Annotated in this window: 101 protein-coding genes, 1 tRNA gene, 2 pseudogenes and 1 riboswitch (2 of these 105 cut by a window edge); of the genes and pseudogenes, 62 read left to right on the top strand and 42 right to left on the bottom strand. The window is 68.3% G+C overall.

The annotated features are described in order from the left end of the window. The 3 genes from DVW87_RS12835 to DVW87_RS18630 form a co-directional block, all read right to left on the bottom strand. Positions 1–1,382 carry the 5' portion of a TonB-dependent receptor gene (locus tag DVW87_RS12835; RefSeq protein ID WP_181814827.1) on the bottom strand. The gene continues 1,543 nt to the left of window position 1, outside the view, so 1,382 of the gene's 2,925 nt are visible here — the first part of the coding sequence; the start codon lies at positions 1,380–1,382; the stop codon falls past the left edge of the window. 676 nt (positions 1,383–2,058) lie between these two features. Further along, on the bottom strand, positions 2,059–5,058 hold the full coding sequence (locus DVW87_RS12830; RefSeq protein ID WP_239017880.1) for a TonB-dependent receptor: 3,000 nt from the start codon (positions 5,056–5,058) through the stop codon (positions 2,059–2,061). A 98-nt stretch (positions 5,059–5,156) separates the two neighbouring features. Continuing rightward, on the bottom strand, positions 5,157–5,417 hold the full coding sequence (locus tag DVW87_RS18630; protein ID WP_114688115.1) for an SUMF1/EgtB/PvdO family nonheme iron enzyme: 261 nt from the start codon (positions 5,415–5,417) through the stop codon (positions 5,157–5,159). Positions 5,418–5,629: 212 nt separating this feature from the next. Here DVW87_RS18630 and DVW87_RS12820 point away from each other — a divergent pair, with 212 nt between their 5' ends. Beyond that, positions 5,630–6,376, top strand: a complete 747-nt coding sequence (locus tag DVW87_RS12820; RefSeq protein ID WP_420822341.1) for a FadR/GntR family transcriptional regulator — start codon at positions 5,630–5,632, stop codon at positions 6,374–6,376. A gap of 78 nt (positions 6,377–6,454) precedes the next feature. On the opposite strand, the pseudogene DVW87_RS12815 reads toward DVW87_RS12820, so the two are convergent. Then, positions 6,455–6,658: pseudogene (locus DVW87_RS12815) on the bottom strand (Gfo/Idh/MocA family oxidoreductase); the annotation flags it as partial. A 135-nt stretch (positions 6,659–6,793) separates the two neighbouring features. Between DVW87_RS12815 and DVW87_RS12810 the strand changes: the two are divergent. Together DVW87_RS12810 and DVW87_RS12805 are read left to right on the top strand one after the other, a co-directional pair. Further along, positions 6,794–9,616: a TonB-dependent receptor gene (locus tag DVW87_RS12810; RefSeq protein WP_114688113.1), complete on the top strand. Its 2,823-nt coding sequence runs from the start codon at positions 6,794–6,796 to the stop codon at positions 9,614–9,616. A 47-nt stretch (positions 9,617–9,663) separates the two neighbouring features. Further along, positions 9,664–11,115 (top strand): sulfatase family protein, encoded by a 1,452-nt coding sequence (locus tag DVW87_RS12805; protein WP_114688112.1) that lies wholly within the window; start codon positions 9,664–9,666, stop codon positions 11,113–11,115. Positions 11,116–11,350: 235 nt separating this feature from the next. On the opposite strand, the gene DVW87_RS12800 is transcribed toward DVW87_RS12805, so the two are convergent. Next, the gene (locus DVW87_RS12800; RefSeq protein WP_181814825.1) at positions 11,351–11,962 is read right to left on the bottom strand and encodes a sigma-70 family RNA polymerase sigma factor; all 612 of its coding nucleotides are present in this window, start codon (positions 11,960–11,962) and stop codon (positions 11,351–11,353) included. A 332-nt stretch (positions 11,963–12,294) separates the two neighbouring features. On the opposite strand from DVW87_RS12800, the gene DVW87_RS12795 reads away from it, so the two are divergent. From DVW87_RS12795 to DVW87_RS12775, 5 genes are all read left to right on the top strand, one after another. Further along, entirely contained in the window at positions 12,295–12,840 is a 546-nt protein-coding gene (locus DVW87_RS12795; RefSeq protein ID WP_114688110.1) for a TetR/AcrR family transcriptional regulator, read from the top strand. Positions 12,841–13,243: 403 nt separating this feature from the next. After that, positions 13,244–13,789 (top strand): TetR/AcrR family transcriptional regulator, encoded by a 546-nt coding sequence (locus DVW87_RS12790; RefSeq protein ID WP_114688109.1) that lies wholly within the window; start codon positions 13,244–13,246, stop codon positions 13,787–13,789. Between the two features lie 85 nt (positions 13,790–13,874). Next, a complete protein-coding gene (locus DVW87_RS12785) occupies positions 13,875–15,101 on the top strand; it encodes an HlyD family secretion protein (protein WP_420822340.1) in 1,227 nt (408 codons plus the stop codon). Between the two features lie 86 nt (positions 15,102–15,187). After that, positions 15,188–16,684, top strand: coding sequence for an MDR family MFS transporter (locus tag DVW87_RS12780; protein ID WP_114688234.1), 1,497 nt, complete (start codon positions 15,188–15,190; stop codon positions 16,682–16,684). After that, positions 16,684–18,174, top strand: a complete 1,491-nt coding sequence (locus tag DVW87_RS12775; RefSeq protein WP_114688108.1) for an efflux transporter outer membrane subunit — start codon at positions 16,684–16,686, stop codon at positions 18,172–18,174. Before DVW87_RS12780 ends, DVW87_RS12775 begins: the two co-directional genes overlap by 1 nt. A gap of 20 nt (positions 18,175–18,194) precedes the next feature. Here the strand turns inward: DVW87_RS12775 and DVW87_RS12770 are convergent, their stop codons facing one another. From DVW87_RS12770 to DVW87_RS12760, 3 genes are all read right to left on the bottom strand, one after another. Beyond that, on the bottom strand, positions 18,195–18,527 hold the full coding sequence (locus tag DVW87_RS12770) for a PilZ domain-containing protein (RefSeq protein WP_181814824.1): 333 nt from the start codon (positions 18,525–18,527) through the stop codon (positions 18,195–18,197). Between the two features lie 169 nt (positions 18,528–18,696). Then, positions 18,697–19,038 (bottom strand): SWIB/MDM2 domain-containing protein, encoded by a 342-nt coding sequence (locus DVW87_RS12765; RefSeq protein WP_181814823.1) that lies wholly within the window; start codon positions 19,036–19,038, stop codon positions 18,697–18,699. Between the two features lie 120 nt (positions 19,039–19,158). Then, positions 19,159–20,376, bottom strand: a complete 1,218-nt coding sequence (locus tag DVW87_RS12760; protein WP_114688106.1) for a UbiH/UbiF/VisC/COQ6 family ubiquinone biosynthesis hydroxylase — start codon at positions 20,374–20,376, stop codon at positions 19,159–19,161. A gap of 176 nt (positions 20,377–20,552) precedes the next feature. Here DVW87_RS12760 and DVW87_RS12755 point away from each other — a divergent pair, with 176 nt between their 5' ends. From DVW87_RS12755 to DVW87_RS12730, 6 genes are all read left to right on the top strand, one after another. Then, complete coding sequence (locus tag DVW87_RS12755) at positions 20,553–22,904, top strand: DNA translocase FtsK (RefSeq protein ID WP_114688105.1); 2,352 nt, start codon at positions 20,553–20,555, stop codon at positions 22,902–22,904. 238 nt (positions 22,905–23,142) lie between these two features. Beyond that, positions 23,143–24,159 (top strand): LLM class flavin-dependent oxidoreductase, encoded by a 1,017-nt coding sequence (locus tag DVW87_RS12750; protein ID WP_114688104.1) that lies wholly within the window; start codon positions 23,143–23,145, stop codon positions 24,157–24,159. A gap of 65 nt (positions 24,160–24,224) precedes the next feature. After that, positions 24,225–24,833, top strand: coding sequence for a LolA family protein (locus tag DVW87_RS12745; protein ID WP_114688232.1), 609 nt, complete (start codon positions 24,225–24,227; stop codon positions 24,831–24,833). Between the two features lie 614 nt (positions 24,834–25,447). Further along, entirely contained in the window at positions 25,448–26,242 is a 795-nt protein-coding gene (locus DVW87_RS18340) for an exodeoxyribonuclease III (RefSeq protein WP_114688103.1), read from the top strand. Beyond that, positions 26,239–27,312, top strand: a complete 1,074-nt coding sequence (gene ribA / locus DVW87_RS12735; protein ID WP_239017879.1) for a GTP cyclohydrolase II — start codon at positions 26,239–26,241, stop codon at positions 27,310–27,312. Before DVW87_RS18340 ends, ribA begins: the two co-directional genes overlap by 4 nt. A gap of 90 nt (positions 27,313–27,402) precedes the next feature. Beyond that, a complete protein-coding gene (locus tag DVW87_RS12730) occupies positions 27,403–28,221 on the top strand; it encodes a ferredoxin--NADP reductase (protein ID WP_114688101.1) in 819 nt (272 codons plus the stop codon). A 3-nt stretch (positions 28,222–28,224) separates the two neighbouring features. Here DVW87_RS12730 and DVW87_RS12725 read toward each other — a convergent pair whose 3' ends face one another. Genes DVW87_RS12725 through hemC form a run of 3 tightly spaced genes read right to left on the bottom strand, consistent with a single transcriptional unit; the run spans position 28,225 to position 30,750 of the window. Next, complete coding sequence (locus tag DVW87_RS12725; RefSeq protein WP_239017878.1) at positions 28,225–29,166, bottom strand: MICOS complex subunit MIC60; 942 nt, start codon at positions 29,164–29,166, stop codon at positions 28,225–28,227. Positions 29,167–29,197: 31 nt separating this feature from the next. Beyond that, entirely contained in the window at positions 29,198–29,848 is a 651-nt protein-coding gene (locus DVW87_RS12720; RefSeq protein ID WP_114688100.1) for a uroporphyrinogen-III synthase, read from the bottom strand. Further along, the gene (hemC, locus tag DVW87_RS12715) at positions 29,845–30,750 is read right to left on the bottom strand and encodes a hydroxymethylbilane synthase (protein WP_181814822.1); all 906 of its coding nucleotides are present in this window, start codon (positions 30,748–30,750) and stop codon (positions 29,845–29,847) included. Before hemC ends, DVW87_RS12720 begins: the two co-directional genes overlap by 4 nt. 77 nt (positions 30,751–30,827) lie before the next feature. Between hemC and tsaD the strand changes: the two genes are divergently transcribed. The 6 genes from tsaD to phbB are packed head-to-tail and all read left to right on the top strand — an operon-like array spanning position 30,828 to position 37,340. Continuing rightward, entirely contained in the window at positions 30,828–31,853 is a 1,026-nt protein-coding gene (gene tsaD, locus DVW87_RS12710; protein ID WP_114688098.1) for a tRNA (adenosine(37)-N6)-threonylcarbamoyltransferase complex transferase subunit TsaD, read from the top strand. Next, entirely contained in the window at positions 31,850–32,824 is a 975-nt protein-coding gene (locus tag DVW87_RS12705; protein ID WP_114688097.1) for an NAD(P)H-dependent glycerol-3-phosphate dehydrogenase, read from the top strand. The genes tsaD and DVW87_RS12705 overlap by 4 nt, the downstream gene beginning before the upstream one ends. Beyond that, positions 32,824–33,363 carry a DUF1697 domain-containing protein gene (locus DVW87_RS12700; protein ID WP_147276271.1) on the top strand — a complete coding sequence of 180 codons (540 nt, stop codon included), beginning with the start codon at positions 32,824–32,826 and terminating at the stop codon, positions 33,361–33,363. The genes DVW87_RS12705 and DVW87_RS12700 overlap by 1 nt, the downstream gene beginning before the upstream one ends. Continuing rightward, positions 33,360–35,576 carry a xanthine dehydrogenase family protein molybdopterin-binding subunit gene (locus DVW87_RS12695; protein ID WP_114688095.1) on the top strand — a complete coding sequence of 739 codons (2,217 nt, stop codon included), beginning with the start codon at positions 33,360–33,362 and terminating at the stop codon, positions 35,574–35,576. The genes DVW87_RS12700 and DVW87_RS12695 overlap by 4 nt, the downstream gene beginning before the upstream one ends. Then, the gene (hemH, locus tag DVW87_RS12690) at positions 35,573–36,580 is read left to right on the top strand and encodes a ferrochelatase (RefSeq protein WP_114688094.1); all 1,008 of its coding nucleotides are present in this window, start codon (positions 35,573–35,575) and stop codon (positions 36,578–36,580) included. Before DVW87_RS12695 ends, hemH begins: the two co-directional genes overlap by 4 nt. A 37-nt stretch (positions 36,581–36,617) precedes the next feature. Continuing rightward, the gene (gene phbB, locus DVW87_RS12685; protein WP_114688093.1) at positions 36,618–37,340 is read left to right on the top strand and encodes an acetoacetyl-CoA reductase; all 723 of its coding nucleotides are present in this window, start codon (positions 36,618–36,620) and stop codon (positions 37,338–37,340) included. 486 nt (positions 37,341–37,826) lie between these two features. Here the strand turns inward: phbB and DVW87_RS12680 are convergent, their stop codons facing one another. Beyond that, positions 37,827–38,177, bottom strand: a complete 351-nt coding sequence (locus DVW87_RS12680) for a glycine zipper 2TM domain-containing protein (RefSeq protein WP_114688092.1) — start codon at positions 38,175–38,177, stop codon at positions 37,827–37,829. Between the two features lie 171 nt (positions 38,178–38,348). On the opposite strand from DVW87_RS12680, the gene DVW87_RS12675 reads away from it, so the two are divergent. Continuing rightward, complete coding sequence (locus DVW87_RS12675; RefSeq protein WP_239017877.1) at positions 38,349–39,344, top strand: esterase-like activity of phytase family protein; 996 nt, start codon at positions 38,349–38,351, stop codon at positions 39,342–39,344. 40 nt (positions 39,345–39,384) lie between these two features. Here DVW87_RS12675 and rpmB read toward each other — a convergent pair whose 3' ends face one another. Continuing rightward, a complete protein-coding gene (rpmB, locus tag DVW87_RS12670; RefSeq protein WP_114688090.1) occupies positions 39,385–39,678 on the bottom strand; it encodes a 50S ribosomal protein L28 in 294 nt (97 codons plus the stop codon). Between the two features lie 165 nt (positions 39,679–39,843). Here rpmB and DVW87_RS12665 point away from each other — a divergent pair, with 165 nt between their 5' ends. Further along, entirely contained in the window at positions 39,844–40,077 is a 234-nt protein-coding gene (locus tag DVW87_RS12665; protein ID WP_114688089.1) for a hypothetical protein, read from the top strand. A 59-nt stretch (positions 40,078–40,136) separates the two neighbouring features. Further along, positions 40,137–40,565, top strand: coding sequence for a nucleoside deaminase (locus DVW87_RS12660; RefSeq protein ID WP_114688088.1), 429 nt, complete (start codon positions 40,137–40,139; stop codon positions 40,563–40,565). A gap of 43 nt (positions 40,566–40,608) precedes the next feature. On the opposite strand, the gene DVW87_RS12655 is transcribed toward DVW87_RS12660, so the two are convergent. Then, entirely contained in the window at positions 40,609–41,286 is a 678-nt protein-coding gene (locus DVW87_RS12655; protein WP_114688087.1) for a YiaD family glycine zipper/OmpA-like lipoprotein, read from the bottom strand. A gap of 143 nt (positions 41,287–41,429) precedes the next feature. On the opposite strand from DVW87_RS12655, the gene DVW87_RS12650 reads away from it, so the two are divergent. Further along, positions 41,430–42,749: a hemolysin family protein gene (locus DVW87_RS12650; RefSeq protein ID WP_114688086.1), complete on the top strand. Its 1,320-nt coding sequence runs from the start codon at positions 41,430–41,432 to the stop codon at positions 42,747–42,749. Positions 42,750–43,017: 268 nt separating this feature from the next. Here the strand turns inward: DVW87_RS12650 and DVW87_RS12645 are convergent, their stop codons facing one another. The 6 genes from DVW87_RS12645 to DVW87_RS12620 form a co-directional block, all read right to left on the bottom strand. After that, positions 43,018–43,347, bottom strand: a complete 330-nt coding sequence (locus DVW87_RS12645) for a MerR family transcriptional regulator (protein WP_114688085.1) — start codon at positions 43,345–43,347, stop codon at positions 43,018–43,020. 3 nt (positions 43,348–43,350) lie between these two features. Continuing rightward, the gene (locus DVW87_RS12640; protein ID WP_114688084.1) at positions 43,351–43,650 is read right to left on the bottom strand and encodes an integration host factor subunit alpha; all 300 of its coding nucleotides are present in this window, start codon (positions 43,648–43,650) and stop codon (positions 43,351–43,353) included. 114 nt (positions 43,651–43,764) lie between these two features. Then, on the bottom strand, positions 43,765–44,733 hold the full coding sequence (locus tag DVW87_RS12635) for a beta-ketoacyl-ACP synthase III (protein WP_114688083.1): 969 nt from the start codon (positions 44,731–44,733) through the stop codon (positions 43,765–43,767). 15 nt (positions 44,734–44,748) lie between these two features. Continuing rightward, the gene (plsX, locus tag DVW87_RS12630; protein ID WP_114688082.1) at positions 44,749–45,780 is read right to left on the bottom strand and encodes a phosphate acyltransferase PlsX; all 1,032 of its coding nucleotides are present in this window, start codon (positions 45,778–45,780) and stop codon (positions 44,749–44,751) included. A 25-nt stretch (positions 45,781–45,805) separates the two neighbouring features. Beyond that, complete coding sequence (gene rpmF, locus DVW87_RS12625) at positions 45,806–45,985, bottom strand: 50S ribosomal protein L32 (protein ID WP_114688081.1); 180 nt, start codon at positions 45,983–45,985, stop codon at positions 45,806–45,808. Between the two features lie 312 nt (positions 45,986–46,297). After that, positions 46,298–46,975 (bottom strand): MBL fold metallo-hydrolase, encoded by a 678-nt coding sequence (locus tag DVW87_RS12620; protein WP_114688080.1) that lies wholly within the window; start codon positions 46,973–46,975, stop codon positions 46,298–46,300. A 78-nt stretch (positions 46,976–47,053) separates the two neighbouring features. Between DVW87_RS12620 and pabB the strand changes: the two genes are divergently transcribed. From pabB to msrA, 4 genes are all read left to right on the top strand, one after another. After that, positions 47,054–48,826, top strand: a complete 1,773-nt coding sequence (gene pabB / locus DVW87_RS12615; protein ID WP_239017876.1) for an aminodeoxychorismate synthase component I — start codon at positions 47,054–47,056, stop codon at positions 48,824–48,826. Positions 48,827–48,857: 31 nt separating this feature from the next. Then, positions 48,858–50,057 carry a pyridoxal phosphate-dependent aminotransferase gene (locus DVW87_RS12610; protein WP_114688079.1) on the top strand — a complete coding sequence of 400 codons (1,200 nt, stop codon included), beginning with the start codon at positions 48,858–48,860 and terminating at the stop codon, positions 50,055–50,057. A gap of 143 nt (positions 50,058–50,200) precedes the next feature. After that, positions 50,201–50,341: a hypothetical protein gene (locus tag DVW87_RS18120; protein ID WP_181814821.1), complete on the top strand. Its 141-nt coding sequence runs from the start codon at positions 50,201–50,203 to the stop codon at positions 50,339–50,341. 37 nt (positions 50,342–50,378) lie between these two features. After that, entirely contained in the window at positions 50,379–51,044 is a 666-nt protein-coding gene (gene msrA, locus DVW87_RS12605) for a peptide-methionine (S)-S-oxide reductase MsrA (protein ID WP_114688229.1), read from the top strand. A 45-nt stretch (positions 51,045–51,089) separates the two neighbouring features. Here msrA and glf read toward each other — a convergent pair whose 3' ends face one another. Further along, entirely contained in the window at positions 51,090–53,369 is a 2,280-nt protein-coding gene (gene glf, locus DVW87_RS12600) for a UDP-galactopyranose mutase (protein ID WP_239017875.1), read from the bottom strand. 122 nt (positions 53,370–53,491) lie between these two features. Between glf and DVW87_RS12595 the strand changes: the two genes are divergently transcribed. Beyond that, positions 53,492–54,898 (top strand): glycoside hydrolase 5 family protein, encoded by a 1,407-nt coding sequence (locus tag DVW87_RS12595; protein ID WP_220149820.1) that lies wholly within the window; start codon positions 53,492–53,494, stop codon positions 54,896–54,898. A 57-nt stretch (positions 54,899–54,955) separates the two neighbouring features. Here the strand turns inward: DVW87_RS12595 and DVW87_RS12590 are convergent. Continuing rightward, positions 54,956–55,030, bottom strand: a tRNA-Thr gene (locus tag DVW87_RS12590). Positions 55,031–55,115: 85 nt separating this feature from the next. On the opposite strand from DVW87_RS12590, the gene DVW87_RS18115 reads away from it, so the two are divergent. Next, complete coding sequence (locus DVW87_RS18115) at positions 55,116–55,280, top strand: hypothetical protein (RefSeq protein WP_181814820.1); 165 nt, start codon at positions 55,116–55,118, stop codon at positions 55,278–55,280. On the opposite strand, the gene DVW87_RS12585 is transcribed toward DVW87_RS18115, so the two are convergent. From DVW87_RS12585 to sppA, 5 genes are all read right to left on the bottom strand, one after another. Next, the gene (locus tag DVW87_RS12585) at positions 55,277–57,088 is read right to left on the bottom strand and encodes an aminopeptidase P family protein (protein WP_114688078.1); all 1,812 of its coding nucleotides are present in this window, start codon (positions 57,086–57,088) and stop codon (positions 55,277–55,279) included. The genes DVW87_RS18115 and DVW87_RS12585 overlap by 4 nt on opposite strands. Positions 57,089–57,138: 50 nt before the next feature. Continuing rightward, positions 57,139–57,336 carry a hypothetical protein gene (locus DVW87_RS12580; protein WP_114688077.1) on the bottom strand — a complete coding sequence of 66 codons (198 nt, stop codon included), beginning with the start codon at positions 57,334–57,336 and terminating at the stop codon, positions 57,139–57,141. Positions 57,337–57,390: 54 nt separating this feature from the next. Continuing rightward, entirely contained in the window at positions 57,391–59,061 is a 1,671-nt protein-coding gene (locus tag DVW87_RS12575) for a GGDEF domain-containing protein (RefSeq protein ID WP_239017874.1), read from the bottom strand. A 69-nt stretch (positions 59,062–59,130) separates the two neighbouring features. Next, entirely contained in the window at positions 59,131–59,688 is a 558-nt protein-coding gene (locus tag DVW87_RS12570; protein ID WP_420822339.1) for a GNAT family N-acetyltransferase, read from the bottom strand. Then, complete coding sequence (gene sppA, locus DVW87_RS12565; protein WP_114688075.1) at positions 59,685–61,565, bottom strand: signal peptide peptidase SppA; 1,881 nt, start codon at positions 61,563–61,565, stop codon at positions 59,685–59,687. Before sppA ends, DVW87_RS12570 begins: the two co-directional genes overlap by 4 nt. 271 nt (positions 61,566–61,836) lie before the next feature. Between sppA and groES the strand changes: the two genes are divergently transcribed. The 4 genes from groES (at position 61,837) to DVW87_RS12545 (ending at position 66,191) form a co-directional block, all read left to right on the top strand. Then, positions 61,837–62,127, top strand: a complete 291-nt coding sequence (gene groES, locus DVW87_RS12560) for a co-chaperone GroES (RefSeq protein WP_114688074.1) — start codon at positions 61,837–61,839, stop codon at positions 62,125–62,127. Between the two features lie 90 nt (positions 62,128–62,217). Further along, positions 62,218–63,861 (top strand): chaperonin GroEL, encoded by a 1,644-nt coding sequence (gene groL, locus DVW87_RS12555; protein ID WP_114688073.1) that lies wholly within the window; start codon positions 62,218–62,220, stop codon positions 63,859–63,861. A 172-nt stretch (positions 63,862–64,033) separates the two neighbouring features. Continuing rightward, positions 64,034–64,495, top strand: a complete 462-nt coding sequence (locus tag DVW87_RS12550) for a DUF3429 domain-containing protein (RefSeq protein ID WP_114688072.1) — start codon at positions 64,034–64,036, stop codon at positions 64,493–64,495. A 79-nt stretch (positions 64,496–64,574) separates the two neighbouring features. Then, entirely contained in the window at positions 64,575–66,191 is a 1,617-nt protein-coding gene (locus tag DVW87_RS12545; RefSeq protein WP_114688071.1) for a DUF6311 domain-containing protein, read from the top strand. Here DVW87_RS12545 and DVW87_RS12540 read toward each other — a convergent pair. Beyond that, a complete protein-coding gene (locus DVW87_RS12540; protein WP_114688070.1) occupies positions 66,157–67,209 on the bottom strand; it encodes a mannose-1-phosphate guanylyltransferase/mannose-6-phosphate isomerase in 1,053 nt (350 codons plus the stop codon). The genes DVW87_RS12545 and DVW87_RS12540 overlap by 35 nt on opposite strands. 166 nt (positions 67,210–67,375) lie before the next feature. Between DVW87_RS12540 and DVW87_RS12535 the strand changes: the two genes are divergently transcribed. The 7 genes and pseudogenes from DVW87_RS12535 (at position 67,376) to DVW87_RS12505 (ending at position 75,635) form a co-directional block, all read left to right on the top strand. Then, complete coding sequence (locus tag DVW87_RS12535) at positions 67,376–68,764, top strand: TIGR03013 family XrtA/PEP-CTERM system glycosyltransferase (protein WP_114688069.1); 1,389 nt, start codon at positions 67,376–67,378, stop codon at positions 68,762–68,764. Positions 68,765–68,771: 7 nt separating this feature from the next. Next, positions 68,772–70,829 (top strand): XrtA/PEP-CTERM system histidine kinase PrsK, encoded by a 2,058-nt coding sequence (gene prsK / locus DVW87_RS12530; protein WP_114688068.1) that lies wholly within the window; start codon positions 68,772–68,774, stop codon positions 70,827–70,829. After that, positions 70,826–72,178: a PEP-CTERM-box response regulator transcription factor gene (prsR, locus tag DVW87_RS12525; RefSeq protein WP_114688067.1), complete on the top strand. Its 1,353-nt coding sequence runs from the start codon at positions 70,826–70,828 to the stop codon at positions 72,176–72,178. Before prsK ends, prsR begins: the two co-directional genes overlap by 4 nt. A 4-nt stretch (positions 72,179–72,182) precedes the next feature. Further along, positions 72,183–74,216 carry a tetratricopeptide repeat protein gene (locus tag DVW87_RS12520; RefSeq protein ID WP_114688066.1) on the top strand — a complete coding sequence of 678 codons (2,034 nt, stop codon included), beginning with the start codon at positions 72,183–72,185 and terminating at the stop codon, positions 74,214–74,216. A 133-nt stretch (positions 74,217–74,349) separates the two neighbouring features. After that, positions 74,350–75,162, top strand: coding sequence for an ATP-binding protein (locus DVW87_RS12515; protein WP_114688065.1), 813 nt, complete (start codon positions 74,350–74,352; stop codon positions 75,160–75,162). A 45-nt stretch (positions 75,163–75,207) separates the two neighbouring features. Continuing rightward, positions 75,208–75,384 (top strand): annotated as a pseudogene (locus DVW87_RS12510) (type II toxin-antitoxin system Phd/YefM family antitoxin); the annotation flags it as partial. Further along, positions 75,381–75,635: a Txe/YoeB family addiction module toxin gene (locus DVW87_RS12505; RefSeq protein ID WP_114688063.1), complete on the top strand. Its 255-nt coding sequence runs from the start codon at positions 75,381–75,383 to the stop codon at positions 75,633–75,635. The pseudogene DVW87_RS12510 and the gene DVW87_RS12505, both read left to right, overlap by 4 nt. A gap of 106 nt (positions 75,636–75,741) precedes the next feature. Here DVW87_RS12505 and thiC read toward each other — a convergent pair whose 3' ends face one another. The 7 genes from thiC to DVW87_RS12470 form a co-directional block, all read right to left on the bottom strand. Beyond that, on the bottom strand, positions 75,742–77,628 hold the full coding sequence (thiC, locus tag DVW87_RS12500; RefSeq protein ID WP_114688226.1) for a phosphomethylpyrimidine synthase ThiC: 1,887 nt from the start codon (positions 77,626–77,628) through the stop codon (positions 75,742–75,744). Between the two features lie 34 nt (positions 77,629–77,662). Continuing rightward, positions 77,663–77,771: riboswitch (TPP riboswitch) on the bottom strand. 168 nt (positions 77,772–77,939) lie between these two features. Next, entirely contained in the window at positions 77,940–78,953 is a 1,014-nt protein-coding gene (locus DVW87_RS12495) for a ferritin-like domain-containing protein (protein WP_114688062.1), read from the bottom strand. A 23-nt stretch (positions 78,954–78,976) separates the two neighbouring features. Further along, entirely contained in the window at positions 78,977–79,972 is a 996-nt protein-coding gene (locus DVW87_RS12490) for a ferritin-like domain-containing protein (RefSeq protein ID WP_114688061.1), read from the bottom strand. 247 nt (positions 79,973–80,219) lie between these two features. Next, a complete protein-coding gene (locus DVW87_RS12485; protein WP_114688060.1) occupies positions 80,220–81,107 on the bottom strand; it encodes a MipA/OmpV family protein in 888 nt (295 codons plus the stop codon). Positions 81,108–81,183: 76 nt separating this feature from the next. Next, on the bottom strand, positions 81,184–81,522 hold the full coding sequence (locus tag DVW87_RS12480) for a DUF2141 domain-containing protein (RefSeq protein WP_114688225.1): 339 nt from the start codon (positions 81,520–81,522) through the stop codon (positions 81,184–81,186). A 10-nt stretch (positions 81,523–81,532) separates the two neighbouring features. Further along, positions 81,533–82,291 carry a sterol desaturase family protein gene (locus tag DVW87_RS12475; protein ID WP_420822344.1) on the bottom strand — a complete coding sequence of 253 codons (759 nt, stop codon included), beginning with the start codon at positions 82,289–82,291 and terminating at the stop codon, positions 81,533–81,535. A gap of 344 nt (positions 82,292–82,635) precedes the next feature. Next, the gene (locus DVW87_RS12470) at positions 82,636–83,058 is read right to left on the bottom strand and encodes a DUF1810 domain-containing protein (protein WP_114688058.1); all 423 of its coding nucleotides are present in this window, start codon (positions 83,056–83,058) and stop codon (positions 82,636–82,638) included. 117 nt (positions 83,059–83,175) lie between these two features. On the opposite strand from DVW87_RS12470, the gene DVW87_RS12465 reads away from it, so the two are divergent. Next, positions 83,176–83,691, top strand: a complete 516-nt coding sequence (locus tag DVW87_RS12465) for a YciE/YciF ferroxidase family protein (protein WP_114688057.1) — start codon at positions 83,176–83,178, stop codon at positions 83,689–83,691. A 57-nt stretch (positions 83,692–83,748) separates the two neighbouring features. Then, complete coding sequence (locus DVW87_RS12460) at positions 83,749–84,375, top strand: YbhB/YbcL family Raf kinase inhibitor-like protein (protein WP_114688056.1); 627 nt, start codon at positions 83,749–83,751, stop codon at positions 84,373–84,375. Positions 84,376–84,797: 422 nt separating this feature from the next. Here the strand turns inward: DVW87_RS12460 and DVW87_RS12455 are convergent, their stop codons facing one another. Then, entirely contained in the window at positions 84,798–85,817 is a 1,020-nt protein-coding gene (locus tag DVW87_RS12455) for a GGDEF domain-containing protein (protein ID WP_114688055.1), read from the bottom strand. Between the two features lie 152 nt (positions 85,818–85,969). Between DVW87_RS12455 and hisN the strand changes: the two genes are divergently transcribed. After that, positions 85,970–86,755, top strand: a complete 786-nt coding sequence (gene hisN, locus DVW87_RS12450) for a histidinol-phosphatase (protein WP_114688054.1) — start codon at positions 85,970–85,972, stop codon at positions 86,753–86,755. 216 nt (positions 86,756–86,971) lie between these two features. Next, complete coding sequence (locus tag DVW87_RS12445) at positions 86,972–87,481, top strand: TonB family protein (RefSeq protein WP_114688053.1); 510 nt, start codon at positions 86,972–86,974, stop codon at positions 87,479–87,481. A 110-nt stretch (positions 87,482–87,591) separates the two neighbouring features. Here DVW87_RS12445 and DVW87_RS12440 read toward each other — a convergent pair whose 3' ends face one another. Continuing rightward, positions 87,592–89,766, bottom strand: a complete 2,175-nt coding sequence (locus tag DVW87_RS12440; RefSeq protein WP_114688052.1) for an AsmA family protein — start codon at positions 89,764–89,766, stop codon at positions 87,592–87,594. A 161-nt stretch (positions 89,767–89,927) separates the two neighbouring features. Between DVW87_RS12440 and rpmI the strand changes: the two genes are divergently transcribed. The 6 genes from rpmI to DVW87_RS12410 all read left to right on the top strand — a co-directional run bounded on the left by rpmI (position 89,928) and on the right by DVW87_RS12410 (position 95,793). Next, positions 89,928–90,131, top strand: coding sequence for a 50S ribosomal protein L35 (gene rpmI, locus DVW87_RS12435; RefSeq protein WP_114688051.1), 204 nt, complete (start codon positions 89,928–89,930; stop codon positions 90,129–90,131). A gap of 19 nt (positions 90,132–90,150) precedes the next feature. Further along, the gene (gene rplT, locus DVW87_RS12430; protein WP_114688050.1) at positions 90,151–90,525 is read left to right on the top strand and encodes a 50S ribosomal protein L20; all 375 of its coding nucleotides are present in this window, start codon (positions 90,151–90,153) and stop codon (positions 90,523–90,525) included. A gap of 431 nt (positions 90,526–90,956) precedes the next feature. After that, positions 90,957–91,295, top strand: coding sequence for a GIY-YIG nuclease family protein (locus DVW87_RS12425; RefSeq protein ID WP_114688049.1), 339 nt, complete (start codon positions 90,957–90,959; stop codon positions 91,293–91,295). A 17-nt stretch (positions 91,296–91,312) separates the two neighbouring features. Continuing rightward, positions 91,313–92,419, top strand: a complete 1,107-nt coding sequence (pheS, locus tag DVW87_RS12420; RefSeq protein ID WP_181814839.1) for a phenylalanine--tRNA ligase subunit alpha — start codon at positions 91,313–91,315, stop codon at positions 92,417–92,419. A 147-nt stretch (positions 92,420–92,566) separates the two neighbouring features. Next, positions 92,567–94,921: a phenylalanine--tRNA ligase subunit beta gene (pheT, locus tag DVW87_RS12415; protein WP_114688224.1), complete on the top strand. Its 2,355-nt coding sequence runs from the start codon at positions 92,567–92,569 to the stop codon at positions 94,919–94,921. Further along, positions 94,918–95,793: an aldose 1-epimerase family protein gene (locus DVW87_RS12410; protein ID WP_114688047.1), complete on the top strand. Its 876-nt coding sequence runs from the start codon at positions 94,918–94,920 to the stop codon at positions 95,791–95,793. Before pheT ends, DVW87_RS12410 begins: the two co-directional genes overlap by 4 nt. A gap of 7 nt (positions 95,794–95,800) precedes the next feature. On the opposite strand, the gene DVW87_RS12405 is transcribed toward DVW87_RS12410, so the two are convergent. Continuing rightward, on the bottom strand, positions 95,801–96,076 hold the full coding sequence (locus tag DVW87_RS12405; RefSeq protein ID WP_114688046.1) for a hypothetical protein: 276 nt from the start codon (positions 96,074–96,076) through the stop codon (positions 95,801–95,803). A 38-nt stretch (positions 96,077–96,114) separates the two neighbouring features. On the opposite strand from DVW87_RS12405, the gene DVW87_RS12400 reads away from it, so the two are divergent. Then, positions 96,115–96,468: a hypothetical protein gene (locus DVW87_RS12400; protein WP_239017872.1), complete on the top strand. Its 354-nt coding sequence runs from the start codon at positions 96,115–96,117 to the stop codon at positions 96,466–96,468. A 218-nt stretch (positions 96,469–96,686) separates the two neighbouring features. Here DVW87_RS12400 and DVW87_RS12395 read toward each other — a convergent pair whose 3' ends face one another. From DVW87_RS12395 to DVW87_RS18335, 3 genes are read right to left on the bottom strand one after another with little or no spacing between them, the layout of a single operon-like run. Further along, positions 96,687–98,744, bottom strand: coding sequence for an AIPR family protein (locus tag DVW87_RS12395; protein ID WP_114688044.1), 2,058 nt, complete (start codon positions 98,742–98,744; stop codon positions 96,687–96,689). Next, positions 98,741–99,703 (bottom strand): PD-(D/E)XK motif protein, encoded by a 963-nt coding sequence (locus DVW87_RS12390; protein WP_114688043.1) that lies wholly within the window; start codon positions 99,701–99,703, stop codon positions 98,741–98,743. The genes DVW87_RS12395 and DVW87_RS12390 overlap by 4 nt, the downstream gene beginning before the upstream one ends. Continuing rightward, a complete protein-coding gene (locus DVW87_RS18335; protein ID WP_239017871.1) occupies positions 99,696–101,300 on the bottom strand; it encodes a hypothetical protein in 1,605 nt (534 codons plus the stop codon). The genes DVW87_RS12390 and DVW87_RS18335 overlap by 8 nt, the downstream gene beginning before the upstream one ends. On the opposite strand from DVW87_RS18335, the gene DVW87_RS12380 reads away from it, so the two are divergent. The 7 genes from DVW87_RS12380 (at position 101,290) to DVW87_RS12350 (ending at position 105,606) form a co-directional block, all read left to right on the top strand. Next, a complete protein-coding gene (locus DVW87_RS12380; protein WP_147276270.1) occupies positions 101,290–101,508 on the top strand; it encodes a hypothetical protein in 219 nt (72 codons plus the stop codon). The genes DVW87_RS18335 and DVW87_RS12380 overlap by 11 nt on opposite strands. Before the next feature lie 391 nt (positions 101,509–101,899). Further along, positions 101,900–102,337: a hypothetical protein gene (locus tag DVW87_RS12375; RefSeq protein ID WP_114688041.1), complete on the top strand. Its 438-nt coding sequence runs from the start codon at positions 101,900–101,902 to the stop codon at positions 102,335–102,337. Between the two features lie 29 nt (positions 102,338–102,366). Beyond that, positions 102,367–102,786, top strand: coding sequence for a hypothetical protein (locus DVW87_RS12370; protein WP_147276269.1), 420 nt, complete (start codon positions 102,367–102,369; stop codon positions 102,784–102,786). Further along, positions 102,783–103,781, top strand: coding sequence for an AAA family ATPase (locus DVW87_RS12365; protein WP_114688039.1), 999 nt, complete (start codon positions 102,783–102,785; stop codon positions 103,779–103,781). Before DVW87_RS12370 ends, DVW87_RS12365 begins: the two co-directional genes overlap by 4 nt. A 180-nt stretch (positions 103,782–103,961) precedes the next feature. After that, positions 103,962–104,552 (top strand): hypothetical protein, encoded by a 591-nt coding sequence (locus DVW87_RS12360; protein WP_114688038.1) that lies wholly within the window; start codon positions 103,962–103,964, stop codon positions 104,550–104,552. After that, positions 104,549–104,893, top strand: a complete 345-nt coding sequence (locus DVW87_RS12355; RefSeq protein WP_114688037.1) for a hypothetical protein — start codon at positions 104,549–104,551, stop codon at positions 104,891–104,893. The genes DVW87_RS12360 and DVW87_RS12355 overlap by 4 nt, the downstream gene beginning before the upstream one ends. Further along, complete coding sequence (locus DVW87_RS12350; protein ID WP_114688036.1) at positions 104,893–105,606, top strand: ImmA/IrrE family metallo-endopeptidase; 714 nt, start codon at positions 104,893–104,895, stop codon at positions 105,604–105,606. The genes DVW87_RS12355 and DVW87_RS12350 overlap by 1 nt, the downstream gene beginning before the upstream one ends. A 123-nt stretch (positions 105,607–105,729) precedes the next feature. On the opposite strand, the gene DVW87_RS17835 is transcribed toward DVW87_RS12350, so the two are convergent. Beyond that, the gene (locus DVW87_RS17835) at positions 105,730–106,434 is read right to left on the bottom strand and encodes a hypothetical protein (protein ID WP_147276268.1); all 705 of its coding nucleotides are present in this window, start codon (positions 106,432–106,434) and stop codon (positions 105,730–105,732) included. Between the two features lie 384 nt (positions 106,435–106,818). Between DVW87_RS17835 and DVW87_RS12335 the strand changes: the two genes are divergently transcribed. The 3 genes in view from DVW87_RS12335 to DVW87_RS12325 are tightly spaced (each overlapping or abutting the next) and all read left to right on the top strand, a layout consistent with a single transcriptional unit that may run on beyond the window. Beyond that, the gene (locus DVW87_RS12335; RefSeq protein ID WP_114688033.1) at positions 106,819–111,891 is read left to right on the top strand and encodes a DEAD/DEAH box helicase; all 5,073 of its coding nucleotides are present in this window, start codon (positions 106,819–106,821) and stop codon (positions 111,889–111,891) included. Continuing rightward, positions 111,888–114,647 (top strand): DEAD/DEAH box helicase, encoded by a 2,760-nt coding sequence (locus DVW87_RS12330; protein WP_239017870.1) that lies wholly within the window; start codon positions 111,888–111,890, stop codon positions 114,645–114,647. The genes DVW87_RS12335 and DVW87_RS12330 overlap by 4 nt, the downstream gene beginning before the upstream one ends. After that, on the top strand, positions 114,647–115,343 hold the 5' portion of the coding sequence (locus DVW87_RS12325) for an Eco57I restriction-modification methylase domain-containing protein (protein WP_114688032.1). 3,767 nt of this gene lie beyond the right edge of the window; the window shows 697 of its 4,464 coding nt (coding positions 1–697); the start codon lies at positions 114,647–114,649; the stop codon falls past the right edge of the window. Before DVW87_RS12330 ends, DVW87_RS12325 begins: the two co-directional genes overlap by 1 nt.

Raw genomic sequence — 115,343 nt, 5'->3', positions numbered from 1 at the left:
TGGAACGGCGGCTTGCTGCGCGCGTCGGCGCGCGTGTAGTTCAGGCGCCAGTTGACCTTCCACGTGTCCAGCTCGTGCTCGCCACCCAGCGTGTTGGTGAAGATGCTCTGCCGGCTGGAATTGCTGTTGAGCGTGCTCTGGATTTCCGATCCATACAGCGTACCCTGGACCGGGGTGTTGCCGGTGCGGATATCGGCATAGCCGGTGCGGTTGGTGGCGGTGGTGTTGTCCGTCCGCACCGCATCCTGATCCAGGTCGAACACATAGGCGTTGCGCAGCTCGTCGTCGCGGAACTGCGTGTAGATCGAACTGAGGAACACCCGCTGGTTGGTGTTCGGGCGCCATTCGAGCCGCCCGGAGAAGGAGGTATTGCTGCGCGTCAGCCGATAAAGCTTGTTCTGCGTCTCGGGGCGCCAGATGCGGGTCTCGCGGCCGGGCTGACGATCCTCCGTCGCGATCTCGTAATCGGTTTCGAAATTGTCGGTCACCATGTCGCGTTCGTACCGCGAGGCGCCCAGCAGGATGCCGAACGTATCGTTGGCGAACCGGTCGGAGACGAAACCGCCGACGTTGTACTGCTTGCCGTTGCCGAGATCGTTGAAGCCGTAGCCGCCGTCCAGCGCCATCTTGAAGCCGGGATAGTCGAACGGGCTGCGGGTGATGATGTTGATGTTACCCGCAACCGTCTCGCCCGGCATGTCCGGCGTCACCGCCTTGCGCACGACCGTCTGGCTGGCAATGGAGGAGGGGATCGTGTCGAACCGCGTTTCGCGCCCTTCCGGGCTGATCACGTTCACGCCGTCAAAGGCAAGCGTGGTCCAGCTCGACGGCGAGCCGCGCAGGCTGATGTAACGCTCCTGGCCCTGGTCGCGCCCGACGCTGACGCCCGGCAGGCGGCTGACCGCGGCGGCGATGTTCTGATCGGGGAAGCGGCCGACGCTGTCGGCGGCGATGACGTCGACCAGCGAAGTGGAGGCCCGCTTCAGCTGCAGCGCCGCCGCTTCGGACTCGGCGATCGGCCGGCTGCCGCTCACAACGATGTCCTCGTTCTCGGCCGCCGTCGGCTGCAAGGCGACGCGGACCTGGGCCGTCTCGCCCGGGGCAACCGTCACTGTCTGGTGTGCGGTCTCGAAGCCGACATAGCTGACCGTCAATTGCTGGCCGCCGGCGGGCACGCGCGAAAGCATGAACTGGCCATCATTGTCGCTGACCGCGACGACATCGGAGCCTTCGATGCGGATCTGCGCGCCGCGGAGCAGGTCGCCCGAGGGGGCCGTCACCGTGCCGCCGACCCGGCCTTCACCCGCGACCTGTGTCTGGGCCTGTGCCGCCGGACTGGCGAAGACAGTTGCAGTCGCAAGAGCAAAGAGGGCGGAGTGCAAGAAGAGGCGGCACCTGCCAAGTCGTGGATTAATCATGATGCCAAGGTCCCGAGATCTGGGCGCAGAAGCGCCATCATTGAAGATAGGCAGGTCTCAGGTGGATATGCGCGTTTACCGCCTCTCCGGGCGCGCATGTCTAATTAGACGACGTGGCAGGACCACTCGTCACTTCTCTTTTGTATTCAGAGGCCCACCCCGACCGTATGGGGAGCCTCTAGGATTAAGCACTTACATTTGTGTGACAGCCTCTTCCATTAAGGAAATTTAAGGCGATGGCGGCAGGCAGGGCGCAGGGTACGCGCGGACACCATCGTCGGAGCCTGCGTGCAAGGCGCCGACACGGGCCGTCGAGTCATCACGCTGCTCGAGACGCGCCTCGCGGGGGAAACGGAGAGGGCGGCCCGGCAGACATCGGCACGATCCGCGCTGCGCTGCGGGAGATGGATGCGGCGATCTACGCTCCCGCGGACTCCGCCCGCTTGGACGCCGCCTTCCGCCCACGCCATCGCACGATCGATAAGGAACGGTTGTTTTGTGCGCCTGATCACCTTTTCGGCGTCCGGCTTGTGCCGCCGGGCGAACTGTACACCGGGCGCGATAGGGGCGCTCCGCCGCGCACGAAGCGCCGGTCACGACCAACCCTGCGACGCGTGTCGCCGCAGGGTTGGTCGTCCCCTTACAGTTGGAACGTGGCGCCGACCGTCACCGTGCGCCCGATCCGCGTCTCGAACAGCGTGTCCTTGCGCTGGCTGTCCACGAACAGGCGGTTCTGCTCGTCCGTGAGGTTCTGCGCCTCGATCGAGACACGCAGCCGGTCGGACAAATTGTAGGAAGCCGACGCGTCCAGGTACAAGGTGGAGTCGTTGCCGTTGAGGTCGCTGCCCTGGGGTCCGGGGATGCCGCGGATGAACGGATCCCGGTAGTTCAGCGTGCTGCGGATGCTGAACTTGCGATCCTCGTAGAACACGGTCGCCGAGGCCGTGTTCTTCGACAGGCCGGTCAGCGCAGCCGTGGCGGAGGCCGTCACGACATTGTTGACCGTTGCGGTGATGTACCGGATCTTGGACGTGACGCGCGTGTAGTTGCCGAGCACGCCGAAGTTGCGCAGCACGGGCGAGGACAGGAAGTTGAACGGGATCTGCGCGTTCAGCTCGATGCCGTTCAGCTTGCCGCCCGGGGTGTTGGACGGCCGCGACACCGTGAACAGCTCGCCCGGCTGCGTGTTCGATCCGGCCAGCAACGCGTCCGGCAGGCCCAGCGTGTTGAACGGCACGGTCTGCGGCACGCTCTGGATGAAGGTCGCGATGTCCTTGTGGAAATAGGCGATAGACAGGAGCGAACCCGGCCGGAAATACCATTCCGCGGCGGCATCGAACGTGGTTGCCTTGATCGGATCGAGGAACGGGTTCTGCACGCTGCCGGTGCGCGTCACGTTGTTCACGCCGCTGGACGGGGTCAGCGAGCCGAGCTCGGGCCGCGACAGGACCTTGGCCGTCGAAAAGCGCAACAGCAGGTCGCGCGCGGGCTCCACCACGATGTTCATCGACGGCAGCCAGTTGTCATAGCTGCGCCGCGCTTCCGCGAGCCGTCCGACCACGCCGGTGGGCGAGGACGCCAGCGCAAGCTGGACATAGGCGCTGGAAAGCTGATCGGTGTGCACGTAGCGCACGCCGGCATCGCCGCGGACACTGAAGGGCAGGCGATCGCCGAAGTCGAAGGTCACCATCGCATAGCCGCTGGCGATATCCTCCTTCACCCGGTTCGTGCCCTGGCCGCATTCCACGCCGCAGGTGCGCGCGGCATCGAGGTTCAGGGCATTGTACAGCTTGTCCGGATCGAACACGGCCCAGCTCGATGGCGCGCCTTGCCCCCAGAGCTTGTCGACATCGGTCACCTGGCGCGACAGGTCGGTCAGCGTGACGCCGGCGGGCAGCGGCTTGGTGACGATATCCGCCGTGTAATAGCCGGTGCCGCGGGTGGTGAAGTCGCTGCGCCGGAACTGGCCGCCGACCCGGACGGTCAGCACGTCGTCGGCCTTCCAGCTGAGGTTCAGCTCGTCGGTGAAGCCCTTGGTCAGGTTGAAGCGCGGCGCTCCCTGCAGCATGAACCCGCCCAGCACGGTGCCGTCCGCCAGGCCCGGCGCATATTGGAAGTTGTTCGGATCGGACACATCGAAGCCGAAGCCCAGCGTCGGCGTGGTGCGGCCTTCGAAGTCCAGCGAAAACGGCTTGTCGATCGCGTCCGACCAATATTGGAAGCGCTTGTGCGTCTGCAGGCGCGAGCGATTGATGCCGACCAGCCCGGTCAGCTCCAGCCGGTCACTGAACTGATGCTTGAAGTTCAGGTTGACCTGCTTGAACGTCGACACGAAATCGTCGACCTGGCCTTCCGAGCGGATGTCAACGCCGTCGAACGAGGCCTTCTGCACCGAGCCCATCGGCGACAAAGTCAGATCACGGATCGACGTCATCGGCTGGCCGTTGTTCGAGATCGAGCGCGCGAACGAGACCGCTTCGATATATTCGTCGGTGCGGACCACGTCGAAGCGGGAATACAGCGTGTCCAGCGAGATGTCGGTGCGTTCGTCCGGCTGGAACTGCAGGGTCAGCGTGCCGCCGATCCGCTTCTGATCCTGGGTGGAATTAAGGTAGCGGGGCAGGCGCGGGAAGTAGGCGCCGCTGCCGGGCGTGTTCGGCAGGTCGGGGCGCCGCGCATTGTAGACGGCGTTGAACGCATCAAGCGAGCTGGTGCGCGGATTGCCCGGATAGCAGAGCGTGGCGGTGGCGCCCTTGGTGCCGATCGGCGGCGTCGCGGGCGTGAAGCCGGCGGGGGAGCAGAACAGGCCGTTGGTGTTGGCCGACAGGATGTCCACCGCCGAGTAACCGACCTCGCGGATGTTGCGCTGCTGATAGGCCAGCGAGCCGAGGATGCCCCAGCGCCCTTCGTCGAACTGCTTGGAGACGAGCAGCGAGCCGCGCGGATCGACGTCCTTGGACAGCTCGTTCCACAAGCCCTTGACGGTGGCGCTGAGCACGAAATCCTTTTTCTGGTCCAGCGGCTTGGGTGCGGTCAGGTCCACCGTGGCGCCCAGCGAGCCTTCCTCCACATCGGCGGAGGGCGTCTTGCGCACCGCCAGGCCGTTGAAGATCTCGGACGGGAACACGTTGAAATCGAACGAGCGCCCGCTGTTGCGGTTGCCGTAGATGTCGGAGGCGCCGGTCTGCGCGGTTCCTTCCATGCCGTTGATGCGCACGCGGGTGAAGCCCGAGCCCAGCCCGCGAACCGAGATGTTCTTGCCTTCGCCGCCATCGCCGCGGGCAAGCGCCACGCCCGGGATGCGCTGCATCGATTCCGCAAGGTTGGAATCGGGGAACTTGCCGATATCCTCGGCCTTGATGCTGTCGATCGCGGCCGTTTCGCGGCGCTTGTCGGCCAGCGCGTTGTTCAGCGATGCGCGAAAGCCGGTAACGACGATGTCCTCGCCCGTTGCGCCGTCCTGCGCCGGATCGGCGCTTGCCGGTGCTTGTGCCGTGCCCTGCGTCGCGCCGGGTTCGGCCGGCATACTCTGGGCCGGCGTGGTCTGGCCCTGCGCCGTTCCCGCCCATGCCAGAGATGCGATCAGCGCCAGACTGGACGAGCCCCGCCCGATCCGGTGCCCCCAAGTCGTTCCTGCCACGGCAAACCTCCCCTGTTCCGGCCAGGCACCTCAGTCGCCAAGCTCATTCTCCTTCGTCTATTACGAGCAGATAAGTATGACAAGTAGCCGAAAGTCACTTACGTGACGACGGCGGGCAAGGTGTGATCCCCCGGACACACTCGTCTCACAGCCCCGATCTGGCATACAAGAAGCGGTTCGCGCGGCGACGTGCGAGTGCATCGCCCGGGTCTGGTGAGCGCCACGGCGCCCTCCGGCGCCTCCCTGCCATGGGCGGCGTCCATCCAGAAGGGGTCGACCCGTACACGGCGCAGCGACGCTTCCTCGTCGTAGAAGCGTTCGGAACCCATGGCGAAGCTGCCGCCCGGCACCCGAACCATGTCTGCATGCGATGGCGGACCGGGTTTCCAGGCGATGGAAGCTCTTCATCTCGCGCTGTCGTGCCATGGTTGCGGATGCGCGTCTCGACGCCGTGCCGCATCATCGTCGGCGGCGTTTCGCGGACGTTTATATGGTAGGCTTCGCTTGTCTATGTTGGGATTGCGCATACAGTCGCGGCGGTGCCAACGACACGAGAGCCGGGGATAAGAGTTTGGCGGAGCTATCGAAACTGTCGCTGGACGATGTGCGTCCGCAACTCGGCCGCAACCTGACCTATGGGCTGCTCGACAGCCTGGGCCGCGCGATCGTCACCGGCCGTTTCGATGAGGAGGCGTTCCCGACCGAGGCCGAGCTTGCCCGGCAGCACGGCGTCAGCCGCTCCGTCACGCGCGAGGCGGTGAAGATGCTGACGGCCAAGGGGCTGCTGAGCGCGCGCCCGCGCCAGGGCACGATCGTGCAGCCGACCGGGTCCTGGAACCTGTTCGACACCGACGTGCTGCGATGGCTGCTGGAGCGGAAGTTCTCCATCGTGCTGCTCGAGCAGTTCAACCAGCTACGCGTGGCGATCGAACCGGAAGCGGCGGCGCTTGCCGCGCGCTTCGCTGCGCCCGACGACATCGGCCGGATCAGCGCCGGGCTGGAACGGATGGAGGCGGCCGAGCGCGGGGCGGACGACACGCTGGAAGCGGACATCGCCTTCCATGTCGCGGTGCTGCGGGCCTCGGGCAACCCGTTCTACGCGCAGTTCCGCGACGTGGTGACCACTGCGCTGCGCACCTCCATCCGCTTCACCAATCGCATCAAGGGGCGCACCGCCAGCGTGGCCGAGCACCGTGCGGTGCGCGACGCGATCGCCGCGGGCGACGGCGGTGCCGCGCGCGCGGCCATGCGTACGCTGATTGGCGACGTGCTGGACCTGATCGAAACGCACCGGGATGTCGCGGCCGCCGCCGATTAGTCCGTCATCCGGATCGGCAGGATCGATCCGTCCGTGCCGAAGCTGACCGGCTGGATCGCGACCACGCGTCCGCCCTTGTTAGGGTCCGTTGCCGCGCCCGGTGCGCCGCTGCGCCGCGGCCATCGCCTCGCCCTCTGCCGGGGCGATGCCGACCGGCTTCTCGTGATAGACGTGATGGCCCGAGTGCATCGCGTCGATCGCGATCCTGGCATGCGAGAAGTCGGGCGTGGCGAGCGTGACCACATCCACCTGCCACTTGTCGAAGAGCCGGCGGTAGTCGCGCTGGAGATGCCATACAGCCCCGCGTTACACCGTCTTGTCTTATTGATAAGATAAGTGGTGGACCGGCTTTGTCGGGCATGATACGTGTGCCCTGCACGACGAGGGGAAAACGTCGCGTGCAAGGGGAGGAACGCGATGCTCAAGCAACATCTTTTCGGTACGGCGGCCCTGGCGGCGGTTCTTGGCGTGGCGTATCCCGCCGCAGCGCAGACCGCCGATCCGACGCCCGCGCCGGCGCAGGACTCGAGTGCGGCACCCGAAAGCCAGGACGAAGGCGAGGACATCGTCGTCACCGGCATTCGCCAGTCGCTGGAGCGCGCGGCCGACATCAAGCGAACGGCCGTGCAGGTGGTCGACTCGATTGTCGCCACCGACATCGGCAAGCTTCCCGATCCCACCGTTGCCGCCGCATTGCAGCGCGTGCCGGGCATCCAGGTGTCCAATGATCGCAACAACGAACTGTCCAATGTCCGCATCCGTGGCCTGACCGACATTCTGACGACCCTCAACGGGCGCGAAATGTTCACGTCCACCGGCCGCGGATTCGATCTGAAGGATGTGCCCGCCGAAGCGCTGGCCCGGATCGATGCCTACAAGTCGCAAACCGCCGACCTGATCGAAGGTGGCGTGGCCGGTGGCATCGACCTGAAGCTGAACCGACCGTTCGCGTTCAAGGAGCCGGCGCTCGTGCTCACCGCACGCAACAATTACGGCAGCCAGGTCGACAAGAGCAATCCGCAGTTCGGGGCATTGGCCACGACCCGGATCAACACCCCTGCGGGCGAAGTGGGCCTGTTGCTGAATGGCACCTGGTCGCATTCGAACACGATCCGCACCGTGCGCAACCTCACCGACCGGCGCAGCTCGGGCAGCGCGCCGCTCAACACGCCCGGCTATTTCGTGCCGCAGGTTATCCAGAACATGCCCGATGTCGGCACGTTGAAGCGGTGGCAGGTGAACGGTGCGGTGGAGTGGCAGGCCTCGTCGGCGCTGAAGGCGTATGTCGAAGGGCTGTATACCTACTTCAACACCACGACGGGCTTTGCCGGTTTCAACCCGCAGCCGTTCACCAACGGCACGACCATGACGAACGTGGTGGCCAACAACAACTGCTTCCGCACGCGCGTGAATTCGGGCGGCACCAATCCCACGATCGTCAACAATGTCGATCCGGCGACCGGCCGGGTCACGCAGACCCTGCAACCCTTCACCACGCCCACTTTGTGCGACATCAGCAGCGCGACGTTCAACAACATCGTGGTCAATCAGAACTCCTCGTCGCAGGAGCTCACCCAGCGCAACAAGCTGATCGCCGGCGGCCTGGACTTTGCGGAAGGTGCGCTGAAGGGGCTGCTCGACGTGGCCTACCAGACTTCGAGCACGTTCACGCAGAACGTCAATGCCGAGGTCGGCCAGCGCGTGCCGACCCTCCGGCTGGTGACCGACGTCGACAACGGGCCGCAAATCTATCTGGACCCGACCATCCCGCTCAGCGGCGCCAATCTGTCGCTGCGCAACGCCTTCAACCAGAACTTCACGTTCGAGGACGGCTCCCTGTTCCAGGCGCGGCTCGACACCACCTACGAGGTCGGCGGCCTGCTCAAGAGCGTGCAGGCCGGCCTGCGGTTCGCCGATCGCGACTCCCGCCAGCAGCAGGTGCTGCAGACCACGGCGATCTCCACCGTGGGGTTCGGCAATATCGGCACCGCCACGGAGTCCACGGCGCGGCTGGTTTCCAGTCTGCGCCTGTCGCCCGACTTCCTGGGCCCGATCGGCTATGCCCCCGGCATCAACGGCGGCCAGACCTTCGTTGGCGTCAATCCGGCCTATCTCCGCTCCGAGCGGGGCCGCAACGAGCTGCGGTCCTTGTTCAACCTGGCGCAGCGGCAGCCGGACTATGACCCGACCAAGCAGTTCGACGTGGCCGAGAAGACCTATTCCGGCTATCTGCAGGCCAATTACGAGATCCCCGTCGGCGGGATCGTGGTGGACGGCGCAATCGGCGGGCGCCTGACCCGGACCGAGCGCCAGATCGACGGCTTCACCCGGTCTGGTGCGAGCATCCTGCCGGTGGGCGCCAGCACGACGGATACCGATTTCCTGCCCAACGCCACGGCACGGGTGCAGTTCGGGTCGGGCTTTCAGAGTCGCCTTTCCTGGTCGCGCACGATCCGCCGTCCGGATTTCGCCTCGCTCAATCCGGCGGAGTCGCTGACACTGGTGGGCAACGTGTTCCTGCTCAACACCGGCACCCGCGGCAATCCCGACCTGCGCCCGCAGAAGTCGGACAGCATCGACGCGACGCTCGAATATTATTTCAAGAGCGGTTATCTTGCCGTCACCGGGTTCAAGCGCTCGATCAAGGATCGTGTCGTCAACTCCTCCACGCAGGAGACGATCGGCACGCTCAACTACCTGATCACCACGCCGCGCAACGTCGGCTCCGTTGATCTGAAGGGCATCGAGGCCAGCGGCCAGTATTTCTTCGATTTCCTGCCCGGCGCGTTGGCCGGCCTGGGCGTGCAGGGTGCCTTCACGCTGGTGGATTCGAACATCACCGGCAACGATCCGCTGGCCGGCTACCCGCTTCAGGGCGTGTCGAAGTACAATTACACTGCGGGCCTGCTGTACGACAGAAGCGGGCTGAGCGGGCGGCTCGTCTACACCTACCGCTCGCGTTATTATAACGAGGACAATACCGGTGGCGTGATGCTGCGGATGATCCCGGAGGCGCTGCTGGACCAGGTCTACCAGCCCGTGCTGTTGACCTATACCCGGCCGGCAGGCCGGCTGGACTTCAGCGTCGGCTACGACGTCACCTCTGCGCTGCGTCTCGACATCGGCGGATCGAATATCCTGCGCAACAAGACCACGTCCTATCGCGGGCAGGATTACTTCAACTATCAATGGTTCGGCGACGAGACCACCTACACGATCGGCGCGCGCGTGCGCTTCTGACGGAAGACTGCCGTTGGGCGGGGTGGCAGACAGGCAAGGAGAACGGGATGAAGCCGGGACATATCGCGCGACTGGCGTTCGCGACCACCTCGCTGGTCGCGCTGGGGCAAGTCGCACCGGTGGCACGCAGCAAGGCGGCCATGCAGAACCCGGCCGCGGCCCGGGAGTCCGCAGGCCCGGCCCGGCCGAACCTGGTCATCTTCCTGGCCGACGATCTGGGCAACGACATCCAGCCGTTCGGCGACAGCAACGCGCGCGCGCCCAACCTCGCCCGGCTGGCGGCGGACGGGATGACGTTCGATCGCGCGTTCGTCGCCTCGCCGGCCTGCGCGCCCAGCCGCGCGGCATTGCTCACCGGGTTGATGCCGGCGCGCAACGGTGCGGAAGCCAACCAGAAGGCCCCCCGCGCGGACGTGCGCAAGCTGCCGGCCTATCTGCATGACCTCGGCTATGAGGTCGTCGCGTTCGGCAAGGTCTCGCATTACCAGCAGACCGCGATGTACGGCTTCGATCATTTCGAGCATGACAAATTCCACGATCCCGAAGGCGTGCCATCGGCGATAAAATGGCTGAAGGCGCGCAACGACAAGCGGCCGCTGGCGATCTTCGTCGGCAGCAACTGGCCGCACGTCCCCTGGCCGGAGACGACCGAGGGCTACCAGCCCGCGGCTCTCCGGCTGCCGCCCAAGACGCCCGACACCCCGATCACCCGCGATGCGCGGGCGCGCTATTATGCGGCGGTGTCGCGGCTCGACAAGGAAGTGGGCGACACGCTGGACACCGTCGATACGGTGCTGGGGCCAAACACGTTCGTGCTGTTCTCGTCCGATCACGGCGCGCAATGGCCGTTCGGCAAGTGGAACCTGTACGACACCGGCACGCGCGTGCCGACGATCGTGCGCTGGCAAGGGCATGTGCAACCCGGCAGCCGGACGGGGGCGATGGTCAGCTGGGTCGATATCCTGCCGACGCTGGTGGACCTTGGCGGAGGCAAGGCGCCCGCCGGCATCGACGGCACGTCCTTTGCGCCCGTGCTGCGCGGCGACACGCGCTTCAAGGGGCGCGGCGAGATCTACACCACGCACAACAATGACGGCAGCATCAACGTCTATCCGATGCGCAGCGTGCGCACCGGGCGATGGAAATACATCCACAACCTGCACCCGGAATACACCTACACCACGCATATCGACCAATGGGTGAAGCGGGTGGATTCCGGCAAATACTTCCCGTCTTGGCGGGAGGCGGCAAAGACCGACCCCGCCGCGCGCGCGACCGTCCAGGCCTATTATCATCGGCCCGGCGAGGAATTGTACGACCTTGCCGCGGATCCGGACGAGAAGCGCAACCTTGCCGCCGATCCTCGCTATGCCGGCGTGCTGAAATCGCTGCGTGCCCGGCTGGCGGCGTGGCGCAAGCAGCAGGGCGACACGCATCCGGTGGAAGGAGTGCCGCACTTGCGCGAAGGTCCGCTGACCGGCGAAGCGCAACCCGACTGATCGGGGCGCATCCCGCATGGAAACCGATCGGTCGCGCGACCACAAGCCGGGTGAAGGCATGCGCGCCAGGATCAGGTCGGCGGCTTTCCCTGCAATCATGATCGTCGCGGCGTCGGTGTTTCCGGCCGTTATCGGGCGCGAGCGAGAGTGTCCCGGCCCTTCAGGGCAGCGGCGGTGATCTGCGCGGCATCGCCGCTTCCCGAGAGCATCGGCAGCCCGGCTGGCCCGGAGCCAGTCAGCCGATCATCAGCGTCTTGCCTGCCGCCTTGGCGGCGCGCCACCGGGCTATGCCCGAGGCGCGCTGAACGTCGTTCGCAGCTTCCGCGGCGGGTCGCTTGGCGCTCGGGGGCGGGCAGGATGCGGGCGCGTCCTGCACTGCAGAGGGGGGTGGCGTTTCGGCCTCGATCATGCCGATCAGTGCAAGGCGGGCGCGGGTGACTCGGCTCTTAATCGTCCCGACCGGGATGCCGCTGCGGGCGGACGCATGTTCGTAGGAAAGATGCTCGACGGCGACGAGGTTGAGCGCGTCCTGCTGCTCGCGGGGCAGCTGTTTCACGAGCGCCAGCGTCTGCTTCAACTCGATGGTGGCGCTCTGCTCTTCGCCGGTCGACAGCGAGCGTTCCAGATCGTCGGACCATGTACCGACATGGCGCTGCCGCCGGACATGGCTGAAATAGAGATTGCGCAAGATGGTGAGCAGCCACCCGTGCAAGTTGGTGCCGGCCTCGAACCTGTCCCGCGCCCGCCACGCCCGCAACAACGTGTCCTGGACCAGATCGTCGGCACCCGTGCCGTCGCGCGTCCACCTGCGCGCGGCGCTGAGCAGGCGGGGCGCCAGAGCGATCAAGGCCTGTTCGAACGATCGATCCGCGTCGTCCGATGCGCTGGGCGACTGCGCCGTCGTGCGACCTGCTCGCCTGGCCGGCCGCATTTCATCGGATTGTCGCCCGGCCGGCAGGGGCGGAGGCATGTCGAGGGACGGAACCGGAATCATCAGACCACCTGCATAAAGCGGACGCTTGTGTCTGCTTAGTGGTGAACGCCAGGCGGAGCCGTTGGTTGCAATCGGTTTGGCCTTCCCTCCTCATTAAGGATGCTGGCGTCGGCGCGGTGGCCCCAGCGGAAGATCGGGCAAGAAGCGGCTTGACCAAAGCGGACCTGTCTGTCCAAATCCACTAGGTGCAAAGCATACGCAAGGATGTGGTCCGCAATCGGGCCGAACTGTTGGCAACCGCCGAGGCGGTGATGGCCGACCATGGCGTGCTGGTCGGCCTGAGCGTGATCGCCAGGGCCGCAGGGGTCGGCCAGGGAACGTTGTACCGGCATTTCCCGGATCGGCAGACGCTGCTGCTGGCCTTGATCGACCGCACGCTGAAGCGGTTGGAAGTGTTCGCGTCGGCGCAGCAGGGCGTCAACGGGTTGTTCCTGTTTCTGCGGTTCTGCGCCAACCATGCCCGCGAACATGCGGCGCTGGCCGATTACCGGCGGGTGGTCGACGAAGGCCACCAGGACATGAAAGCTGCGCGAGACCGGTTCGTCGCGATCGTCGAGCCGTTGCTCCACCGCGCGGTGGAAGCGGGCCTTTGCCGCCCGGACCTGACGATCAACGATATCGAAGCCGTGTTATGCATGTTCAATGCACTTTCGCCCGATGCCAGCTGGGCGGAGGCGCCTTCGCTCGACCGTGTTCTGGAACTGGTAACCGGGGGTCTGCAGCGGCGGTGACCGCGCGAGGTCTCGCCGTGGCTCGGCGGTTTCCTCGCGGCCGGTCGTCGGGCGCTTAGGCGGGAAGCTTGTTGAGACAGGATGGTTGCGTCAATATTCGCGCTCATCCTTCGAGAAATTACTCTATCAGCATCATGAACATCGTTTGATTCGCAAGAAGATCTACCCGTGAAGTCTTGAGCCGGATGCGGGAGAAGGCGATGCAGCACATGCCCCGCTGCGCCGATCTTGCGCTCGCTCGGCGGCAAGCACGAGGTTACGGAGCGCAGGTGTCGGCCGCAGCGCGCCGCCAGACTTCATCCCGCGGCGGGTCTTGAAGCGCGCCTGCCGCGGCCGGTATGGGATAGCTGCCCCGAACGGCGGGGCGGAGCCGATCATGGACCAGAGGACGTGTTGACCGACCATGCGGCGTGATGCGCAGGTGCGTCGTGATGCGCTGATCGCGGCCGGTGCCGAACTCTTCGCGGCCAGGGGGTATGACGTTCCCCTGGAGGAGGTGGCGGTGCAGGCCGGCGTGGGTCGCGGAACCCTGTATCGCAACTTCCAGGATCGCAGCGCGCTGGCTCTGGCCATCTTCGATCGCGAGCTGGATCACATGGCGCAGGGGGTGGACCCCGCGCAGGACCTGCACGACACCCTGCGGACCCTGATCCGCGCCGGTGCGCGCGGCAGTGCGCTGTATGCGCGCATCGGGTCCCAGGTGGCTGAAGACCAGGCAAACCGAGCGGCGTTCGAGCGGCTCGGCGATCGGTTCGCCGGACTTCTGGAGCCGATCGCGACGCGGGCGCGGACAAGCGGCGCGCTGCGCCCGGACGTGGATGGCCGCAAGCTGGCCATCGTGGTGCACATGATCGGCGGGCTCGCGCGGATCAAGGACGAGGAGAAGTCCGCGTTGCTGATCGAAGAGGCGCTGGATCTCGTCCTGACGGGCCTTCGTTCCCGCGCGTGACCGGCTATCCGGACATCTTGTCCGGAACATGTCCGACTGTTACAGGGCGCACGATTGGCGGCCGGCGCGCCGGGGATGAACGAGGTTGAGCGTGGACCGAGACAGCAGGACGCCGCACGAGAGCGCGTCGTCCGAGAACGAGAGCCCTGCGGCTGGAGAACCCGCGGAGCAGGACAATGCGGCGACCGACGACGGGCAGAAGGGGGCGGCCAAGAAGGGACTGAGCGGCCGCGCGAAGATCATCCTGCTGCTGCTGGCGGTGGGGGCGCTGGTCGCCGGCCTCGTCTGGTACCTGCGCTACGAATCGCGGGGCAAGTACCTGCAGGAAACCAACGACGCGACCGTGTCGGTGGACATGACGACCGTTTCCCCGCGCGTCGCCGGCTATGTCGAGCAGGTTTTCGTGTCGGACAACCAGGACGTCGCCGCGGGGCAGCCGCTCGCCCGGATCGATCCCCGCAACTCGCGCGCACAGGCTGCGCAGGCGGAGGCGCAGATCGAGGTCGCGCGGGCGCAGGCGAACAATGCGCGGGCGCAGATCCGCGAGCAATATGCCACCATCGCGCAGGCGGAGGCGCAGCTTGCCTCGGCGCGGGCGAAGGCGGCCTATGACGCGGCGGAGGTTGCCCGTTACCGCCCGCTTGCCCTGTCGGGAGCCGAAACGCGCCAGCAACTGGCGCAACTCGAGTCCACTGCGCGCCAGTCGGCACAGAATGCGCGCGCGCAGGCCGCGGCGCTGGTCATGCAGCGGCGGCGGGTCGCCTCCTACGAGACGCAGGTCCAGCAGGGCGTGGCCCAGGGACGCTCGGCTGAGGCACAGCTTGCCTCCGCCAACGTGGACGTCAACGCCACGCTGATCCGCGCGCCGGTCGCCGGGCGCGTCGGCGACAAGACGGTGACGCCGGGCCAGTATGTGCAGACGGGCACCCGCCTCATGTCGATCGTGCCGCTGAACAGGCTCTACATCACCGCGAACTTCAAGGAAACGCAGCTGTCGCTCATGCGGCCGGGCCAGCCGGTGTCGATCAAGGTGGATGCGCTGGACGGCATCGACCTGAAGGGCCGGGTGGAAAGCGTGGCGCCCGGTACGGGAGCGCAATTCTCCCTGCTGCCGCCGGAGAATGCCACCGGCAACTTCACCAAGATCACCCAGCGCGTGCCCGTGCGCATCTCGATCGAGGCGACTCCGGCCGCACGTCGGCTGCTTGTGCCCGGCCTGTCGGTGGTGGTGACGGTGGACACGATCGGCGCCAAGGGCGAGCTGGACCGCATCCGCGAGCAGCAGCAACAGATCGACCGCAAGGATCGCTGAGCGTGGCCAGTGCCGCCCTCGAACAGCCCGGCAAAGGGCGTGGCGCGGGAAGCGGCACGCCCGAACGCGCCGACGCCGCCGCCTGGATGGCGGTGGCGGCCGGCACCTTGGGCGCGTTCATGGCGACGCTGGACATCTCCATCGTCAACTCCGCGCTGCCGACGATCCAGGGCGAGATCGGCGCCAGCGGCACCGAGGGCACGTGGATCGCGACCGCCTATCTGGTCTCCGAGATCGTCATCATCCCGATGTCGGCCTGGTTCCAGCGCGTGCTGGGCCTCCGCACCTTCCTGCTGATCGCCGCCGCCCTGTTCATCCTCTTTTCCATGCTGTGCGGATTTTCGACCAATCTCGGCATGATGGTGGCCGGACGCGTCGGCCAGGGCTTCACCGGCGGCGCGATGATCCCCACCGCGCAGGTCATCATCGCGCAGCGGCTGCCGCGATCGCAGCAGCCGATCGGCATTTCCGCCTTTGGCGCAACCGCGATCCTGGGGCCGGTGCTCGGCCCGCTGATCGGCGGCTGGCTGACGGAGAATATCAGCTGGCATTACGCCTTCTTCCTGAACCTGCCGATCTGCATGGTGCTCATCACGCTGCTGCTCGTCGGCCTGCCGCATGAGAAGTCGCGGCTCGACCTGTTCGGCGAAGCGGACTGGAAGGGCGTCGCTGGGCTCGCCCTCGGGCTGGGCGGACTGACGGTGTTCCTGGAGGACGGCCAGCGCGAGCAATGGTTCGACTCCAGCCTGATCCGCACGATGTTCGTGGTCATGCTGGTCGGCTTCGGCCTGCTGTTCTGGGGGCAGGCGACGGCGAAGCGGCCGATCATCAAGCTGAAGCTGCTGCTCGATCGCCAGTTCGGGTCGGTGGCGCTGATGGGCGTGGTGCTGGGCGTGGTGCTGTACGGCACCTCCTACGCGATCCCGCAGTTCCTCGCCTCGGTCGCCGACTACAATGCGTTGCAATCGGGCAAGGTGGTGCTGCTGTCCGGCATCCCCAGCCTGTTCATGATGGTGGCCGTGCCGTTGTTGCTGCGCACGGTGGGCATCCGCATCGCGGTTGCCACCGGGCTGCTCATCATGGGCGTGGCGGCGCTGATGGACGCCAACCTCACGCTCGATTCGGCGGGTGGCGACTTCACCGCCTCGCAGCTGATGCGCGGGATCGGCCAGATCCTGGCCATGCTGTTCCTCAGCCAGGCGGTGGTGCGATCGGTGCCCGCGGAGGATGCCGGCGATGCGTCCGGCCTGTTCAACGCGGTGCGTAACCTGGGCGGGAGCTTCGCGCTCGCCGGCATTTCCATCCTGCAGGAGCAGCGCGTGTGGTTCCACTCCCGCCGCATGGAGGAGACGCTGAACGCCAACAGCGTCGCCGTGCAGGATTACGTGCAAGGCTCGGCGCAGCAAATGGGCGGCACCGCCACGGCGCTGCGCCTGATCGGCCAGCAGGTGCAGGGGCAGGCGCTGGTGATGACGTACAACGACATTTTCTGGATCATGGGCATGGGCACCCTGATCGTGCTGCCGCTGGTGCTCTTCCTGAAGCCGCTTCCCAAGGACGCCAAGCCGGCGACGGTGCATTGATGCGACGCTCTCTTTCCCTTTTCGCCGGCCTGCTGCTGGCTGGCTGCACCGTCGGGCCGGACTATGCCGGACCGCCCGGCGTGGCGTCCGATGCGGCGGCCCGCGGCCGCTTCGTGCGGGCGGAAGATGCCGCGCTCACGGCAGCGCCCGGCCTTGCCCGCTGGTGGGAAACGCTCCGCGACCCGACCCTGAGCGCGCTGGTGGACGATGCGCTGGCGCACAGCCCGTCGATCGACGAGGCGCTGGCCCGGATCCGGGCCGCCCGGGCACAGCTCACCTCGCAACAGGCCTCCCAGCTGCCGAGCGTCAGCGCCAACGGATCGTACCTCCATGCGCGGCTGCCCGGCAGCGGGTTGGGCGCCCTGGCAGGTGGAGAGTCCGGCGGCGGCGAGAGCGGATCGGGGGCGGGATCGGAGAGCGGCGGCGAGGGCGGCTCGAGCAGCCTGGACTTCTACAATCTCGGGTTGACGGCCTCGTGGGAGCTGGACCTGTTCGGCGGCTTGCGTCGCGGGGTGGAGCAGCGCCGCGCGCTGATCGGCGCGCGCGAGGCGGACCTGGCCGACGCGCAGGTATCGCTCTCCGCGCAGGTCGCGCAGGCCTATGTCGATCTGCGGGACGTGCAGGCGCGCATCCGCCTGAACACGCAGTCCACTGCCCTTCAGCAGCGGCAGGTGGCGTTTGCCGAACAGCGTTTCCGCGGCGGCACCGTTTCGCTGCTCGACGTGGAGCGTCTGCGCAACCAGCTGGAAAGCACGCAGGCGCAGGCGATCCCGCTCGGCGCGCAGCGCGACGGCTATCTGAACCAGCTGGCGGTCCTCACCGGGCGCACACCCGGCGCGCTGGACGACACGCTCGGCACGATCGTGGAGGTGCCGCTGCCGCCGGCGCAGGTGCCGATCGGCGATCCCGCGACGCTGATCGCGAGCCGCCCCGACGTGCGCAGCGCAGAGCGGGTGCTCGCCTCCGACACGGCGGCGATCGGCGTCAACAAGGCACGGCAACTGCCCGGCATCAATTTCATGGGCATCCTGGGCCTCGGTGGCACCGAGCCCGGAGACGTGTTCGATCCGGACAAGCTGACTGCGCTGCTGGCACCGCAGCTCAGCTGGTCCTTTCTCGATTTCGGCCGCAACCGGGCGGCCACCCGCGAATCGGAGGCGCAGCGAGACCTGAGCGAGGCGACCTACCGGCGCACGGTGCTGGCCGCGCTGCAGGATGCGGAGGATGCGCTGTCCCGCTTCGGCAACACGCGCGCGCAGCTGGGGCAGCTCGCCCTGGCGGAGGCCACCGCCAGGCGCGCGGCGGGGCTGAACGAACAGCGCGTGCGGGCGGGCACGAGCACCGTGTCGGACCAGCTCGATGTCGAGCGGCAGCGCATCTCGGCGACGATCGCGGTTGCGCAGGCGCGGGCGCAGCTCACGCAAAGCTACATCGCGGTGAACAAGGCACTGGGGCTCGGCTGGACGCCCGCGCCGCCGGCCGCGCGGTGAGGAAGGAAGCGCCGACCGGTCTATCTCAGGGGTGGCGCGTCGCCCAGCTGGGCGCAGATCCCGTCGGGATAGAGCTCCACCCGCTGTAGCGTCGGCTCGTCGAGCGGCCGCTCGAACCGGATGCCGAGTCGATTGCCGCGCCGCCAGACGATCGTTGCATGGCCAAGGTCGCACTCGGCGGCCTCCACCAGCAGGCGCGCGGGTGCGGCCTGCGCCTCCTCGCAATAGACGAGCGCTCCCGCGGACGAGATGTCGAGCAGGTGGGCCCTAAGCCATTCACTGCCGCTGCCGATCCGAGCGGGTTGGAAGACCTTGCGGCGTTTCTCCCGCCTGGGCCGCGGTTCGTCCGCCAAACCTTGCCTCCTATACTCACCGGTCGCGACAGGCACCTTGGCGTCGCGTTTAGCTGACGAAAGCGACATTGCCGGTAAGTTGGGGCAGGTCAACAGGTGCGGACAGAGCCGCCGCTCACGCGGTGGGGCCGCCGCCGGTCGTCCGGACCGGCCGGCAGCCCGGCCTCGATCAGTCCTTCTTGGCCGAAAGATGCGCGCTGAGATGCTTGTTCATTTCGAACATGCTGGCCGATTTCTTGCCGAAGATCTTCTGCAGCTTGTCGTCCGCGTTGATCTGGCGACGGTCCTTGGCGTCCTGCAGGTCGTGCTTCTTGATATAATCCCACACCTTGCTGACGACCTCGCTGCGCGGCAGGTCGTTCTTGCCGACGATCTCGGCCAGTTCGGGCGAGGGAGTGACCGGGGCGGTGATGCCGCCGCGCGCGCCGCCGGCGGGCTTGCCGGTGGACTTCACCTTCTTCTCGGCAGCCTTGGTTTCGTCCTTGCCGCGCTTCTCAGCAGATCGTGCCATTGTCCTTCTCCCTTCGTGTACGTGCCGGGTGCACAATGACTCGAAAGCCAACTTGCTCCAAGAGGGTAAGAAAGGTCGGCATTTTACGTCCGCCGAGAGACGGGCGGCGCCGGATCAGCGTCAGACCGTCATGCCCTGCAGCAGGCGGGGCACGTCGCCGGACTCGCCGCGCGCTTCCGCCATGAACCGGTCCTTCAGCATGGGCACGCGGTCCACCGCGTCGAGGCCGAGGCGGCGGATGCGCGAGGCGGTGCGGCCGGGCAGGCCGAACAGGCGGGTGAGCCCGTCCGTCGCCAGCGCCACCATGAACGTGTCGAGGCTGCGCCAGCGCTCGTAGCGGGCCAGCAGCTGCGCGTCCCCGAGATCGAGGCCGAGGCGACGGCCCTCCACCAGCACCTCCACCAGCGTGGCGACATCGCGAAAGCCGACGTTCACGCCCTGGCCGGCGATGGGGTGGATGCCGTGTGCGGCGTCGCCGACCAGCGCGAGCCGCTCGCCCGTGATCGTCGCGGCATGGTGGAAGCCGAGCGGGTAGCTGGAGCGCGGCGCAAGGCGCGAGAGCGCGCCGAGGAACCCGCCCATCCGCTTCTCCGCCTCATGGAGCCAGGCGCGATCGGAAAGCTTCAGCATGCCCGGCGCGTCGGCGCGGCGCACCGACCAGACGATCGCCGAGCGATGGCCATGCTCGTCATCGGCAAGCGGCAGCAGCGCGAACGGGCCGGAGGGGTAGAAGATCTCGTAGGCGATGTTCTCGTGGCTTTCCTCATGGTGAAAGGCCGCCACCATGGCCCCATGATCATATTGCCACCGCGCCACGCGAATGCCGGCCGTCTCCCGCGTGGGCGAGTTGCGGCCTTCGGCGCCGATCAGCAGGGCGGCGCCCACCTCCCGCCCGTCGTCCAGCCGCGCGACCACGCCGGCCGCCGTCCGCCTTACGTCCACCGCGCGCGTCTTCATGCGCAGGTCCACCAGCCGCGCGGCGGCGGCGGCGTCGTGCAGGCTGCGCCGCAGGTGCCGGTTCTCCACCATGCGGCCGAGCGGCTCGGTCGGCTCGGCGGGCGCGAAGTCCAGCTTGCCGGGCGCCAGGCCGTCGCTGACGCGGATTCCCTCGATCGGATTGGCATGCGGTCGCAGGCGTTCGGCCGCGCCGATCGCTTCCAGCATCCGCCACGGCGCACTCGCCACGGCGGACGCCCGACCGTCATGCGCGGCGGCGAGGATCACCTGCGGGTCGGCCGGGTCCACGACGATCGAGGAGAGGCCATGGGCGTCCAGCGCGACGGCCAGCGCGCTTCCTACCAGCCCACCACCGAGGATGAGTACGTCTGCACGTTCCATGAGGGCGGATGTAGGCGGGAAGAGGGCGGGCGTCGATGGTGGATGTGCGATCCGGCGCAAGCGTCTGGCGTCGCCCGGTACGGATGCGGGGGAGGGGTGCGGTACCGCCTTCTTGACGCCGGACTCCCCCCATGGGACATTGTCGCGAACGAATAGCGGACATTTCGGGGGTTTCGATGGCGAGCCGTGCGCAGCCGGCGCTTTGGCGTGAGACGGTGAAGGCGAGTGCCGTGCGCAGCACCGCCATGCTGGCGGCGATCGCGCTTTACCTGGCGGCGATCGCGGCCACCATCGCGCTGGCGAGCTATCATTCCGGCGATCCGTCGCTCAACACCGCCGCTGGTGGGCCGGCGCGCAACTGGCTGGGGCTGCCCGGCGCGTGGTTTGCCGACCTTGCCTTTGCCCTGTTCGGGCCGGCGGTGGTGCTGCTGCTGCCGACCTTGCCGATCCTCGCCACCCGTTTGTGGCGCGGCGTGCCGGTGGGGCGCTGGCAGCGGATGACGCTGGGCGCGATGCTGGGGTCGGGACTGGTCGGCACGGCGCTCGCCTTCGTGTCCGATGCCTCGGTGCTGGCGTTGCCCGCGGGCTGGGGCGGGGTGTTCGGGCTCGCCGTGGCCGATCTCCTGCGCTGGGCGATCGGCTTCATCCCGGATGCAACCGCGGTGACATGGACGGCCCGCGCGGTGGGGCTGCTCGTGGCGATCACCGGCGCGGTGGTGTGGGCGCGCAGCCTGGAGATCGGCTTCGGAGACTGGCGCTCGCGCCTTCCTTCCGGGCTGCCGCGGGGCATGAAGATCACGCCGATGGACGTGCTGGAGCGCGACGTCGCCGGGATTGGAGCCGAGGAGGATTACGAGGACGAGGAAGAGGAGGGCGACGCCCCCGTCCTGCGCGAGAACCCGCAGCCGCGCGCGGTTGCCGTGCCGGACACGCGGCCCGGCCCGAAGATCGCCGACCGCCAGCTCGCCCCTTCCGCCGCCAAGCCCAGGAACAAGCAGGAACGGCTGGACCTGCGCGACAATTACGTGCTGCCCGGCCTCGAGCTGTTGAAGCCCACGCCGCCTTCCACCGGCAACCAGATCGACAAGGCCTCGCTGGAGCGCAATGCGCGGCTGCTCGAATCGGTGCTGGACGACTTCAAGGTGCGCGGCCGCATCGTGGAGGTGCGCCCCGGCCCGGTGGTCACCATGTACGAGCTGGAGCCGGAAAGCGGCATCAAGGCCAGCCGCGTGATCGCGCTCAGCGACGACATCGCGCGCAACATGTCCGCCGTCTCCGCGCGCGTCGCGACCATTCCCGGCCGCACCGTCATCGGCATCGAGCTGCCCAACCAGCGCCGCGAGACGGTGGGCCTGCACGAACTGGTCGCCTCGCAGAGCTTCGAGGACCAGGCCGCCAGCCTGCCCCTGATCCTGGGCAAGAACATCGCGGGCGATCCGGTGATCGCCGATCTCGCACCCATGCCGCACCTGCTGGTGGCCGGCACCACCGGCTCGGGCAAGTCGGTGGGCCTGAACTGCATGATCCTGTCCTTGCTCTACCGCAAGACGCCGGACGAGTGCCGGATGATCATGATCGATCCGAAGATGCTCGAACTGAGCATGTACGACGACATTCCGCACCTTCTTTCCCCGGTCGTCACCGATCCCGCCAAGGCGGTGCGCGCGCTGAAATGGGCGGTGGAGACGATGGAAGACCGCTACCGCCAGATGTCCTCGGTCGGCGTGCGGTCGCTCGCCAGCTTCAACGACAAGGTGAAGGCCGCCAAGGCCAAGGGGCAGCCGCTCGGCCGCCGCGTGCAGATCGGCTGGGACCAGGAAACCGGCCAGGCGATGTACGAGGAGGAGAAGCTCGAATACGAGGTTCTCCCGCAGATCGTCGTGATCGTCGACGAGCTCGCCGACCTGATGATGACGGCGGGCAAGGAAGTGGAGTTCCTGATCCAGCGTCTCGCGCAAAAGGCGCGCGCGGCGGGCATCCACCTCATCATGGCGACGCAGCGCCCGTCGGTGGACGTCATCACCGGCGTCATCAAGGCGAACCTGCCGACGCGCATCTCCTTTCATGTCACGAGCAAGATCGATTCGCGCACCATCCTGGGCGAGCAGGGCGCCGAGCAGCTGCTGGGCAAGGGCGACATGCTCTACATGCCGGGCGGCAAGGGCATCGTGCGCGTGCACGGGCCGTTCGTCTCCGACGACGAAGTGCATGCGATCGCCGACCATTGGCGCGCGCAGGGCCAGCCGGACTATATCTCCTCCGTCACCGAGGAGCCGGAGGAAAGCTTCGCGCTGGACGGCGCGCCGACCGGCGAGGACTCCGCCGAGGACCAGCAATATCGCGCGGCGATCCAGACGGTGTGCCAGAGCCAGAAGGCGTCCACCTCCTGGCTCCAGCGTCAGCTCAGGATCGGTTACAATTCGGCCGCGCGGCTGATCGAGCGGATGGAGAAGGACGGCATCGTCTCGGCGCCGGATCATGTGGGGCGGCGCGAGGTGCTGCGCGATCGGGACGGCCAGCCGGTCTGATCCTGCCGATCGTCGCTTCGCGGCAAGCAGAGGATGGCGCATCTTTTTCCCATCGTCACCCCGGACTCGTTCCGGGGTCCACGGCGCCGCGCCTCCTGAACGTCGTTGCGCGCGGTTGGGTGGATGGCGGAACAGGTCCGGCATGACGGCTCAGGCGAAACGATAGGTTTCCTGCCCTGACCTTCCGCCTGTCCCCGCGCCCCGCCATCTCCGAGCCAACACAGACAGGAACACCCCCATGAAGAAGCTCGGTTTCCTTTCCTTCGGTCATTGGTCCGCTTCCACGCAATCGGCGACGCGCTCCGCCTCCGACGTGCTGCTCCAGTCGATCGACCTTGCCGTGGCGGCCGAGGAGCTCGGGCTGGACGGCGCCTATTACCGCGTTCACCATTTCGCGCAGCAGCTCGCCTCGCCGTTCCCGCTCCTCGCCGCGGTTGGCGCGCGCACCAGGCGCATCGAGATCGGCACCGGTGTGATCGACATGCGCTACGAAAACCCGTTCTACATGACGGAGGATGCCGGCGCAGCGGACCTCATCTCGGGCGGCCGGCTGCAGCTCGGCATCAGCCGCGGCAGCCCGGAGCAGGTGATCGAGGGGTGGCGGCATTTCGGCTATGCGCCGGGCGAGGGCGAGACGGACGCCGACATGGGCCGCCGCCACGGCGAAGTGTTCCTGCACCTGCTCGAGGGCAAGGGCTTCGCCAAGCCGAACCCGCGACCGATGTTCCCCAACCCGCCGGGTCTCCTTCGCCTGGAGCCGCATGCGCCGGGCCTGCGCGAGCGCATCTGGTGGGGTTCTGCCTCCGATGCCACCGCGGTATGGGCGGCGCAGATGGGCATGAACCTGCAAAGCTCGACCCTGAAGGCGGACGAGAGCGGCGAGCCGTTCCATGTCCAGCAGGCCAGGCAGATCCGCGCCTACAAGGAGGCGTGGAAAGCGGCGGGTCACCCCCGCGAGCCGCGCGTATCCGTTTCCCGCTCGATCTTCGCGCTCGTGAACGACACCGACCGGATGTATTTCGGCCGCGACGAGAGCCAGGACCAGATCGGCGTGATCGACAACATGCGCGCGGTGTTCGGCCGCTCCTATGCCGACGAACCCGATCGCCTGATCGAGCAGCTCCGCGCCGACGAGGCGATCGCCGAGGCCGACACGCTGCTGCTGACGGTGCCGAACCAGCTCGGCGTCGATTACAACGCGCATGTGATCGAGAGCATCCTCACCCACGTCGCGCCGGCGCTCGGCTGGCGGTAAGCGGGAGCCAACTCGCCGGATGGCGGTTCAGCGGCTATTCAATGCCCAACCGCCATCCGGAGTTCATGTTGAAAGCTCTCCTTCCCCTCGCCGCCGCCACGCTTGCGGTGCCCGTTCTCGCGGCGCCCGCGACGGGCGACCTCGCCGCCGTTCAGAGCCACCTGAAGTCCGTGCAGAGCATGACTGCGGCGTTCACCCAGACCGACCGCAACGGCAAGACCCTGACCGGCACGCTGACCCTCAAGAAGCCGGGCAAGATCCGGTTCCAGTATCAGAAGGGCGTGCCGATCCTGATCGTGGGCGACGGCAAGAGCCTGAACTTCATCGACTATTCGGTGCGCCAGGTGCAGCGCTGGCCGATCGGCAACTCGCCGCTGGGCGTGCTGCTGAACCCCGACCAGGACATCAGCCGTTTCGCGCATGTCGTGCCGGGCGATCCGCGGGTCGTGTCCGTCGAGGCGGCCGATCCGAAGCATCCGGAATATGGCCGCATCACCCTGGTGTTCGTGCGCCAGCCCGCGGCGCCCGCCGGCCTCATGCTGCAGGGTTGGGTGGCGCTGGACAGCCAGGGCAACCGCACGACAATCCGCCTGTCGGACCAGCGGTTCAACGCCGCGGTCGGCGATGGGACGTTCCGCTGGACCGATCCGCGGACAAGTATTGGAAGAAAATAACGCACGTTCATCGAAGCGACAGGTTTGCGGGCCTAGAAGCGTTCTTGCGGATGCGGGGCGTTCGGGATTTTTCCCCCTGTTGCCTGAACCAACTCCTGTCCGCCTGCGTGACGAACGCTAGGTCGGCCCTCGCTCCATGCCCCCGGAGCGAGGGCCTTTCTGCGTAGCGCGGCGATGCGCTTCGTAAGCGCACCGACTCGCGCAAGCACGGGCGGCGGAGCAGCGCTCCGTCCGACGACGCGGCTTCGCCGCGGCGCCGCGTAGAGTGGCTGGCAGTTTGCAACTGCCAGACTCACTCAAGCCCGGCCAGCGGCTGCAAGCCGGCTGACGACGCGGCTTTGCCGCGGCGGGCTCAGGAGTCTTCCATCCCCTTCGCGGCTGCCGCCCCTGCGGCAGTGCTTCGATACGGGCCTTCGATACGCTGCTGGCGCAGCTACTCAGTCCCTACTCAGCACGAACGGGGAGGGGTGAAGCGGTAGTTGCCAGCGGCCGGGGATCGAACCCGCACCCTTTTGAGGCCGCGTCAGCGGCACGTCTGCCAAATTCGTCACGTCGGCGCGACGCCACCCGCACCCTAGCGCCCCCGCCCGGCACCCTCTACATCGCGTGCCGCAATGGCCGACACGCTCTCGATCGTCTCCTGGAACATCAATTCCATTCGCTTCCGCATCGGCATCGTCGAGCAGTTCCTGCGCGAAACGCAGCCGGACATCCTGTGCCTGCAGGAAACCAAGGTGATCGACGGGGACTTCCCGACCGCGCCGTTCAAGGCGCTCGGCTACAGGCACATCGTGCTGCATGGGCAGCGCATGCACCACGGGGTGGCGATCCTGAGCCGAGTGCCGATCGAGGAGGACGACCGGCTCGACTGGCAGGCGAACCGCGAGGCGCGGCATGTCGGGGTGCGGCTGCCCAACGGCTGGCGGCTGGAAAACGTCTATGTGCCCGCCGGCGGCGACGTGCCCGACCGCGAGGTGAACCCGAAGTTCGGGCAAAAGCTCGACTTCGTGGAGCGGATGACGCGCTGGTCCGAGTCGCTGGATTGCCCGACGGTCCTGACGGGCGACTTCAACATCGCGCCGCTCGAATCGGACGTGTGGAGCCACAAGCAGCTCCTGAACACCGTCAGCCACACGCCGGTGGAGGTGGAGGCGCTGAACGCGCTGCAGGCGTCGAACAGCTGGGTGGACCTTGGCCGGCGCTTCCATCCGGCGCCCGCCCGGCTGCACACATGGTGGAGCTATCGCTCGCCCGACTGGACGGTGAACGATCGCGGGCGCCGGCTCGATCATATGTGGGCGACGGCGGATGTCGCCGCCTCCGCGACGCGGCACGAGGTGTTCGAGCATTGCCGCAACTGGCTGAAACCCAGCGACCATATCCCGATCCTCACCGAGTTCGCGCTGTGAGTGGAGACGCGCCCGGAGCGCGCAAGGTCGCGCGCGCGATCGATGCGCTGCGGCGCGGCTGGGCGATCGCGATCGAGGCGCCGGGCGAGGACCGGCTGGTGCTGCTGTCCGTCGAAATGGCCGATCCCGTGCGGCTCGAGGCCTTCGCGCCCGCGGGCAAATATGCATTGCTGCTGTCCGGCGGCAGGGCGGAGACGCTGAAGCTGAGCAACCAGCGCGAGGCGGCGGACCCCGCGGCGCCGGTGATCGTCGAGCAGGCGCCCTGGCTGGACCTGCCGACCGCACTCGCGCTGGCCGACCCGCAATTCGACCTGGCGACCCCGCTCAAGGGCCCCTTCCGCACCGAGGCGGTCACCCGGCCTGCCGCCAGCGCGGCGGCCCTGCAACTGGCGCGGGTCGCCGGATTGCTGCCGGCCTTCTTCATTGACGGGATCGATCCGGAAGCGACGATCTCGCCGGCCGATATCGACGCGCACGAGGACGCCGCGCGGCTGAAGCTCGCCACCCGCGCGCGCCTGCCGGTGCTGGGCGCGGAAGGGGCGGAAATCGTGGCGTTCCGTTCGCCCGAACAGGCGGGAGAGCATGTCGCGCTGCTGATCGGCTCGCCGAACGGCCGGTCGCCGCTGGTCCGCCTGCACAGCGAGTGCCTGACCGGCGACGTGCTCGGCAGCCTGAAGTGCGATTGCGGGCCGCAACTGCATGCCGCGATCGAGGCGATGGAGGCGAGCGGGTGGGGCATCCTCCTCTACCTGCGCCAGGAGGGGCGCGGGATCGGCCTCATCAACAAGCTGCGCGCTTACGCCTTGCAGGACCAGGGGTTCGACACGGTGGACGCCAACACCCGGCTCGGCTTTGCGGTGGATGCGCGCAATTTCGGCCTTGCCGCGCAGATGCTGCGGCTGCTCGGCCAGCACGAGGTGCGCCTGCTCACCAACAACCCGCAGAAGGTGACGCAACTGGAGGCGGCGGGCGTCGCCGTGGTGGAGCGTGTGCCGCATCACCTGCCGCCCAACCCGCACAACGAACGCTATCTTGCCACCAAGCGCGACCGGACGGGGCATCAGCTCTAGCGGCGCCCAAGATTTCCTGTCTTGCATGCGGAAGCCGCGGCTTTAATGCGACCCACTCGCAAGCTGTTCGCCTGAATTGGAAAGTTCCCCGTGACCGTGTCCACCCGCTCTCCCGTCCTGATCCCCGACAGCGCCGCCTTTCAGACGGTCGCGGTGACCCAGGTGCGCCACTGGAACGAGCATCTGTTCAGCTTCGCGGTGGAGCGGCCGGCATCGTTCCGCTTTCGCTCGGGCGAGTTCATCATGCTCGGCCTGCCGGGGGACAACGGCAAGCCGCTGGTGCGCGCTTATTCGATCGCCAGCCCGTCCTGGGCGGAGGAACTGGAGTTCCTGTCGATCAAGGTGGAGGACGGCCCGCTGACCTCGAAGCTGCAGGCGATCGAGCCGGGCGACCAGCTCTATCTCGGCAAGAAGCCGACGGGGACGCTGGTGGCGGATGCGCTGCTCGGCGGCAGGCGGCTGTTCCTGCTGTCCACCGGCACCGGCCTTGCGCCGTTCCTCAGCCTGGCGCGCGACCCGGAGATCTACGAGCGGTTCGAGCAGGTGGTGGTGGTGCATTCGGTGCGCCGGGTCAGCGATCTCGCGTTCCACGACGAGCAGAACGAATTGTGGGTCAGCGATCCGCTGGTCGGCGACGAGGCGGGCCTGCGCTTCCATTACGTGCCCACCGTCACGCGCGAGCCGTTCCATACGACGGGTCGCATCGGCGACCTGCTGGAATCCGGCGCGTTCTTCCCGGAAAAGCTCGCCGGCCCGCGCACGCTCGATCCCGAAGGTGACCGCGTGATGCTCTGCGGCTCCACCGCGATGATCCGCGACACCGCCGAGATGCTCGACGGGATGGGCTTCACCGAGGGCTCCAACGCGCAGCCCGGCACCTATGTGATCGAGCGTGCCTTTGTCGGCTGATCGTCAGCCCGCGGGCGTTGGCGCAGGCTGCTGCGCCGGCGCCGGGAGCGCCGCCGCTACCGGGGCCGGTGCTGTACCGGCAATCGCGCTGGTCTCGATCGTGTCCAGCGCGGCGCGCGCATCAACATAGCGGCGGGCCGCCGCCGTCCAGTTCTGTGCCTGTGCGGCCCCCGGCAGGCGCGCCACCTCCGCCAGCGCCGGGCCGACCTGCCCCGCTTCCAGCAGGCGCCGCGCGCGCGACAGTCGCTCGCTGGGCATCGGGGAGGCGGTGCCGGCGCGGCGCAGCACGACGAGGCTGGAAAGCTCGCGACGCAGGCTCGCCAGCCAGCCGGCGCTGCTCGCCCCGGTCACTAGGTCGGGCGCGATCGCATCCAGGCCGGCGCGCAGGTCCTCCAGCGTGACGGGGCTTGCCGCCGCCTGCCGCACGGTGGTGACCGCCGGACCCTGCGTGGCGCCGAACCGCTGCACCAGCTGGTTCTCGAGATAGCCGAGCGGCAGGCCGCGATCGATCTGGCGCCGCGCGGCAAAGGCGATCAGCATCGCCTCCGCGCGAGTGGCATTGCCCGAGGCGACGGCGGCGGACTGTCCGACCGACGCGGTGCGCGCCTCCAGGCCGGCGAGTTGCCGCGACAGCTCCCCTTCGCGCGTGGAGAGTTCGTCCAGGTCGATCACCGGCCCCGGACCGCCGGGCCTGGTCCCCTGTGCGGGGACGATCACCACCGGCTGCGCCGCGGCCGGGGCGGCGCCTGCGGTCGGCGCCTTCGTCGCCGTCCAGCGCGCATAATAATGCATCGCGGCGGCCATGGCCGCGAGGCCCAGCGCGAAGGCGAGCAGAACCGCCCAGGCGAGCCCGCGCATGCTGCGACGCGGCGGCTCGGACGCAATCGGCGCGAAGGGTGGCGGGGGCGGCGCCGGTGGCGGCAGGTCGTCGGGCGCGTCGCTCATGCCGCCCTTATCCGCGGGCGCTCGTCCGCGGTCAATCGAGCAGGCGTGCGGCGGCGTCGAGCAGCGCGGCATCGGTGGGGGCGGATGCGGTGGCGAGCGCCTGCCATCCCGTCCCCGCAACGGCGCTGGCGGCCGGGCTGATCGCCGCCAGCGCGATCGTCCGCCGGATGGGCTCCGCGACAAGCCCTGCAAGGCGCGACGCCGCACGCGGCGAATGAAGCAGCGCGAGCGAGCCGGCGAGCGGCGCGGCATCGACGTCGTCCAGCGCCTCGCTGGCATAGACCGCAATCGAGAGAACGTCCGGGAGCGACCGGCGCTCGCGCCCGCCCAGGTGCAGCAGGCGGGGCAGGCCGTGCGCCCGGGCCATCGCCGTGGCGGAGATTGCGTCGCCGTTGCCGGTCAGCTCGACCGTCAGCCCGGCCCCCCGCGCCGCTGCCGCCGTCGCTTCCCCCACGGCGACCACCGGCAGGGCGGCGAGCGCGCGCAGCTGGTCGCCGCCATGTCGCGCCGCATTGGCGCTGGTCAGCAGCAGCGCGTCGAACGCTGCCGCATCCGGGGGCGACCAGGCCAGCGGCCGGATCGCGAACAGCGGCAGCGCAAGGGCGGGCCAGCCGCGGTCCGCGACCCGGGCGCAGGTGGCGGCGTTGCCCGGCTCCGGCCGCAGCACCGCCACCGGCCTCACGCGGCGAACAGCTTGCGGACGGCGTCGGGCGCGCGGCGCAACAGGTCCGCGGCAAGGTCGCCGGCAAAGGAGAGGTCGCCCGGCTGCCCCTGCGCCTCGCCCGATACATGCGCCGCCCCATCCTCCGACAGGAGCTCGGCGGCGAGCGTCATCACGCCGTTCGCTAGGGTGGCGAGCGCCGCGACGGGAGAATGGCAGTCCGCCTTGAGCGCCGCCAGCAGCGCGCGCTCGGCCAGCACGCAGGCATGGGTCGGCGGATGGTCGATCGCGGCCAGCAGCGTGGCGGTTTCCGCATCGTCGGCGCGCGCCTCGATCCCCACCGCGCCCTGCGCCGGCGCGGGCAGCATCACCTCGGGAGGGATCGGCACGCCGGTGTCGTGCCGGCCCAGCCGCTCGAGGCCGGCTGCGGCCAGCAAGGTAGCGGCGACCTCGCCGGTGGCCAGCTTCGCCAGCCGCGTGTCCACGTTGCCACGGAACACCACGGGCACCAGATCCGGGCGCAGCCGGCGGAGCTGCGCGGCGCGGCGCGGGCTGCTGGTGCCGATCGCGGCGCCGTGCGGGAGGGCCTCGATCGCCGGCGCGCCGATCAGCCGGTCGCGCACGTCGGCGCGGGGCAGGGTGGCGGCGATCGCGATGGCGGGGGGGCGGATCGTCTCCACGTCCTTCATCGAGTGCACCGCCGCATCGATCTCGCCGGCCAGCAGCGCGCGGTCGAGCTCCTTGGTCCACAAGGCCTTGCCGCCGATCTCCGCCAGGGCGCGATCCTGCACCCGGTCCCCCGTGGTGCGGATCGGCACGATCTCCACCTCGATCGCATGGGCGGCGAGCAGCGCGTCGCGCACGAGGCCGGCCTGGGTAAGCGCAAGCGGCGATCCGCGGGTGCCGAGGCGAAGCATCTTCATCGTGTGGGCCATGGCGGATGCGGGCGGGTTCGACAAGCGGGCGACAAGCGGGTGGGAATAACGCTACAAGGCCGGCCATGCTGATCCTGGGCCTCGAATCCTCCTGCGACGAAACGGCCGCGGCGCTGGTCACCGGCGACCGCCGCGTCCTGTCCCATGCGCTTGCCGGGCAGGAAGCGGCGCACCAGCCTTATGGCGGCGTGGTGCCGGAAATCGCCGCGCGCGCCCATGTCGAGGCGCTGGAGCCGTTGGTCGCACAGGCGCTGGCGGAGGCCGGCGTGCGATTGGGCGATGTGGACGCGATCGCGGCGACGGCGGGACCGGGGTTAATCGGGGGCGTGATGGTGGGGCTGGTCACCGGCAAGGCGCTGGCCCATGCGGCGGGCAAGCCGCTGGTGGCGGTGAACCACCTGGAAGGCCATGCCTTGTCGCCGCGGCTGTCGGACCCCGATCTGGATTTCCCCTATCTGCTGCTGCTGGTGTCCGGCGGGCATTGCCAGCTGCTGGCGGTAGAGGGGGTCGGCCGCTACCGCCGTCTCGCCACCACGATCGATGACGCCGCGGGCGAGGCGTTCGACAAGACCGCCAAGCTGCTCGGCCTCGGCTATCCCGGCGGGCCGGCGGTGGAGCGAGCGGCGGCGCTCGGCAACCCGCGTGCGATCGCCTTTCCCCGGCCGCTGAAGGGCTCCCCTGAGCCTCATTTCTCCTTTGCCGGCCTCAAGAGCGCCATAGCGCGGGTGGTTGGCCAGTATAGTGCGGAGGACATCGCCGCCTCGTTTCAGGCGGCGGTGGTGGATTGCCTGCTCGACCGCAGCGCGCGCGCCATCGCCAAAGTGCCGAACGCCACCGCCTTCGTCGTCGCCGGCGGCGTGGCGGCGAACGGCGCGGTGCGAGGCGCGCTCTCCGCGTTGGCGGCGGAGCACGGCCTGCGCTTCGTCGCGCCGCCGCTGTGGCTGTGCACCGACAATGCGGCGATGATCGCCTGGGCCGGGGCGGAGCGGTTCGCCGCCGGCTTCACCGATCCGCTGGACGTGCCGGCCCGCCCGCGCTGGCCGCTGGACCCAGGCGCGGAAGCGGTGCGTGGCGCGGGGGTGAAGGCATGAAGATCGGGGTGATCGGCGGCGGCGCCTGGGGCACCGCCCTGGCGCAGGTCGCCGCGCGCGAGGGGCAGCCGGTGCGGCTCTGGGCGCGCGAGGCGGAGGTGGTCGCCTCCGTGAACGAGCGGCGCGAGAATGCGCTGTTCCTGTCGGGCGTGCCGCTGTCTTCTTCCATCAGCGCAACCGACGATCTCGACGACCTTCGCGATTGCGGGGCGCTGCTGGTGGTGGCGCCGGCGCAGCATGTGCGCGCCGTGCTGGGCGCGGTGGATTTCGGCGCCACGCCGCTGGTGCTGTGCGCCAAGGGGATCGAGGCAGGGAGCCGCCGTCTGGTCGGCGAGGTGGCGCAGGAGGTGCAGCCGGCCGCGCCGATCGCGGTGCTGTCCGGCCCGACTTTCGCGCACGAAGTCGCCGCCGGACAGCCCACGGCGGTGACGCTGGCCTGCGCCGACGAGGCGCTGGGCGCGCGGCTGGCCGACCGCATCGCCAGCCCCGCCTTCCGCCCTTACGCCTCCACCGACGTGATCGGCGCGGAGATCGGCGGCGCGGTGAAGAACGTGCTCGCCATCGCGTGCGGCGTGGTGGAAGGCGCGCGGCTCGGCCAAAACGCGCGCGCGGCGCTGATCGCACGCGGCTTTGCCGAGATGACCCGGTTCGGCCTGGCGCGCGGGGCGCGGGCGGAAACGCTGGCGGGGTTGTCCGGGCTGGGCGACCTGGTGCTCACCTGTTCCTCCACCAGTTCGCGCAACTTCTCGCTGGGCGTCGGGCTGGGCGAGGGGCGCTCGGCAGGCGAACTGCTGGCCGACCGGCGTACGGTGGCCGAAGGCGCCTTCACCGCGCCCGTGCTGCGCGAGGCGGCAGCGGAGGCGGGGGTCGAGATGCCGGTGACGGAGGCCGTCTGCCGCCTGCTGGAAGGCGCCGCCGTGCGCGAGGTGATCGCCGCGCTCCTCTCCCGCCCGCTCACGCGCGAGCGGTGATGCGCTGGGCCGCTCTCCTGCGCGCCGTCAATGTCGGGGGCACCGGCCGGCTGCCGATGGCCGAGCTGAAGGCGCTGGTCGAGGCGGAAGGCTTCGGCAACGTGCGCACGCTGCTCGCCTCGGGCAATGTGGTGTTCGAGGCGGACGAAATCGATCCTGCGGCGCTCGCCGCCCAGCTGGAGGAGGCGACGCGGCGCCGGGGGCTGACGACCGATTATCTGCTGCGCACCGCTGCCGATCTCCATCGCGAGATGGCCGCCAACCCGTTTCCGGTGGCCGCGGCCGAGCGACCGGAGCGCCTGCTGCTGACGTTCCTGCGCGAGCCGCTGGGGCAGGAGGCGTTCGCGCGCCTCCAGGCGACCCATGACGGCCCCGAGGCGCTGCACGCGACGGATCGCGTCCTCTACGTCGATTACCTCGATCGCGAGACGATGCGCGCCTCCCGGCCCCCCCAGGCCATGCGCAATGCCAGGTTCCCGGCGGTGGCCACGGCGCGCAACTGGAACACCGTGACCAAGCTGCGCGCGCTCCTCGCATGATCTCGCGGCGCGGGCTCCTGATCGGCGGCGGCGCCGGTGTGGGCCTGGTGCTCGCCTGGGCGGCGTGGCCGCGGCGCTATGCCCCGAACCTGCCGGCGATCGCCGGGGAGCATGTGTTCAACGCCTGGGTGAAGATCGGCGAGGACGGGCATGTCAGCGTCGCCGTGCCGCAGGCGGAGGGCGGGCAGGGGGTTTATACCACGTTGCCGCAGATCCTGGCCGACGATCTCGGCGCGGACTGGCGGCAGGTGGCGGTGGAGCCCGCGCCGCTGAACGCGCTGTATGCCAACCCGCTGGGCGCGGAGGAACTGCTTGGCGGCTCGCTCGACGCCCTGCCGCCGCTGCTGCGCGATGCCTGGTGGCGGCGCTCCGGCCTGCAACTCACCGCCGGGTCCAGCTCGGTGCGGGCGTTCGAGGACGACCTGCGCCGCGCCGGGGCCGCGGCCCGCGTGCTGCTGACCAAGGCGGCGGCGCGGCGCTGGGATGCCGACTGGACGAGCCTGTCGGTCTGGGGCGGTTTCGTGCGCCATGGCGACAAGCGCCTCCGCTTCGGCGAGCTGGCGGCGGAGGCCGCGCGCGAGACGCTGCCCGATCCGCTGCCGCTGAGGGGAGGCGAGGCGAACCGGCTGTACGGGCGCTCGCTGCCGCGGCTGGACAGCCCGTCCAAGGTGGACGGCTCGGCCAGCTTCGCCGGTGACGTGCGGCTGCCCGAGATGGTGTTCGCATCGATCCGGCAGGGGCCGGTCGGCGACACGCGGCTGCTGTCGGCCAACCGGGCTGCGGCGGAGCGCATCCGCGGGGTGACGCAGGTCGTCACCACCGACACTTTCGTGGCGGCGATCGCCAGCACCTGGTGGGCGGCGGATCGCGCGCTGGAGGCGCTGTCGCCGCGGTTCGAGACGCGCGGTGGCCTGGTTTCCAGCGACTCCATCGCGGCCGCGCTCGGCTCGGCGCTGAACGGGCCGGGGCAGCGCATGGCGTCGGCCGGCGACCTGTCCGCCGCCTTCAAGGGCGCGCGCGTCGTCACCGCCGATTACGCCGCGGGGCTGGCGGTGCATGCGGCGCTGGAGACGCCCACGGCCACCGCGCACTGGCAGGGCGACCGGCTGGAAATCTGGCTGCCCACCCAGGCGCCCGGCGCGGCGCGGCGCGCGGCGGCGGCCGCCATCGGGTTGAGCGAGGCCGCCGTGGTGCTGCATGCCACCCAGATCGGCGGCGGCTTCGGCCAGGGGCTCGAGCCGGGGCTGGCGGCACAGGCGGCGGTGCTGGCGCAAGCGGCCAGGCGCCCGGTGCAGCTCGTCTGGTCGCGCGCCGAGGATCTGCTGCACGACCGCTATCGTCCCCCCGCCGCCGCGCGCATGGCGGCGCGGCTGGGCACGGGCGGCCAGATCCTGGGCTGGCTGACGAAGATCGCGGCGCCCGCCACCGGGCGCGAACTGGCGGCGCGGCTGCTCGCGGGCGATCCGGTGACGAAGGCGGCGGTGGCGGTGGATGGACGCGGCGATCCCTATGCGATTGCCGGCGCGGTGCCGCCCTATCGCCTTCCGGCCGTGGCGGTGGACCACCATCCGGCGGACATCGGCCTACCCACGGGGCACTGGCGCTCCGGTGCGCACAGCTACACCTGCTTCTTCACCGAATGCTTCCTGGACGAGCTGGCGCATGCAGCGGGCAGCGAGCCGGTTTCGTACCGCATCGGCATGCTCGGCGGCGATGCGCGGCTGGCGCGATGCCTGTCCACAGCGGCGGCGCTGGGCGGCTGGGAAGGCGGGGTGGCCGGCAGCGGGCAGGGCATCGCCTGCCACAGTTTCCGGGGCAGCCATGTCGCGGTGCTCGCCGAAGCGCATGTCGACGAGGGCCAGCGGATCCGCGTGGACCGGCTGGTCGCCGCCGTCGATTGCGGGCGCGTGGTGAACCCCGACATCGTCCGGCAGCAGATCGAGGGCGGGCTGCTGTTCGGGCTGGCCGCGGCGCTGGGCGGGAGCACCGGCTTCACCGAGAACCTCGCCGATATGCGGCAGCTGGCGCAGCTGTCGCTGCCGCGGCTTGCCGACACGCCGGACATCACCGTGGAGCTGATCCGCAGCATGGAGGAGCCGGGCGGGGTGAGCGAACTCGCCGTGCCGCCGGTTGCGCCCGCCATCGCCAACGCGCTGCAATCGGCAACGGGGTTGCGCCTGCGCCGGCTTCCCCTATCGCCGGGGAACGCATGACCCCACCCGCCGACCATCCCGCCCTGCCGCCCTCCAAGATCGGCGTCCTGCTCGTGAACCTCGGCACGCCGGACGAGGCGCGCGCGCCGGCGGTGAAGCGCTACCTTGCCGAGTTCCTTTCCGATCGGCGCGTGGTGGAGATCCCGCCGATCGCGTGGCAGCCGATCCTGCGCGGCATCATCCTGAACACGCGGCCGAAAAAGTCCGCCCACGCTTATGGCCAGGTCTGGACGGACGAGGGATCGCCCCTGGCGGCGGTCACCCGTGCGCAGGCGGCGGCGCTGGCCGGCAGCTTCGGGCCGGACGTGCTGGTCGATTGGGGGATGCGCTACGGCAATCCGTCGATCGCCAGCCGGCTGGACGCGCTGAAGGCGGCGGGGTGCGAGCGCATCCTGGTGGCGCCGCTCTACCCGCAATATTGCGCAGCAACGACGGCGACGGCCAATGACAAGGCCTTTGCGCATCTCGCCACCTTGCGCTGGCAGCCGGCGCTGCGCACCTTGCCGCCTTATTACGACGACCCGGCCTATATCCAGGCGTTGAAGGACAGCGTGGAGGAGTCCCTGGCGCGGCTGGAGTTCGTGCCGGACGCCATCGTCGTCAGCTTTCATGGCATGCCCAAGCGCACGCTGGAGCTGGGCGACCCCTATCACTGCCATTGCCAGAAGACGGCGCGCCTGTTGTCGGACGCGATGGGGCGCGAGTTGATCGTCGCCTTTCAATCGCGCTTCGGACGGGCCGAGTGGCTGGGGCCGGCCACGGACACCACGCTGGCCACGCTGCCGGGCAAGGGCGTGCGCAAGGTGGCGATCGTCGCACCTGGTTTTTCCGCCGACTGCGTGGAAACGCTGGAGGAACTGGCGATTCGCGGCCGCGAGAGCTTCGAGGGGGCAGGCGGCACGCACTTCGCCTATCTGCCCTGCCTCAACGACACGCCCGGCGGCATTCAAATGTTGCAGACTTTGCTGCGCCGGGAGCTTGCGGGATGGTTGGCCTCCGCCTAGCTTTTCCCTGAGGTCAGACCACCCCAGGAGAGAATGCATGGCACGCGTTGCGATCGTCACCGGAGGCTCGCGCGGGATCGGCGAGGCCATCAGCACGGCGCTGAAGGATCTGGGGATCACCGTTGCCGCCAATTACGCCGGCAACGACGCGCGCGCGCAGGATTTCACCGAGCGCACCGGCATCAAGAGCTTCAAGTGGGACGTCAGCGACTATGACGCATGCCAGGCGGGCGTGGCGCGGGTGGCGGAGGAGCTCGGGCCGGTCGACATCGTGGTCAACAATGCCGGCATCACGCGCGACGCCACCATCCTGAAGATGACCTACGACATGTGGAAGGAGGTCATGGATACGAACCTTGGCGGCTGCTTCAACATGGCCAAGGCGGTGTTCCCCGGCATGCGCGAGCGCAAATGGGGGCGCATCGTCAACATCGGATCGATCAACGGCCAGGCCGGCCAGTACGGCCAGGTGAACTATGCCGCGGCCAAGTCCGGCATTCATGGCTTCACCAAGGCACTGGCGCAGGAGGGCGCGCGGTTCGGCGTCACGGTGAACGCGATCGCGCCCGGATATATCGACACGGACATGGTCGCCGCGGTGCCGGAGGACGTGCTGGAGAAGATCGTGGCGAAGATCCCGGTCGGTCGCCTCGGCCAGGCGCACGAGATCGCGCGGGGCGTGGCGTTCCTGTGCTCGGAGGATGGCGGCTTCGTGACCGGCTCGACGCTGTCGATCAATGGCGGGCAGCACATGTACTGACGGGCGGAGGCGCGGCGACGACCGCGCCGCTGCGAGGCTGCAAAGCAGCCAGGCAGCGCCCGGCACGGCCGGCGGGTCGCGACAGCGAACCCGTCCGACGTCACGCCGGTGGCTTCGCCATCGGCGCGGGGTGAAGGGATGACGTGGCTCGCGGGACGCCGCCGGCAAAGCCGTCGGCCGGATCGAGGCGAGCCTCGTCCGCCGGCCGGTTCGGGTTCGGCGCGAAAGGCGCCTCGCGCCTCGCGCCGAACCCGAACAAAAAGGCCGGCACCCTTTCGGGCACCGGCCTTCCGCCCTCGATACGCTACGCGAGGGACGTTCACTCCCGGATACGCAACCGCGGGAGAAACCTGGAAACTCAGGGAAGCTTCGGGGGCGGACGGCGGCGAAGCCGCCGTCGGTCGGGACGGCTTGAGCCGACCCGCCGGCCGCGCCGGGTAATCCGCTCGGGGCGGACCGGCGCGGGTCACCCCGCGCCTTTACCCGTCAGCGGCAGTATCCCGGGCGATCCGAGCGGTCGATCGCGCGGCCGGCCAGAGCGCCGGCGCCAGCGCCGAGCACGGTGCCGAGAACGTGGTCGCCGCGGCCCGCGACGCCCCGGCCCAGCAGGCCGCCCGCGATTGCGCCGACGATCGTGCCGCCGTCACCGTCCTTGCACTTCTCGCGGGCGCGATAATTGCGGTAGCCGCGATCGCGATAGCCGCGGTTGTAATAGCCATCGCGGGAGTCGCGGCGCTCGTAGCGATCGTAACGCTGCGCGGAGGCGGCAGTGACCGGAACGATCGCGCCGACACCCATCGACAGCGCGGCGGTGGCGAGAACCAGCTTCTTGAACATGGTCGTTACTCCCTCAACATTCGGTGGAAGGGGTGCCGGCGAAACTCCCTTGCCGGCGCGGCGCCCTTCCGATGCTGCCGTTCTAGGCGAGTCGCTTTGAGCCGAGCCTGAATGTGGCCGTTATCTGGCATTCATGCTTGCCAAGCGACGCGCTTGCCGGGAGGAACGCGCGTGCGCCCGCTCCTTTCCGTCCCCATCGTCCTGTTGCTGGTGCCCGGCTGGAGCGGCGAAAAGCGGCTCGACCTGCCTCGGCTGCCCGCGCGGCTCTGGGTCAGGCCCGTGTCCCTCGACGCGCAGGACCCTGCGCGCCGCCGGGTCAGCCGGCTCACCTGGCTGGGCGGCTGGCAATTGAGCGGCAGCGATCCGGCATTCGGCGGCTATTCGGCGATCGCCACGGACGGACGGCGGTTCACTTTGCTGGGGGACGGCGGCAACTGGCTGCGCTTCTCGTTCGATGGCCGGCGGATCGGCAGCGCCGCCAGTGGCGCCTTGCCCGGCGGTCCGGGCACCGGGTGGGACAAGCGCGATCGCGACAGCGAGTCGCTGGCGATCGATCCCGCCAGCGGTGCCGCGTGGGTCGGCTTCGAATATCACAACATGATCGGTCGCTTCACGCCCGGCCTTGCCAAGATAACGGCCCTGCGCCGGGTGCCGGAGATGAGGCGGTGGCCGCGCAATGGCGGGGCCGAATCATTGGTCCGCCTGCCCGACGGGCGCTTTCTGGCGCTCGCCGAGGCGAAGAAGGGCGCTCGCGGGAAGGGTCGCCAGGGCCTCGTGTTCGCGGGCGACCCGACCAGGCCGGGCCCGTCCTTCGCCTTCACCTACCTTCCGCCCACGGGATACGAACCGAGCGACGCGACCCTGCTCCCTGACGGCCGGCTGATCGTGCTCAACCGGGCGTTCCGGCTGCCCTATTCGTTTCCGGTGATCGTGACGGAGATACCGGCGGGCGCGGTCCGGCCCGGTGCGATCGTTCGTCCAACCGAGGTGGCGCGACTGGAAGCGCCCATCATCAGTGACAATTACGAAGGCGTTGCCGCCACGCGCGAGGGAAGCGACACCATCCTGTGGATCGTGTCGGACGACAACCAGTCCCGGCTGCAGCGGACCCTGCTGCTGAAGTTCCGGCTGGACCCGCCCAGCACGAAAGCCCGCGCCCTCAAGTGAGGGGCGGGCTGTTCGTTCATCCTTCGCCGAAGCGAAAGCGTCAGGCGGCGACGGCGGCCAGCTTCTTGGCGACGTCGCGCTTCAGGCGGCGCGCGCGCAGCGACAGCTTGTCGTCCGTCGTCTTGACCAGCCAGTTGTCCAGACCGCCGACATGCTCCACCGAGCGCAGCCCGTGCGTGGAAACACGCAGGCGCACGCTGGTACCCAGCGCGTCCGAAATCAGCGTGACGTTCTGCAGGTTCGGCAGAAACGTGCGCTTGGTCTTGTTGTTGGCGTGGGAAACGTTGTTACCCACCTGCCGGCCCTTGCCGGTCAGCTCGCAAATCCGCGACATTGATCGTATCCTGGCGTTGGTCGAGCACGAAGCTCGTTGAAGCCGGCGCGCATAACGAATGGCGGCGCTGCGGTCAACCGTTGCGCGTCGATGCAACCGGAAGCGTGGCCATGGGTTCGTTACGCCAAGGTAATCTAATTCGCACTCCAATCGAGGTTCCGATCGATGCGCACGCTTCTTGCTCTCGTGGGCCTTGTTGCCCTCATCATCCTGGGCCTGGTCTGGGCCGGCTTCCTGAACCTCAACGCCACGCCGGGCACGCTGCCGCAGGTGGAGGTGAAGGGCGGGCAGGCACCGACGCTGAAGGCCGACATGGGCACGGTGGATGTGGGCACCACCAACAAGGTCGTGGAAGTGCCCACGGTGGACGTGAACCGTCCGGGCGAGCCGAAGCACTGAACCTTGCAACCGCGGCGCGGGTAAGGGAGGGAAGGCGGATGTTCCCGCTCCCTCCGCCGATGCGCCGGGCCCTGGCCGCAGCGAGCGATGCTGCGGGGCAGGGGGAGGTGCCGGTGGGCGCCGTGGTCATGTCGGCGGGCGATGTGGTCGCGGTCGCGGCCAATGCCCCGCGCGCGACCTGCGACCCGACCGCGCATGCCGAGATGCTGGCAATTCGCGCCGCCGCCGCCGCGCTCGGCCGCGACCGGCTGGACGGGTGCGACCTGTGGGTGACGCTGGAGCCTTGCGCGATGTGTGCGGGCGCCATCGCCCATGCGCGGATCGCCCGTCTCTATTACGGCGCTCCCGACCCGAAGGGCGGCGCGGTGGAGCATGGCCCCCGCTTCTTCGGCCAACCTACCTGCCATCACCGCCCGGAAGTCTATGCCGGCATCGGCGAGCGCGAATCGGCGGGCCTGCTGCGCGATTTCTTCGCGTTGCGACGCTAGCCGCGTCGGCGGATGCCGGACGAACCGGCATCCGCCCGGCCGCTCAGCGCAGGTCGCTTTCGGGGATCGGCACGACCTTGATCTCGACCCGGCGGTTGGCGGCGCGGCCTTCCTCCGTGTCGTTGCTTTCCACCGGCTGCGTCTCGCCGAACCCGCGCACGCCGATGCGGGCGGGCTGAACACCGTGCGCTTCGAGATAGTTCGCGACGGAAGTGGCGCGGCGTTCCGACAGGTCCTGGTTGTAGGCGTCCGACCCGGTCGAATCGGTATGGCCGTACACGTCGATATAGGTCTTGCTGTATTCGCCCAGCACGCTCGCCACCTGGTTCAGCGTGCGCTGGAAGGCCGGCTCCACCGTCGCCGAATTGTAGGCGAAGTTGATGCCCGACGGGATGTTGAGGATCAGGTCGTCGCCGCGGCGCGTCACCTCCACGTCGGTGCCCGCGGTGCGCGCGCGCATCTGCCGCTCCTGCTCGTCCATGTACGCGCCGATCCCGGCGCCGGCGATGCCGCCGATGCCAGCGCCCAGGATCTTTTCCGTCCGGTCACGCCGCCCGCCGACCACGTCGCCCAGCAGATAGCCGCCCAACGCGCCACCGATGCCGCCGATCGCCGCCTTGGAAAGGCGCCGTTCGCCAGTTTCCGGGTCCGTGGTGCACGCGCTGGTCGCGATCAGGGCCGAAAGCGCGGTGGCCAGCATGAGCTTCGCCGAGGTTTTCACGTCTGCATCTCCCTTTGTCGCCTTCAACAAACCATTCGTCGGTAGGTTGTTCCGTGTGCGTTTTGAAGTTGGCCATTTGAACCGGGGGTGAAGCGCGCGGTTGTGCGGGGCGGCGAATCAAGTCAAAGGGGTGCGGCAGAGCAATGGCCCCGCTTCCTCCCTTTCCCTGGATCGACGTCGCGATCATCTTCGCGCTGGTCGTTCTGAACGGCGTGTTCGCGATGAGCGAACTGGCGATCGTCTCCGCACGCCGCGCACGACTGGAAGCAATGGCGCGCGCCCGGAAGCACGGCGCGCAGGCGGCGCTGGCGCTGGGCTCGGACCCCGGCAAGTTCCTGTCGGCCGTGCAGATCGGCATCACGCTCATCGGCATTCTCGCCGGCGCCTATTCCGGCGCCAGCCTGGGCGAACCAACGGCGGCGCGGCTCCAGGCCTGGCTGGGGCTCAGTTCGAGTACGGCGCAATCCGCCGGCTTTGCGCTGGTGATCGGCCTAACCACCTACCTGTCGCTGATCGTCGGCGAGCTCGTTCCCAAGCAGATCGCCTTGCGCCAGCCCGAGGCGGTGGCTGCGTTCGTCGCGCCGCCGATGCGCTGGATCGCGCGCATCTGTGCCCCGCTCGTGTGGCTGCTCGATTCCTCCAGCGCGCTGCTGTTCCGCCTGATGGGCCTCAGCCGCGAGAACGAGGACAGCGTGACGGCGGAAGAGCTGCAGATGATCGTGGCGGAGGCAAGCAAGTCCGGCGTGATCGAGGAGCATGAGCGCTCGATCATCTCCGGCGTGGTGCGCCTTGCCGATCGACCGGTACGCGAAGTGATGACCCCGCGCACGGATGTGGTGTGGGTCGATGTCGGCTTGGGCGAGGAGGGTATCCGCGAGGCGCTGCGCACTGCCGGGCACAGCCGGCTGCCGGTGGCGGAAGGGTCGGTCGATGCCGTGATCGGCGTGGTGCAGGCGCGCGACATCGTGACTGCCGCGCTGGCCGGCCAGCCGCTCGATCTGCGCCAGCTGATGCGCGCCGCCCCCGTGGTGCTCGACCAGATCGACGCGATGGATGCGCTGAACACGTTGCGGGAGGCCGAAGTGCCCATGGCGCTGATCCACGACGAATACGGGCATTTCGAGGGGCTGGTGACGCCTGCCGACCTGCTGGCAGCCATTGCGGGGGAGTTCCGCTCCGATGCCGACCCGGACGATGCGCCCAACGTGGTGGAGCGGGAAGACGGCTCGCTGCTGGTGGCGGGGACGATGGCGGCGGATGCGCTGGCAGAGCGGCTCGGCCTCGAGCTGCCCGAAGATCGCGATTACGCGACGGTGGCCGGCCTGGCGCTGTCGGTGTTCCGCCACCTGCCGGGCGAAGGCGAAAGCTTCGTGGAACAGGGCTGGCGTTTCGAGGTGGTGGATCTCGATGGCCGGCGCATCGACAAGATGCTGGTCAGCGAATCGGGCCGGCGGGACCAGTAGCTCCGGCTGTCGGCGCCGCCCGAGCGCCGTTGTAATCCCTGATCTTTTCCGATCACAGCCAGAACGAGGCAGGCGGGCGGGCGATCCGGCGGAACGCCGCTGAGACTGTCGAGCACCCTCGAATATCGCGTCGGGAGAGAAACGACCGGCTTTGGGAACGGATCGTTACGGACGGCGCCGCAAACGAAAGGCTTCGGACCGCACTGGCGATTGCCTCACAGGAGCACCACCGGCAGGTCCGTGTCGAAGCGCGGACGCGCGCTGTCCCTTAACCCAGGTCGGTTTTCAACGCGTGCGCGAGCGCATCGCGGATTGCGCGAAGAGCCAGAAGCCGGTCACCGGGCGTCTTGCCCTCGGCCGCGAGCCGGGCCTGCACGCCGGCGATCGTGTAGCCTTCGCGATTGAGCATCGCATCGATGCGCCGGACCAGGGCCACATCCTCGGGCCGATAGTGGCGGCGACCGCCGGCACGCTGCACCGGGCGGAGCTGCGCGAAACGGGTTTCCCAATAGCGCAGGATATGCGGCGCGATCCCGGTCTGCTCAGCGACTTCACCAATAGTGCGGAAGGCGCCTGCCGCCTTTTCCGCGGGGGCCACCGATCAGCCGGCGCGCACGATGCGGTCGCGCATCATCTGGCTGGCGCGGAAGGTCAGCACCCGGCGTGGCGCGATCGGCACCTCGACGCCCGTCTTGGGATTGCGGCCGATCCGCTCGCCCTTGTCGCGCAGGACAAACGTGCCGAAGCCCGAGATCTTCACGTTCTCGCCCTCGGACAGCGCCTCGCACATGGAGGCGAGGATCCGCTCCACCAGCCGGGCAGAGTCGGCACGGCTCAGCCCCACCTGTTCGTGAAGCTTCTCGGCCAAATCGGCCCGGGTGAGCGTTCCTGCGTCCGTCATGCAGCCCCTGTTGCATGGAAAAAGGTGCGGGGAACAGCCACTAACATAGTCAACGGCGAGGAAGAAGCAGGTAGTTTCGCTTGCGTAACGCCCCCGCCATCGGTTTACGGCCGCTCAGAAGCGGACAACCGCCGCGCCCCAGGTGAACCCGCCGCCCATCGCCTCCAGCACGACGAGGTCGCCCTGGCGGATGCGGCCGTCCTGCACCGCCACGTCCAGCGCCAGCGGCACCGAGGCCGCCGAGGTGTTCGCATGCCGGTCAACGGTCACCACCACCTTTTCCGGGGCGAAGCCAAGCTTGCGGGCGGTGGCGTCCAGGATGCGGGCATTGGCCTGATGCGGCACCACCCAGTCGACGTCCTCGGCGGTCAGCCCGGCGATCGCCAGCGATTCGCCCATCACCGCCGCCAGGTTGACCACGGCATGGCGGAACACCTCACGGCCCTTCATGCGGAGCTTGCCGACCGTGCCGGTGGTGGAGGGACCACCATCGACATAGAGGAGTTCGTTGTGGCGCCCATCGGCATGGAGCCGCGTGGCCAGGATGCCGCGGCCGCCCGCGTCCTCACTTTCCTGCGCCTCCAGCACGATCGCGCCCGCGCCGTCACCGAACAGCACGGCGGTGGTCCGGTCCTCCCAGTCGAGGATGCGGCTGAACGTCTCCGCGCCGATCACCAGCGCGCGACGATGCACGCCCGTGCGCAGCATCGCGTCGGCGACCTGCACGGCATAAAGGAAGCCGGAGCAGACCGCCGCGACATCGAATGCCACGCAATCGTCGATGCCCAGCATCGCCTGCACCTTGGTGGCGGTGGCGGGAAAGGTCTGGTCGGGCGTTGCGGTGGCCAGCACGATCAGGTCCACGTCCTGCGCGGTCACCCCCGCCGCCGCGATCGCCGCGCGGCAGGCCTCGGCGGCAAGCGTGGAGGTGGTTTCGCCGGGGCCGGCGATGTGGCGGAAGCGGATGCCGGTGCGCTCCACGATCCACTCGTCGGAGGTGTCGATGGTCTGCGCCAGCTCCTCGTTGGAGACGCGCCGAGCCGGCAGAGCGGAACCGGTGCCGGTGATGACGCTACGTAGCACGGGAGCGAATGTCCTTTACGCCGCCTTGGCTTCGAAATTGCCGAGGTCTTCACTGATCCGCCGCGTGAGATCGTCACGCACCATCTTGGCCGCGGCGCCGATGGCAGTGGCCACGCCGCGTTCGTTGGCGCCGCCATGGCTCTTCACGACGAGGCCGTTGAGGCCGAGAAAGACCGCGCCATTGTGGTTGTTGGGATCGAGATGGTCGCGCAGCAGCTCAGTGGCGGGCTTGGAGATCAGAAAGCCGATCTTGGAGCGCACGGACGAGCTGAACGCCCGTTTCAGCAGGTCGGCGACGAAGCGGGCGGTGCCTTCGGCGGTCTTCAGGGCGATGTTGCCCGAAAAGCCGTCGCACACGATCACGTCGACATTGCCGCGGGCGAGCTGGTCGCCCTCGATGAAGCCGGTGAAATCAAGCGGCAGATGGTCGGCGGCGCGCAGGGCGGCGGCGGCGTCGCGGATTTCCTCCGTGCCCTTCTGATCCTCGCTGCCGATATTGAGAAGCGCGACCCGCGGACGCCCGAGATCAAGCGTGGTGCGCGCATAAGCGGCCCCCATCACCGCGAACTGCACCAGGTTGCGCGCGTCCACCTCGGTATTGGCGCCGAGATCGAGCACCACCACGTCGTTCTCGCCCAGGGTGGGCAGCAGGGCGGCGAGGGCAGGGCGGTCGATGCCCGGCAGCATCCGCAGCGCGAGCTTGGCCATGGCCATCAGCGCGCCGGTATTGCCGCAGGACACCGCAGCGCCGGCCCGGCCCTGCTTCACCATGTCGATGGCGACGCCCATGCTGGTGGTCTTGGCGCGGCGGATCGCCTGGCTCGGCTTTTCCGCACCGCCCACCACTTCGGGTGCGTGGACGATCTCGGAATGCTGGGTGAGATTGGGATGCGCCTCCAGACCGGCGCGAATCTGCGCCTCGTCCCCGACCAGCAGGAACTGCATCCCGTCGAACCGGCGACGCGCCGCGGCGACGCCGGCCAGCATGACGTCCAGCCCCTTGTCGCCGCCCATCGCATCGACGGCGATCCTGGAGCTGTTCGACACGCTTTTCCCCGAATTTTCGGTGGGCTTACGCCTCGACCGAGACGATCTCGCGACCGTTATAGTGGCCGCACGCGTTGCACAGGTTGTGCGGGCGCTTCAGTTCGCCGCAGTTCGGGCATTCCTGAAACGACTCAACGCTCAGCGCATCGTGCGCCCGGCGCATGCCACGGCGGGACGGCGAAGTCTTTCTCTTGGGGACGGCCATTTCGGCGAAACCTTGTGCTTTGGATCAATGAACGCGCGCCCGGACCGGATTTCCATCAGCCGAAATAAATACGGCCGCGGGGGCTACCGGCGGCCGGACGCATCGCGAAGCAACGCGCCTATAGCGATTTCCGCGTCCGTTGCAAGCGCGTGGGGAAGAACGGCTGCGCAGGCAGGCGGAAAAGCAGCCTGCCGGATGCGAGGCTCGTTGCGGGCGCATGAGCCCATCGGCTGCGCCGATACCGGCCGACGATCTCGATCGCTAGGGTCTGCCGCTCTTCCGCCGTGCCCGTTCAAGCAAAGCGGGCGGGCGTCAGGCTGGTTGACCCGATGATCCTGCCAATGCGGCGTCGCCGACAAACGGGTTGTATCCCCGCTCGCGCCCAAAGGTGCTCGGCCCACCATGGCCTGGAAGGAAGACGGTTTCGTCGCCCAGCGGCCACAGCGTGTTCACCACCGAATCGATCAGTTGTGCCATGTCGCCGCGCGGGAAGTCGGTGCGGCCGATCGAACCCTGGAACAGCACGTCGCCGACGATCGCCAGGCTGGAGGCGGGATGGTGAAAGATCACGTGCCCGGGCGTGTGGCCGGGCGTGTGGTAGACGTCCAGGACAAGATCGCCGACCGTGACGGTTTCGCCCTCCTCCAGCCAGCGATCGGGGGAGAAGGAAACGCCGCGGATGCCGTATTTCGCACCGTCCTCCGCCAGACTGCCGAGCAGCCATGCGTCCTCGCGGTGCGGCCCCTCGATCGGCACGCCGAGCTCGTCCGCCAGCGGCTTGGCCTCGCCGGCATGGTCGATATGGCCATGGGTCAGCAGGATCTTCTCGACGGTGACGCCATGCTCGGCGATTGCCGCCTTGATCCGCGGCAGATCCCCGCCCGGATCGATCACCGCCCCGCGCAGGGTCTTGGTGCACCAGAGCAAGGTGCAGTTCTGCTGCAGGGGCGTGACGGGCACGATGGCGGCGCGCAGGGGCGGGTTTTCCATGCCGGCAGGAGTGGCACGGGAGGCCGGGGCCGGCAAGTTGAGGTTGCCGCGGCGGTTCGGAGCGGGCATCGCGGGCCTGTGATCGACCGTGCCCGGCCCTTCGTGCTGATCGACGATGCGCGCCCTGGCGGGGGCGGGCGGCTCTATGTCGATCCGGTCGAGGTGGTTCGGGCGGACGACCCCGGCGACGTGCCCGGCCTGCTCGCGTCGCTGTCGGGCCGACATGGGGCGGGGTTCCTGGCCTACGAAGCGGGGCATGCGCTGGAGCCGCGGCTGGCACATCTGGGTGGTGGAAAGGCGCCGCTGGGCTGGTTCGGCCTGTTCGCGGGCTATCGCGCGCTGGGGCAGGGCGAGGTTGCCGACCTGCTGCCCGATCCTGCCGGCGCCTGGGTCGGCACGCCGGAGCCGCTGATCCCGGAGGCCGGCCATGCCGAAGCGGTGGAGCGGGTGCTCGGCTGGATCGCGGCGGGCGACATCTATCAGGCGAACCTGACCTTGGCGGCGCGCGTGCCGTTCGCCGGCGATCCGCTGGCGCTCTATGCGGCGGTGCGCGGGCGCGCGGGCGCCGCCCATGGCGCGGTGGTGTGGACGGAAGCGGAGTGGCTGCTGAGCTTCTCGCCCGAACTGTTCTTCTCGATCGAGGACGGCACGATCACCGCGCGCCCGATGAAGGGAACCGCGCGCCGCCGCGAGGATGCGGCCGAGGACGCCGAAGTCGCGCGGGCACTCGCCGCCGACGAGAAGCAGCGCGCCGAGAACCTGATGATCGTCGACCTGATGCGCAACGACCTGGCGCGCATCGCCGAGCCGGGAAGCGTGACGGTGGAGCGCCTGTTCGCCGTGGAGACTTTTCCGAGCATCCACCAGATGACCTCCGGTGTGCAGGCGCGGCTGGTGCCGGGGATCGGCCCTGCCGAGGCCTTGGCTGCCCTGTTCCCTTGCGGATCGGTGACGGGAGCGCCGAAGATCCGCGCGATGGAATTGATCGGCCAGGTCGAGCCCGCCCCGCGCGGTGCCTATACCGGCGCGATCGGCTGGTGCGATCCGGCAGGGAATGCCAGCTTCAACGTGGCGATCCGCACGCTGACGATCGACGCGGGAATGGAGGAGGCCCGGCTGGGGCTGGGTTCCGGCATTGTCGCCGATTCGCGCGCTGCGGCGGAATTGGACGAATGCCAGGCGAAGGGCGCTTTCCTGACGCTGGGGCAGCGCGGCGTGGACCTGATCGAAACCATGGCGTTCGATCCGGAGGAGGGGCTGCGCCTGCTCGAACGGCACCTTGCGCGGTTGAAGGCCAGCGCGACGCGATTCGGCATTCCCTTCGACCGGCACGATGCACGCAACGAATTGCAGGCGGCCACCTTTCGCCTGCGCGAGCCGCGCCGGGTGCGGTTACTGCTGGGCGCATCCGGCGCGGTGGCGATCGAGATTGCACCGCCGCCGCCGCCATCACCCGGCGCGGTGGAGGTGGCGGTGGTGCCGCTGCCGGTCGACCCCGCCGACTTCCGCCTGCGCCACAAGACGGGAGACCGCCGTTTCTACGATGCGGCGCGAACCGGGTTCGAAGTGGTGTTCGAGCGGCCGGACGGGTTGCTGACGGAAGGCAGCTTCACCAATCTGTTCGTGCGGCGGGGCGGCCTCCTGCTGACGCCGCCGCTCGCCCGCGGGCTGCTGCCGGGGGTGCTGCGCGAGGAACTGCTTGCCACCGGACAGGCGGTGGAGCGTGACCTGACGCGCGGCGACCTCGCGGGCGGGTTCCTTGTCGGCAATGCGCTGCGCGGGTTGCTGCCGGCCGTGCTTGCGCAGAATGTTGCGCGCAATGTTGCGGATGCGAACACAGCGAGGCTATAGGCCGGCATCCTCCGCAAGATCAGGAAACGCCATGCAGCCCTCCGCCGCGCTTGCCCGCATCAAGCCTTCGCCCACCCTCGCGATCACCACGCGTGTGGGCGAGCTGAAGCGCGCCGGCGTGGACGTGATCGGCCTGGGCGCGGGCGAGCCCGACTTCGATACGCCCGACTTCATCAAGCAGGCCGCGATCGAGGCCATCCATGCCGGCAAGACCAAGTACACCAACGTCGACGGCACGCCCGAACTGAAGGACGCCGTGGTCGCCAAGTTCCGGCGCGACAACGGCCTGACCTATGATGCGTCGCAGGTCACGGTTAACGTCGGCGGCAAGCACACCTTGTTCAACGCAATGGTGGCGACGCTGGATGCGGGCGACGAGGTGGTGATCCCGGCGCCATACTGGGTCAGCTATCCGGACGTGGTGCTGTTCGCGGGTGGCGTGCCGGTGTTCGTCGCGGCCGGGGCCGACCAGAACTACAAGATCACCCCCGAGCAGCTCGATGCCGCGATCACCCCGCGGACCAAGTGGGTCATCCTGAACTCGCCCTCGAACCCGACCGGCGCCGGCTACACCGCCGACGAACTGAAGGCGCTGGGCGAGGTGATCGAGCGGCACCCTCACGTCTGGGTGTTCGCGGACGACATGTACGAGCACATCACCTTTGGCGACTTTCGCTTTGCGACGATCGCCGAGGTCTGCCCGTCGCTGTACGAGCGCACGCTGACGGTGAACGGCTGCTCCAAGGCATATGCGATGACCGGCTGGCGGATCGGGTTTGCCGGTGGCGCGCCGTGGCTCATCAAGGCGATGTCGAAGCTGCAATCCCAGTCCACCAGCAATCCCTGTTCCATCGCCCAGGCCGCCGCGGTCGCGGCGCTGACCGGCGACCAGGCGTTCCTGAAGGACAATGCCAGGCTGTTCGAGCGGCGCCGCGACCTGGTGGTTGCCCTGCTGAACCAGGCCGAGGGCATCACCTGCCCGCGTCCGGAGGGCGCCTTCTATGTCTATCCGGATATCTCCGGGCTGGTCGGCAAGAGCACGCCGGCCGGCAAGCGGATCGAGACGGACGAGGATTTCGTCGCCTACCTGCTCGACGACGCGCGGGTCGCGGTGGTGCAGGGGGCGGCGTTCGGCGTCTCGCCCGCCTTCCGCGTCAGCTATGCCACGGCCGACGACGTGCTGCGCACCGCCTGCGAGCGCATCCAGACGGCGGCGACGGCGCTGCGCTGAACCTGTCGCTTCCCTGACGATCAGGGTCAGTTTTCCGTAACATTGCGTTTGCGAAATGTGGACTTGCAAGTTGGCGCGTAAGCGCCGAGTTGCGAGCCACCTTTTTCGTTGCCACGGCAACCAACAATCAACCGAGACCGATCATGCGCACCGTCATCAAGTCCAGCTTCCTGTGGCAGTTCGCCTTTGGGTTCGCGCTGGGTGCGGCGGGTCTGTTCGCCTTGCAGCCTGCCGATGCAGGCCTCGCCCTGGAGGCGCCCGCGGCGATTGCCGCGGTTCGCTGATCTTTTCCGGGAAGCCTGTGCCACCCATATGGTGGCCATGAGCAAGATCGCCCTCCTTGGCCTGTCCGGTATCGCCGCGCTGATCGGTGCGGCGGCCCTGTCCACTCCTGCCACCGCGGAGCGGGCGGTGCCGATCCCGGCCGCCGCGCGCGACGTGCCGGCCACGCCGGGGCTTCAGACCGCGGTTCTCGCCGGGGGCTGCTTCTGGGGCATGGAGGCGGTGTTCGAGCATGTGAAGGGCGTGCGCGACGTGCAGTCCGGCTATGCCGGCGGGACGCGCGCTTCGGCCAGCTACGAACAGGTGAGCACGGAAACCACCGGTCACGCCGAGGCGGTGCGCATCACCTTCGATCCCAGGCTGGTGAGCTATGCCACCCTGCTGCGCGTCTATTTCGCCGTGGCGCATGATCCGACGCAGCTGAACCGCCAATACCCCGATACCGGCCCGAGCTATCGCTCCGCGATCTTTCCGCAATCGCCCGCGCAGCGCGGGGTGGCGGCCACCTATATCGCGCAACTGAGCAAGAGCGGCGCGTTCGGCAAGCCGATCGTGACCCGGCTGGAGAAGGGCGGGTTCTTCCCAGCCGAGTCCTTTCACCAGGATTTCGCACGCCGTAATCCGGATTACGGCTACATCGTCCGTTTCGACCGGCCCAAGCTGGCCGCGTTCAAGGCCGCCTTTCCCGCGCTGTACCGGGCCTGATCCCCGCCCCGCCGTCCGCGGCAGGGCCGGGGAAATGTCGCCGTTCTACTCCGCTGCGGCGAGCAGGCTCGCTTCGTCGCGCGCCTTCAGGCGGCGATAGGTGGCGAGCGCCTGCCCGACCACCTGGTCCATGTTATAGTAGCGATAGGTCGCCAGCCGGCCGACAAAGACCACGTTCGGCTCGGCCAGCGCCAGCGCCTCGTAGCGCTTGAACAGCGCCTGGTTCTCCGGCCGCGGGATCGGGTAATACGGGTCGCCCGCGTCCGCCGGATATTCGAAGGTCACGCTGGTGACGGGGCCCGACTGCCCGGTCAGGTGCTTGTATTCCGTCACGCGGGTATAGGGCACCAACTCGTCCGGATAGTTCACCACGGCGACCGGCTGATGCTGCTCCTCGTCCAGCGTCCGGTGCTCGAACCGCAGCGAGCGGTAGGGCAGCTTGCCGTGGCAATGGTCGAAATACTCGTCGATCGGGCCGGTATAGACCAATTGATCGTAGGAGACGCTGTCGCGCACCTCGGCAAAGTCCACGCCCGTGCGGACGGTGATGTTGGGGTGGTCCAGCATGGCTGCGAACATCGCGGTGTAGCCGGCGGCGGGCATCGCCTGGTACGTGTCGGTGAAGTAGCGGTCGTCCGTGTTGGTGCGGGTCGGCACGCGGGCGGTAACGGCCTTGTCGAGCTCCGACGGATCGAGGCCCCATTGCTTGCGGGTATAGCCGCGGAAGAACAGCTTGTAGAGTTCCTGGCCGACCGCGGAAATCACCACGTCCGCCGAGGTGCGCACCTGCTCCACCGGCTCGGCGCGCGCCGCCAGGAAGGCGGCGGCCTCTTCGTCGCTCGTCAGCTCGGCATCGAACAGCGCATTCAGTGTCGTGCGATTGATCGGGATGGGCACCTGCTGCCCGCGTACCTCCGCCAGCACGCGGTGTTCGTAGGGACGCCAAGCGGTGAACCGCGACAGATAGTCGAACACTTCGCCAGAATTGGTGTGAAAGATGTGCGGCCCATATTGGTGGATGAGAAGCCCGGCGGCATCCTCCACGTCATAAGCGTTGCCGGCGATATGTGGGCGGCGATCGATCACCAGCACGCGCTTGCCCCCGTCCGCCGCCAGGCGCTCGGCCATCACGGCGCCCGCAAAGCCCGCGCCCACGACCAGGTAATCGTAATGCTCCGGCTCGCCCCCCGGCGCCTTCCGGGCGATGACCTGCTCGATGGCGGCCATCATCCGGGCCGCGGTGTCGTCCCAGGAGGTCTGCGCCAGCAGGGCATCGGCCGCCTCGAGCCACGACCGCGTCTCGCCGCGGGCAAGTTCCAGCGCCGCCTCGCAGGCCTCCACGAAGGCCGGACCTGCCTCCGCGATGCGCACGCCTGCGATCGCGCCATAATGCCGCACGACGTCGACGATCGGCGTCGACACCACCGGGCGGCCGGCGGCGAGATATTCCGGTGTTTTGGTCGGGCTGATGTAGCGGGTCGCCTCGTTGATGGCGAACGGCATCAGGGCGACGTCCCAGCCGGCGATGGTGGCCGGCAGTTCGTCGTAGGTGCGCATGCCCGGATAGCGCAGGTTGGCGGCGCGGGGCAGCTCGGCCGGGTCGATCTTCACCACCGGGCCGACGACCTCGATGATCCATTCGGGCCGCGCTTCCGCCAGCTGGCGAAGGAGATCAAGGTCCATGCGCTCGTCCAGCACGCCAAAGAAGCCGAAGCGCGGCGGCTGGCCACGCGATGGCTTGTGGACGCGGGCACGGGCGAAATGCTCCGCATCCACGCTGGACGGGAAGGGGCGCACATCCGGGTGCCGCGCGCGCTTCGCCTCGTACAGGCTGTACCCGCCGGTGAAGACGAGATTGGCGGCGGCCAGCAGTTCGGTTTCCAGCGCCAGCAGCTCGGCAGGGGCGAAGCGGAAAGCGGAAAGCTCGTCCATGCAGTCGTACACGGTGCAGGCCGCCGCCACGTCGCGCGAGAAGGCGAGCATCATCGGCGTATAATACCAGCGCACCGCCACCGGCGGCTCGCCCGCCAGGAAGCCATGCAGCAGATCGTGCAGGGCGGCCTCCGTCGCGGCGGCCTCCAGCCCGTGCGGCAGGCGCGGCGTGGCCACGCGCAGGTTCGGGGCCGCTTGCCGGATCGACAGTTCGGGTGCGGGCACGCCGGCGACCTCCGGCTCCTCCCAGACCAGGACCGGCATGCGCTGCGCGAGGCGCGTCATCAGGTGTTGCGGCCGCTGGAACACGAAGTTCCAGCGCAGGTGCGAAAAGCAGAGAAGCAGGCCGTTGTCGCGGGCAAAAGCGGGGACGAGCGGGGCCACAACGGTCATCGGCAACTCCAACGAGCCCCCCGGCTCCCCATGCATCGTAGCCGGCCGGATCGGGCGGGACGTTAACCCAGATCGATCTGTAAACATTTGTATCTGCACGCGGTGTTTGGCACAGCTGGTCCGTGCCGCCGTCCGCTCTCCCCTGGATCGAGGTTGCGCCGCACGCCCCCTATTTCGTCGACGATACCGGCGCGAACTGGACGCCGATCGGGCAGAACGATGCGATCAGCTGGCCGGAGCTGGCGCCGCTGTTCCGCCGCCGCGATCTCGCCGCGGTGGAGCGGCACCTGGCATGGCTCGTCGACCATGGCGTGACGTGCCTGCGCCTCATGATCGAATATGCGCAGGTGCGGCACCGTTATTTCGAGCGGCCGGCGGGCGTGGTGGTGCCGGCCATGGTGCGCTTGTGGGACGATCTGTTCGCGCTTTGCGAGCGTGCCGGGCTGCGCATCCTGCTAACCCCGGTGGATACGTTCTGGATGTGGCTGCACTGGCGGCATCACCCCTGGAACACCGCCCATGGCGGACCGCTGCCGCATCCGTCGCGGCTTCTGCTGTGCGGGAGCACGCGTGCCGCGATCAAGGCCCGGCTGACCTTCATCGTCGAGCGGTGGGGCGGATCGGGCGCGCTGTTCGCCTGGGATCTGTGGAACGAGATCCACCCCGGGCAGGCCGAGAACAGCGCGGATTGCTTTGGCGAGTTCATCGCCGACCTTTCCGGGCACGTCCGCTCCATGGAGCGGCGGCTCTACGGCCGCAGCCACCCGCAGACCGTGTCGTTGTACGGCCCCGAGCTGTGGGACCGGCCCGACCTGCCGCTGGCCGAGCCGATCTTCCGCCACCCCGACCTCGATTTCGCGACCATCCACATCTACCGGAAAGGCCCGATCGACGACCCGGTCGATACCGTGCGCCCGGCGCTCGCCACCGGTCGCATCGTGCGGCATTGCCTGGGGGAGATCACGGACGGGCGCCCGTTCCTCGACACCGAGCACGGCCCGATCCATCGGTTCAAGGACAAGCACAAGACGCTGCCCGAGCCGTTCGACGACGAATATTTCCGCCACATGAGCTGGGCACATCTCGCCAGCGGCGGCGCGGGCGGGGGCATGCGCTGGCCGAACCGGCATCCCCATGTCCTCACCGCGGGCATGCGGCGGGCGCAACGCGCGATGGCGGGCTTCCTGCCCCTGATCGACTGGCAGCGATTCCGCCGGACGCCGCTGACGCTGCGCGTGAAGGGCTATCACGCCTTTGCCGGCGGCGATGCGGAGCAGGCGATCGTCTGGCTTCTGCGCAGGGGCGCCCTGCAGGAGGATGGCAGGGTTGTCGGCACGCCGTCCTCCGGCGAGCACCGGCTGCGCCTGCCGCTGCCGCCAGGGCGCTACCGTGTGATCGAGTGGGACACGATCACGGGGCGGGAGCTTGGTTGCGCCGAGGCGCTTGCCGGCGCCGATGGCCTGAACTGGACCCTGCGGAACATGCCGGGCGACCGCGCCCTGGCTATCCGGAGATGCGGCACGGCGTGATGCGGCAGGGGAGGAACGTTGCCGGCCAACCCTGCGGCTGGCGGAAGTCCGGAAAAATGGTGCTGCCGGTGAGGATTGAACTCACGACCTCAGCCTTACCAAGGATGCGCTCTACCACTGAGCTACGGCAGCACTCGCGGATCGTCCGCGGGAGCGCGCCTAAGAGACGAGCGCGGCCGGCTTGTCAAGCGGTTGCAGCGCGGATTACGGCAACGGCATGAAGGAAAAGGACGAGCGCACTGAACGCGAAGCGCGCCGGGCGGCTGCGCTCCGCGAGAATCTGCGTCGCCGCAAGGCGCAGGCGCGCGCCGTGGTGCCGGAAAGCGAAGGCTCTCCGGCGGCCGGACACGCGCCGGACCGGGACGAGGGCGAGCGGTCCTAGCCGCCGATCGGCGCGCATTTGGCGAGCAGCCAGGCGCGCTCCTCGGCGCCGAGCAGCGGGCCGAGCACATCGAGCACCTTTGCGTGATAGCCGTCGAGCCAGTGGCGCTCGGCGGGCGTGAGCAGCGTCGGCTCGATCAGCATGCGCTCGATAGGGCAGAAGGTGAGGGTTTCGAAGCCCAGCATGGTCCGCTCGCCGCCGGGCACCTGGCGTTCCTCGACCAGCAGCAGGTTCTCGATGCGGATGCCGTACTCGCCCGCCTTGTAGTAGCCGGGCTCGTTGGAAAGGATCATGCCGACGAGCAGCGGCTCGGACGGGCCGCCGCCCGGATAGTTGGGCTTGGCAATGCGCTGCGGCCCCTCGTGCACCGCCAGATAGGCGCCGACGCCGTGCCCGGTGCCATGCTCGAAATCCAGCCCCGCCTCCCACAACGGATGGCGCGCGAACGAATCGAGTTGGCCGCCGTTGGTGCCGGGCGGAAAGAGCGCGGTGGCGAGCGCGATGTGTCCCTTGAGCACCCGGGTGAAGCGATCCCGCATCTCGGCCGTGGGCGGCCCCACCGGGATCACCCGGGTCACGTCGGTGGTGCCGTCGCGATACTGGCCGCCCGAATCGATCAGGTAGAGCTGGCCCGGCAGGATCGGTGCGCTCGATTCCTCGGTGACATGGTAATGCGGAATGGCGCCGTGCGCGCCGGTGGCGGAGATCGCGTCAAAGGAAAGGTCCAGCAGCACGCCGGTATCGCGGCGAAAGGCCTCCAGCCGGGCCGCGGCACTCAGTTCGGTCTCGCCGCCGCCCGGCAGGGCCGCTTCCGCCCAGCGCAGGAAGCGGGCGAGTGCGGCGCCGTCGCGGGCGGAAGCCGCGCGGTGGCCGGCGATCTCGGCGGGGTTCTTCACCGCCTTGGCCAGCACGGTGGGGTCGCGGCGCAGGACCAGCGTGGCGCCGCCCGCCTCCAGCGCATCGGGGATGGCCGCCACCGTGCGGTCCGGATCCACCGCCACGCGCTTGCCGGCGAGTTCCGCGAGCGCCGCGGCGAAGTCGGCACGCGGGCGGACGCGCACGGCGTTGCCCAGATGCGCGGCGACCTCCGCCGTCATCTTCTCCGGCGCGACGAACAGGTCGGCAGTGCCGTCGGCATAAGCGAGCGCAAAGGCGAGCGGCACGGGCGTGCGGCTGACATCGGCGCCGCGGACGTTGAACAGCCAGGCGATGGAGTCGAGAGCGCCGAGAACCGCCGCGTCGGCCTCCATCTCCGCCAGCGCCTCGCCCAGCGCGGCGCGCTTCGCGGCGGAAGCGGCTCCGGCGACTTCGTCCGGCTGCACCGTGAGCGGGGCAGGGGAGGGCGCCGGCCGATCGTGCCAGACCGCGTCCACCGGGTTGCTGTCCACCGCCACGAGCGTGACGCCGCGCCCGCTGAGTGCCTCGGCCGTGTCGCGCGCCCAGGCGCGGGTATGCAGCCAGGGATCATAGCCGATCCGCGCGCCGGTCGGGGCATGCTCGGCCAGCCAGCCGGCGATGCTGTTGGCGGGAACGCCGACATACTCCCACTGCGCGCCATCCACCTGCTCGCGGACCTGGAGGGTGTAGCGGCCGTCGGTGAAGACCGCAGCCTTGTCCGCCAGCACCGCGGCGCTGCCGGCCGAGCCCTCGAAACCGGTGAGCCAGGCGAGGCGGCGGGCATAGTCGCCGACATATTCGCTCATATGCTCGTCGGTGAGCGGAACCACGAAGCCGTCCAGCCCGCGGGCGGAAAGTTCGGTGCGAAGGGAAGACAGGCGATCGGCGCGCGTGGCGGACAGGTCAGGCATGGCCCGGTTGTTTGCAGAAAAGCACGACCCTGCCCAGACCCGCGCTGCGATCAGCGGGCGAAATGCTCCGTCCAGGTGTAGAGGACGTGGACGGCGAGCGGGCCGAGATCAACCGCCGCCTGCAGCTTGTGCGGCGAGAGATCGGCATGGTCGTGCGTCAGGATCGTGAACTGCGCGGTTGGCCGGTGCACGGCAAGAAGCGCAAGCGCGGCAGCAGCAATCCCAAGGGCGATGCGGCGATTGCGCATGTGTGTTCTCCCGATCCGGCCGCACCTTAGCGCAACGGCGGCGCGGCGGCAAGATCAGGCCGCGGCCAGGAGGGAACGCGCGGCAGATCGGGCGCGGTCGCGGCCCGCCTTCTTGGCCTCGAACAAGGCCCGGTCGGCATGGTGGTAGAGGTGTTTCCAGTCCACCTCGCTCTCCAGCGGGCCGATGCATGCGCCCGCGCTTGCCGTGACGGTGAGGTCGAACGGCATGCGGGCGGCGCGCAGGGAGGCGAGCAGTTCTTCCCCGTCCGCTGCCTCGCGGAAGGGCTTGAGGACGGCGAACTCCTCGCCGCCGAGCCGGGCGATCAGCGCGCCGGCGCCCGCGACCTGGCGCAAGGTGCGCGCGACAATGCGGAGCACCTCGTCGCCTCCGTCATGGCCGATCGTCTCGTTGACGCGCTTGAAATGGTCCACGTCCACCAGCAGCAGCGATTGCTCGCCCTCGCGGCCGATCGCGTCGCGCAGGAAGGCGCGGCGATTGAGCAGGCCGGTGAGCGGATCGGTGTCGGCCAGGAGGCGCGCCGCGATTTCCTGTTCGCGCGCCTCGTCGCGTTCGCGGCTGAGAAGCAGGATGCGGTAGGATACGGCAAGCGACGTGAGCAGCGCCTCCAGCGCCATCGACAGCAGGGTGGAATTGTCGACCCAGAAGCTCCAGCCGATCAGGTTGAGCGCCGCAGCGATGCGCAGGCCGGCCACGGCGATCGGCACGCCCCAGGCGAGCGCGAAGAGCAGGAGGTACGCGCTGCGGCAGCGCCAGGCGCGCCACAGCACCCAGGGCGCGACGGACACCAGCATCAGGAAGGAATAGCTGATGCCCCGATCGAACAGGCCCATGTGCCAGGGGGCGAGAACGGAATAGCACAAGCTGGTGGCGCCCACGGCCGCCATCGCGATCGTGCTGGCGCGGCGAAGCGTGCGATTGAACACCGGCCGCTCGAAAAACGCGCGGGCGAACAGGATCGCGGCGATGCCGGACGCGGCGAGCAGCACCGCGTTGAGCCGCAGCCGCAGGTTGTTGTCCATGCCCGTCCACTGGCCGAGCGCGCCCGACGAGCTGATCGCATAGCCCAGCAGGCAGAGGAGAAGGAAGCAATAGGCCGGCTGGAACCGCTGGCGGAGCGCGGCCCAGAGCGCGAGATTGTAGACCAGCAGCGCCAGGCACATCCCGCCGAACGCCGCATAAAGCATGCCGGACACCACCTCCTGGTTGGCGGAATCGCCATGGCTCATCAGCCGTGCACCCAGCAGGACGCCGCGCAGGTTCACCGATCCTTGCGTGCGCCAGAGAACGCGCGTCACCGGCGATCCCCCGGGACGGAAGAAGAACTCGATCATCGCGCCCAGGCGCAGGTTCTCGTGGGTGGTGGCACTGGTGACGAACTGGTGGTCCAGCGTGCCGTCGGCGTGCCGCACCCACAGATCGAGCCGGTCCTGCCACACGCTGCCGCTGCGCACCGCGCCCCTGCGGGTGCCGCCGGGCAGCGGCTGCGACAGGATCCAATAGTCGCCGGCGCCGAACCGCGTCTGCGGGGTGGCACAGTTGAAGCGTCCGGGCGCGGCGAACATGGCGGCCGGCGTGTCGCCGGGCGCGACCCGCGCGATGCAGACGTCGAGCGGCGTGCCGGCGGCGGCCCGCGCGCCCGACGGCATCGCCGCCGCCGCGAGCAGCAGCAGGCCGGCGCACAGCCATCGCGAAAAGAACCACACCCCCATGGGTAGGGTGCATTAGAGCGATGGATGCAAAGCTTTGGTAAACGCCGCCCTCAGGTCGGCGCTTCAGCCTCGCCTTATGCCGGTGTCGGCGAAGCGGCGGGGCGGCGGCGCGGGCACCGTCCGCTCGGCCAGTTCGCATTGCCAGTAACCGACATCGGTCCACCGGCCGTGCTTGTAGCCCACCTCGCGAAGAAAGCCGGCATGGCGGAAGCCGACCTGCTCGTGAAGCCTGACGGACGCGTCGTTGGGCAGGGCGATGACGCCGATCGCCTGGGCAAAGCCCTGCGCCCGCAGCGTGTCGACCAGCGCCTGGTACAGGAGACGGCCGGTTCCGCGCCCCTGGGCGGCTGCAGAGACGTAGATCGAGGTTTCCACCACCCAGCCGTAGGCGGCGCGCTCGCGGAAGCGAAAGGCATAGGCGTAACCGAGCACCGTGGCCTCGGCGCCCGCCTCAGCCGCGACGATCCAGGGGTAGAGGCCCGCGGACGACTCCATGCGCGCCCGGATCTCGGCCGCGTCCGGCACCTCGATCTCGAACGTCACGGTGCCGGTGAGCACATGCGGCGCGTAGATGGCGGCGATCTGGCCGGCATCCTCCGCCCGCGCAGGGCGCAGGATCACCAGGAAAGCCGGGCGAGCAGCAGGTGCAGGAGGGTGCGGTCCTCCGCCCCTGGCTGCGGAGCGCCGCCGATGCCTTCGCATGCGAGGCAACGTGCCTGGATCGGCGCGCCCGTGGCCAGCCGGCGCGCATCGCCCAGCGCGCGCGCGAGCAGCGCCCGGCGATCGGCGGCCAGGCGCCCGAACAGGTCGCCGCCCGCGGCGCTCGCCTCGCCTTCCTCCTCGTCCGAACTGCTGAACGTCCGGGCGAGCTGCGCCAGCCAGCCCGGCTGCTTTTCCAGATATTCCGCGTGCCAGCTGGTCAGCCGGGCGCGCCTGGCGGCTTCGGCAATGGCATCGTCCAGCGTGCCGAAGCGATCAACCAGGCCGATCTGCCGCGCGGTGCCGCCGTCCCACACACGGCCCTGCGCGATCTCGTTGACGCGGGCGACGGGCATGCGCCGCGCCTGCGACACATGGCCGAGGAACTGGCGGTAGCCGTTCTCGATCGAAGCCTGGAGGATCGCATCGGTTTCCGGCGTGGTGCCGCCATAGAGGTCGGGCTGGCCCGACAGCGGCGTGGTGCGCACGCCGTCGCTCGTCACGCCGATCTTGCGCAGGGCATTCTCGAACGTGGGGATCACGCCGAAAATGCCGATCGAGCCGGTCACGGTGGTCGGCTCGGCGAAGATCAGGTCGGCGGGGGTCGACACCCAATATCCGCCGGATGCGGCGATGCCGCCCATGGACACGACGATCGGCAGATTCTGGCGCTTGGCCTCGAGGATGGCGGAGCGGATCGTCTCGGACGCGGGCACCGAACCGCCGGGCGAATCGACGCGTACCACCAGCGCCTTCAGCTTCTTCTTCGCCAGCCCGTCCAGCAGCGCCTTGGCGATCGTGTCGCCGCCGGCCGTGCCGGCCGGGGCGCGGCCATCGACGATGTCGCCGGCAATGGTGAGCACGCCCACCGCATCGCCCGCGCTGGGCGCCGGGTTGGCATCGACATAGGCATCGAACGCGATGGTGTTGAAGCCGCCCGCCGGCTTTTTCGGATCGGTGCCGGCGATTTCCGCCACCCGCCGGTCAAAGGCGAGGCGGTCGCCGAGCTTGTCGACGATGCCCATTTGCAGGTTGGACCGGGCAAGGTCGCCGGCGGCGGCGGTGACCACCTGCGCCGGCTGGGCGAGCAGTTGCGCCACCTGCGCCTTGGGACGCGCGGCCGTTACGGCCTGACGCCAGTGATCGAGCAGCACGCCGTAGAGGTGCGACAGGTCTTCCTTCGCCTCCGGGGATGCGTCGGCGCGGGTGTAGGGCTCCACGAAGGACTTGTACTTGCCGACGCGGTAGACGTGCGCGTTGACGCCGAGCTTGTCGATCAGCCCCTTGTAGTAGAGCTGGCTCCCGCCCGGCCCCATGAAGATGGTGCCGCCGATCGGGCTTTCCCAGATTTCCGAGGCATTGGCGGCCAGGCGATAGCCGCCATCGGTATAGGCCGCGGCGTAGCTGAGCACCGGCTTGCCGGACTTGCGCACCCGGCCGATCGCCTCCGCCACCTCGTTCAGCGCGGCCGGATAGCCGCTGCCGAAGGAGCTGAGATCGAGCACCACCGCCTTCACCCGATCGTCGGAGCGCGCCTTGTCCAGCACGCGCAGCAGATCGCGCAGGCGGACCTCGCGAACCTCGCCGCGGCCGGAGAGCGCCGCAAACGGCGCGGTCTCGGTCGGCTGCTCGACGATCCGCCCGTCCAGCTTCAGGAGCAGCGCGCCGTTGCGGATCGTCGCCGCGCTCGGCCGCGACAGGGCGGCGAACAAGAGGCCGAAGAACAGCAGCATCGCCGCCAGCACCAGCAGGTCCTTGATGCCGACCAGCAGCTTCCAGGCGCCCCGAACCAGTTTCATCGTGCCGCCCCCAGGGATGAGAAGTTCATGCTTCCCCGCTAGAGCATGGCCGGTTCGCACGCAACGTCCTGTATTGGCCGGGTAACACGGCGCTGGAGGAGGGTTCCTGCGGCAAGCACGGGCCGGCCTGTCGCTTTGATGGAGATTTCTCCGGCGCATCGGCCTAGCAGCCATTGACGACATCGGAGTCGGGGCACATATGGCCGCCGCTGGCACTCGCGCCGTGCGAGTGCCAACAACCATTCGAACCAAGAGCGAAAAGGGCTAAGCAATGAACTTTCGTCCGTTGCACGACCGCGTTCTCGTCCGCCGTGTCGAGGCAGAAGAGAAGACCGCGGGTGGGATCATCATCCCCGATACCGCCAAGGAAAAGCCGCAGGAGGGCGAGGTCGTCGCCGCCGGCGCCGGCGCCAAGAGCGAGGACGGCAAGGTGAGCCCGCTGGACGTGAAGGCCGGTGACCGCATCCTGTTCGGCAAGTGGTCCGGCACCGAGGTGAAGGTGAACGGCGAGGATCTCCTCATCATGAAGGAGAGCGACATCCTGGGCATCATCGCCGCCTGATTTCGTCGTCCCGGCCGCCGGCCGGGGTTTTTCCATTACAGCAGCTCCGGCGTGTCGCCGGGGTGACGCACTCAAGGAAAGGTAGCCAACATGGCAGCCAAGGACGTGAAGTTCTCGCGTGACGCACGCGAGCGTATCCTGCGCGGCGTGGACATCCTCGCCGACGCCGTGAAGGTCACGCTGGGGCCGAAGGGCCGCAACGTCGTGATCGACAAGAGCTTCGGCGCGCCGCGCATCACCAAGGACGGTGTGAGCGTCGCCAAGGAAATCGAGCTCAAGGACAAGTTCGAGAACATGGGCGCGCAGATGGTGCGCGAAGTGGCCTCCAAGACCAACGACGTGGCCGGCGACGGCACGACGACCGCGACCGTTCTGGCGCAGGCGATCGTGCGCGAGGGCATGAAGTCGGTTGCGGCCGGCATGAACCCGATGGACCTGAAGCGCGGCATCGATCTGGCCGTCGTCAAGGTGACCGAGGACCTGAAGGCCCGTTCCAAGCCGGTGTCCGGCTCGCAGGAAGTGGCGCAGGTCGGCATCATCTCGGCCAATGGCGACCGTGAAGTCGGCGAGAAGATCGCCGAGGCCATGGAGAAGGTCGGCAAGGAAGGCGTCATCACCGTCGAGGAGGCTAAGGGCCTCGAGTTCGAGCTGGACGTCGTCGAGGGCATGCAGTTCGACCGCGGCTACCTGTCGCCGTACTTCATCACCAACCCGGAGAAGATGACGGTCGAGCTGAACGATCCGTACATCCTGATCCACGAGAAGAAGCTGTCGAACCTGCAGGCGATGCTCCCGATCCTGGAAGCCGTCGTCCAGTCGGGCCGTCCGCTGCTCATCATCGCCGAGGACATCGAGGGCGAGGCGCTGGCCACGCTCGTGGTGAACAAGCTGCGCGGTGGCCTGAAGGTCGCGGCCGTCAAGGCGCCGGGCTTCGGCGATCGCCGCAAGGCGATGCTGGAGGACATCGCGATCCTGACCAAGGGCGAGGTGATCTCCGAGGATCTCGGCATCAAGCTCGAGAGCGTGACGCTGGGCATGCTGGGCACCGCCAAGCGCGTGACGATCGACAAGGACAACACCACGCTGGTCGACGGCGCCGGTGAAGCCGATGCGATCAAGGGCCGCACCGATGCGATCCGTCAGCAGATCGAGAACACCACCAGCGACTATGACCGCGAGAAGCTCCAGGAGCGCCTCGCCAAGCTGGCCGGCGGCGTGGCCGTCATCAAGGTCGGCGGTGCGTCCGAGGTCGAGGTGAAGGAGCGCAAGGACCGCGTCGACGACGCTCTCCACGCGACCCGCGCCGCGGTGGAAGAGGGCATCGTCCCGGGCGGCGGCACCGCGCTGCTGTACGCGACCAAGTCGATCGAGGGCCTGGAAGGCATCAACGACGACCAGACCCGCGGCATCGACATCGTCCGCAAGTCGCTGACCTCGCTGGTCCGCCAGATCGCGCAGAATGCCGGCCATGACGGCGCCGTGGTCTCGGGCAAGCTGCTCGACGGCAACGACACGTCGCTCGGCTTCAACGCCGCAACCGACACCTACGAGAACCTGGTCCAGGCCGGCGTGATCGACCCGACCAAGGTGGTGCGCACCGCGCTCCAGAACGCGGCCTCGGTCGCCGGCCTGCTCATCACGACGGAAGCCGCCGTGTCCGAGCTGCCGGAAGACAAGCCCGCCCCGGCGATGCCGGGCGGCGGCATGGGCGGCATGGGCGGCATGGACTTCTGATTTTTGACCGGGGCAGCGAAAGCTGCCCCGGACAGAAAATCAGAACGGCCAGCACGTCGGCGGCCAGGCCACCGATCGTGCCTGACGTCCAGCAGCGGCTTGGCCGCTGCCGGCCTCAAGTTCGGCGAAGGGCCGGTGGAGCGATCCGCCGGCCCTTTCGTTCGTCAACTCCATGACCGATCCGCAAGCGCAGCGCGCCTCCATCCCGACGCTTTCCCTCGTGTTCGGCTTCGGCCCGATGCTGCCGCTCGCGGCCGCGGCCTTGGGCGTCTGGCTGCTGCCGCCGCCCTGGCCGCTTTATGCCGTGAACCTGGCGATCGTCTGGGGGGCGCTGGTGCTTGCCTTCATCGCCGGCGTGCGCCGCGGCTTCGGCTTCGGCAGCGAGCGGGCGTCGACCTTCGCCGAGATCACCGTCATGCTGATCTATTTCGTGCTGGCGGGAACGGCGCTGCTCATCGCGCCGCGCAGCGCGCTGGCGGTGCTGACGGGCGGCTATGCGCTGGTCGGGCTGCTCGACCATGTCGGGGCGAAACGGGGCAACGTGCCGCTGCATTTCGCGCGCCTGCGGCCGTGGCAGGCGCTGATCGCCGTCGCCAGCCTGGCCGCCTTGTGGTGGTGGACGGGGCGGGTCTGAGCCGGTGTTGCCGCCGGGGCGGTGACACACCGACCCGGCGTTAACCCTATCTTGGCGGCGCCTGCGGCAGGGCAGTGCCATGCGCTGCCTTCGTGTTCCCCTGACCCTGCTACTGCTCGCCGCCGCCCTGTTCGGCTGGTGGGTGCATCCGCAGGTGCTCGACCCGCGCAACGTGGGCTGGACGCTGAACGGGCGCGATTGGGGGCAGAATGCGCTGGGGCTCGCGGCCTATCTGCGCGCCGGCACCTGGCCGGGGCTGTGGACGCCGCTGATCCTGGCGCCGAACGGCATCCACCTGCTGATGATGGACAGCAACCCGCTGCTCGGCCTCTTGTTATGGCCGGTGCGTGCGTGGTTGCCGGCTTCGGTGCAGTTCGTCGGCTGGATGATGCTGGCCGATGTGCTGCTGCAGGTCGGGTTCGCCTGGATCCTGATGCGCGAGCGTGCGCCGACCTTCGGCACGGCGCTGGCGGGAACGGCGCTGCTCTCGCTGCTGCCGAGCTTCTTCGGCCGATTGCAGCATCCCAATCTGGCCGCGCACTGGCTGCTGCTGTGGGGATTGTGGCTGTTCGTGGACCGCGCGCGGGCGCGTTGCTGGGGGCAGTGGCTGTTGCTGATCGCGATCGCCGGGCTGATCCACAACTATCTGCTGCTGATGGTGCTGGCGCTGTGGGGCAGTGCGGTGCTGCGCGAGGGCGTGCTGGGGCCGGACCGGCGCGGCGCGTTCGCCTGCGTGGCGGCGGCGAGCGGGATCGGCGCATGGCTGATCGGCTGGCACGGGCTGACCGAACCGCTGGTGTCGACGGGCACCTATGGCGGCTTCCCGATGGCGCTGGACGCGTTGTGGAACCCCGGCGCACCGGCGAACAGCGTGTTCCTGCCGGCATCGCGATACAACGACAATCAGGGCTTTGAAGGTTTCCAGTATCTTGGCGCCGGGCTGCTCCTGCTGCTGGCGGCGGCGCTGGCCGGCGTGCGCCGCGGTCCGGCGCGCGACGGCATGGTCTGGCTGGTGCCGGCGCTGGCGGTGCTGACGGCGGTGGCGGTGAGCGACGTGGTGATCCTGGGCAGCCACCGGCTGCTCCATGCGCGACCGCCGCAGGTCGTGATCGACACGCTGGACCTGGTGCGCGCGTCCGGGCGGCTGTTCTGGCCGGCGGCCTACGCGCTCGTCTATGCTGCGCTGGTGGCGGTGCTGCGCTGGCGAAAGGCGGGGCTGGTGCTGGCGGCGGCTCTGGTGCTGCAGGTGGCGGACATGGTGCCGATGATGGCAGGCCTGCGGGCAAGCACGGCACGGGCGTCGGCCGGGGGCGCCACCTTCGTCCGCACCCGCGACCCGCGCTGGGCCGCGGTGATCGCGGCCGCGGACGCGGTGGACGTGCAGCCTCCGGAGCCTTTTCTCGATGTGCAATTGCTGGAGGAGGTCGGCTGGCGGGCGATGCTGGCGTGCCGGCCGATGCGCTTCATGTATGTCTCGCGGGTGCCGCGAAAGGCACAGGCGCGGCTGACGGCGGAGCGGCGGGCGTTCCTGCGCGGAGAAGTGCCGGCGGAGCGGCTGGTGCTCCTCTATCCGGGCGAGCCGGTGCCCGCGCCGCTGCGTGCCCGCGCGCTGGTGCTGGACGGGGTGACGCTGATCGCGCCCGCCCGCCCGGCATCGCCGCCTACCTGTTCTTCATCGCCTCGATCAGCTTCTTGACCTCTTGGCTGCGGCCGCGCGGCAGGACGAGGATGTCATCGCCGCTCGCCACCACGATCAGGTCCTCCACGCCGACCAGCGCGATCCGCGCGCCATCGGTGCGCACCAGGCAGTTGGCGGTGTCGATCGCCAGCACCTCGCCCTGGTGCGCGTTGCCCACGCCATCGGTATCGGAAATGGCGTGCAGCGCGTCCCAGCTGCCCACATCGCTCCAGCCCATGGCGACGGGCACCACCGCGACGCGGTCGGCCTTTTCCATCACGGCATAGTCGATCGAATCGTCCGGCGAGCGGGCAAAGGCCTCGGCATCGGGCAGCAGGCGGGTGCCGTCGTGGCCGGCCTTGTCCATCGCCTCGGTGACCGCGGCCAGCATCTGCGGGCAATGCGTCTCCAGCGCAGCAAGGAACGCATCTGCGCGGAACAGGAAGATGCCGCCGTTCCACGCATGGTCGCCCGCCGCCAGCATGGCCTCGGCCTTGTCGCGCGGCGGCTTCTCCACGAACCGGGCCACGCGGTGCACACGCGCGGCGATCTCCTCGCCGACCTGGATCCAGCCATAGCCGGTCTCCGGCGCATCGGGGGAGATGCCGAAGGTGACGAGCCAGCCCTCGGCCACCAGCGGCAGGGCAGCGTCGACCGCGGCCAGAAAGGCGGGCACGTCCGCGATGACATGGTCGGACGGCATGACGAGAAGCGGGGCGGCAGGATCGGCGGCCAGCGCGGCAAGCGCGATCGCCGGCGCGGTGTTGCGGCCGGCGGGCTCCAGGATCAGCGCCTGCGGCTCTGCGCCTACCGCGGCGAGCTGCGCCTCGATCTCCTCGGCATGGCGCGCGTTGGCGACTACGATCGGCGCGGCGAAGCGCTCGCCAACCGCCCGCTGCGCGGTGAGCTGCAGCATGGTCGCCTCGGCGGTGAGCGGCAGCAGCTGCTTGGGCTTTTCCGGACGCGACATCGGCCACAGGCGCGTGCCCGATCCGCCCGAAAGGATGACAGGGACGATCGTGGTCTGCGGCGACATGCGGGCTCCTGGGGATTTCGCGCACGGAAATGCGCTACGGGGGCGTAACGATCGTCGAGCTATGATGATCCGTGCAAGGCCTCTTCACGCTTCGTTTGTCAATTGCTGCGACAGACAAAGACGAACTTGTCGGCAATCTTTACACGGGACCGACCGAGGCGAGCGCATGATCCGGGTGTTCAAACACTATGTCCCCAACGCCGTGCTGCTGCTCGGCTTGCTGGACTTCGTGCTGTTGCTGGCGGCGGCGGAAGCCGGCTGGGTCCTGCGCGCGCACCAGATCGCCATGGGGGTGGAGCCAATCCACACCCGCGTGGTGCCATTGCTGAGCTTCGGCGTGTCGCTGGAAACCGCAATGGTGGCGGTGGGCGTTTACGGCGCGCAGTCCTTCCAGTCGCTGCGCTACGCCACCGCGCGGTTGCTGGTGGCGATCTCGCTGGGCGTGATCTTCCTGTCGGTGATCTTCTTCCTGTTGCCGCAGGCGACGTTCTGGCGATCCAACCTGCTGTATTCGATGGCGTTCGCCGCGGCGCTGCTGGTGGCGTTGCGCATTCTCCTCGGCAAGACGCTGGGCGGCCAGGTGTTCAAGCGGCGGGTGGTGGTGCTGGGCGCGGGTGCCCGCGCGGCGCGGCTGAAGGCGCTGGCGGCGCGGCCGGGCGCCGGCTTCGTGGTGGTCGGCTATGTCGCCATGGCGGAGGCGAAGCGGATCATCCCGGAAGCGATCGAGCGCGAGGCGATCTACAACCTGGCGGACCATGTGGTGCTGCTGAACGCCAGCGAGGTGGTGCTGGCGCTGGAGGAGCGGCGCAACGCCCTGCCGCTCAAGGACCTGCTGCGCATCAAGACCACGGGTGTGCACGTCAACGAGATCAGCTCGTTTCTGGAGCGCGAGACCGGGCGCGTGGACCTGCAGAGCGTCAACCCGAGCTGGCTGATCTTTTCCGACGGCTTTTCGTCCGGACGCATCCTGTCGAGCATGTTCAAGCGCTTGTTCGACATCGCCGCCAGCGCGCTGCTGCTGACGATCATGTCGCCGCTGATCCTGCTGATCGCGCTTGCCATCAAGCTGGAAAGCCGCGGTCCCGCCTTCTACCGCCAGCGGCGCGTCGGGCTCTACAATGTCGGCTTCGACTGCATCAAGCTGCGCTCCATGCGGCAGGACGCCGAAGTCGGCGGCAAGGCGGTGTGGGCGGAAAAGGACGATCCGCGCATCACGCGCATCGGCCGGATCATCCGCAAGCTGCGCATCGACGAGCTGCCGCAATGCTGGAGCGTGCTGAAGGGCGAGATGAGCTTCGTCGGGCCGCGTCCCGAGCGCCCGCAATTCGTGGAGGATCTGGAGCAGCAGCTGCCCTATTATGCCGAACGCCACATGGTGAAGCCGGGCATTACCGGCTGGGCGCAGATCAACTATCCCTATGGCGCGTCGATCGACGATTCGCGGCAGAAGCTGGAATACGACCTTTATTACGCGAAGAACTATTCGCCCTTTCTCGACCTGCTGATCCTGTTGCAGACGATTCGCGTCGTCCTGTGGCCGGAGGGCGCACGCTGAGCGGACGATGACGGATACCGTCATCCTGTGGGGCCATGCGCTCGCCGCCTTGCTGTTCTGCATGGTGGCACTGGCGCAGGCGCGCGACGCGGGCGAGGTGCTGCCGCGGCGAACGCTGGTGACCGCGCTTCTGGCGACCGCCTTGTGGGCGCTGGCCGTGGCCGGCATCGGGCCGCAGGACCTGGCGGCGCGGGTGTTCGAGAGCCTGCGCAACCTCGCCTGGCTCGCCTTCATGTTCGCGCCGGCGCGGCGAACCGCGCCGCGCGCGCTGGCGCTGGCCTATTGCGCGCTGGCCGTGACGATCCTCGTCGGCACGGCGGTGGCGGTGGCGGAGGCGAGCTTCCCCGCACCAGAGGCCGCGGCGATCTTCCGCGCGAGCCGGATGGGCCTGCGCATGATGGCGGCGGCGGCGGGACTGGTGCTCGCCAACCAGCTGTTTGCCGGCCTGCGCGAGCCCCGCAGCGGGCTGCGCATGATCGTGGGGGCACTGGGCGCGCTGTGGGCGCTCGATCTCCTGATCTACGGGCTGGCCTATTTCGCCTCCTTCGACCCGCTGGGGTTGATCGCCGTGCGCGGCGCGGTGACCGTGCTGCTGGCGCCGTTGTTCGCGGTGGCGATCCATCGCCGGGGCGACTGGACGTTGCGGGTGTCGCGCGCGGTGGCGTGGCAGTCGATCGCGCTGGCGGGGGCCGCCTTCTACCTGCTGGTGATGGTGCTGGCCTGCCAGGCGATCACGCTGGTGGTGGGGGAGGAGCACCAACGCGTTGCGCAGACCGCGCTCATCTTCGGCGGCACCGCGGCGCTGATCACGGTGGTTTCGTCGCCGTGGCTGCGCGCCTGGGCGAAGGTGATGCTGGCCAAGCACCTGTTCCGTCACCGCTACGACTATCGCGCCGAGTGGCTGCGCTTCACCGATACCCTGGGCAAGCCGGACAATCCCGCGCCGCTGGCGGAGCGCGTGGTGCAGGCGACGGCCGACCTCACCGACTCGCCCGCCGGGCTGCTCCTGGTGCCGCACGAACAGGGGATGCACGTCGCCGCACGCTGGAACTGGCCGGTGCAGGCAGAGGCGGGCGCGGGACGGGAGCTGGCCGACTGGCTGGCGGCGAGCGGCCGCATCGTGGAGATGGACGGTCTGCGCTCCGCCGCCTCCGGCCCGGCGGAGGCCGCGGCGGTGCCGCAATGGATGCTGGACGGGGAGGGCTGGGCGCTTGTTCCGCTGATGCATTTCGAGCGGTTGCAGGGCGCCATTCTGCTGGCCCGGCCGCCCGTGCCGCGCGCGCTCGACTGGGAGGACCTGGATCTCCTCCGTCTCGCGGGCCGTCAGGTGGCGAGCTACCTGGCGGAGGCGAACGCGCAGGAGGCGCTGGGCGAGGCGCAGCGCTTTGACGAGTTCAACCGTCGCTTCGCCTTCATCCTCCACGACATCAAGAACCTGGTCAGCCAGCTCAGCCTGCTCGCCCGCAATGCGGAGCGGCATGCCGACAATCCCGAGTTCCGCGCGGACATGATCGCCACCCTGCAGGAGTCCGCCGGGCGGATGAACGATCTGCTCGCCCGCCTGTCGCAGCACCATCGATCCCGCGCCGAGCCGCCGGTTGTGGTGGAGCTGTCGGCGCTGGCCGAGCGGGTGGCGGCGCGCCTGCGCGTGACGCACCCGGTGGTGGTGACGGTGGAGACGCCGGCCGCGGCGCTCGCCGATCCGGCGCGGCTGGAACAGGCGGTGGCGCAGCTGGCGCTGAACGCGGTTCAGGCTTCCGCCCCGGCGGAGCCGGTGACGATCCTGGTGGGGGTGGCCGACGGGCGGGCGACCCTCGACGTCATCGATGCCGGTTGCGGCATGTCGCTCGGCTTCGTGCGCGACAAGCTGTTCAAGCCGTTCCTGTCCACCAAGCCGGCCGGCTTCGGCATCGGCGCGTTCGAGGCGCGGCAGCTGGTGATCGCCATGGGCGGCAGCATCGCCGTGGACAGCCGCGAAGGGGAGGGCACGCGCTTTCGCCTGTCCCTGCCTCTCGCCCAACCCGGCGCCGAGCCCGCCACCGCTTCCCTGTCGAGAGCCGCATGACCGATACCGCCAAGCCCAAGCTGCTGATCGTGGAAGACGATCTGGGACTTCAGCGCCAGTTGCGCTGGGCCTATGACGGCTATCATGTGGTCGTCGCCGGCGATCGGGCGAGCGCGATCGACATGCTGCGGGCGGAGGAGCCCGCCGTGGCGACGCTGGACCTTGGCCTGCCGCCCGATCCGGACGGCACGTCCGAGGGCTTCGCCACGCTGGAGGAGATGCTGCGGCTGAAGCCAGACCTGAAGGTGATCGTGGCCACCGGCCATGGCGCGCACGAAAGCGCCTTGCGCGCGATCGCATCGGGCGCCTGGGATTATTACAGCAAGCCCATCGACATCGACGCGCTGGGCCTGATGGTCGCGCGCGCGTTCCATGTGCACAGGCTGGAGGCGGAGAACCGGCGGCTGGCGGCGGCCGGCGGCGGTCGCGTGCTGGGCGGCATGATCACCGCCGCGCCCGAGATGCTGAAGGTGACGCGCACGATCGAGCGGGTCGCCTCGGCCGACGTCTCCGTCATGCTGCTGGGCGCATCCGGCACGGGCAAGGAGCTGCTTGCGCGCGGGCTGCACGAGGCGTCCGGCCGCAAGGGCCAGTTCGTCGCCATCAACTGCGCCGCGATCCCCGAGACGCTGCTCGAAAGCGAGCTGTTCGGGCATGAAAAGGGCGCGTTCACCGGAGCGGTGAAGACCACCCCCGGCAAGATCGAACAGGCCGAAGGGGGCACCTTGTTCCTCGACGAGATCGGCGACGTGCCGCTGCCGCTCCAGGTCAAGCTGCTGCGCTTCCTGCAGGAGCGGGTGGTGGAGCGGATCGGCGGGCGCAAGGCGATCCCGGTGGACACGCGCATCGTCTGCGCCACGCATCAGGACGTGGATGCGATGGTCGCGGCCGGCACCTTCCGCGAGGATCTCTATTACCGCCTCGCCGAGATCGTGGTGCGCATTCCCTCGCTTGCCGAGCGGCCCGGCGACGCGGTGCTGCTCGCGCGCCATTTCCTGCGCCGCTACGCCAAGTCGATGAACGCCGGCGTTTCCGGCCTGTCGCCCGATGCCGCCGCGGCGATCGAGGGGGGGAGCTGGCCGGGCAATGTGCGCGAGCTGGAGAACCGCATGAAACGCGCGGTGATCATGGCCGAGGGCAAGCTGGTCACCGCCGCCGACCTCGACCTCGCCGCGCCCGCCGACGACCTGCCGCTCAACCTGCGGGCGGCGCGGGAAACCGCCGATCGCCGCGCGATCCGCCAGGCGCTGGCGCGCGCCGAGGGCAACATCTCCAATACCGCCAAGCTGCTGGGCGTGAGCCGGCCGACCCTCTACGACCTCCTCAAAAGCTACGACCTGCATGCGTAAAGGCATGCGCCAGTTGCTGGTGGCGCTGTGCGGTGTCGCGCTGGTCGGCGGGGTGGCGGCGGGCGTGGCGCGGCTGCTGCCGGCGGGCGAGGACCCCGCCATGGCGCGCGTGTATGTCGCGCGGAGCCTGGTGACGCTGAAGAACGGCAACTGGTCCGCCGCGCGGCGCAACGCGCAGCAGGCGATCGCCTCCGATCCCGACTGGGGCCTGGCGCACGCGGTGCTCGCGCGCGCCTTTCTGGCGCTGGGCGACGGGGTGGGGGCGGAGGCCGAGCTGGACCGCGCGCGGGCGGCCGGCTTCGATGCGAACCGCGCACACCAGCTTTATGCCCATGCCTGGCTGCTGCAGGGCGACCCCGCGCGGGCGATTGCGGAGGCGGGCAAGACGCCGGCGCGATATGGCGCCTATGCGATGCGGGTGGCCGCGCGGGCGCTGGCGGCGCAGGGGCAGGTCGCCGACGCGCAGGACGCGCTGCGCCAGGTGCTGGCGGTTGATCCGCGCAACAGCTTCGCCTGGGGCGATCTTGCCCGCGTCCGCTTTTCGGCCGGCGACGTGCGCGCGGCGGGCGACGCGGCGGCACGGGCGGTGGCGATCGATCCCGCCAACCTGGAGGCGCAGACGCTGCGCGGCGAACTGGTGCGCTCGCAATATGGCCTCGTCGCCGCGCTGCCGTGGTTCGAGGCGGTGCTGCAGCGCGATGCCTTTTACCATCCGGCGCTGATCGAATATGCGGCGACCCTGGGCGATGCCGGCCGCTATGCCGACATGCTGGACGCCACCCGCCGGGCGCTGGCGGCACGGCCGGGCAGCGCGCAGGCTTATTATCTCCAGGCGGTGATGGCGGCGCGCGCCGGCAGGAACGAGCTGGCGCGCGGCTTGCTGGCGCGCACGGCGGGGCAGATCGACGGGTTGCCGGGCGCGCTGCTGCTCGGCGGCACACTGGACTATGCGGCCGGCGGCTACGAGCAGGCGATCGGCAAGTGGCGCGAACTGGTCGGGCGCCAGCCGATGAACGTCACGGCGCGGCGCCTGCTGGGCGCGGCGCTGCTGCGCTCGGGCGATGCGCGGGGCGCGCTGGACGTGCTGCGCCCGGTGGCGTTGCGCGCCGATGCCGACAGCTACACGCTGACCCTGGTGGCGCGCGCCTTCGAGCGGACGGGCGAGCGCGACTGGGCCGCCCGCTTCCTGGACCGCGCCGCCATGCCGCAGGCGGGCGGCTCGACACCGTTCGGGGCGGAGGATAGCCTGCCCGTGCTGCAAAGCGTGGCGGCGGCAAGCCCCGGCGATCCGGTGGCGGCGCTCGGCTATGTGCGCGGGCTGGTGGACAAGGGCGACCGCACCGGGGCGGTGTCGGCCGCGAAGAGCCTCGCCGCGCGCATGCCGGGCGCACCGGCGGCCTGGGCGGCGCTGGGCGACACGCTGGCCGCGGGCGGTCGCTTCGCCGAAGCAGCGGGCGCCTATCGCCGCGCGGCGGACTTGCGCTTTGACGAGGCAATCATGTTGCGGCTGGTGGATGCCAGCGACCGGGCGGGCGACCGCGCAGGCGCGGCCAACACGCTGGCCCTGTACCTGTCGCAAAATCCGCAAAGCATCGCCGCGCTGCGCCTTTCCGCGCACTGGATGATCGCGGCGGGCCAGTGGAGCGAAGCGATCGAGCGGTTGGAAGGCCTGCGCGCGCGGATCGGCGACCGCGATGCGACGCTCCTGGCGGAGCTGGCGGCGGCCTATGGCGGCGATGGCGACGATGCCGTGGCGGTGCGCTACGCCCGTGCCGCCAACGATCTGGCGCCGATGAACCCGGGCACGGCGGATGCCTATGGCTGGGCACTCTACGGGGCGGGCAAGCCGGCCGCGGCGGCGGAGATATTGCAAAAGGCCGTCGCGATCGCGCCGGTGCCGGCGCTGCGCTGGCATCTGGCACAGGCCTATGCCGATGCGGGTGCCAAGGCGGCGGCGCGCGCGCAGATCGCGTTGGCGATGGCGGATCCGCGGTTCGGGGATCGTGCGGCGGCAAAGGCGGTGCTCGCGGCACTCTGACCGGCAGGCCGCTGCTGCTGCGGGATATAGCCGCTTTCCGGCAGGGCTCCCTGGCCTTTGGTCGAAGGCGTATCGCCGCCCGACGGCGTGTTCGGTCCTAGGCAGGCGCGCCGTCGCGCGATAGCGCCGGGCCATGACCGATCCGCTTCTCCGCATCGCCGCCGCCCTGGAACGCCTCGCCCCGCCGCCGCCCGCGCCGGCCGATCCCCTGGCGCATCCAGCCTATGTGTGGCGCGGCGCGGTGTTGCAGCCGGCCCGCGCCTTTGCGCCGCAGCCGCTGGAGAGGCTGTGCGGGATCGATGCGCAGAAGGCGGCGCTGGTCGGCAATCTCGAGCGGCTGGCGGAGGGGCTGCCGGCGCATGACGTGCTGCTCTGGGGTGCGCGGGGCACGGGCAAGTCGGCGCTGGTGAAAAGCGCCATTGCGCATCTGCAAGCCGCCGGCCGGGCGCTCGCGCTGATCGAGGTGGCGAGCGCCAGCCTGGAGACGCTGCCGGCGCTGTTCGCCACCATCGCGCCGGTTTCGCGGCGGTTCGCGCTGTTCCTCGACGATCTCGGCTTCGACCATGCCGCCGATGGCCGCGCCCTGCGGTCGTTGCTGGAGGGCGGGGCGGAGGCGCGGCCGGACAATGCCCGGCTGATCGTCACCGCCAACCGCCGCCACCTGATCCCGCGCGACCTCGCCGAGCAGGACAGCGCGATCAACCCGCGCGACGCGGCGGACGACAACCTTGCGTTGGCCGACCGCTTCGGGCTGAGCCTCGGCTTCCACGTGGTCGACCAGGACGCCTACCTCGCCATCGTGCGCGCCTATGCGGAGGCGCTTGGTCTGCCGTTCGATGCGGCCGAGGCGGTCGGCTGGGCCACGCGGCGCGGGAGCCGGTCGGGGCGCGTGGCGTGGCAATATGTGGTGGAGCTGGCGGGGCGGGAGGGAAGGCGTGTGGGGTGAGGGTCCCAGGCGCGGAAAGGGAGGGGCGATAGCGGTTGCGCACCTCTCGGCATCACTCGGCAAAGGGGCGAAGGCGCAGTGCTGGTGTCCGCCAGCGAATGGGCCTCCGTCGAGGAGACGCTCTACCTGCTGCGCTCGCCGGCGAACGCCAAGCGGTTGCTGGAGAGCATCGCCGAGCTGGAGGCGGGCGGAGGAGAGATGCACGAGCTCATCCAGCCGTGAAGGTCCAGTTCTCGTCGCGATCCTGGACCGAGTATCTCGACCTGCACGCGGCCGACGCCAAGCTCAACGCATTGATTGAGGAATGTCGGCGGCGCCCCTCCAAGGGTACCGGCAAGCCCGAGCCGCTCGGCGGCAACCTCTCAGGCTGGTGGTCCCGCCGGATTAGCCACGAGCACCGGCTGGTCTATCGTGTAGCGGGCAGTGGCGAGGAACAGGTGCTGCAAGTGGCGCAGTGCCGGTACCATTACTGAAGGCGCGGCATGAAGCTGTGATCTGCCGGGCCGGCTGGAGCTCTTTTCGCCCCAGCCCGGTGACCAAGCAAAGAGCCTGCAAGCTCCCGAGAAATCGCCGGATCCTTCACTCCGCTGCCGGCAGATACACTTCCCCACCCTTCTCCCGGAACCGTTCGCTCATTTCGGCCATGCCGGCCTCGGCATCTCCGGCGGCCACGAACGTCTCCACCGGTGCGTTCTGTTTCGCGGCGAAGTCGCGCACCTCCTGCGTGATCTTCATCGAGCAGAATTTCGGCCCGCACATGGAGCAGAAATGCGCGGTCTTGGCGCCTTCCGCGGGGAGCGTCTGGTCGTGATATTGCTCGGCCGTATCGGGATCGAGCGACAGGTTGAACTGGTCGCGCCAGCGGAACTCGAAGCGGGCGCGCGACAGGGCGTCGTCGCGCATCTGCGCCGCCGGATGGCCCTTGGCGAGGTCGGCGGCGTGGGCGGCGAGCTTGTACGTCACCACGCCGACCTTCACGTCGTCGCGGTCCGGGAGCCCCAGATGCTCCTTGGGCGTGACGTAGCAGAGCATCGCCGTGCCGTACCAGCCGATCATCGCCGCGCCGATGCCCGAGGTGATGTGGTCATAGCCCGGGGCGATGTCGGTGGTGAGCGGCCCAAGCGTGTAGAAGGGCGCCTCGCCGCAGGCCTCCAGCTGCTTGTCCATGTTCTGCTTGATCTTGTGCATCGGCACATGGCCGGGGCCTTCGATCATAACCTGCACGTCCTGCGCCCAGGCGCGGTGCGTGAGCTCGCCCAGCGTGTAGAGCTCGGCGAACTGCGCCTCGTCATTGGCGTCGGCGATCGATCCGGGACGCAGGCCGTCGCCGAGGCTGTAGGCGATGTCGTACGCCTTCATGATCTCGGTGATCTCGTCGAACCGCTCGTAAAGGAAGCTCTCCTTGTGGTGCGCCAGGCACCATTTCGCCATGATCGAGCCGCCGCGCGAGACGATGCCGGTGACGCGCTTGGCGGTCATCGGGATATAGGGCAGGCGCACGCCGGCATGGATGGTGAAATAGTCCACGCCCTGTTCGGCCTGCTCGATCAGCGTGTCGCGGAAGATCTCCCAGGTCAGCTCCTCGGCGATGCCGCCGACCTTTTCGAGCGCCTGATAGATCGGCACGGTGCCGATCGGCACGGGGCTGTTACGCAGGATCCACTCGCGCGTGTCGTGGATGTTGCGTCCGGTCGACAGGTCCATCACCGTGTCCGCGCCCCAGCGGATCGACCAGACGAGCTTGTCGACTTCGGTGGCGACGTTCGATGCCACGGCGGAATTGCCGATATTGGCGTTGATCTTGACCAGGAAATTGCGACCGATCGCCATCGGCTCGGATTCAGGGTGGTTGATGTTGTTGGGGATGATCGCCCGGCCGCGCGCCACCTCGTCGCGGACGAACTCCGGAGTCACGAAGTTCGGGATCGACGCGCCGAAGCTCTCGCCGTCGCGGACATATTCGGCGAGCTGCTCGCGGCCGAGATTCTCGCGCGTGGCGACATATTGCATCTCGGGCGTGATGATGCCGCGGCGCGCATAATGCATCTGGCTCACGTTCTGCCCGGCGCGCGCGCGAAGCGGCCGCTTCACCGTGTTCGGATATTGCGGCACGCCGCCCGAGCGATCCGGGCCGAGCTGGCCGTTATCCTCCGGCTTCACCGCGCGTGCGTCATAGCTTTCCACGTCGCCGCGTGCCTCGATCCAGCCGCGGCGCAGCAGCGGCAGGCCGGCTTGGATGTCGATGCGGGCGTTCGGGTCGGTGTAGGGACCGGACGTGTCATAGACCCGCAGCGGCGGCTCGCCGGAGGAGGGATCGAGCGCGATCTCGCGCATCGCGACGCCGAGCGGGCCGACATGGATCTTGCTTGAGCCGCGGATCGGGCCGGTGGTGACGCCGATCTGGGTACGTGTGGGGCGCTGGCTTCCGGCGGAAGCGCGTTCGATTACACTGTCAACGTCTGCCATGGTCGTCCACTCCATTCGGAGGAGGCGGACCGTGAGATGGCGACCGCTCCCTCCCTACGCCGGTGTCAGCCGGATCAGGTTCAGCGGGTCGAGGGCTGCGGCCCTCCTCTCAAGCGCGACGAAGCGCTCCCCCGGGGATCGGTGGAGCGTAGGCGGGTTACGCAACAAAGGAAAGGCCGCACGGGAGGGTTCCCGCGCGGCCTTTCTTGTCGGGAAGGGCGCCACGCCGTCAGGAGAGGACGGCCGCGTCGGCCTCGTCGCCCGCCGTGGCAGGCCCCGGGATCGCTGTCGCAATCCCAGGCTGCACGCGCCTAGTTCGCGGCCGACTGGCGGATCGTGCCGTTGACGCCTTGCGGGAAGAAGCCCCCGCCGACCACCGACGCCCGGTTGTTGTAGACGACGTTCAGCACCTGCTGCGCCGTACGGCCGAGCACCAGGCCGCCGGCGTCGGTCGGGACGATGTTCGCATTGCCGTCGGCATCGATGATGCCCTGGTCGTTCTCGTTCGGCCCATCCAGCAAATCGCGCGTGTCGCTGATCTTCACCGTTTTCGCCCGCAGGTCCGAGGGCGCGAGGCCCTTGGCGTAGAGCGTCGAGCGGATCGCCGCGTCATGGTAGCATTCAGTGGCAAGGATGCCCGCCGAGGCTTCCAGGAACACCTTGTTGGTGATGAGCCGTGCCGAGCCGCGATAGGCGGACACGCCCACATCGGTCAGCAGATAGGCGCCGATCAGGAAGTTCTCGTCATTGGCATAGGGATTGAACACCTCGTCCGACCGGATCACCCCGGCCGCCCGCGCGGCGGCGGTGAAGGCCCCGGTGGCGTCGCCCGCGATGTTGATCGCCGGTTGTGCCACGGCAACGGTGCCCAGCGTCTGGCGCAGGAAGTTGATGTGCGCCAGCTCGTCCACCGCGATCTCGCGGGCGAATTCACGCACCACCGTGTCGGTGAAGTTCACCTGCGCGCCGCCGATAACGGTGCCCTGCTGGCCGGTGCCGGTGAGGCTGGCCGCCGGGATCGTCGAGCCGAACGCCGCCTGATAGTAATAGGCGCCCTCGAGATATTCGAGGTTCAGGGCGAAGTTCAGCACGTCCACGTCGCTGACGGCGGACGAGGAGGTCGCCGTGGGCGTCGGGGTGGGCGTCGCCGTGGCGGTGGGCGTCGGCGTGACGTCGTCGTCATCGTCGTCGTCGCAGCCGGACAGCACCGAAAGGCTGCCCGCGATCGCCGCGGCCCCGCCGCACATGCGAATGAACCGGCGCCGGGCCGCACGCTGCTGGCCGGCGGCTTCCATCATGTCGAGAATCGTCTGTGTGTCGCGCATCGTATCTCTCCCTGTCGGCTCGCTCAGGCGTTGGCCGTGGTGGTGCGGATGTTGCCGTTCAGGCCGGCGGGGAAAAACCCGCCCGCCGTCGCGCCGGCCGTGCCGGTGAGATAGACGATGCTGAGCACCTGGCTGGTCGTGCGGCTATAGGCGATGCCGTTGCTGTCGGTGGGCGCGATGTTGGCGATCGTCTGCGTGCTGGACGAACCGTTGGCGAGGGTGACCGTCACGTCCTGCGGGGCGACGCCTTGGTCGCGGTCCGATGCGCCGTCGAGCGTGTCGCGTGCAGTGGAAATCGCCTCGGACCCGGTGCGCAGCGTTGGCGTGGCGATGCCCTTGGCGTACAGCTGCGTGCGGATGATGCCCGCGTGGAATGCTTCGGCGGCAAGGATGCCGGCGGCGGCATCGACATAGGTGTTGTTGGTGATGAGCGGCGAGGCGCCCTTGTAGGCGCTGACGCCCACGTCCTCGAAGATGAACGCGCCGAGCAGGAAGTTCTCGTCGCTGGCATAGGGATCGAACGTCTGGTCGGCGGTGATCAGGCGGGCCTCGCGCGCCGCTTTGGAGAAGGCGCTGTTCGCCGACACGGAGATGTCGATCGCCGGCTGCGACACCGCGGCGGTGCCGAGCGCGTTGCGCAGGAAGGTCACATGCGCGATCTCGTCCTGGGCGATCTCGCGAGCATATTGTGCCACCACCGGATCGGTGAAGGTGACGCGGCGCCCGCCGGAAACCGCGCCCTGGTTGCCGCTGCCCGTGAGCAGGTTGTTGTTGAGACCCACGCCAAGCGCGGCGTAGGAATAGAATTGCGCCTCGAGATATTCGAGATTGAGGGCGAAGTTCAGCACGTCGGCATCGGTGATCGCCTGGGCGGTGGCAGGGCCGCTCAGCGACACGGCGGCAACACCGGCGCCGGCGACGGCTGCGGCCCCCAGGGCAGTGCGGAAGAATTCGCGCCGCTCGTTTCGACGCTCCACGCGCCGATCGAGCGCGTCCATCAGTTGTACGCTATCTTCCATCACAACCTCCCTGCACGCCGTCTCCGCCGCGGTTGGCGGAGCACCTCTATGGTGCGGACGCGGGCGGAAGGCGATTTTGATGTGGAACGGTTCCGCCGGTCCGAAGGCAGGACGCGTGGCGGGGCAGAGGGATGCATTCACCCGTAAATAAAATACGCGGCTTGATCGAGGTTGTTCCCTGGCGTCCCCTTCGGGAAGCGGCGCAAGGCTGCTTTCCGGAGGGGATCAACCATGATTGCCGGTACTATCAGAAGGTATAGGCAAGCCCGACAGCGCCCATCCACTGGCTCTTCTTGCCGGCGATGCTGACCAGCGGGCTGTCGGCGAAATCGTTGAGCATGCGGCGATAGGTGCCGCCCGCAACGACCTTGAACCCCTTCAGCAGGTTGCCGGTCAGCGAATAGGTGACAACGCCGCCCAGCGTGTAGTTCTTCCACCCGCCCTGCGCGTTGTAGACCGGCAGGCCGCTGGCGACGCTCTGCGTCGGGGTGACGCTGAAATACGCCCGGCCATAGCCCCGCTCGGCGCGCTCGGCCGAGGCGAACAGCGCCACCGCCGCCTTGGTGGAAACGGGCGTCAGGTAGCTGACGCTCGGCTGCCAGATCGCGCTGTCGTGCACGTCCGACACATCATGGCGATAGCTGAGCGACACCGACAGCTTGTCGTACGGGCTGGTGATGACGCCCGTCTTGCCGATGCCGACATAGCCACCGACTTCCCAGGCGGTATCCACTTCGCCCAGCGCGCGGACCCGGCGGTCCTCGATCTGGTCGGCGTTGCCGCGATTGAAGTTCAGCACGACGATCGGGCCCGCCTGGATGTCGATCACCGGGCCGGGCCGGTTCGGGATCAGGTCCACGCTGAGGCGGTTGCCTGCGAGCTGGAAGCCGAAGCCGCCGATCGAACCGATCGCCGCCGGTGCCGCGGCCCAGCGGTAATCGTTGGAACCTTCGTAATCGGGGATGTTCACGGCGGCGCCGCCGATCGTGATCGAATTGCCGTTCAGGTCGTTCGGGTCGATCGTGCTCGGGCTCGGCGCGGCGGAGGCGTCGGTGGGCGTGCCGGCGTCCTGCGCGAAGGCCGGAGCCGCGGCGAGAAGGGCAGCGGAGGCCGCGAAGGCAAAGCGGATGCGCACGGTGTCAGGTCCCCCTGTGGACGATAGAGTTGTAGTCGATTCGGAGGCGTAACGCAGGTGCAGCAATAAAGCTCCTTCAGAGCAGATAACGCATCTTCACCTGTTGCACGTCTGCATCACTTCCCAGCGTGAACCGCGCCGCGGTGAAGCGGGGCGGGCCGAATAGGATCCGCGGGTTGCGCGAAAAGCCGAAGCCTTCCTTGGGGACGCCGGCAAAGGTATCGAGCTTCGCGTTTCCGTTCTCGTCATGGATCACCGCCACCGCATAGTCGCCGTGCGGCAGCCCGGCGAAATCCAGCGCTCGATGGCCGGCCGGCACCGAGCGGGTGACCGCATCGGCATCGTCGACGCATTTGGGGAAGTTGTCCGGATCGGAGGTGAGGCACACGCGCAGGAGCCCCCTGGCCGAGCGCATGTCCGACACGTCAACCGTCAGTTTCGAGACGCCCGTCGCGCCGGGGAGCACCGCCAGCGCGAGCGCGGCGAGCGCCGTTGCCGGCAGGGCCGAACGTGCCCAGGCCGCGGTCCGTGCCGCACAACCGATCCCAGAAGCGGAAATAGAGACCATAATTGCACCTGTACTCGGCATGGTGCCGCTGGTGGTGGCTTGCGGTGATGAGCCAGCCCCCCAGCCGCCCCGCCCACATCCAGCGGGGAAACAGCTCCCAGCCCATGTGATTGGTTACCCCCATAACCGTCATGATTCCTAGCACCAAGCCGAGTGCGCCGACATGAATCGGAATCACGAACACCAGTAGCGGAATTACAACAGCGCCGGTCAGCGCCTCCACCGGGTGAAAGGCCATGGCGGCCCAGGCGGTCGGCGGGCGGCTGGCATGATGCACCGCATGGGCGACCTTGAAGATGCGCGGGCGGTGCATCCAGCGATGCGTCCAGTAGAACCAGGTGTCGTGCGCGAAGAGGTACAGCAACACCGAAACCGGCAGGTACCAGAGCGGCCAGGCGTGCGCGTCCCGGTAGATCCGCGTCCAGCCATGCTCCTGCCAGCCCCAGGCGACGATCCCGGCGGGCACGCCATAGATCGCTGCGGAGGCGAGGCTCCACCCGATCTCGCGCCGCATCTGGCGGTCGAGCCCGGCATAGAGGCCGGGATGCCGCAGGCGCGTGGCCAGCGCGAAACCGCCGGAGGTGAGCAGGTAGCGCACGCCCACGATCAGCGTCATCGCGACGGCAGAGGCGAGAAGGGCAAGAAGTGCGGTCACGGAGGTGCGGATACAGGATCGCGCGAAAGGGCGCCAGTTGCACGGCATGCGCATGGTATCTTTGCGGAGGCGGGCCTCAGACCCTGTCCGTGCGACAGTTCAGGAAAGCGGCCTTCACTCATTACCGCAAAGGCGAGCCTCCCTCCTCTCGACGACAAAGCCGCACCGCCTCCATCCTGCGGCAGCAGCACAGTTGGCGCCTCGACGGCTGCGACGCCGCCTGAACGGCAGCACCGACACCGTCATGACGAGGTGCCTGAGCCGGACGGTGGCACCCAGCGCGGAACGGCGGATCGTCGCGAAAATCAGGGAATATCGGCTGGCAACCGCGCGAGGGTCGCCGGGTCTCGCTGCCCGGCGTAGAAGGTGTCGAGCAGGAGCGTGAACACGTCGCCGCCGCTCGCCGCTTCGAACAGGGTGGCGGAGGAGCGCAGCTTCACCGCGTCGATGCCGCCCAGGATCGCCTCGGCCGATTGACCCGCATGCGCCAGGATCGCTTCGGCGCATTCCAGCAGTCGCGGCCCGAGCAGCGGATGCGCCAGATAGGCACGCGCCTCCGCCAGATCGGCGATCGCATAACGCTGCGCCATCGCCGAGTGGCCGAGCCCGGCGATCTGCGGAAAGACGAACCACATCCAGTGGCTCGTCTTGCGCCCGCGGGTGAGCTCCGCCAGTGCCTGGTCGTAGACCGGGGCCTGCGCCTCCACGAAGCGTTCGAGATCGGGCATGTCGGGCCGGTGCCTCCGTTCGTCGCTTCTGCGGACAAGGGTGCAACCCACATCCGGGCGCATCGTTGCAGCCGGGAGGCCACGCGACTGGCGCGCGCCTCCATCCGGAGATCTGCCATGGGCCTGTTCACCAAGGACATCGAGACGTTCGACGACCTGTTCCTGCACCAGTTGCAGGACGTCTATTATGCCGAGCACCAGATCACCAAGGCGCTGCCCAAGATGATCGAAAAGGCGACCGCGCCCGAGCTGAAGCAGGGCTTCCAAACGCACTTGACCGAGACGGAGGGCCAGATCGCCCGTCTGGAACGGGTCTTCCAGCTGCTCGGCAAGGAAGCCAAGGCGGTGACGTGCCCGGCGATCGACGGGATCATCAAGGAAGCCAACGAGGTCGCGGGCGAGATCGCCGACAAGCAGGTGCTGGACGCCGCGCTGATCGCGGCGGCGCAGGCGGTGGAGCATTACGAGATCGCGCGATACGGAACGCTGATCGCCTGGGCCACGCAACTGGGCCGCAGCGAGATCGCGCAGGTGCTGGGCGAAACGCTGGCGGAAGAGCGCGCCACCGACGAGAAGCTGACGGCCATGGCCGAGGCGAAGATCAACGCGCAAGCCGAGGTGGCGGGCGCCTGACCGGGGGTGCGGATCGGGGCGGCGCAACCCGGCGCCGCTCCGCTCGTTGGAAGTCCGATGCTGGAACATATCCCCCACTGGCTTGGCGCCGCGCTGAAAAGCGTGCGGGCCGGCGCCGAGAACCTTGCCATCGCCCAATTGCCGATCGACGGCCGGATCGCGCCGATGGAGCTGACCAGCCCCGCCTTTCCCTCCGAAGGGCGACTGCCGGAGCGCTTCACCGCCGACGGCGATGGCGTCTCGCCGCCGCTGACCTGGGGCGAGGCGCCCGAAGGCACGGCGTTTCTCGCCCTGCTGGTTGAGGACGCGGACGCGCCGGCGCCGGCGCCGCTCGTCCACGCGGTCGTCTGGGGACTGCCGGCAGGCTCGGCGCGGCTGGAGGAGGGCGCCATTGCCGAAGACGGCAACGGCCATCCGGAAACCGGGGACGTGGGCCGAAACTCCTTCTTCCGTGAAGGCTGGCTGCCGCCCGATCCGCCGACCGGGCATGGCGATCACCGCTATGCCTTTCAGTTGTTCGCGTTGGGCGAAGGTGCCGGCGATCCCGGCGCTTCGCCCGGCCGGTCCGCGCTGATCGAGGCGATGGACGGGCATGTGGTGGGCGCGGGCCTGCTGATCGGCCGCTATTCGCGCGGCGAGGCGCAGAGGGCGGCGCCCGAGGCGGCGGGCCTCAGCCCGGCTTGAGGCTTCAGAAGGCGGGCGGTGTCCAGAGGGCGTGCTGCGCTGTGAGCAGCAGCACGGTGGCGGCGAACGACGCAAGGCCGATCGAGAAAGTGCGGGACATGGGGAAACTCCTGTGTGGGAGCCGGTCGCCTCAGGCGACCGGCATCACGGGAACGGCGGCGCCGACGAACAGCGCGGCGCAGAGCAGGGCGGCCGAGAAGGAAACAACGGCGCGGCTGACAACTTCGAGAGCGTTCGACATGATGTGTTCTCCTGGTTTTCGGCGGGTCGGACCTTCCGATCGCCGATGCCAGATAGATTGCAGAGGTCGTGCCAGAATCGTAAGTTGTTGAGGTTGCTCGCCTTGTTCCCGAGGAGGCGCGAGGGTTGGCGTGGGAGGCCGACAACAACTGGTGATTTGCGCCAACATTGCGCAACAACGATCAGCCTTGTTGCACGCGGTTCCGTCCGGCTTCCTTGGCCGCATACAGGAAGCGATCCGCCCGGCCGAAAACGACGCCCAGACCTTCGCTGAAGTCGGACCGGGTGATCCCGCAGGAGAAGGTGACCGCACCCAGCGGCTCGTCCGTTTCGCGCAGGCGGAAACGGCGCGCGGCGACCGCCTCCCGCGCTTCCTCCAGTGTCGCGCGGGTAGCCGCCAGCGTGAGGTTCTGGAACAGCAGGGCGAACTCCTCCCCGCCATAGCGGGCGACGATCGCGCCGGGGCAATGCCGCTGCAGGGCCTCGGCGATGGCTTTAAGCACGCGATCGCCGACCGCATGCCCGAACCGGTCGTTGACCGACTTGAAGTGGTCGATGTCCACTACCGCGAGGCACAGCGGATCGCCCTTGCGCTCCGCCTTGGCATAGGCTTCCTCGAACGCGCGGCGATTGGGCAGGCCGGTCAACGGATCGGTGCGCGCACTTTCCCGCGCCTCCTCCAGCTTCTGGCGCAGCTCGCTGGCCTCGCGGGTGGCGACGTCCAGCTGCTGCTCGGCCGAGCGCACGCGGTCCAGCATGGAGCCGGTCACGCGCAACACCTCGTCGAGGCCGAGACTGCGATCCAGCCGGATCGCATCGGCGCTGCGGGCCAGGTCGCGGCCGAAATCCTGCGTTTCGCGCGCCATCGCCTGCATGATGTCGGAAAAGCCTTCCACCTGGTGCTGGGTTTCCGCCACCAGCGTGTCGGCGCGGATCCGTGTGGCCGCGGGGCTGGCGGAGGTTGCTACCTCCCCGCCCAGTTCCTCGATGTTGCGGCCGGTCAGGCGATAGCCGCCGTCCGTCAGTTCCGCGACAGCGCGGGCGAGGGGACCTTCGGCATCACTGAGCACGCGAAAGGCAAATTCATAATGCCGCGGGTCCGGGCTCAGCCGATGTTCGGCAAGAAAGTTTCCGATCGCGGTGAAGAGCTCCATGGACGGATCGCGCGCTGCGGCAACGCGCCTGGCACGAGCCCCCGACATGTCGATTCAGCCTCCTTCGGTACCGCGCACGGCGCCCCTTGGCGGCCCGGTGACGAGGCAATAGGGCGAAACCTCCTAAGATTGCGTGACTGGAGCGCGCAGTGCCTCCAATGTGGATGTTCCTGGGCGGTGCGGGCGGCTACGGGAGAGGAATGCGCGTTTCCACTGCCGAAATCGACTTTGCCCACCGGCTCGCCCTTGCGGCGGGACAGGCGATCCTGCCCTTCTTCCGTGCGCCGCACGGGCTGGAGGCCAAGGACGATCACTCTCCCGTCACCCTGGCCGATCGCGCCGCGGAGGCGGCCATGCGCCGGCTTATCGAGGCGGAATATCCGCGCGACGGGATCCATGGCGAGGAGTATGGCGTGAAGGATGGCACAAGCGGCCGGCAATGGGTGCTCGATCCGATCGACGGCACGCGCGCCTTCATCTCCGGTCGGCCGATCTTCGGCACGCTGATCGCCCTGGTGGCCGAGGGCTGGCCGGTGCTGGGCGTGATCGACCAGCCGATCCTAAAGGAGCGTTGGATCGGCGTAGCCGGTCGCCCGACCGAGTTCAACGGCGCGCCCGCCGCCACGCGCGCCTGCCGCGAGCTTTCCGACGCCCTTCTTGCCACCACCTCCCCGGCGCTGTTCGACGACGGGCAGCTCCATGCATTCGAGCATCTGGAGGGGGCATGCCGGTCCACCGTGCTGGGCGGCGACTGCTACAATTATGGCGGCGTGACGAGCGGGTGGCTGGACCTGGTGGTGGAGGCCGGGCTGAAGCTGCACGACTTCGCCGCGCTGGTGCCGGTGGTGGAAGGGGCGGGCGGTCGCATGTGCGACTGGCACGGCGACCCGCTGCATGCCGGCAGCACGGGCGAGGTGATCGCGGCGGGCGATCCGGCGCGGATCGACGACGTCCTCGACGCGCTTGCCTGCCGAGGGCACGGCTGATCGTCGGCGCGCCGACCTTCGCCCGCGAGCACCGGTCAAACGGATTATGGCCGAAACGGTAATTGACGGGCCGTCGCGCCGGGCAGACACATCGCCTGGGGCACGCGCGTGGACCGCAGAACGCACGCAATCCTCTCGACCAAGCGCTGGCCTGCCCTGACCGCAGACTTCGCGCGCTTGTCGTTTGGCCGATCATCCTTTTGGGAAGAGATCGTCATGAGGAAGGTGTTATTTCTGCTCGCGGCCGCCGCCGCCGTTCCGCTGACCGCTTCGGCGGCGCAAGACGACCGCAAGATCGTCGTGGTCGCCAAACCGATCAGCGTGGCGGCCTGGTCGACCATGATCGGCAAGCGCATCAACGCGCATCTGGTTTATCCCACCCCGCCCTCCAACGAGCTGCGCGCGACGGGGGTGTCCTCCGTCGCGTTCCAGTGCAGCGAGGACGGTCGGCCCGCAGGCGTGGCGCTCCTGCGCAAGTCGGGCAGCCGCGCGCTGGACGGCGCCGCCCTGCGCGCCGTGTCGGAGGTGCGCACCCTCCATCCCCTGCCGGAGGGGGTGCACGGAAGCCGGAAGTTCCGGGCGAACATCATCTTCGCGTCCGACCGGGCCGGCCAGATGCGGCTTGCACGCGAGGTCGCGAGCGAGATGGCCGCTACCCGTGTCGCAGAGCCCGGCGGTGTGCCGATCCTGCTTGCCGTCGCCGCAGCCGCGCCAATCGCCCGCTAAGGCAGGCCTGGCGCGATGCCGCGCGGCCGTCCGTCTCTGCGGGCGGGCGGCCGCGTTGGCGGTTGCGGGCCGCGACCGCGCGCTTGAAACGCGATCTCGAAGCGAGCGGATCAGAAGATGCCCAGGAACTTCTTCCGCTCGCCCTTGCGGTCGTCCTTGGAACGCTTGCCGTCCTCTTCCTTGGACGGCGTTCCCTTGCCCACATCGTCCCGCGTCTCGCCCTTGGTGGTGCGCTGCGCCTGGGCCGTCGCGCCCGACAGGATCGGACCGCACGAGGCGGACTTGGCGTCGCCCACGTCGACAAAGGCCAGCACGCCGGCGAGCGGCGTCGCCACTGCCGCCAGCCCGATCCCGGTGCCGGCACGGGCGATCAGGTCGCCGGAGATCGGGTTGATGCCGGGCTTGGCGAAATAGCCGTTGATGCCCACCGGCGACTGGGCGGAGAAGAGCGAGAACTTCTTGCCGTCCGCGCGGAAGGCGAGGTCCAGCGCCTCGTTCTTGAAGCTGAACCCGCCCCGGCCGATCATCACGTTCTTCTGCGTGTCGATCAGGATCGGGTCGGCCGCCGCGATGCCGTTCTTCACGGTAAAGGCGACCAGGCCGCAATTGATCTGCACCGGCTCCTTCAGGCGCTTTTCGAACATCTTCTGCACGAAGGTGCCGATGTCGAGCTCCGCGATCTGCACGTTGCGCGTCCAGAAGGTGCCGCGGGGCAGGATAAAGGCCATGCGACCGTTGGAGGTGGCGAGCGAGTCGTGCAGCGTGTTGCCGACGCCGCGCATCTGCACCCGCGCCTTCAGCGTGCCCGACGTGCCGGATTCGGCCACGCCCCAGCCCGCGAACAGCTTGCCGAGCGGGGTGGGCGACAGGCGGATGTCGTAGTCGGTGACGACCTGCGGCACCCGCGCGTTGATCGAGATGTCGGAAGCGACATGCCCGCCGGCCATGTCGAAGGTGAGCGGGGAAAGGCTCAGCAGGCGGTTGTCCAGCGTGAGCGCCAGCGCGATGTTGGACAGGGGAATGCCCTTGCCCTTCACCGTCCGCACCGTCCACTTCACGTCGGCATCGAAGTTCTTCAGCGCATCAACCCGCAGCGGCGCATCCGGGAGCAGGCGCGGGGTGCCGCCTACCGTGCGGACCAGCGCGGCCTTGCCTTGGGTCTTCGCCGCACCCGCCGCCTGCGGGCTGTAGCCGATGAACGGCCCGGCGTCCGCCATGTCCAGGGTGCGGGTGGCCAGCACGGCCGACAGCTTCATGCGCGGCTCGCCCGGGCGCACGGTCATGCGGCCGGCCACGTCGGTGCCGCCGATCAGCCCGCGCATGCCGGTGAAGCGCCATTCCGGCCCCTGCTTGGTCAGGGCCGAGCGCAGGCGATAGGCGCGCGTGTCCGGCACGGCGATGCCGGCGACAAGGAACAGGTCCTGCAGATTGTAGCCGCGCACGTCGAGGTTGAGCTTTGCGCCCTCGATCTCGGTCGCGCCCGGCAGCGTGCCCGAGATATCGGCCACCGTGTTCGCGGCGCGGATGTTCGCCTGCAGCCGGTTCTGGCCGCCCGAGATCGTCTCGTTGGGGGACAGCAGCGCGCCCGACAAGCGGAACGGCGTGCCGCGCGCCTCGCCCGTGCCGCTGAAGCGGATGGCGTTGTCCACCTTCGTGCCGGTCGCCTTCACCGTCTCGATGCCGAGATCGGCGCCGATCAGCATGCGCGGATCGCGATAGCGGATCCGGGTGCCCGTCACGGTGGCGGTGCGGATCGCGGGCAGTTCCAGCGGCTTGCCCGGCTTGTCGCTGAACGTCCAGGTGTTCTTGCCGGCCTTGTTCCACTCGAGGTCGGCGTCCGCGCCGTCGAGCGTCAGGTAGTTCAGCCGCTTGTGACCGAAGATCAGCGGCACGATGGCCAGCCGCGTCTCGATCAGCCTGGAATTGAAGAACGGGCGCGGCTTGGCCCAGTCGGCATTGCCGATGCTCAGGCCCTCGGCGCGGAACTTCAGGTTGAAGGGCGCGAAATAGAGCTGGAAATCGCCCGCCACGGTGACCGGGCGGTTGCTCATCTTGGTGACGATCCGCTCGAACGGGTGCTTCAGGAAGCGGCCCTTGGTGATGAACAGCACCAGCCAGACGAGGAACAGGGCGACCAGTATCCCCAGCAGGATCCGGCCCACCCAACCGAGCGGCGTGATCCGCCGCCTGGCTGCCGTCGGCGGCGCCGGAGGAGAGGGGGGCGGCGGAGCAGCGGTGCCGCTGGCGCCAACGGAATGCGGGGCGGGGGGAACCGTCTCAACCATGGGCGTATCAATTCGCCAGAGAAACGAATCGTTCCCGCCGCTTGCATGGGGGCCGCAGGTCCGCTATGCGCCCGCGCTTCCCGAGCGACGTGGAACGCAGGGCCCGGCCATCAGGGCTGCCGCGGCTGTGCAATGCATCGCTCTATTGTGAAAGGACGAAAATGCCCAAGCTCAAGACCAAGAGCGGCGTGAAGAAGCGCTTCTTCATGACCGCCACCGGCAAGCTGAAGCACGGCGTGGCCGGCAAGCGCCACCGCCTGATCAGCCACAACGCCAAGTATATCCGCCAGAACCGCGGCACCACGGTCGTCTCCGACGCCGACACCAAGATCGTCAAGGGCTGGGCGCCCTACGGTCTCAAGTAAGCTCGAGGAGTAAGAGACCATGGCACGCGTCAAGCGCGGTACGACCACCAAGGCCAAGCATAACCGCATCCTGGATGCGGCGAAGGGCTATTATGGTCGTCGCAAGAACACCATCCGCATCGCCCGCCAGGCGGTGGAGAAGGCCGGACAATACGCTTATCGCGACCGCAAGGTTAAGAAGCGCACGTTCCGCGGCCTGTGGATCCAGCGCATCAACGCCGGCGTCCGCGCGGAAGGGCTGACCTATTCGCAGTTCATGCACGGCCTGAAGCTTGCGGGCATCCAGCTGGACCGGAAGGTCCTGGCCGATATCGCGATGCACGAGGGCGAGGCCTTCACCGCCATCGTCGCGCAGGCGAAGGCGGCACTGCCGGCCGAGGCTCAGGCGGCCTGAGTTTGGCCTGCCACCTTTAGGACGCACCGCGGCGGGCAGAGGGTAGGCACAGCCGATCCCATCTGACGGCGTGGCGGGCCGAGACAGGAAAGGCGTCGGTGGTTCAGGCCACCGGCGCCTTTTTTGTTCGCGCCCTTCCGCCCGTGGTTGCCTTTCCTCCGTCATTCCCGCGAAGGCGGGGTTCATCGGTTTGATGAAGTCCGGCAGCGCGCTACACTAGTCGCTCGTGCACGTGGATTCCGGCATGCGCCGGAATGGCGGGACGGGTGAGATACGCGATGCCCTTTGCGGCGACAGGCCATCTTGCTTCTCCCATTGGTCATCCCGGCGCACGCCGGGATCCATGGACTCGATGTACCCTCGGCAACACGCTACACCAGCGGCTCGTACCCATGGATCCCGGCATACGCCGGGATGACGAGGGAGGGGACATGCGAGAAACGTTCCAGCCTTGCGTCTACATGCTCGCCAGCCGCCGCCACGGCACCCTGTACATCGGCGTGACTTCCAATCTTCTCGCCCGCATCGTCCAGCACAGAGAGGGCTTGATCCCCGGCTTCACGCAACGGTACGGCGTGGCGCGGCTCGTCTGGTACGAAGCGCATGAGACGATGGAGGCGGCCATCCTGCGTGAGAAGCGCATGAAGGAATGGCGGCGGGCGTGGAAGATCGATCTGGTCGAAGCGCATAACGAGGATTGGAGCGATCTCGCCATTGGGTTGGGATTGCCGCGGCTGGAGCCGGTGGGGCTTCGAACGGAGATGAAGTGACCGACGATCTCGACACCATGCGCGAGCACATGCTCACCGCCATTGCCGCCGCGACAGGGCTGGAGGCGCTGGAAGCGTGCCGCGTGTCCGCGCTGGGCAAGCAGGGGAGCGTCACGGCGCTGCTCAAGACGCTGGGCGGGATGAGCCCGGAACAGCGCTTGGTGGAGGGGCCGCGCATTCAGGGGCTGCGAGAGGCGGTCTCCACGGCGATCGCCGAGCGCAAGGCGGCGCTGGAGGCGGCAGCGCTCGAGGCCCGGCTCGCGTCCGAGCGGCTGGACATGACCCTGCCGGTGGAGGCGGTTCCGGCCGGCACCGTCCACCCCGTCAGCCAGGTGATGGACGAGCTGGCGGAGATCTTCGCCGATCTGGGTTTCTCGGTCGCCACGGGGCCGGAGATCGAGACCGACTGGCACAATTTCACCGCGCTCAACATCCCCGCGAGCCACCCGGCGCGCGCGATGCACGACACCTTCTACCTGCAGCAGGGGATCGACGCGAAGGCGCGGGGCGAAGCGGACGAGAAGACCACCTTCTCGCTCCTGCGCACGCACACCTCGCCGGTGCAGATCCGCACGATGCTGAAGGACAAGCCGCCGATCCGCATCATCGCGCCGGGCCGTACCTATCGCTCCGACAGCGATGCCACGCACACGCCGATGTTCCACCAGGTCGAGGGGCTGGTGATCGACAAGGGGATCACGCTCGGGCACCTGAAATGGACGCTGGAAACGTTCCTCAAGGCCTATTTCGAGCGCGACGACATCGTGCTGCGCCTGCGCCCCAGCTATTTCCCGTTCACCGAGCCGAGCGCCGAGGTGGACGTCGGCTATACCTGGACCAGGGGCAAGCGCGTGATCGGCGGCTCGGGCGATGCGCCGGGCGGCGGCTGGATGGAGGTGCTCGGCTCCGGCATGGTCCACCCGAAGGTGATCGCCGCCTGCGGGCTCGATCCCGCCGAGTGGCAGGGGTTCGCCTTTGGCTGCGGCATCGATCGGCTCGCCATGCTGAAATACGGCATGGACGACCTGCGCGCCTTTTTCGACGGCGATATCCGCTGGCTGAAGCATTACGGCTTTGCCGCGCTCGACGTGCCGACGCTGTCGGGCGGGGTGGGCGCGGCCTGAGCCATCAGCCCGGTCCGTCCTCCCGGCGCCCGCCGGGATCCATGGACCGGGTGACCATAGTTGCAGGCGCGAGCGATCTCCTCCGGCCGATCGCGTCCATGGATCCCGGCCTGCGCCGGGATGACGGAAAGAGACGGAAGCGAGATCATGAAGTTCACCCTTTCCTGGCTCAAGGAACATCTCGACACCCAGGCCGACCTGGAAGCGATCGTGCTCGGCCTCACCCGTGTGGGGCTTGAGGTGGAAGGCGTCGAGAACCCCGCCGACAAGCTGGCCGGCTTCACCGTCGCGCGCGTGCTGACGGCCGAGCGCCATCCGCAGGCGGACAAGCTGCAGGTGCTGTCGGTCGATACCGGATCGCAGACGCTGCAAGTCGTGTGTGGCGCGCCCAACGCCCGCGCGGGGCTGGTCGGTGTGCTCGGCCTGCCGGGCGCGAAGGTGCCGGCCAACGGCATGGAACTGAAGGTCTCGGCGATCCGCGGCATCGAGTCCAACGGCATGATGTGCTCCACGCGCGAGCTGGAGCTGGGCGAGGATCATGACGGGATCATCGAGCTGCCCGAGGACGCACCGGTCGGCACGCCCTTCCCGGACTATGCCGGGCTGAACGATCCCGTCATTGACGTGTCGATCACGCCCAACCGGCAGGATTGCATGGGCGTGCGCGGCATCGCGCGCGATCTTGCCGCGGCGGGGCTCGGCACGCTGAAGCCGCTGCTGGGCACCGAGGAGCAGCCGGGCGAGGGCGCGGCCCCCCACATCCGGATCGAGGATGCGGAAGGCTGCCCCGCCTTCTACGCGCAGGCCGTGCGTGGCCTTACCAACGGGGAATCGCCTGACTGGATGCGGCGTGCGCTGACCGCGGTAGGGCAGAAGCCGATTTCGGCGCTGGTCGACATCACCAACTATGTGTCGATCGATCTCGGCCGGCCGCTCCACGTCTATGACGCGGGCAAGCTGTCCGGCGGGCTCGTCGCGCGCAAGGCCCAAGGCGGCGAGCAGGTGCTCGCGCTCAATGGCCGCACCTATACGCTGACGCCCGCCATGACGGTGATCGCCGACGACGCGGGCGTGCACGACATCGCCGGCATCATGGGCGGCGAACATTCGGGCGTTTCGGCCGAGACGACGGACGTCATCATCGAATGCGCGTTCTTCGATCCCGACACGATCGCCCGTACCGGCCAGGCGCTGAGCCTCACCAGCGACGCGCGCTCGCGCTTCGAACGCGGCGTCGATCCCGCTTTCCTGGACGAGGGCCTCGCCATCGCCACCATGCTGGTGCAGCATATCTGCGGCGGCACCGCCTCGCCGGTAACGCGCGCGGGCACGCCGCCGCTGGGAACCCGCAGCTACGCCTACGATCCGGCGCTCGCCGGGACGCTGGGCGGGCTGCCGGTCGCGGCGGAGCGGCAGCGCGCGATCCTCGAGAGCCTGGGCTTTGCGGTGTCGGACGACTGGCAGGTCACCCCGCCGACCTGGCGCCGCGACGTGGACGGCCCGGCCGATCTGGTCGAGGAGGTCATCCGCATCGAAGGAATCGACAAGGTGGCCCCCGTGCCGCTGCCGCGCGCGCCCGGCGTCGCCCGCCCCACCGCCACGCCGGAGCAGAAGCTGGAGCGCCGCGTGCGTCGCGCCGCCGCCGCGCGCGGGCTGGACGAGGCGGTGACGTGGAGCTTCCTGCCCGAGGCGCAGGCCGATGCGTTCGGCGGCGGCGCCTGGAGCCTCGCCAATCCGATCAGCGAGGACCTGAGGGTGATGCGCCCCTCGCTGCTGCCCGGGCTCCTGGCCGCGGCCGAGCGCAACCTGCGCCGCGGGGCGGGGGCGGTGCGGTTGTTCGAGATCGGCCGCCGGTATCTTGCGGAAGGCGAGCGGCCGACCCTGGCGCTGGTGCTGGCCGGCGATCGCCGTTCGCGTGGCTGGCGCGAGGGCAAGGCCGCTCCTTTCGACGCCTATGATGCGAAGGCGGAGGCGCTCGCCCTGCTCGCCGCCGCCGGGGCGCCGGTAGACAATCTGCAGGTGATGGGGCAGGCGGGGGCCGCCTTCCACCCCGGCCAGTCGGGCACGCTCCGGCTCGGCCCGAAGACGGTGCTGGCGACCTTCGGTGCGGTGCATCCCTCCACGCTCAAGGCGTTCGATCTCGACGGGGCGGTCGCCGCGGTGGAACTGTACCTCGATGCGCTGCCGGCCAGGCGGGGCAGCGGGTTCGCCCGGCCTGCCTTCGCGCCGCCGGCCTTGCAGGCGGTGAGGCGCGACTTCGCCTTCCTGGTGCCCGCCGATCTCGCCGCCGACGCGCTGGTGCGCGCGGTACGCGGCGCGGACAAGGCGGCGATCACCGGCGCGCGCGTGTTCGATGTGTTCGCCAAGGGCGGCGAGACGTCCATGGCGGTGGAAGTGGTGCTGCAGCCGGGCGAAAAGGCGTTCGTGGAAGCGGAGTTGAAGGCCGTCGCGGACAAGGTGGTGGCGGCCGCCGCCAGGCTGGGCGCGGCCTTGCGCGGATGAGCCAGCTTCTCCCCATCGCCAGCGACGCGCTTCGCGCCGAGATCAACCCGTTCGGTGCGGAGCTGACCCATCTCCGCACGCCGGACGGGGCGGAATGGATGACGGACGCCGACCCGGCCTATTGGACCGGCCATGCGCCGATCCTTTTCCCGATCGTCGGCGCGCTCGCGGGGAACACGCTGCGAGTGGACGGCGGCGAATATCGCCTCGAGCGGCACGGCTTTGCGCGACGCCGCTTGTTCGAGGTGGCCGCGCACGAGGAAAGCCGCCTTGTTCTGCGCCTGGCGGACGACGAGGAGACGCGCGCCGTCTACCCGTTCGCCTTTCTCCTGGAGATGACCTACGCGCTGGAGGGCGCCACGCTGCACATGACGGCGCGGATCGAAAACCGCGGGGGCGGGCCGCTGCCGGCCAGCTTCGGCTGGCATCCCGCCTTTGCCTGGCCGCTGCCCGGTGGCGGCGCGCGCGAGGCGCATTGCGTCCGCTTCGCGAGAGACGAGCCCGCCGGCCTCAAGCCGCTGGCCCCGGACGGTACCATCCTGCCCGGCGAGCGCCCGTCGCCGCTCGACGGCCGTGTGCTGCACCTCGACGATGATGTGTTCGCCAGCGATGCGCTGATCTGGGATCCGGTGGCCTCCCGGTCGGTGGTCTATGCCGCGCCCGAGGGGCCGGCGCTGCAAATCGACTTTCCGGATACGCCGCGCCTCGGCATCTGGAGCAAGCCCGGCGCCCGTTTCGTCTGCGTGGAGCCATGGCATGGCATCGCCGACCCGCAGGGCTATGCCGGCGATTTCCGCGACAAGCCGGGCGTGTTCGAGATTGCGCCCGGCGCCGACCGGTTGTGCTCGATGGCTGTGACGGTGCGCCGCTGAGCCGCGTTCAGCGCTCCTGCGGCACCTCGAACGCGATCCGGGTGATGTAGAGCCGCTCCACGCACTGTTGCGCCGCCCAGGCGAGGCCGGCCTCCTCCGCCGCGGCATAGCTTTCATAAGGCGGCAGGCTGACCAGGGCGACCGACTCGGCCTCGTTGCTGTCCCCGCAGGCGATCAGCGCCGTGCCGGTCAACTCGAACCGGCCATTGTCCTGCTGTTCGATGCTGATGCAATCGACCTCGTCCGGCGCCTGCTCGCCCTGGGGCAACCTGATGATCTCCATGGTTCCACCTCCTGTTCCGGCGTGCTGCCGGTCGCCAGGTGAAGGACACCCGAGCCGCCTCGTTCGTTCCGTCCCGCATGAGCCATGCCAGCAACATCGTCTTCTGCGACGGGCCGGACAGCCCGCATGCCTTCGACATCGTGCCGCTGCAACCGCGCAAGGGCGAACTGGACGCCCGCTGCCCGGTTTGCCGCGGCCACGGCGAATGGAACACGGAAATCGATCTCGTGAGCTTCCGCTGCAAGCGCGCCATCTGCGACCGGTGCCTGGGAGCGGGTTGGGTGGAGACGGGAACCGACCCGATCGCCCATCCCGACATCGAAATGACGGCGGAGGGCTATCCGAAGTGGGTGACCCATTACGAGCCGCGGGACGATGCCGCCTCAACCTGAAACGCCTGCCGGACACGCGATGCGCGCCCGCAGGAGAAATGGTGCCCCTCACAGGCCGAAGATGGGCACTCGAATCATTGGAGAATTTCCATTCCACGGAGCTGAAGTTTATCTGACCGAAAGAGACGGGCCGAGGAACGTCGGCAAAGACTGCAAGAGCAAAATACCACCTTAGCTGTGCTATTCCGGACCGCCGTCGCAATCAGCGCAAGGCAGTCTCAATCCAGAAGAATACCTTCCTGCTGCGCCCTGTCGAGAAGTTGAACCAGTACCGCGCTCTGCCGCTCCGTCGGGACTTTCGCCGGTATCTGCTCCGCGATCTTCAGGATGCCGATGTCCTTGGGAGTTAGAAGTTTGCGCAGCCCCGCCTCACGCAGGATCTTTGACCAGTGCGCGGCGGGCGTGTCAAAGACCCTTCTCTGAGCCTCGATCCCGTTGTCGATCTTCTGGGTCTGCCGCGCGGTTTTCGCTTCCTCACGGTTGTTGTCCGCGCTGATCAGCCCGGACCAGAACGCGTCGTCCAGCAGGTCGGCGATGTGTGACGACCGCTCGGAGAGGCGGCCCCAGCAGCCTTCCTTCTTGCACCATTCCGAGATGTTGGAGATGCCGGCGGGCGGCTGCGTGATGTCGTCACTGACCGCTTTTGCGATTACGGCCAGGGCGCCGGACAGCGTTTCGTCCACGGCCTGCGCGTTCCAGATGCGCTGATAGTCGACCGACAGCTTGCGGTCGGCGGCGATCTTCCCCAGCATTGAAAGTGTGTAGGCCACGATGTTGGCCCTGTACCCGCCATTGTACCAAGGCTGCGCCGATACAAGTTTCTCAGTTGCCCGAAACAGGATACCCCGCGCAATCGCCCGCTTGTAGTAGAACTCGTTGAAGCTGTCGGCCGACTTGTCCCACTCCTTGCCGATCCGCGCCGCGTAGCGGGCGAAGTTCTTCTGACTGCCGAGATTCACCCACCTCGGATGATCATCGAAGACGTTCTCGAATTTGGCGAGATCGGTCTTGGTGAACATCTGCGTTTTGGGGTATTCCGCCTTGAAGCGCTTCTGCTCGGCTTGGCTGAGCTTGGACTGTGCGTCGATATACTGCCCCCGCGCGCGCTCGTAGAACCACTTGGTTTCGCGCTGCGTGCCCTGCAGCGCGGGCGCCCAGATGCGGCGCGAGAACTCCGCCATGCGGACGTGGAAGGGATGGTTGGAGAAGAAGTCGGCCGCGTTCACCCGGTTCTGTGTGTTGGCGTATTCCGAGATGCGGGGCACGACCATCTCGCTCTGTTCGCTGTCGATCACTGACAGCTTCATCTGCACGAAGATGTCGGAGAGGTCGGCCTTGTCCTTGCGCTGCGTGTGAAACAGCGATGCCGTGGTCTGCCCGCCATTGACGATCTGCAGGTCCGTCAGCCGGCGGATTTCGAGACCGCCGTCCGTCAGCACGGTTTCGACGCCCTGCGCCGTCGCGGTGATGCCGTTATTGTAGGCGAAGAACATCCGCGGCTCGTTCATAATCGTGGCGCGGATGCCCTTGTTGACCTGCGCCCGGGCCTGCAGGAACGTGCGGACATTCTGCTCCAGCAGGCGGGCGCTGTATTCCTGATAGAGCTTCGCCAGAACTGTTGCCGGCATGACGATCAGATAGGACTGGTACGAGTCAGAGCCGAGATTGGCCGGCAGGCATTTGATGCCGTGGCCGAACACCTTCATGAAATCGATATCAAGCGCCTCCTTGTGCCCGCGCGAGCTGCGCTGGCGCTGAAAGCGTGCGATATCCCAGATATGATAGGTGGCCCGGATGCCGCTGACCTCGTTGTCCGGGAGCGCCTGAATCCGGTCGCTCAGGACCCGTTCCGAAACAAGGAAGAAATTGACCTGCTGGAGCAGCGGGCGCCGGTCCATAAGCTGGCGGACCAGCCCGTACTCAGGCGTTGTCACGTCCGGTTCGAGCGCCCCCTTGAGGCTTGCCTCGAAGAAGTTGACGCCGCGCCTGAACGCGGCGTCCATCTCCGTCTTGGTCAGGGTCTGCAGATCGCGCCGGCAGTCGAAGTCCGCGATGAAAATGTCTACTGCGCCCTCGTCGTTGAACCAGTACCCGTCCACCCGCATGCCGCGCGGGGCCTTGAACGGGCAGTGCTCGAATCCCTCGATGAATCCAGTCTCGATCAGCTCGCCGGAGACGATCTCCATGAACGCCTCCAGCTGAAACGTGCTGTCGGCTTCGGCGAGCATCTCCTGCCGGAAGTCGTGGAAAAACTCTTCAGTGGTCTGCTCCGTCATGCCCCCTCCAGAGCGTTGCCCTCATCGCACTCGTAATCCGCGATGGCTTCAAGCTTTATCTCGTAGCCGACCTTCATGATTCCGTCGGGCAGTCCCGAACGGGTCATCCTCGGAAAGCCCTCGCGCACGTCATAGGTGGTCTTTTCACTGACGACGAAGGCCGGCTCGTCATATTCCGGCAGCGGCGCGTAGCCGTGCGTTACCAGCCTGCGCTCGAACGCGTCGGCTGCGTCCGGATCGCTGATCAGACCCTGCACCCGGCCGACCATCCCGTTGAGCGACAGTAGTTGGGGCCCGCCGGACCCGCTGCTGAGCCGGTAGATCCTCAGGAACAGCCGGTCGTTCAGGGACTCCAGCTGGTCCTCCGACGATATCCGGACGCTGTTCCGCTCCGCGCCGGAGAGGGATTTGACCTCGACAGCCGTGTTGCCGAATATGAAATCCTGATGGGACCGCTCGGGGCCGAGCCAAGCCTCCACGGCCACGGCCGCGCCCTGCCGGCCGATAAGTTCGCTCAGGAACTGAAGCTCCGCGAACAGCCCGCGCACCTCCTCAGGGGATAGGTGCGAGCCCCGGCCCGACAGGAAGTGCTTCCACCGGCGGATATGGGTCAGGGCTATGCCAAGCGCGCTCGCCGAATCCGGCGCGTCCGCGAGCGAAGCGGACAGCGTACGGCAGAGTCCGGCGAACAGGTCACGGTCAACATGCCGTTCGAGGGTCAGCACAAGCCGCTGCAGTCCCGGACCGGCCGACCGCAGATCGACGCCGATGCCTTTCACAGTCGCGACGTTTCGCCGGTACTGCGAGGTGTGGTCGCCCTGCAGATCGATTAGGAAGAGGCATTCGCCGTCGCTGTTGCGGCCCCAGTTGCAGGGGACGGCGCGCTGGCCGCCCACTTGGCGGACGTTAAAGTCGGTATCCGGTACGGCGATGTCGTCCCACGGTGTCGACTCAGGCATCGTAATCCTCATCCTCGTCCGGATCGTCCGGCGTGCCCTGCATCGCTTCGAGCCAGACCTTGTTGGCGACCACCTCGATTTCCTTGTCGTAGTGGCCGGGCGGGAAGCTGACCCCGAAAGCCGCTACCGGGCCTGTCACGGCCGGATTGTCGCGTGGCTGAAGGCTGTGGATCATCAGAAGCGGCTTCTTCCGGACCTCGCGGTAGTGATAGTCCGATACCGCGCCCGCTTTTTCGCCGTTCACCGCGTCGATCATCGCCGGCAACTGTTGTTCGGCTTGGATCAGGCGGCGAACGGCGACGCTGGCGGCGGCTAGCGCCGGCAGGCCGTACCAATCGGTGGCATAGCTCTTGGCCTCGACATTGGTGGTTCGCGGCGTCGCGGTGCGAGCCAGAAAGGCATCGCTTCGGAGCTTGGCGGCGATCTTCTGCATCATCCCGGTGACGTCGATCGCGGAGAGGTGCCCCTCAAGCTCGCCATGGCTCCGAATGATCTGCTTGGCCGCGCGTCGAATGATGGGATCGGCATTTTCGGTGAGAGGCATGTTTATGCCCAACCAGACAGGATCGATACTGGCCGATCGCCAATCGTCTGAGCCGAAGAAGATGTCCAGGATTGCGTCTAGCGCCGCCCGACGATCCCGAAGGTGATTGAGTGCGCCTTCCAGCGAGCGACTTGCGGGCAGCAGGTACCCGTAGACCGGACCTTTTGTCAGGCGCGCGATGACCAGCTGCACGTCGTGCGCGCACCAGATACGCGGTGGGTGCGGCAGACGCTGCTCGATGCCGCGGACCGGCTGGAGGCGGCACGCCGGAAGGTGACGCGCCGCCTTGCCGCGGCGTCCATCGCGCTCAGCCAAGACGCAGCCGAGCGCATCATGCCGGCCGAACGTCGCGGCAAGGTCAGGGCGGCGCTCGAACGGGCCTATCACATCGTTGATCGTTCGACAGCGATGGCCGATCGGCGCCTGGTGTCCACCCAGCGCGCCATGCACAGCCGCCTCCATCTCGCCGCGACGCATATCCGACTTCCGATGGACGAACTCGCCCGAGCCGATAACCGTGCCGACGTCATCAAACGCCTCGATGCCGCCGCGGTCCACGCGGGCGACACCATCAGGCGGGTCCGAACCGATGTCGAACAGGCCCGCCTGCGAATGCCGGCAATCGAGGAGCCGCTCGCCGCCAGGCCGGCGGGCCATGAAGATCTGGTGACGACCGCCGCCGACCCGGACCTCGCAGCCGCGATCCGCAGTGCTGCGACGGCGGATGCCGAGCAGGCGAAGGCTGAACAGGCAGCGCACGCGATCGCACTGCTCATGGTCGACAAGGCTCTGGCGTCGGTGAGGCGCAAGGCCAAGACGGTACAACGCGACGACACCGGGCTGTTTGTCGCCGACACCACTGGCCTGCCCGTGCTGGAAAGGCGCGAACTGGAGCAGCGAATGGCCGATCCGGTTGTGCAGGCGGCGCTTGCCGACCTGTTCGCCAGCCAGGTTGCGGAACCGCCGATTGCCACAGGTGAGTTGACGACCACGAACGTCGCGCCGGCCCAACATGATCGTTACCTCGGCAAGGAGCCTGGACGTGACCGACATGGAAGAAATGAAGATAAAGGAGTTCCTTGCCGACGTGCCGGTCTCCGACCCCCTTCACAGCTGGCCGGCCTGCGCGTCCTGCGCGCAGTCGGTGTGGATGATCGACCGCGAGACGCCGCGGGCGTTCTGCCAGACGTTCGGGGGGCTGACGTACGGCGAGGAAGCGAGGTTCATCTGGAAATGCGAGGCGCACCAGCCGATCGCCTGACCGATACCGCAGACATCGCGGCCACCTCGAAGTCCGGACACGCCCCGGGTCAACGTGACCCGGCGCCCAGGCGAGGATTGTGGGAGCAAGTGGAGGATGCCGCCCGGGCTGGGGCACACCAGCCGGCTTGGCCGAAGGGGCGCGCCGACACCAGTGACGGCACGGTGTCCGCACAAGGCCGTGATGATCACGGGCGGTAACATGCCCGACAAGGCGGGGCAGCAGCGCGAAGCTGCTTCGCCAAAGAAAGGACGGGCAGCCTGATCCGACCCGTCCGGGCGGTGGTCCTGCTTCCGAAAGTATTGCGATGTCGTCCTGTTTTGACCCGTCCGCCCCCGCTGCCAGAGACAGTTCCGTTCGGGTGCCGCTCGACCTGTTCGGGCGGCTCATAATGACGCACCGGCTGGCGCCGGGCGTTGCCGTCGCGGCGCTGGGCGTCACCACGGCAGAGGCCGTGGCGCTGATCGACCATGGGCAAATGGCACAAGCGTTGGGCAAAGACATCATCTTCATCGCCTGCGGCGACACCGAGACCGGCTATGGCCTGACCGAGGTGATGATCGCTGCGGTGCGGAACGGCATCTGCCATGTCCAGTCGGGCTGCAGCCTGTACCTGCCAAAGGCCGGCGCGCGCGCGGTGATCCTGCCGCAGCCGCACGTCCGCGGCCACTTCCGCCTGGCGCCGGGCGAGCTGATCCAGATCGACCGCAAGCCCGCCGACGTCGAGGATGGCGTCGCCCGCGCCGGTGCCCGGATGGCCAGGCTGGTCGCGCACGGCGTCGACCTCGACGGCCGTGCGGTCATCAACACCTACCCGCTCGCCGCGTGACCGGTCCGACGATGAACGGGAGACGCGAGATGATGACCATGACGTACAACCTGACCTGGCTCGCCGCCATCCCTGCGGGGTGGCGACCGATCCTGCACGATGCGGTAGAGCGGCTGCACGCGCTCGATCCGACGATCCAAATCACGCTGGCTAAGGAAAAGTTCGGCAGCCTGCGGATCCATGTCGATCACGGCAGCGCCGACGCCTATGCCGTCATTGATGCTGCACGGGCCGCATCGGAGCGCAGCTGCGAGTTGTGTGGCGCCGACGCCCAGCTCCGACGCACGCCCGACGGCTACTACGCGACCCGCTGTCCCGACCACGCGACCGGGTTCATGCCGCTGGAAGAGGCGCCGAGCGTTACGTTCCGTGTTGTCGTCAGGGGCGACCGGCACGATCCCTCGGCGGACCACCACGAGGGGAACCCCGACGACGGTGATGCGCGATGATGGACAACGCCGACATCATCGACCAGATTGTCCCGAAGGCGTTGCCGTCCCGCCCGACCTTCGAAACCGTCACCCGCCTACAGGTATGCGAGCGGATCGAACCCGAGCGCAGCACGATCGAGGCGATGCGCTTCGAGATGCCGCTGACCGAACGCTGGTCGGCGCTGACCGAGCCGCTGCCGCTGGCCGGCGCGACCGCGATGCGGCCAGACGCGAAAGGCGGGTTCCCGGCGCTCGACGCGGTGGCGGCGGCGATGCCGTGGGCGGCCGCGCTGGTTGCCGATGTCGCACGCGGGGTGCGGCTCCAGCTCGCGCTCGGCCGGCCCTGGGTCCAGTTCGAGCCGGTGCTGCTGGTCGGCTTGCCGGGCGTCGGCAAATCTTGGCTCGCCCGCCGCCTCGCCGACGCCCTGCACCTGCCGAGCGCGGTACTGGAACTCGGCAACGCCTCCGACGATCGCCAGCTGTCGGGCACCGCGCGTGGCTGGAGCAATGCCCAGCCCGCCTGGCCGGTGGTGACGATCGCCGCCACCCGGTGCGCGAACCCGCTGCTCGTCGTCGACGAGATCGATAAGGCGGGCGGCTCGGCGCAGCATGGCCGCCCGCACCACGCGCTATTGTCGATGATCGAGCCCGGGTCGGCGAAGCGCTGGCCGGACCCGTGCCTGCTTGGTGCGTGCGACCTCAGCGCGGTCAACTGGGTCGCCTGCGCCAACACCATCGATCCAATCCCGACGGCGTTGCGATCCCGGTTCCGGGTCGTCGAGTTGGCGCCACCTGACCCGACCCATTTCGATGCTGCGCTCGCGTCGGTGCTGGGCGATCTGGCCGCGCGGTGGGATCTGCCAGCCAATCTCTACCTGATGCCGCCACTTCGGGCGGTGCGGTTGCTACGCCGGCAGTTCGCCGACCACCGCTCGATCCGCCTTCTTTCCCGGCACGCCACCGCTATCGTCGGTGCGATGCTCACGGACGGCGCGATCCTCACGCGGCAATGATGGAGCGTAGTTCGGCGCCGTAACACCCGGCAGCACCGTGGCGACCAGCGGTTTGGCAGCTGCGTTGCCTGGTGAATGAAAAGTCCTCAAACCATAATGCCGACCAGCTGTCGGATTCGGACAGGTGAAAGAAATTTTCCACCTTGATGTCCGAGAAGCGACGCTCGTCGGCTTTTATGATTGGAGGTCTCCATCTCGTCTGTCCCGCCATCGTCCGCGGCGATCTACCACAGCCCGGCCCAGGTCCACGCGCTGCTCGTCGCGCTGACCGACGCCGAGCTGCGCCGGCTGGAAACGCGGTCGCACTATCTGGCGCGCGATCAGCGTATCCTTGCGGCCGACCTGCGCCAGCAAGCCTATGTTCGCCTGCTCAATGGGCAGCGCAAATGCAGGGTGGGCATGGACATCGTCGACGTCATCATCGGCATCATGCGCAGCATGGTGTCGGCGGAGCGCGAGGCGGAAGCCGAGGGCAACCGGCCGGTGCTGGTCGGCGCCTTCGGGGACGGCGGCATCGATGCCGTCTCACTGGCACCGTCGCCCGAGCAGGTCGGGCATGACGCCCTGCACTACCGGCGCACGCTGGCGGCAATTAGGGCGGAACTCGGCGACGATCCGCAGCTGGTGGCGATGCTCGATGCCGTGATGGACGGCGTGAAGGGGCAAGCGCTGCAGAAGCAGCTCGGGCTCACGACGACGGGGCTAGCCTCCTTGCACAAGAAACTGCGGCGTCGGCTGGACAAGGCCGTGCAGAACAGGAGCCTGCCATGACCAATCCCGATGACGACCTGCTGCGCCTTCGCCGCCTCGACGACCTCCTCGAAGCCAGCAACGACATCGACAGCCTGCGTGCCGAGATCGACCGAGCCGCGCTGATGGTCAAGAAGGCGCAACTGCGGGAAATCCGGGCGATGCTCGATCGTCAGGCTGACGATCCCGTCGTCGTGCCGTTCGATCGGGCTCAGGCGGAGGCAAGGTTGGCCGCCATGATGGCGGAGAGTGCCGACATGCCGCTGACCCTCGCGGCACGCGGTGCGTCGCCCGATGACCTCGACGCGCTGCTGGACGATCTGGTCGAACTGGAGCGGTCGAGGGACACGTCCACCGACTGATGCTGCCGCCGGACCCTGCTGAACAGCTGCTGCTCGATCTCGGCATCACCGAACCTGCCGAGATCGATGTCGAGGTGATTGCCTGCTTGTCGGGGGCGGTCGTCGGCTATCGCCCGCTGCCGTGCGGCGATGCGCGGATCCTCGGCGTCGGCAACAAGGCGATCATCACTGTCGACGCTGGTGCCAGTCCGGCGCGGCAGCGCTTCTCGGTCGCGCATGAGCTCGGGCACTGGCATCATCATCGCGGCCAGCGACTGGTGTGCCATGCCGCCGGTCAGTCCGATCCGGCCAGCGTCGGCGGAGCCGAGCGCGAGGCGGATCGCTACGCCGCTTCGCTGCTGATGCCGCGTTTTATGATGACGCCGGTCGTCGCCAGTGCGCCTATGTCGATGGCGCTCGTCCATTGGGTGGCCGAGCGTTTCCGCGCCAGCCTGTTAGCCGCGATGCTGCGGCTTGTGGATGTCCATGCCGGCGCCTTCGCGGTAGTTGTCGAACAGCCGGATGGCCGACGCTGGTTCAAGCGGTCGGCGACACTGGATCGGCGGTGGCTCGTATGGCCAAATGGGCCAGCCGAATGCCGAACGGAAGATAGTCGAACCTGTCCTGCAATCGATTGGTATCGCGGCTCCGGCTTGAGCAGGCGGCGCGTGGCGTACGAGGTACAGCCGCTTGGGGGCGGATGCACTGTGCATCTGATCGGTAGGCCAATCTGACGCTGATCACTGGTGGTCAGACTGAATGCTTTCTGGTGGCTTACAATCACCGCTTTGGAGCGCCAAGTCGATGTAAGCGGCCCTTCGTTCGGATTCGGTTGGTCGGCAGCTATGCGCCCCATCTCAGCCATTAAATGGCCTTAAGCTTGATCCCGAAAGCGGCCTGTCAGTATTGGTTGATTGGCGGAACTGCGCGGGCGCGCATCGTCTCTGCTGTGGGCCGGCGCAGAGCGCCATGCCCACCGCATCGACCGTGGGAAGCAGCTCGTTGCTGACGTCTTGATGGCAGGTCGGGCAGATGTGCTCGGACGATGCCTTGCCTAGTTCCGACCCGAGCCGCTGTAACTTTTGGGCGTCCTGGTTCCGGCGAAGGTCGACTTCGAGCCCTCGAACTCTTGCGGTGAGAGCTTGGCTCTCCTGAACCTCGGATGCATGTTCGCTGCGAACGGTTTCGAGAACTGCTGTCTCGGTATCTATCTGCTCACGCAGGAGCTTGATTCGGGTTTCAATCTGCGGTGCGACATTGTCGACCGTTTCCAGCTGCGCCGCTTCCAGCTCTGCGATGCGCTCGTCTATTTCGGCGACAAGCGTTGAAAGCCGGACCCATTCGCCCTCATGGAAGAGCTGCAGGTCTATTTCCGGCTGCAGCGCGAACTCTGCGTTTGGTTGCTGCGGCAGACCTCGAATTCGGCCGATCCTAGCTGCAGCCTCCGCGAGCTTGCTACGCTCTTGGGTCCATCGATTGTTGAGCTCCGCAATGGCGTTTCTCAGTTCGGACCGCTGGCGCCGAAATTGCGCGACGTCCAGATTGAGGAGGAACTCCATCACTCTGCGCGCGACATCCTGAATACGGAAGAAGGTCGGGAATGGTCCTTGGATTGTGGACCAACCTCGCTTCTGCTCGACGAATAACCATCTCGGCGTGAGAGCGAGCGACGGGCGAGCCACTGCTCACGGGCGCTGGGCATCGGTGCCGGTGGGAGAAGGGTAAGTCGTTCACTCATTTCGGGTTTGACTTCGCTTCCCTCGCGGCCATGATCCGGCTCACGCGGCAGCATGGGGGTGCGGCCGAGGTTGGTGAGGGTTCGGTGAGGCGACGTCCGCGGTTCGAGGGAGTGCTCTGGCGTAGCCGGCCTTTCCCCAAGCGCTGTTTGAGGCACGGGGCCGGGTGCCGCAACAACGACGAACGCCAATCGCTGGGGGGTTGACGAAGTGAATGTATTTGATCTCGATGCGGATCTAATCGCGCGTTACGAGCAGTTTGCGCGATCATTCACCGACATTCGCAGCGCCGACCTCAAACAACAGATCGACGCCATCTACGATCAGGGCACCTTTTGGCCCGAGCCGCTGATCGGGCTTAACCCGCGCTATCTCGCCGGCGACCGCGTTTCAGACCTGGTTAGTTCCGGCGCGGCCGATCCAGCGTTGGCCGATGTCTTCGCGCTGGGCGAACCTAGGCGACCGATCCAGCTTCATTGGCATCAGTCCCGTGCATTTCACAAGGCGCAGGCCGGCAAGAACCTCATTGTCACCACCGGCACCGGCTCCGGCAAGTCGTTGTGCTTCTTCGTACCCATCATCGACCGTGTCCTGCGCGCGCGGCGTGCAGGAGAGCCTCGCCGGACACGCGCGGTCATCATCTACCCCATGAACGCGCTCGCCAACTCGCAAGGCGAAGAGCTCGCGAAGTTCATCGGCGAGAGCGGGCTGCCCGACCACCTGCGACCGACCTACGCGCGCTACACCGGCCAGGAGCGTGATGCCGAGCGCCGCAGGGTCGCGGAGAACCCGCCCGACATCATCCTCACCAACTTCATGATGCTCGAACTGCTCATGACTCGGCAGGACGATCTGGATCGGCAGGTCATTTCCAACATGGCGGGGCTTGAGTTCCTAGTTCTGGACGAGCTGCACACCTATCGCGGTCGTCAGGGTGCCGACGTCGCAATGCTGGTGCGCAGAGTGCGAGAACGGATTGGTTCGTCCGACATGCTCTGCATCGGCACCTCCGCCACTATGTCTTCGGGAGAGGCAGACGGTGGCCGGGAAACGGTTGCTCTGGTTGGGACCACCTTGTTCGGCAGTCAGGTCTCACCGGACGACGTGATCACCGAGTGTCTCGAACGCGCAACCTTGTGGAACGGCAGCGACGCGGCACTCCAAGCTGCTCTGCGGCAGGCCGTGGTTGCTCCCGAGGTCGCACCCGCCGATTGGGATCGCGACGCGCTCGCGGTCTGGATCGAGCTGAATATCGGCCTCGACGCTGGCGAAACATTGCGGCGTCGCACGCCGCGCACCTTAACCGATGCGGCGATCTCGCTTGCCAAGAGCACCGGGCACTCGGAGAGCCTGTGCAGCGCAGCTCTCCGTCAGCGCTTGGTGGCTATGAGCGCAGCGCTCGACGAGCGCGGCAACGCCTTCATGGCGTTCAAGCTTCACCGCTTCCTCGCCGGCGCGGGTCATGCCCACGCGACGCTTGAACCCGCAGGTGCCCGCCGGGTGCAGCTCGCTGCCGAGAAGTTCGACCGCGAGAAGCCGGAGGCTCGGCTATACCCTCTCTTCTTCTGCCGGCAGTGCGGGCAGGAGGTTCATAGCGTGTCGGTGGATCGGACCGGCCAGGTGTTCGCGCGGTCGATCGACCTAACTCCACGCGACCAAGCTGACCATGACGGCACCCGCCACGGCTTCCTTGTGCCGGACGCGAACGGAAGTCTCCAGTTCGCCGGGGACGTCGACGATTATCCAGACGAATGGGTTGAGGAGACCACAAGCGGCAGGCGGCTCAAGTCGAGTCACCGCGGCAAACACGAAGGGCAGAGATTGGTCCTCGGCGCCAACGGGCGTGACGCTGCCGAGGGTGTTGTTGCCTGGTTCTTCGCCGGCAAGTTCCGGTTCTGCCCGCATTGCGGTTACCAACCGGCCAGCCAAGCGCGCGACGTCAATAAGCTCGCCAGTCTCTCGGCGGAAGGCCGGAGTTCAGCAACCACGCTGATAACCACCACGGCGCTCGACTGGATGGAACGCTCGCAGTCGCCTGCGGAACGGGACCGGCGCAAGCTGCTCGGCTTCACAGATAATCGGCAGGATGCCGCTCTTCAATCAGGGCACTTCAACGACTTCGTGTTCGTGACTCTGCTGCGCGGCGCAATGCTGCGGGCGGTCCGTCGCGCAGGTGAAAACGGCCTGAGCCATGAGCAGTTCGGGGACGCGCTGCGCCGCGCGCTGGGCTTTGATCCCGAGATCGTCACGCGTCGCGAAGAGTGGATGCTGAACGCGGAACCGAAGGGGTTTGCTGCACTCGATGATGCCAAACGGGCGATCAACCAAGTGCTTGCCCACCGCTTGTGGAACGATCTGCGACGCGGCTGGCGCTACACCAACCCCAATCTGGACCAGCTCGCGCTGATAGCCGTGCGTTATCCGGGGGTGGACGTGCTGGCCGCCGATGCGGTCGAATGTGCCCGCGACCCTTGGCTGGCCGCGGCCTCGCCAAACGCGCGAGCGGCGATGTTCCGCTGCCTGTTCGATGCGATGCGGCAGGGCCTTGCCATCGCCGTTGACGCGCTCGATCCGGTGGTCCTGGAGCAGGCTGCTGCCCGCTCGCGAGAGCACGTCAAGGCGCCCTGGTCTATCGCGCGCGAGGAAGAGGAACGAGACCTTGCCCGGCAAGGCGTTCTCGTCGTCGGCAAGCCGGAAGGACGAGCCGACGCCACGATCGTCAAGGCCTCAGGTCGCAGTGTCCTTGCCCGCACGCTCGCGAAGCAGATCGGAACCGATCTGCCGGTGGCCGATCGTGAACCGCTCATCCAGGCAATGCTGGAGGCAGCGGAAGCCCATCAGATTGTGCGGCGCGTGGGGAGTGGCGGCTGGCGCCTCGCTCCGGGAGCCATCCGGTTGTATGCGGGCGACGGACGCGCCGCTCCTGGCCAGAACAACGCCTTCTTCTCCCGGCTCTACGCCGACGTTTCAGAGCGGCTGAACGAGGGTGGACGGCTGCCCTTCGCTTTCGAGGCCCGCGAGCATACCGCTCAGGTCGACGGCAAGGTGCGCGAGTGGCGAGAAGACAGATTCCGCCACGGCCCACAAGACCGAAAGCGGATCGGCGAGGCGCTTGCCGACATGCGCGAGCGCGGCGAGCGGACCGACTTTCTGCCGCTGCTCTTCTGCTCCCCCACAATGGAGCTCGGTGTCGACATATCGCAGCTCAATCTGGTGTATCTGCGTAACGCCCCGCCTACGCCGGCAAACTACGCCCAGCGCGCGGGGCGCGCGGGGCGGAGCGGGCAGGCGGCGCTCATCGTCACCTATTGCGCGGCACAAAGCCCGCACGATCAGTATTACTTCCAACGGCGCGAGGCGCTTGTCGCTGGGATCGTCAAGGCGCCAGCGATCGATCTGGCCAATCCAGACCTCCTGACGAGCCATATCCAAGCGGAGTGGCTTTCCGCTGCCGCGCCGGAAGCGCTGGGCACGGCGATCCCGGACAACCTGCAAATGGAGGTCGAAGGACACCCCGTCGCCGAGCGACTGACGATTGCGTTCGCGCGGGCGACCGTTGATGCGACGGCACAGGCGCGCGCTGTCGCAGCAGTCCGTTCGGCGCTACCGGATGATGCACCTCACGAACTGGCCGATGCGGAGGCTTTTGTGCGCGAGCGCTGGCAAGGCGCCGCGGTGAGCTTTGGCGCGGCATTTAATCGCTGGCGCACCCTCTATGCCTCTGCGGTCGCCGATAGGCAGGCTGCAAATGCGATCGCTCAGCGCACCGGCTTGTCCGCGAAGGACCGGGCAGAGGCTCGGAACCGCTATCTCGCCGCCGACCGACAGGTGCAGTTGCTGGAGACAGGCACAAGTTCATCGGGATCAGACTTCTATGCCTACCGCTATCTCGCCACCGAAGGGTTCCTGCCCGGCTACAACTTCCCGCGACTGCCGCTCTACGCCTTCATCGATCAGGAGCGCGCATCGGCGGTGCTCCAGCGACCGCGTTTCCTAGCTATCGCGGAGTTCGGCCCCAACGCGCTCGTCTATCATGAGGGCAAGGCTTATCGCTGCCACCGAGCGAAGCTACCCGCGGGGTCAGCGGACGAGACTGGCCGCTTGGCGACCCAGACGTTCACCTGTTGTGTGACGTGCGGTGCGGCGCACGAAGCGGTGACGCAGGAGCGCTGTGATGTCTGCGGCGATCCGCTGAGCACGGAAGGTCGGATCGCCGATCTGTTCCGCGTGGAAAACGTCGATGCTCAGCCGGGTGCGCGGATCACCGCCAATGACGAGGATCGTCAGCGTCGCGGCTTCGAGATCCGAACTGTCTTTCGCTGGCGTGGCGATGGGGAGCAAAGCCTGGATCTCACAGCGGACGGCATGCCGCTGCTGTCGGTCCGCTATGGACCGCAGACGAGATTGTCACGTGTGAACCTTGGGTTGCGGCGGCGAGCGGCAAAGGAGGTGATTGGCTTTGACATCGACACCGTCACCGGACGATGGCTCAAGAGCGAGGCCAAGGGCGAGGATGAAGGTGCCGACCCGGGCAAGAGCACCCGCCGGCAGACGATCGTGCCAATGGTCGAGGATACCAAAAACGCCCTGCTCGTGAGATTCGCCTCCGAGAGTGAGCTCTCGACTGGGCAGATGGCGACCCTCCAGCATGCGCTGACCCGCGCTATCGAGGCGGAGCATGTGCTCGAGGCGGGCGAGCTGCTGGGAGAGCCGCTTCCCACGCGCGATGATCGGAACGCAATCCTATTCTACGAGGCGTCCGAGGGAGGAGCCGGCGTTCTCAAGCGACTGATGAACGACCCCGACCGCTGGCGGCGCCTTGCCGAGGTTGCGCTGGGGCTGATGCATTACCGCCGTGATGGTGGTGCGCTGACCGATGATCCTGCGGCCGAGCCATGTGTCGCGGGCTGCTATCGCTGTGTCCTCTCCTACTACAATCAACCCGACCACGAGCTGATAGATCGACAGGATTTAGGCGTGCTTGAAGTGCTCGACCGGCTGAGCCGGTGCGGAGCTGCATCGGCCAGCGATGATGCCCCTGGCCAGTCGTGGTTGACCGCGCTTGATGGCTGGGGCGTGCCTCGGCCTTCGACCGAAACTATTGACGGGATCGACTATCCCCTGTGCTGGCCTAGCCTGATGATCATGGCGGTCGCGGGCACCGCGCCGGCCTCGCTGATCGCCCGCTGCCGCGACATGGGTCGTGACCTTGTTGAGCTTCCCGCAGAGCCGGGGACGGAGATCCCGGCCGCCCTCGCCGATGCACTTGGAGTGACCGCGTGAACCCCGCGCTGCTTCAACCCGGAGACCTCGTCGCTGCGCGCGGACGCGAGTGGATCGTTCTCGGCAAGATAGCCGAAGATCTGCTGCGGGTTCGACCGCTCTCCGGTTCGGAGGAGGACGCGATCACCATTGCGCCTGCGCTCGAAGCCACGCCCGTTTCGCAAGCCAGGTTTGCGCCGCCGACCACTGACCAGCTGGACACCCAGGACGCGGCGCGGCTCCTTGCGGACGCGCTGCGTCTTTCGCTTCGGCGCGGAGCGGGACCGTTTCGCAGTGCGGCTCACCTGGGGGTTGAGCCACGCGCATATCAGCTGGTGCCGCTGCTGATGGCGCTCAGGCTGGAGGTCAAGCGCCTGCTGATCGCCGACGATGTTGGCATAGGCAAGACGGTCGAGGCGGGCATGATCCTCCGCGAGCTCATGGATCGCGGCGAGGTCGACCGTTTCGCGGTGCTCTGCCCCCCGCACCTAGTCGAGCAATGGGTGGATGAGCTCGCCGCCAAGTTCGACATCGACGCCGTGGCGGTGACGTCGGCTCGCGCGCGGTCGCTCGAGCGCGGACTGGCGCTCTCCGAAAGCATCTTCACCGCCTATCCGTTCACCGTCGTCAGCCTCGACTACATTAAGGCGGATGGGCGCCGTGACGAGTTCGCTCGCGCGTGCCCACCCTTCGTCATCGTAGACGAGGCGCACAGTTGCGTCGGCGGAGGGGAGAAGGGCACGCAGCAGCGATACGCGCTGCTCCAGCGGCTGGCGGAGAATGCAGAACGTCACCTTCTGCTGCTCACGGCCACCCCCCACAGCGGCGATCAGGATGCGTATCAGCGCCTTCTCGGGCTGCTACACCCTGATCTCGCGACGCCGGATACCAATGAGGGCTGGCGGCGGCGGCTAGCACGGCATTTCGTTCAGCGCAGACGGCCCGACATCCAAGGCCAGTGGGGTGAGGATCGGGCGTTCGCCCGCGCCCTGTCCGCCGATGCGCCTTACACGCTGACGGGCGCGCACCTGACCTTCCAGGAGGACGTGCTCGATTACTGCCTGGAGGTCGCCACCCGCGCCGACGGAGAGCTGGCGCGCCGACTGGCGTTCTGGGGCACGCTGGCGCTGATGCGGTGTGTTGGCTCTTCGCCGGCCGCCGCGGCGAGCGCGCTCCGCAACCGCCTCGCCGGCATGGCCGAGGAGGGCGCGCTTCAACCAATCCTGTTCGACGAGGACGAGGACTCGTTCAGCGACACCGACGTTGAGCCCGCGACAGCCTTTGACCCGGAGGAACGCGTAGCCCTGGAAGCCTTGATCGGCCGGGCCGACGCCCTCGCCGCCCGCCCGACCGACGACCCGAAGCTGCGCGAGCTGCTCCGCCAGCTCAAGGCGCTGATTGCCAAGGGCGCTAGGCCGGTGGTGTTTTGCCGATTCATCTCCACCGCGGAGAGTGTCGGCGCAACCCTAGCGGCGGAGTTCAAGAAGCACCGCATCGAGGTGGTCACCGGCCGCCTCACCCCCGAAGAGCGACGCACGCGCGTCGAAGCGATGAGCGAAGCGCTGCAGCGCATCCTGGTCGCTACCGATTGCCTTGCGGAGGGCATCAACCTCCAGGGCCTGTTCGACGCCGTGATCCATTATGACCTCAACTGGAATCCCACCCGCCACCAGCAGCGCGAAGGCCGTGTTGACCGCTTCGGCCAGCAGTCGCCGACGGTCTGGTCGGTGATGATGTTCGGCCAGAACTCCAGTATCGATGGCGCGGTAATAGAGGTGATCACCAGCAAGGCGCGGCGGATTGCCCAGGAGACCGGCGTCTCTGTGCCCGTTCCCGAAGACTCCGCCAGCGTCTCCGCCGCGCTGATGCAAGCCATGCTGCTCAAGTCGAAGCGCCCCGGCGCGCAAGGCCTGCTGGACTTCGGCGCCGCCGCCGCACGCGCAGATACTGTGTGGCGCAATGCCGAGGAGGCCGTGAAGAAGAGCCGCGCGATCTATGCGCAGAATGCGCTTCGCCCCGACGAGGTGCTGCCCGAATGGCAGCGCCTGCGCGCGCTGAACGGCGGACCGGATGAGGTGGCCCGCTTCACTCGCCGTGCGCTCACCCGTCTTAATGCTCCCTTAGGCCAGGAAGCCGATCATTGGCGGCTCCACTACGATCGCCTGCCGCAGCGACTGGCCGAGCGTCTCGAAGCGCGGGGACTGACCGGCACACGCGCCATCACTTTCGCCGATGATCCCCGGCCCGACATCCAGCACGTCGGCCGCGTCCATCCGGTCGTCGCGATGCTCGCCGAGACGTTGGCGGAGGGCGCGCTGGATCCGAACGGATTGGACCGCGCCGCAGCGCTCGGCCGCGCCGGTGCGTGGCGAACCCGTGCAGTCGTGCGCCTTACCACCGTGCTGCTCCTCCGCCTGCGCTTTACGCTCGTGACCAGCGGGCGACGCACCCTGCTGGCGGAGGAGGCGACCGCGCTCGCTTTCGCCGGCGACGAGCAGGTGATTGGTGGCGCGGAGGCCCTGGCGCTGCTGGAAGCCGAAGCTTCGGGCAACCTGGAGCCGACCGTGATTGCCCGACAGATCGATCGCGCGCTCACCGCCATCGACACGCACGACGCTGCAATCCGCGCCTATGCTGCCGATCGGGCCGCCGCGCTCGGCCATGACCATGATCGGGTGAAGGCCGCCACCCGTGGCGAGGGCGCGACCACCGACGTCTTCCCCGTGCTGCCCGCCGACGTGATCGGCCTCTACGTGCTCGTCCCGGAAGCGAACTGATGACCCGCCGCACCGCTGAGCTCGGGCTCGAAGCGATCACCATTGAGGGCGGGCTGATCGCGCCCGAGCAGATCGCCGCCATCGCGGCAAGCGATCGCAACCCGCGCGCTGCCGCCGATTATGACGTGCCCAAGGGCCTGACCCTCGGCGATGAGATCGCCCGCTTCTTCCGCATCGGGCAGGCGATCTGGCGCGATTACGCCCGGATCGACGCGCCCACCGTGACGCAGACCGCTGCCTTCGCACGCGACCTGCTGGCTGGCGCCTTCGGCTTCGACGACCTGACCGGCCCCATTGATCACAATGCCGGCACCCGCCGCTTCCGCATCGCGTGGCAGGCGCGCAATGGGCGCATTCCCGTGGTGGTCGCTGCCCCCGCACGCGACGACAAGGGCCGCGACATCGGCTTCACGCGCGCCCTGCCGGAGTTCGGCGATGGCGCCGAAGGCCGCGCCCGCCGCGCGCCAATCATCCTGCTTCAGGACTGGCTCAACCATTCTGACGCTGCACTCTGGGGTCTGGTCTTCGCCGGCGACAGGGTCCGGCTGATGAGGGACAATGCCAGCCTCACCCGCGCTGCCTGGTTAGAGGCGGATCTTGCTGCGATGTTCCGCGAGGAAATGTTCGCGGACTTCACCGCTTGGTGGCTGCTGACCCACGCCAGCCGCTTCGGCAAGCCGAGCACTCCGCCTAGCT

The organism is Sphingomonas aracearum (assembly GCF_003345355.1).
Taxonomy (GTDB): Bacteria; Pseudomonadota; Alphaproteobacteria; order Sphingomonadales; family Sphingomonadaceae; genus Sphingomonas; species Sphingomonas aracearum.
This window is presented reverse-complemented; position numbering and strand designations above follow the sequence as displayed.

Coding starts and splice junctions, on each gene's coding strand:
- DVW87_RS18630 (WP_114688115.1), bottom strand. CDS start 5,417: ATGGTTCGGGTGCCGGGCGGCAGCTTCGCCATGGGTTCCGAACGCTTC.
- DVW87_RS12810 (WP_114688113.1), top strand. CDS start 6,794: ATGCTCAAGCAACATCTTTTCGGTACGGCGGCCCTGGCGGCGGTTCTT.
- DVW87_RS12805 (WP_114688112.1), top strand. CDS start 9,664: ATGAAGCCGGGACATATCGCGCGACTGGCGTTCGCGACCACCTCGCTG.
- DVW87_RS12790 (WP_114688109.1), top strand. CDS start 13,244: ATGCGGCGTGATGCGCAGGTGCGTCGTGATGCGCTGATCGCGGCCGGT.
- DVW87_RS12780 (WP_114688234.1), top strand. CDS start 15,188: ATGGCGGTGGCGGCCGGCACCTTGGGCGCGTTCATGGCGACGCTGGAC.
- DVW87_RS12775 (WP_114688108.1), top strand. CDS start 16,684: ATGCGACGCTCTCTTTCCCTTTTCGCCGGCCTGCTGCTGGCTGGCTGC.
- DVW87_RS12765 (WP_181814823.1), bottom strand. CDS start 19,038: ATGGCACGATCTGCTGAGAAGCGCGGCAAGGACGAAACCAAGGCTGCC.
- DVW87_RS12760 (WP_114688106.1), bottom strand. CDS start 20,376: ATGGAACGTGCAGACGTACTCATCCTCGGTGGTGGGCTGGTAGGAAGC.
- DVW87_RS12755 (WP_114688105.1), top strand. CDS start 20,553: ATGGCGAGCCGTGCGCAGCCGGCGCTTTGGCGTGAGACGGTGAAGGCG.
- DVW87_RS12750 (WP_114688104.1), top strand. CDS start 23,143: ATGAAGAAGCTCGGTTTCCTTTCCTTCGGTCATTGGTCCGCTTCCACG.
- DVW87_RS12745 (WP_114688232.1), top strand. CDS start 24,225: ATGTTGAAAGCTCTCCTTCCCCTCGCCGCCGCCACGCTTGCGGTGCCC.
- DVW87_RS18340 (WP_114688103.1), top strand. CDS start 25,448: ATGGCCGACACGCTCTCGATCGTCTCCTGGAACATCAATTCCATTCGC.
- DVW87_RS12725 (WP_239017878.1), bottom strand. CDS start 29,166: ATGAGCGACGCGCCCGACGACCTGCCGCCACCGGCGCCGCCCCCGCCA.
- hemC (WP_181814822.1), bottom strand. CDS start 30,750: ATGAAGATGCTTCGCCTCGGCACCCGCGGATCGCCGCTTGCGCTTACC.
- tsaD (WP_114688098.1), top strand. CDS start 30,828: ATGCTGATCCTGGGCCTCGAATCCTCCTGCGACGAAACGGCCGCGGCG.
- DVW87_RS12705 (WP_114688097.1), top strand. CDS start 31,850: ATGAAGATCGGGGTGATCGGCGGCGGCGCCTGGGGCACCGCCCTGGCG.
- DVW87_RS12700 (WP_147276271.1), top strand. CDS start 32,824: ATGCGCTGGGCCGCTCTCCTGCGCGCCGTCAATGTCGGGGGCACCGGC.
- DVW87_RS12695 (WP_114688095.1), top strand. CDS start 33,360: ATGATCTCGCGGCGCGGGCTCCTGATCGGCGGCGGCGCCGGTGTGGGC.
- hemH (WP_114688094.1), top strand. CDS start 35,573: ATGACCCCACCCGCCGACCATCCCGCCCTGCCGCCCTCCAAGATCGGC.
- phbB (WP_114688093.1), top strand. CDS start 36,618: ATGGCACGCGTTGCGATCGTCACCGGAGGCTCGCGCGGGATCGGCGAG.
- DVW87_RS12680 (WP_114688092.1), bottom strand. CDS start 38,177: ATGTTCAAGAAGCTGGTTCTCGCCACCGCCGCGCTGTCGATGGGTGTC.
- rpmB (WP_114688090.1), bottom strand. CDS start 39,678: ATGTCGCGGATTTGCGAGCTGACCGGCAAGGGCCGGCAGGTGGGTAAC.
- DVW87_RS12665 (WP_114688089.1), top strand. CDS start 39,844: ATGCGCACGCTTCTTGCTCTCGTGGGCCTTGTTGCCCTCATCATCCTG.
- DVW87_RS12660 (WP_114688088.1), top strand. CDS start 40,137: ATGCGCCGGGCCCTGGCCGCAGCGAGCGATGCTGCGGGGCAGGGGGAG.
- DVW87_RS12650 (WP_114688086.1), top strand. CDS start 41,430: ATGGCCCCGCTTCCTCCCTTTCCCTGGATCGACGTCGCGATCATCTTC.
- DVW87_RS12640 (WP_114688084.1), bottom strand. CDS start 43,650: ATGACGGACGCAGGAACGCTCACCCGGGCCGATTTGGCCGAGAAGCTT.
- rpmF (WP_114688081.1), bottom strand. CDS start 45,985: ATGGCCGTCCCCAAGAGAAAGACTTCGCCGTCCCGCCGTGGCATGCGC.
- DVW87_RS12620 (WP_114688080.1), bottom strand. CDS start 46,975: ATGGAAAACCCGCCCCTGCGCGCCGCCATCGTGCCCGTCACGCCCCTG.
- DVW87_RS12610 (WP_114688079.1), top strand. CDS start 48,858: ATGCAGCCCTCCGCCGCGCTTGCCCGCATCAAGCCTTCGCCCACCCTC.
- DVW87_RS18120 (WP_181814821.1), top strand. CDS start 50,201: ATGCGCACCGTCATCAAGTCCAGCTTCCTGTGGCAGTTCGCCTTTGGG.
- msrA (WP_114688229.1), top strand. CDS start 50,379: ATGAGCAAGATCGCCCTCCTTGGCCTGTCCGGTATCGCCGCGCTGATC.
- glf (WP_239017875.1), bottom strand. CDS start 53,369: ATGACCGTTGTGGCCCCGCTCGTCCCCGCTTTTGCCCGCGACAACGGC.
- DVW87_RS18115 (WP_181814820.1), top strand. CDS start 55,116: ATGAAGGAAAAGGACGAGCGCACTGAACGCGAAGCGCGCCGGGCGGCT.
- DVW87_RS12585 (WP_114688078.1), bottom strand. CDS start 57,088: ATGCCTGACCTGTCCGCCACGCGCGCCGATCGCCTGTCTTCCCTTCGC.
- DVW87_RS12580 (WP_114688077.1), bottom strand. CDS start 57,336: ATGCGCAATCGCCGCATCGCCCTTGGGATTGCTGCTGCCGCGCTTGCG.
- sppA (WP_114688075.1), bottom strand. CDS start 61,565: ATGAAACTGGTTCGGGGCGCCTGGAAGCTGCTGGTCGGCATCAAGGAC.
- groES (WP_114688074.1), top strand. CDS start 61,837: ATGAACTTTCGTCCGTTGCACGACCGCGTTCTCGTCCGCCGTGTCGAG.
- groL (WP_114688073.1), top strand. CDS start 62,218: ATGGCAGCCAAGGACGTGAAGTTCTCGCGTGACGCACGCGAGCGTATC.
- DVW87_RS12550 (WP_114688072.1), top strand. CDS start 64,034: ATGACCGATCCGCAAGCGCAGCGCGCCTCCATCCCGACGCTTTCCCTC.
- DVW87_RS12545 (WP_114688071.1), top strand. CDS start 64,575: ATGCGCTGCCTTCGTGTTCCCCTGACCCTGCTACTGCTCGCCGCCGCC.
- DVW87_RS12540 (WP_114688070.1), bottom strand. CDS start 67,209: ATGTCGCCGCAGACCACGATCGTCCCTGTCATCCTTTCGGGCGGATCG.
- DVW87_RS12535 (WP_114688069.1), top strand. CDS start 67,376: ATGATCCGGGTGTTCAAACACTATGTCCCCAACGCCGTGCTGCTGCTC.
- prsK (WP_114688068.1), top strand. CDS start 68,772: ATGACGGATACCGTCATCCTGTGGGGCCATGCGCTCGCCGCCTTGCTG.
- prsR (WP_114688067.1), top strand. CDS start 70,826: ATGACCGATACCGCCAAGCCCAAGCTGCTGATCGTGGAAGACGATCTG.
- DVW87_RS12520 (WP_114688066.1), top strand. CDS start 72,183: ATGCGCCAGTTGCTGGTGGCGCTGTGCGGTGTCGCGCTGGTCGGCGGG.
- DVW87_RS12515 (WP_114688065.1), top strand. CDS start 74,350: ATGACCGATCCGCTTCTCCGCATCGCCGCCGCCCTGGAACGCCTCGCC.
- thiC (WP_114688226.1), bottom strand. CDS start 77,628: ATGGCAGACGTTGACAGTGTAATCGAACGCGCTTCCGCCGGAAGCCAG.
- DVW87_RS12495 (WP_114688062.1), bottom strand. CDS start 78,953: ATGCGCGACACACAGACGATTCTCGACATGATGGAAGCCGCCGGCCAG.
- DVW87_RS12490 (WP_114688061.1), bottom strand. CDS start 79,972: ATGGAAGATAGCGTACAACTGATGGACGCGCTCGATCGGCGCGTGGAG.
- DVW87_RS12480 (WP_114688225.1), bottom strand. CDS start 81,522: ATGCGCTCGGCCAGGGGGCTCCTGCGCGTGTGCCTCACCTCCGATCCG.
- DVW87_RS12475 (WP_420822344.1), bottom strand. CDS start 82,291: ATGACGCTGATCGTGGGCGTGCGCTACCTGCTCACCTCCGGCGGTTTC.
- DVW87_RS12470 (WP_114688058.1), bottom strand. CDS start 83,058: ATGCCCGATCTCGAACGCTTCGTGGAGGCGCAGGCCCCGGTCTACGAC.
- DVW87_RS12465 (WP_114688057.1), top strand. CDS start 83,176: ATGGGCCTGTTCACCAAGGACATCGAGACGTTCGACGACCTGTTCCTG.
- DVW87_RS12460 (WP_114688056.1), top strand. CDS start 83,749: ATGCTGGAACATATCCCCCACTGGCTTGGCGCCGCGCTGAAAAGCGTG.
- DVW87_RS12455 (WP_114688055.1), bottom strand. CDS start 85,817: ATGTCGGGGGCTCGTGCCAGGCGCGTTGCCGCAGCGCGCGATCCGTCC.
- hisN (WP_114688054.1), top strand. CDS start 85,970: ATGCGCGTTTCCACTGCCGAAATCGACTTTGCCCACCGGCTCGCCCTT.
- DVW87_RS12445 (WP_114688053.1), top strand. CDS start 86,972: ATGAGGAAGGTGTTATTTCTGCTCGCGGCCGCCGCCGCCGTTCCGCTG.
- DVW87_RS12440 (WP_114688052.1), bottom strand. CDS start 89,766: ATGGTTGAGACGGTTCCCCCCGCCCCGCATTCCGTTGGCGCCAGCGGC.
- rpmI (WP_114688051.1), top strand. CDS start 89,928: ATGCCCAAGCTCAAGACCAAGAGCGGCGTGAAGAAGCGCTTCTTCATG.
- rplT (WP_114688050.1), top strand. CDS start 90,151: ATGGCACGCGTCAAGCGCGGTACGACCACCAAGGCCAAGCATAACCGC.
- DVW87_RS12425 (WP_114688049.1), top strand. CDS start 90,957: ATGCGAGAAACGTTCCAGCCTTGCGTCTACATGCTCGCCAGCCGCCGC.
- pheS (WP_181814839.1), top strand. CDS start 91,313: ATGCGCGAGCACATGCTCACCGCCATTGCCGCCGCGACAGGGCTGGAG.
- pheT (WP_114688224.1), top strand. CDS start 92,567: ATGAAGTTCACCCTTTCCTGGCTCAAGGAACATCTCGACACCCAGGCC.
- DVW87_RS12410 (WP_114688047.1), top strand. CDS start 94,918: ATGAGCCAGCTTCTCCCCATCGCCAGCGACGCGCTTCGCGCCGAGATC.
- DVW87_RS12405 (WP_114688046.1), bottom strand. CDS start 96,076: ATGGAGATCATCAGGTTGCCCCAGGGCGAGCAGGCGCCGGACGAGGTC.
- DVW87_RS12395 (WP_114688044.1), bottom strand. CDS start 98,744: ATGACGGAGCAGACCACTGAAGAGTTTTTCCACGACTTCCGGCAGGAG.
- DVW87_RS12390 (WP_114688043.1), bottom strand. CDS start 99,703: ATGCCTGAGTCGACACCGTGGGACGACATCGCCGTACCGGATACCGAC.
- DVW87_RS18335 (WP_239017871.1), bottom strand. CDS start 101,300: ATGTCGGTCACGTCCAGGCTCCTTGCCGAGGTAACGATCATGTTGGGC.
- DVW87_RS12375 (WP_114688041.1), top strand. CDS start 101,900: ATGACGCACCGGCTGGCGCCGGGCGTTGCCGTCGCGGCGCTGGGCGTC.
- DVW87_RS12370 (WP_147276269.1), top strand. CDS start 102,367: ATGATGACCATGACGTACAACCTGACCTGGCTCGCCGCCATCCCTGCG.
- DVW87_RS12365 (WP_114688039.1), top strand. CDS start 102,783: ATGATGGACAACGCCGACATCATCGACCAGATTGTCCCGAAGGCGTTG.
- DVW87_RS12355 (WP_114688037.1), top strand. CDS start 104,549: ATGACCAATCCCGATGACGACCTGCTGCGCCTTCGCCGCCTCGACGAC.
- DVW87_RS12350 (WP_114688036.1), top strand. CDS start 104,893: ATGCTGCCGCCGGACCCTGCTGAACAGCTGCTGCTCGATCTCGGCATC.